General features: G+C 61.8%; 103 protein-coding genes, 1 tRNA gene and 3 pseudogenes (1 of these 107 running past the window's edge). 51 read left to right on the top strand and 56 right to left on the bottom strand.

Going from position 1 to position 115,343, the window contains the following annotated elements; genetic code table 11:
- Positions 1-82 precede the first annotated feature (82 nt).
- The 3 genes from BH682_RS28475 (at position 83) to BH682_RS35695 (ending at position 5,818) form a co-directional block, all read left to right on the top strand.
- Positions 83-1,189 (top strand): Zn-dependent alcohol dehydrogenase, encoded by a 1,107-nt coding sequence (locus BH682_RS28475; RefSeq protein ID WP_075834897.1) that lies wholly within the window; start codon positions 83-85, stop codon positions 1,187-1,189.
- A 123-nt stretch (positions 1,190-1,312) separates the two neighbouring features.
- Complete coding sequence (locus tag BH682_RS28470) at positions 1,313-2,686, top strand: MFS transporter (protein ID WP_190287659.1); 1,374 nt, start codon at positions 1,313-1,315, stop codon at positions 2,684-2,686.
- A 1,137-nt stretch (positions 2,687-3,823) separates the two neighbouring features.
- The gene (locus BH682_RS35695; protein WP_083954730.1) at positions 3,824-5,818 is read left to right on the top strand and encodes a hypothetical protein; all 1,995 of its coding nucleotides are present in this window, start codon (positions 3,824-3,826) and stop codon (positions 5,816-5,818) included.
- A gap of 31 nt (positions 5,819-5,849) precedes the next feature.
- Here the strand turns inward: BH682_RS35695 and BH682_RS36015 are convergent, their stop codons facing one another.
- The 18 genes and pseudogenes from BH682_RS36015 to BH682_RS28375 all read right to left on the bottom strand — a co-directional run bounded on the left by BH682_RS36015 (position 5,850) and on the right by BH682_RS28375 (position 27,513).
- The gene (locus BH682_RS36015; protein ID WP_157127659.1) at positions 5,850-6,017 is read right to left on the bottom strand and encodes a hypothetical protein; all 168 of its coding nucleotides are present in this window, start codon (positions 6,015-6,017) and stop codon (positions 5,850-5,852) included.
- Between the two features lie 81 nt (positions 6,018-6,098).
- Complete coding sequence (locus BH682_RS28455; RefSeq protein ID WP_143542602.1) at positions 6,099-9,674, bottom strand: hypothetical protein; 3,576 nt, start codon at positions 9,672-9,674, stop codon at positions 6,099-6,101.
- A 681-nt stretch (positions 9,675-10,355) separates the two neighbouring features.
- Positions 10,356-11,030, bottom strand: coding sequence for a hypothetical protein (locus tag BH682_RS28450; protein ID WP_143542601.1), 675 nt, complete (start codon positions 11,028-11,030; stop codon positions 10,356-10,358).
- Positions 11,031-12,234: 1,204 nt separating this feature from the next.
- A tRNA-Ile gene (locus BH682_RS36010) sits at positions 12,235-12,320 on the bottom strand.
- Between the two features lie 1,005 nt (positions 12,321-13,325).
- Positions 13,326-13,676, bottom strand: coding sequence for a hypothetical protein (locus tag BH682_RS28440; RefSeq protein WP_039973505.1), 351 nt, complete (start codon positions 13,674-13,676; stop codon positions 13,326-13,328).
- A gap of 164 nt (positions 13,677-13,840) precedes the next feature.
- Entirely contained in the window at positions 13,841-14,302 is a 462-nt protein-coding gene (locus BH682_RS28435; RefSeq protein ID WP_047272442.1) for an Hsp20/alpha crystallin family protein, read from the bottom strand.
- Positions 14,303-15,556: 1,254 nt separating this feature from the next.
- Positions 15,557-15,997 (bottom strand): DUF1931 family protein, encoded by a 441-nt coding sequence (locus BH682_RS28430; RefSeq protein WP_024487875.1) that lies wholly within the window; start codon positions 15,995-15,997, stop codon positions 15,557-15,559.
- A 13-nt stretch (positions 15,998-16,010) separates the two neighbouring features.
- A complete protein-coding gene (locus tag BH682_RS28425) occupies positions 16,011-17,738 on the bottom strand; it encodes an FAD-dependent oxidoreductase (protein ID WP_075834884.1) in 1,728 nt (575 codons plus the stop codon).
- On the bottom strand, positions 17,716-17,982 hold the full coding sequence (locus BH682_RS28420) for a UBP-type zinc finger domain-containing protein (RefSeq protein ID WP_075834882.1): 267 nt from the start codon (positions 17,980-17,982) through the stop codon (positions 17,716-17,718). The genes BH682_RS28425 and BH682_RS28420 overlap by 23 nt, the downstream gene beginning before the upstream one ends.
- Positions 17,979-18,431 carry a thioredoxin gene (trxA, locus tag BH682_RS28415; RefSeq protein WP_075834880.1) on the bottom strand — a complete coding sequence of 151 codons (453 nt, stop codon included), beginning with the start codon at positions 18,429-18,431 and terminating at the stop codon, positions 17,979-17,981. Before trxA ends, BH682_RS28420 begins: the two co-directional genes overlap by 4 nt.
- A 16-nt stretch (positions 18,432-18,447) precedes the next feature.
- On the bottom strand, positions 18,448-21,081 hold the full coding sequence (gene clpB / locus BH682_RS28410; protein ID WP_054188357.1) for an ATP-dependent chaperone ClpB: 2,634 nt from the start codon (positions 21,079-21,081) through the stop codon (positions 18,448-18,450).
- On the bottom strand, positions 21,063-21,392 hold the full coding sequence (locus BH682_RS28405; RefSeq protein WP_058227786.1) for a chaperone modulator CbpM: 330 nt from the start codon (positions 21,390-21,392) through the stop codon (positions 21,063-21,065). The genes clpB and BH682_RS28405 overlap by 19 nt, the downstream gene beginning before the upstream one ends.
- Positions 21,389-22,294 (bottom strand): DnaJ C-terminal domain-containing protein, encoded by a 906-nt coding sequence (locus BH682_RS28400; protein WP_058227787.1) that lies wholly within the window; start codon positions 22,292-22,294, stop codon positions 21,389-21,391. The genes BH682_RS28405 and BH682_RS28400 overlap by 4 nt, the downstream gene beginning before the upstream one ends.
- 6 nt (positions 22,295-22,300) lie before the next feature.
- Positions 22,301-22,825, bottom strand: coding sequence for a nucleotide exchange factor GrpE (locus BH682_RS28395; RefSeq protein ID WP_007735553.1), 525 nt, complete (start codon positions 22,823-22,825; stop codon positions 22,301-22,303).
- A gap of 8 nt (positions 22,826-22,833) precedes the next feature.
- Positions 22,834-24,708 (bottom strand): molecular chaperone DnaK, encoded by a 1,875-nt coding sequence (gene dnaK, locus BH682_RS28390; RefSeq protein ID WP_075834878.1) that lies wholly within the window; start codon positions 24,706-24,708, stop codon positions 22,834-22,836.
- Positions 24,709-25,746: 1,038 nt separating this feature from the next.
- Positions 25,747-26,160: a GlcG/HbpS family heme-binding protein gene (locus BH682_RS28385; RefSeq protein WP_064074379.1), complete on the bottom strand. Its 414-nt coding sequence runs from the start codon at positions 26,158-26,160 to the stop codon at positions 25,747-25,749.
- Positions 26,157-26,288: pseudogene (locus BH682_RS28380) on the bottom strand (DJ-1/PfpI family protein); the annotation flags it as partial. The gene BH682_RS28385 and the pseudogene BH682_RS28380, both read right to left, overlap by 4 nt.
- Before the next feature lie 85 nt (positions 26,289-26,373).
- On the bottom strand, positions 26,374-27,513 hold the full coding sequence (locus BH682_RS28375; RefSeq protein ID WP_024487877.1) for a glutathione-independent formaldehyde dehydrogenase: 1,140 nt from the start codon (positions 27,511-27,513) through the stop codon (positions 26,374-26,376).
- Between the two features lie 349 nt (positions 27,514-27,862).
- Here BH682_RS28375 and BH682_RS28370 point away from each other — a divergent pair, with 349 nt between their 5' ends.
- Entirely contained in the window at positions 27,863-28,159 is a 297-nt protein-coding gene (locus BH682_RS28370) for a putative quinol monooxygenase (protein WP_020971354.1), read from the top strand.
- Between the two features lie 1,467 nt (positions 28,160-29,626).
- On the opposite strand, the gene BH682_RS28365 is transcribed toward BH682_RS28370, so the two are convergent.
- A complete protein-coding gene (locus BH682_RS28365) occupies positions 29,627-31,072 on the bottom strand; it encodes an MFS transporter (protein WP_197486166.1) in 1,446 nt (481 codons plus the stop codon).
- Between the two features lie 119 nt (positions 31,073-31,191).
- Between BH682_RS28365 and BH682_RS28360 the strand changes: the two genes are divergently transcribed.
- Both BH682_RS28360 and BH682_RS28355 read left to right on the top strand, forming a co-directional pair.
- Positions 31,192-32,118, top strand: coding sequence for a LacI family DNA-binding transcriptional regulator (locus tag BH682_RS28360; protein WP_064074381.1), 927 nt, complete (start codon positions 31,192-31,194; stop codon positions 32,116-32,118).
- A gap of 270 nt (positions 32,119-32,388) precedes the next feature.
- Positions 32,389-33,517, top strand: a pseudogene (locus BH682_RS28355) (IS110 family transposase).
- Here BH682_RS28355 and BH682_RS28350 read toward each other — a convergent pair.
- Positions 33,494-34,132 carry a cysteine hydrolase family protein gene (locus tag BH682_RS28350; RefSeq protein WP_075835540.1) on the bottom strand — a complete coding sequence of 213 codons (639 nt, stop codon included), beginning with the start codon at positions 34,130-34,132 and terminating at the stop codon, positions 33,494-33,496. The pseudogene BH682_RS28355 and the gene BH682_RS28350 overlap by 24 nt on opposite strands.
- Positions 34,133-35,082: 950 nt before the next feature.
- Here BH682_RS28350 and BH682_RS28345 point away from each other — a divergent pair.
- Together BH682_RS28345 and BH682_RS28340 are read left to right on the top strand one after the other, a co-directional pair.
- Entirely contained in the window at positions 35,083-35,697 is a 615-nt protein-coding gene (locus tag BH682_RS28345; protein WP_064074416.1) for a class I SAM-dependent methyltransferase, read from the top strand.
- Complete coding sequence (locus BH682_RS28340) at positions 35,681-36,388, top strand: DedA family protein (protein ID WP_064074382.1); 708 nt, start codon at positions 35,681-35,683, stop codon at positions 36,386-36,388. The genes BH682_RS28345 and BH682_RS28340 overlap by 17 nt, the downstream gene beginning before the upstream one ends.
- 499 nt (positions 36,389-36,887) lie before the next feature.
- Here the strand turns inward: BH682_RS28340 and BH682_RS28335 are convergent, their stop codons facing one another.
- The 7 genes from BH682_RS28335 to BH682_RS28305 form a co-directional block, all read right to left on the bottom strand.
- Positions 36,888-37,862, bottom strand: coding sequence for an alpha/beta hydrolase (locus BH682_RS28335; RefSeq protein ID WP_063316911.1), 975 nt, complete (start codon positions 37,860-37,862; stop codon positions 36,888-36,890).
- Between the two features lie 300 nt (positions 37,863-38,162).
- Positions 38,163-38,918 carry an alpha/beta fold hydrolase gene (locus BH682_RS28330; protein ID WP_223304484.1) on the bottom strand — a complete coding sequence of 252 codons (756 nt, stop codon included), beginning with the start codon at positions 38,916-38,918 and terminating at the stop codon, positions 38,163-38,165.
- A gap of 68 nt (positions 38,919-38,986) precedes the next feature.
- Positions 38,987-39,424, bottom strand: coding sequence for a nitroreductase/quinone reductase family protein (locus BH682_RS28325; protein WP_054800725.1), 438 nt, complete (start codon positions 39,422-39,424; stop codon positions 38,987-38,989).
- 95 nt (positions 39,425-39,519) lie between these two features.
- Positions 39,520-40,491, bottom strand: coding sequence for an NAD(P)H-quinone oxidoreductase (locus tag BH682_RS28320; RefSeq protein ID WP_063316933.1), 972 nt, complete (start codon positions 40,489-40,491; stop codon positions 39,520-39,522).
- A 70-nt stretch (positions 40,492-40,561) separates the two neighbouring features.
- Positions 40,562-42,154 carry a succinic semialdehyde dehydrogenase gene (locus BH682_RS28315; protein ID WP_058039356.1) on the bottom strand — a complete coding sequence of 531 codons (1,593 nt, stop codon included), beginning with the start codon at positions 42,152-42,154 and terminating at the stop codon, positions 40,562-40,564.
- A 38-nt stretch (positions 42,155-42,192) separates the two neighbouring features.
- Positions 42,193-43,104, bottom strand: a complete 912-nt coding sequence (locus BH682_RS28310; RefSeq protein ID WP_064689124.1) for an acetoacetate decarboxylase family protein — start codon at positions 43,102-43,104, stop codon at positions 42,193-42,195.
- Positions 43,105-43,229: 125 nt separating this feature from the next.
- Complete coding sequence (locus BH682_RS28305; RefSeq protein ID WP_065456465.1) at positions 43,230-44,522, bottom strand: NADH:flavin oxidoreductase/NADH oxidase family protein; 1,293 nt, start codon at positions 44,520-44,522, stop codon at positions 43,230-43,232.
- A 61-nt stretch (positions 44,523-44,583) separates the two neighbouring features.
- Here BH682_RS28305 and BH682_RS28300 point away from each other — a divergent pair, with 61 nt between their 5' ends.
- The 3 genes from BH682_RS28300 (at position 44,584) to BH682_RS28290 (ending at position 46,890) form a co-directional block, all read left to right on the top strand.
- Complete coding sequence (locus tag BH682_RS28300) at positions 44,584-45,159, top strand: TetR/AcrR family transcriptional regulator (RefSeq protein ID WP_058039359.1); 576 nt, start codon at positions 44,584-44,586, stop codon at positions 45,157-45,159.
- Between the two features lie 35 nt (positions 45,160-45,194).
- Positions 45,195-45,887 (top strand): type 1 glutamine amidotransferase domain-containing protein, encoded by a 693-nt coding sequence (locus BH682_RS28295; RefSeq protein ID WP_075834874.1) that lies wholly within the window; start codon positions 45,195-45,197, stop codon positions 45,885-45,887.
- Positions 45,888-46,590: 703 nt separating this feature from the next.
- Positions 46,591-46,890 carry a hypothetical protein gene (locus BH682_RS28290; protein WP_156667373.1) on the top strand — a complete coding sequence of 100 codons (300 nt, stop codon included), beginning with the start codon at positions 46,591-46,593 and terminating at the stop codon, positions 46,888-46,890.
- On the opposite strand, the gene BH682_RS28285 is transcribed toward BH682_RS28290, so the two are convergent.
- The 6 genes from BH682_RS28285 to BH682_RS28260 form a co-directional block, all read right to left on the bottom strand.
- Complete coding sequence (locus BH682_RS28285; RefSeq protein ID WP_058039361.1) at positions 46,891-47,874, bottom strand: NAD(P)H-dependent flavin oxidoreductase; 984 nt, start codon at positions 47,872-47,874, stop codon at positions 46,891-46,893.
- An 80-nt stretch (positions 47,875-47,954) separates the two neighbouring features.
- Positions 47,955-49,091 carry a CaiB/BaiF CoA transferase family protein gene (locus tag BH682_RS28280; RefSeq protein WP_007735579.1) on the bottom strand — a complete coding sequence of 379 codons (1,137 nt, stop codon included), beginning with the start codon at positions 49,089-49,091 and terminating at the stop codon, positions 47,955-47,957.
- Positions 49,088-50,185 (bottom strand): hypothetical protein, encoded by a 1,098-nt coding sequence (locus tag BH682_RS28275; protein WP_054188348.1) that lies wholly within the window; start codon positions 50,183-50,185, stop codon positions 49,088-49,090. Before BH682_RS28275 ends, BH682_RS28280 begins: the two co-directional genes overlap by 4 nt.
- A 51-nt stretch (positions 50,186-50,236) precedes the next feature.
- A complete protein-coding gene (locus BH682_RS28270) occupies positions 50,237-51,193 on the bottom strand; it encodes an ABC transporter substrate-binding protein (protein WP_054188347.1) in 957 nt (318 codons plus the stop codon).
- 90 nt (positions 51,194-51,283) lie between these two features.
- On the bottom strand, positions 51,284-52,057 hold the full coding sequence (locus tag BH682_RS28265; RefSeq protein WP_037126877.1) for an ABC transporter ATP-binding protein: 774 nt from the start codon (positions 52,055-52,057) through the stop codon (positions 51,284-51,286).
- Positions 52,058-52,068: 11 nt separating this feature from the next.
- Positions 52,069-52,941, bottom strand: a complete 873-nt coding sequence (locus BH682_RS28260; RefSeq protein ID WP_030537155.1) for an ABC transporter permease — start codon at positions 52,939-52,941, stop codon at positions 52,069-52,071.
- 234 nt (positions 52,942-53,175) lie between these two features.
- On the opposite strand from BH682_RS28260, the gene BH682_RS28255 reads away from it, so the two are divergent.
- The 3 genes from BH682_RS28255 (at position 53,176) to BH682_RS28245 (ending at position 56,036) form a co-directional block, all read left to right on the top strand.
- On the top strand, positions 53,176-54,066 hold the full coding sequence (locus BH682_RS28255; protein ID WP_058039363.1) for a LysR family transcriptional regulator: 891 nt from the start codon (positions 53,176-53,178) through the stop codon (positions 54,064-54,066).
- The gene (locus BH682_RS28250) at positions 54,063-54,989 is read left to right on the top strand and encodes a LysR family transcriptional regulator (RefSeq protein ID WP_058039364.1); all 927 of its coding nucleotides are present in this window, start codon (positions 54,063-54,065) and stop codon (positions 54,987-54,989) included. Before BH682_RS28255 ends, BH682_RS28250 begins: the two co-directional genes overlap by 4 nt.
- A gap of 186 nt (positions 54,990-55,175) precedes the next feature.
- Positions 55,176-56,036: an alpha/beta hydrolase family protein gene (locus tag BH682_RS28245; protein ID WP_021346076.1), complete on the top strand. Its 861-nt coding sequence runs from the start codon at positions 55,176-55,178 to the stop codon at positions 56,034-56,036.
- A 63-nt stretch (positions 56,037-56,099) separates the two neighbouring features.
- Here the strand turns inward: BH682_RS28245 and BH682_RS28240 are convergent, their stop codons facing one another.
- Both BH682_RS28240 and BH682_RS28235 read right to left on the bottom strand, forming a co-directional pair.
- A complete protein-coding gene (locus BH682_RS28240) occupies positions 56,100-56,588 on the bottom strand; it encodes a hypothetical protein (protein ID WP_007735590.1) in 489 nt (162 codons plus the stop codon).
- 67 nt (positions 56,589-56,655) lie between these two features.
- Positions 56,656-57,555, bottom strand: coding sequence for a LysR family transcriptional regulator (locus BH682_RS28235; protein ID WP_058039382.1), 900 nt, complete (start codon positions 57,553-57,555; stop codon positions 56,656-56,658).
- A 119-nt stretch (positions 57,556-57,674) separates the two neighbouring features.
- Here BH682_RS28235 and BH682_RS28230 point away from each other — a divergent pair, with 119 nt between their 5' ends.
- Entirely contained in the window at positions 57,675-58,901 is a 1,227-nt protein-coding gene (locus BH682_RS28230) for an MFS transporter (RefSeq protein ID WP_058039365.1), read from the top strand.
- A gap of 38 nt (positions 58,902-58,939) precedes the next feature.
- Positions 58,940-60,403 (top strand): amidase, encoded by a 1,464-nt coding sequence (locus BH682_RS28225; protein WP_058039366.1) that lies wholly within the window; start codon positions 58,940-58,942, stop codon positions 60,401-60,403.
- A 1-nt stretch (position 60,404) separates the two neighbouring features.
- Here the strand turns inward: BH682_RS28225 and BH682_RS28220 are convergent, their stop codons facing one another.
- Positions 60,405-60,821 (bottom strand): VOC family protein, encoded by a 417-nt coding sequence (locus BH682_RS28220; protein WP_003943122.1) that lies wholly within the window; start codon positions 60,819-60,821, stop codon positions 60,405-60,407.
- A 323-nt stretch (positions 60,822-61,144) separates the two neighbouring features.
- Between BH682_RS28220 and BH682_RS28215 the strand changes: the two genes are divergently transcribed.
- The 8 genes from BH682_RS28215 (at position 61,145) to BH682_RS28180 (ending at position 73,172) form a co-directional block, all read left to right on the top strand.
- Positions 61,145-64,483 carry a DUF4132 domain-containing protein gene (locus BH682_RS28215; protein ID WP_190287602.1) on the top strand — a complete coding sequence of 1,113 codons (3,339 nt, stop codon included), beginning with the start codon at positions 61,145-61,147 and terminating at the stop codon, positions 64,481-64,483.
- Positions 64,480-65,568, top strand: coding sequence for an ATP-binding protein (locus BH682_RS28210; protein WP_003943024.1), 1,089 nt, complete (start codon positions 64,480-64,482; stop codon positions 65,566-65,568). Before BH682_RS28215 ends, BH682_RS28210 begins: the two co-directional genes overlap by 4 nt.
- Positions 65,523-67,775: a DUF5682 family protein gene (locus BH682_RS28205; RefSeq protein ID WP_143542534.1), complete on the top strand. Its 2,253-nt coding sequence runs from the start codon at positions 65,523-65,525 to the stop codon at positions 67,773-67,775. The genes BH682_RS28210 and BH682_RS28205 overlap by 46 nt, the downstream gene beginning before the upstream one ends.
- Positions 67,772-68,989 carry a VWA domain-containing protein gene (locus tag BH682_RS28200; RefSeq protein ID WP_003943008.1) on the top strand — a complete coding sequence of 406 codons (1,218 nt, stop codon included), beginning with the start codon at positions 67,772-67,774 and terminating at the stop codon, positions 68,987-68,989. Before BH682_RS28205 ends, BH682_RS28200 begins: the two co-directional genes overlap by 4 nt.
- The gene (locus BH682_RS28195) at positions 68,986-70,911 is read left to right on the top strand and encodes a hypothetical protein (RefSeq protein WP_075834870.1); all 1,926 of its coding nucleotides are present in this window, start codon (positions 68,986-68,988) and stop codon (positions 70,909-70,911) included. The genes BH682_RS28200 and BH682_RS28195 overlap by 4 nt, the downstream gene beginning before the upstream one ends.
- A gap of 198 nt (positions 70,912-71,109) precedes the next feature.
- Complete coding sequence (locus BH682_RS28190) at positions 71,110-71,628, top strand: MarR family winged helix-turn-helix transcriptional regulator (RefSeq protein WP_075834868.1); 519 nt, start codon at positions 71,110-71,112, stop codon at positions 71,626-71,628.
- A 121-nt stretch (positions 71,629-71,749) separates the two neighbouring features.
- Entirely contained in the window at positions 71,750-72,250 is a 501-nt protein-coding gene (locus tag BH682_RS28185) for a hypothetical protein (RefSeq protein ID WP_054826753.1), read from the top strand.
- Positions 72,251-72,260: 10 nt separating this feature from the next.
- Positions 72,261-73,172: an NmrA family NAD(P)-binding protein gene (locus BH682_RS28180; RefSeq protein ID WP_230587623.1), complete on the top strand. Its 912-nt coding sequence runs from the start codon at positions 72,261-72,263 to the stop codon at positions 73,170-73,172.
- A 42-nt stretch (positions 73,173-73,214) separates the two neighbouring features.
- Here the strand turns inward: BH682_RS28180 and BH682_RS28175 are convergent, their stop codons facing one another.
- Positions 73,215-73,460, bottom strand: a complete 246-nt coding sequence (locus tag BH682_RS28175; RefSeq protein ID WP_050654941.1) for a DUF3253 domain-containing protein — start codon at positions 73,458-73,460, stop codon at positions 73,215-73,217.
- 108 nt (positions 73,461-73,568) lie between these two features.
- Here BH682_RS28175 and BH682_RS28170 point away from each other — a divergent pair, with 108 nt between their 5' ends.
- Positions 73,569-74,195: a class I SAM-dependent methyltransferase gene (locus BH682_RS28170; protein WP_172933127.1), complete on the top strand. Its 627-nt coding sequence runs from the start codon at positions 73,569-73,571 to the stop codon at positions 74,193-74,195.
- 128 nt (positions 74,196-74,323) lie between these two features.
- A complete protein-coding gene (locus BH682_RS28165; protein ID WP_020971317.1) occupies positions 74,324-74,791 on the top strand; it encodes a hypothetical protein in 468 nt (155 codons plus the stop codon).
- Between the two features lie 19 nt (positions 74,792-74,810).
- Here the strand turns inward: BH682_RS28165 and BH682_RS28160 are convergent, their stop codons facing one another.
- The 3 genes from BH682_RS28160 to BH682_RS28150 all read right to left on the bottom strand — a co-directional run bounded on the left by BH682_RS28160 (position 74,811) and on the right by BH682_RS28150 (position 76,948).
- Entirely contained in the window at positions 74,811-75,248 is a 438-nt protein-coding gene (locus tag BH682_RS28160) for an SRPBCC family protein (protein WP_046379623.1), read from the bottom strand.
- Between the two features lie 96 nt (positions 75,249-75,344).
- Positions 75,345-76,031, bottom strand: coding sequence for a hypothetical protein (locus BH682_RS28155; protein WP_075834866.1), 687 nt, complete (start codon positions 76,029-76,031; stop codon positions 75,345-75,347).
- A complete protein-coding gene (locus BH682_RS28150; RefSeq protein ID WP_075834863.1) occupies positions 76,028-76,948 on the bottom strand; it encodes a LysR family transcriptional regulator in 921 nt (306 codons plus the stop codon). Before BH682_RS28150 ends, BH682_RS28155 begins: the two co-directional genes overlap by 4 nt.
- A gap of 95 nt (positions 76,949-77,043) precedes the next feature.
- Between BH682_RS28150 and BH682_RS28145 the strand changes: the two genes are divergently transcribed.
- Genes BH682_RS28145 through BH682_RS28135 form a run of 3 tightly spaced genes read left to right on the top strand, consistent with a single transcriptional unit; the run spans position 77,044 to position 80,012 of the window.
- On the top strand, positions 77,044-78,246 hold the full coding sequence (locus BH682_RS28145; RefSeq protein WP_075834861.1) for a YbfB/YjiJ family MFS transporter: 1,203 nt from the start codon (positions 77,044-77,046) through the stop codon (positions 78,244-78,246).
- Between the two features lie 45 nt (positions 78,247-78,291).
- Positions 78,292-79,320: an NAD(P)H-dependent flavin oxidoreductase gene (locus BH682_RS28140; protein ID WP_075834859.1), complete on the top strand. Its 1,029-nt coding sequence runs from the start codon at positions 78,292-78,294 to the stop codon at positions 79,318-79,320.
- Positions 79,317-80,012, top strand: coding sequence for a hypothetical protein (locus tag BH682_RS28135; protein WP_075834858.1), 696 nt, complete (start codon positions 79,317-79,319; stop codon positions 80,010-80,012). The genes BH682_RS28140 and BH682_RS28135 overlap by 4 nt, the downstream gene beginning before the upstream one ends.
- A 55-nt stretch (positions 80,013-80,067) precedes the next feature.
- On the opposite strand, the gene BH682_RS28130 is transcribed toward BH682_RS28135, so the two are convergent.
- Together BH682_RS28130 and BH682_RS28125 are read right to left on the bottom strand one after the other, a co-directional pair.
- A complete protein-coding gene (locus BH682_RS28130; protein ID WP_075834856.1) occupies positions 80,068-81,903 on the bottom strand; it encodes an acyl-CoA dehydrogenase in 1,836 nt (611 codons plus the stop codon).
- Positions 81,904-82,317: 414 nt separating this feature from the next.
- Positions 82,318-83,340 carry a zinc-dependent alcohol dehydrogenase family protein gene (locus BH682_RS28125; RefSeq protein WP_075834854.1) on the bottom strand — a complete coding sequence of 341 codons (1,023 nt, stop codon included), beginning with the start codon at positions 83,338-83,340 and terminating at the stop codon, positions 82,318-82,320.
- Between the two features lie 134 nt (positions 83,341-83,474).
- Between BH682_RS28125 and BH682_RS28120 the strand changes: the two genes are divergently transcribed.
- Positions 83,475-84,371 carry a helix-turn-helix transcriptional regulator gene (locus tag BH682_RS28120; protein WP_075834852.1) on the top strand — a complete coding sequence of 299 codons (897 nt, stop codon included), beginning with the start codon at positions 83,475-83,477 and terminating at the stop codon, positions 84,369-84,371.
- Between the two features lie 27 nt (positions 84,372-84,398).
- Here BH682_RS28120 and BH682_RS28115 read toward each other — a convergent pair whose 3' ends face one another.
- Positions 84,399-85,607 carry an MFS transporter gene (locus tag BH682_RS28115; protein ID WP_075835538.1) on the bottom strand — a complete coding sequence of 403 codons (1,209 nt, stop codon included), beginning with the start codon at positions 85,605-85,607 and terminating at the stop codon, positions 84,399-84,401.
- Between the two features lie 178 nt (positions 85,608-85,785).
- Here BH682_RS28115 and BH682_RS28110 point away from each other — a divergent pair, with 178 nt between their 5' ends.
- Entirely contained in the window at positions 85,786-86,871 is a 1,086-nt protein-coding gene (locus tag BH682_RS28110; RefSeq protein ID WP_075834851.1) for a PQQ-dependent sugar dehydrogenase, read from the top strand.
- Between the two features lie 109 nt (positions 86,872-86,980).
- The gene (locus BH682_RS28105; RefSeq protein WP_003942974.1) at positions 86,981-87,385 is read left to right on the top strand and encodes a DUF4259 domain-containing protein; all 405 of its coding nucleotides are present in this window, start codon (positions 86,981-86,983) and stop codon (positions 87,383-87,385) included.
- 25 nt (positions 87,386-87,410) lie between these two features.
- Here BH682_RS28105 and BH682_RS28100 read toward each other — a convergent pair whose 3' ends face one another.
- Complete coding sequence (locus BH682_RS28100) at positions 87,411-88,094, bottom strand: SDR family oxidoreductase (protein WP_007735616.1); 684 nt, start codon at positions 88,092-88,094, stop codon at positions 87,411-87,413.
- Positions 88,095-88,171: 77 nt separating this feature from the next.
- Between BH682_RS28100 and BH682_RS28095 the strand changes: the two genes are divergently transcribed.
- Positions 88,172-88,780, top strand: coding sequence for a TetR/AcrR family transcriptional regulator (locus BH682_RS28095; protein ID WP_007735618.1), 609 nt, complete (start codon positions 88,172-88,174; stop codon positions 88,778-88,780).
- Positions 88,781-88,874: 94 nt separating this feature from the next.
- On the opposite strand, the gene BH682_RS28090 is transcribed toward BH682_RS28095, so the two are convergent.
- Positions 88,875-89,840 (bottom strand): hypothetical protein, encoded by a 966-nt coding sequence (locus tag BH682_RS28090; protein ID WP_075834849.1) that lies wholly within the window; start codon positions 89,838-89,840, stop codon positions 88,875-88,877.
- Between the two features lie 283 nt (positions 89,841-90,123).
- Here BH682_RS28090 and BH682_RS28085 point away from each other — a divergent pair, with 283 nt between their 5' ends.
- Entirely contained in the window at positions 90,124-91,020 is an 897-nt protein-coding gene (locus BH682_RS28085; protein WP_007735622.1) for an SDR family oxidoreductase, read from the top strand.
- Positions 91,021-91,059: 39 nt separating this feature from the next.
- Here BH682_RS28085 and BH682_RS28080 read toward each other — a convergent pair whose 3' ends face one another.
- Complete coding sequence (locus BH682_RS28080) at positions 91,060-91,686, bottom strand: FMN-binding negative transcriptional regulator (protein WP_047889521.1); 627 nt, start codon at positions 91,684-91,686, stop codon at positions 91,060-91,062.
- A gap of 79 nt (positions 91,687-91,765) precedes the next feature.
- Between BH682_RS28080 and BH682_RS28075 the strand changes: the two genes are divergently transcribed.
- Together BH682_RS28075 and BH682_RS28070 are read left to right on the top strand one after the other, a co-directional pair.
- On the top strand, positions 91,766-93,100 hold the full coding sequence (locus BH682_RS28075; protein ID WP_223304481.1) for an aminotransferase class I/II-fold pyridoxal phosphate-dependent enzyme: 1,335 nt from the start codon (positions 91,766-91,768) through the stop codon (positions 93,098-93,100).
- 108 nt (positions 93,101-93,208) lie between these two features.
- Positions 93,209-93,913: an SDR family NAD(P)-dependent oxidoreductase gene (locus tag BH682_RS28070; RefSeq protein ID WP_075834847.1), complete on the top strand. Its 705-nt coding sequence runs from the start codon at positions 93,209-93,211 to the stop codon at positions 93,911-93,913.
- A 50-nt stretch (positions 93,914-93,963) separates the two neighbouring features.
- Here the strand turns inward: BH682_RS28070 and BH682_RS28065 are convergent, their stop codons facing one another.
- Positions 93,964-94,332: a hypothetical protein gene (locus tag BH682_RS28065; protein WP_042448254.1), complete on the bottom strand. Its 369-nt coding sequence runs from the start codon at positions 94,330-94,332 to the stop codon at positions 93,964-93,966.
- 25 nt (positions 94,333-94,357) lie between these two features.
- On the bottom strand, positions 94,358-95,728 hold the full coding sequence (locus BH682_RS28060; RefSeq protein ID WP_223304480.1) for an APC family permease: 1,371 nt from the start codon (positions 95,726-95,728) through the stop codon (positions 94,358-94,360).
- 122 nt (positions 95,729-95,850) lie between these two features.
- Between BH682_RS28060 and BH682_RS28055 the strand changes: the two genes are divergently transcribed.
- Entirely contained in the window at positions 95,851-96,522 is a 672-nt protein-coding gene (locus BH682_RS28055) for a DNA alkylation repair protein (protein WP_063315449.1), read from the top strand.
- Between the two features lie 5 nt (positions 96,523-96,527).
- Here BH682_RS28055 and BH682_RS28050 read toward each other — a convergent pair whose 3' ends face one another.
- A complete protein-coding gene (locus BH682_RS28050; protein ID WP_003942841.1) occupies positions 96,528-97,472 on the bottom strand; it encodes a GlxA family transcriptional regulator in 945 nt (314 codons plus the stop codon).
- Positions 97,473-97,677: 205 nt separating this feature from the next.
- Here BH682_RS28050 and BH682_RS28045 point away from each other — a divergent pair, with 205 nt between their 5' ends.
- The 4 genes from BH682_RS28045 (at position 97,678) to BH682_RS28030 (ending at position 100,653) form a co-directional block, all read left to right on the top strand.
- Positions 97,678-98,352: a DJ-1/PfpI family protein gene (locus BH682_RS28045; protein ID WP_075834845.1), complete on the top strand. Its 675-nt coding sequence runs from the start codon at positions 97,678-97,680 to the stop codon at positions 98,350-98,352.
- Between the two features lie 34 nt (positions 98,353-98,386).
- Complete coding sequence (locus BH682_RS28040) at positions 98,387-98,857, top strand: DUF2269 family protein (protein WP_075834843.1); 471 nt, start codon at positions 98,387-98,389, stop codon at positions 98,855-98,857.
- Between the two features lie 82 nt (positions 98,858-98,939).
- A complete protein-coding gene (locus BH682_RS28035) occupies positions 98,940-99,605 on the top strand; it encodes a HEAT repeat domain-containing protein (protein WP_190287601.1) in 666 nt (221 codons plus the stop codon).
- Positions 99,606-99,618: 13 nt separating this feature from the next.
- Complete coding sequence (locus tag BH682_RS28030) at positions 99,619-100,653, top strand: HEAT repeat domain-containing protein (protein ID WP_063315452.1); 1,035 nt, start codon at positions 99,619-99,621, stop codon at positions 100,651-100,653.
- Between the two features lie 44 nt (positions 100,654-100,697).
- Here the strand turns inward: BH682_RS28030 and BH682_RS28025 are convergent, their stop codons facing one another.
- Positions 100,698-101,069 (bottom strand): SdpI family protein, encoded by a 372-nt coding sequence (locus BH682_RS28025; protein ID WP_075834841.1) that lies wholly within the window; start codon positions 101,067-101,069, stop codon positions 100,698-100,700.
- Positions 101,070-101,426: 357 nt separating this feature from the next.
- On the opposite strand from BH682_RS28025, the gene BH682_RS28020 reads away from it, so the two are divergent.
- The 3 genes and pseudogenes from BH682_RS28020 to BH682_RS37335 all read left to right on the top strand — a co-directional run bounded on the left by BH682_RS28020 (position 101,427) and on the right by BH682_RS37335 (position 102,385).
- Positions 101,427-101,921, top strand: coding sequence for a hypothetical protein (locus BH682_RS28020; RefSeq protein ID WP_075834839.1), 495 nt, complete (start codon positions 101,427-101,429; stop codon positions 101,919-101,921).
- Between the two features lie 133 nt (positions 101,922-102,054).
- Positions 102,055-102,213 (top strand): annotated as a pseudogene (locus BH682_RS37340) (mini-circle protein); the annotation flags it as partial.
- 79 nt (positions 102,214-102,292) lie between these two features.
- Positions 102,293-102,385, top strand: a complete 93-nt coding sequence (locus tag BH682_RS37335; RefSeq protein WP_370852753.1) for a mycothiol transferase — start codon at positions 102,293-102,295, stop codon at positions 102,383-102,385.
- A gap of 62 nt (positions 102,386-102,447) precedes the next feature.
- On the opposite strand, the gene BH682_RS28010 is transcribed toward BH682_RS37335, so the two are convergent.
- On the bottom strand, positions 102,448-102,909 hold the full coding sequence (locus tag BH682_RS28010) for a DUF6389 family protein (protein WP_075834837.1): 462 nt from the start codon (positions 102,907-102,909) through the stop codon (positions 102,448-102,450).
- A gap of 356 nt (positions 102,910-103,265) precedes the next feature.
- Between BH682_RS28010 and BH682_RS28005 the strand changes: the two genes are divergently transcribed.
- Positions 103,266-103,922, top strand: coding sequence for a response regulator (locus tag BH682_RS28005; RefSeq protein WP_030537435.1), 657 nt, complete (start codon positions 103,266-103,268; stop codon positions 103,920-103,922).
- Positions 103,923-103,949: 27 nt separating this feature from the next.
- Here the strand turns inward: BH682_RS28005 and BH682_RS28000 are convergent, their stop codons facing one another.
- Complete coding sequence (locus BH682_RS28000; protein WP_223304479.1) at positions 103,950-104,324, bottom strand: response regulator; 375 nt, start codon at positions 104,322-104,324, stop codon at positions 103,950-103,952.
- Between the two features lie 75 nt (positions 104,325-104,399).
- On the opposite strand from BH682_RS28000, the gene BH682_RS27995 reads away from it, so the two are divergent.
- Positions 104,400-106,226, top strand: coding sequence for a sensor histidine kinase (locus BH682_RS27995; RefSeq protein WP_223304478.1), 1,827 nt, complete (start codon positions 104,400-104,402; stop codon positions 106,224-106,226).
- Between the two features lie 120 nt (positions 106,227-106,346).
- Positions 106,347-107,168, top strand: a complete 822-nt coding sequence (locus BH682_RS27990; protein WP_075834835.1) for an alpha/beta fold hydrolase — start codon at positions 106,347-106,349, stop codon at positions 107,166-107,168.
- A gap of 111 nt (positions 107,169-107,279) precedes the next feature.
- Here BH682_RS27990 and dmpG read toward each other — a convergent pair whose 3' ends face one another.
- The 3 genes from dmpG to BH682_RS27975 are packed head-to-tail and all read right to left on the bottom strand — an operon-like array spanning position 107,280 to position 110,073.
- The gene (dmpG, locus tag BH682_RS27985) at positions 107,280-108,308 is read right to left on the bottom strand and encodes a 4-hydroxy-2-oxovalerate aldolase (protein ID WP_030537431.1); all 1,029 of its coding nucleotides are present in this window, start codon (positions 108,306-108,308) and stop codon (positions 107,280-107,282) included.
- A complete protein-coding gene (locus BH682_RS27980) occupies positions 108,305-109,249 on the bottom strand; it encodes an acetaldehyde dehydrogenase (acetylating) (protein WP_003943168.1) in 945 nt (314 codons plus the stop codon). Before BH682_RS27980 ends, dmpG begins: the two co-directional genes overlap by 4 nt.
- Positions 109,246-110,073, bottom strand: a complete 828-nt coding sequence (locus BH682_RS27975; protein WP_064113555.1) for a 2-keto-4-pentenoate hydratase — start codon at positions 110,071-110,073, stop codon at positions 109,246-109,248. The genes BH682_RS27980 and BH682_RS27975 overlap by 4 nt, the downstream gene beginning before the upstream one ends.
- 69 nt (positions 110,074-110,142) lie before the next feature.
- Here BH682_RS27975 and BH682_RS27970 point away from each other — a divergent pair, with 69 nt between their 5' ends.
- Entirely contained in the window at positions 110,143-110,904 is a 762-nt protein-coding gene (locus tag BH682_RS27970; protein ID WP_003942865.1) for an IclR family transcriptional regulator, read from the top strand.
- Here BH682_RS27970 and helR read toward each other — a convergent pair.
- Complete coding sequence (gene helR / locus BH682_RS27965) at positions 110,866-113,082, bottom strand: RNA polymerase recycling motor ATPase HelR (RefSeq protein WP_198174636.1); 2,217 nt, start codon at positions 113,080-113,082, stop codon at positions 110,866-110,868. The genes BH682_RS27970 and helR overlap by 39 nt on opposite strands.
- 285 nt (positions 113,083-113,367) lie before the next feature.
- On the opposite strand from helR, the gene BH682_RS27960 reads away from it, so the two are divergent.
- The 3 genes from BH682_RS27960 to BH682_RS27950 all read left to right on the top strand — a co-directional run.
- A complete protein-coding gene (locus BH682_RS27960) occupies positions 113,368-113,832 on the top strand; it encodes a hypothetical protein (RefSeq protein ID WP_223304477.1) in 465 nt (154 codons plus the stop codon).
- 302 nt (positions 113,833-114,134) lie between these two features.
- Positions 114,135-114,371 (top strand): microaggregate-binding protein 1, encoded by a 237-nt coding sequence (mbp1, locus tag BH682_RS27955; protein ID WP_003943084.1) that lies wholly within the window; start codon positions 114,135-114,137, stop codon positions 114,369-114,371.
- 142 nt (positions 114,372-114,513) lie between these two features.
- Positions 114,514-115,343: the beginning of a catalase gene (locus tag BH682_RS27950; protein ID WP_075834833.1), read on the top strand. The gene runs 1,339 nt beyond the window's last position; only the first 830 of its 2,169 coding nucleotides appear in the window; its start codon is at positions 114,514-114,516; its stop codon lies off the right edge, out of view.

Raw genomic sequence — 115,343 nt, 5'->3', positions numbered from 1 at the left:
GATTCTCGGCGTGTGGGATCGGTCACATGCGTGAGGCCGTAACCCCTTAATCACCAACCGCTATGTCGAGAAACGGAAACTGATGAAGACCACAGCAGCCGCCCTCATTCCCGGAAAATATGACTGGGAACTCCTTGAGTTCGACCTCGATGAACCGGGGGTTGGGGAGGTCCGGGTCCGGATGAAGGTCGCGGGATTGTGCCACTCCGACGAACACCTGCAGCATCTACAACTGCCGATGACGTTTATCGGTGGACATGAAGGTGCTGGGATCGTCGATGCCATCGGCCCCGGTGTTACTGGCCTCGAAATCGGTGATCACGTCGCATGCTCGTGGATTCCCAGCTGCGGGACATGCCGGTTTTGCGTCAGGGGGCAGGGAAATCTGTGTGATTTGGGAATCAACATGATGTCGGGGGAACTCGCCAATGGCGGATTTCGATTCCATCGAGATGGTCATGACATCGGAGCAATTGCTGCAACTGGCACCTTCTCCCAATTCGCTGTCCTTGACCAACGATCCACAGTCAAGGTCGACAAAGACATTCCGTGGGAGTGGATCTCGTTGGTCACATGCGGAGTAGCGACCGGTTGGGGCGCAGTGCTAAATGCTGGCAGGGTAGTAGCAGGCGACTCTGTCGCAATCTACGGCTGCGGTGGCATCGGCGCCAACGCAGTCAGCGCTGCGGTCCAAGCCAACGCTGACATCGTAGCCGTGATCGATCCGGTGGAATCCAAGCGCGAATTCGCTCAGAAGTTGGGAGCCGACGCAGTATTTGCTGATGCGGGCGAAGCTCATGCTGATATCTGGGATCGGACGCACGGAGTCGGCGTCGATGTGGCAGTGGTGACGGCAGGTGTTGTGACCAGCGACATCATTCGCAGTGCATTCGATCTCACGCGCAAGGGTGGAACCGTTGTTCTAGTCGGCGTCGCAGACGATGCAACCGAAGAGACGCTTCAGCTTTCGAGTTCGATGCTGACGCTGTACGGGAAGAAGATCGTCGGCACCCTCTACGGGGATTGCAATCCGCGAGTCGACGTTCCGCAATTGCTTCGTATGGCAAAGCACGGAAAGCTTGATTTGGACTCACTCGTGACTCGTCGCTACTCGCTCGATCAAATCAATGACGGGTTCCGAGACATGTTGTCCGGAGCCAATATTCGCGGTCTGATTGTCCACGAGTGAATCACACTTCGGGAAGTGGCAGCGGAAGGTTGATATGACTCGGCATCCAAGTGTCCGAATGGCCCGCCCTGAGCTACATTCCGGGAGATGTGTCAGTATCCGAAACAGTCATCAGGAGACACAGTGACCAATAAGTCGGTAGATAAAACCGATGTCTCTACAGTTTCACCCAGAGTGCGCAAAAAAGCTGCCGCAGCAGCGATGTTGGGTACCATGATCGACTCCTCGGATTTGGTTCTGTACGCCTACCTCGCTGTATACACTGCGCCGCTGTTCTTCCCGAATTCGAACGCTGCCGTGTCGGTAATCGCGACTCTAGCCGTCTATGCAGTCGGGTTCGTGGCACGACCCCTTGGCGGAATCGTCTTCGGTCGAATCGGTGACCGCCGAGGTCGACGTGTCGCGCTCGTTTCGACTATTGCGTTGATGGGAATCGCAACCCTTATTCTCGGTCTCGTCCCGACCTACGAAACGATCGGATTGCTGGCACCTGCCCTTGTGTTGTTGGCAAGAATCGCCCAGGGAATTGCCGCTGGTGGCGAGGTGATCGGTGCCGCGACCTACGCTTTGGAGTCCAGTACGCCGGGGAGAAGGGGCTTGTACAGTTCCATGACTCCATTCGGATCGATTCTCGGGTTAGTAATCGCTCCAGTCGTAATTGGGGTAACGACGATCGTCGTCGGCGCAGAGGATATGGCAGTCTGGGGTTGGCGAATCCCGTTCCTAGTGGCATTCGTCTTCACTTTTGGTGTCCTCGCCTTTAGGCTCAAGATTGAGGATTCGGCGGAGTTTACCGAAATGGAGAAGGCTGGCGCTATTTCTAAAGCGCCGCTGAGGGAAGCATGGTCGGACCACAAAGCCACTATCCTTCTCACAATTCTGATGGGCGCCGGTACGCTGTACATCGTCTACGCGGTTCCGGTTTATCTACCCGTATACCTGACCTCCGCAACTGACATCTCTCGATCGACCGTGCCCTGGGTCACGGCGGCTGTCATGCTGCTATCCGCACCGATGGTGATTGTGGGAGGTCTGTTGGCCGATCGATTCGGACGCGTGCGGATCCTGACTATCATGCTCGTCATCCTGGGAATCGTTGGTTTCCCGCTGTTTGCCTACTTAAGCTCGGACTCGGTGACCGCAATCGATGTCGGCATCGCCTACCTGGGGGCCATGATCCTGAGTAATCTGGCACTCGCCGCTGCTTACCAGGCATTCTCAGACGTATTCCCCGCCCGCATCAGATACACCGCAGCCGCGATCGGCTTCAACGTGGGCAACATGATCGGTGCAGGATTTGGACCTCTTCTATCGAACTCGCTGATCGAATCAACCGGTGATGACCGGGCGCCAGGATACTTGTTCATCGCAGCGGCGGTCGTCGGCGTAGCAGGCCTGCTTTCCGTTAGTCGCATCCATCGCGTGGTGCCTGTGCCTGCCGGTCGGCACGAAGTAACTGAGGACAGTTCGCACGAGGTGGGCAAGAATAGTTCTTAAGCCCTTCCCTAAGCCTGGCCGGCCTCGCAGTCTCCATATTTTCCGCAGGTCGGCCAGACGCGCTTTTCGGGGGATGCGAAACGAAACGATACATAACCTGGGGAGTGTTGAAGGTAAATCTTGCCAAAAGTCCTTCCGGTGCTGCTGATGGAATCATCGCGGACGTGTGTTATACGACGAATACGATGGTCTCGCCGACGGTTTTGCGAGTGCTGTGCGGGCAGCCACCGCGACACCTTGAATGTCAGTCGTGATGTCGAAATTTCCTTCACTCGGAGGGGAGAACATCTTCGCTCCAGTATTTCGCAATATTGTTTCGCGGTCCGTGTAGGGCATGAGTCATGCGACATCACAGTTCCAAAAGGCAATTTGTTACGAGCGAAAGAAGGCTCGTGTGGTCGATCAATCACCAGGCAAAGAATGGCTAGCATGAACAAATTACTGTCTTTTCTTCGTCGCCATCTCGCTCGAGCGAGAGCCGTGGGAAGAGCCAGGCGCGCCATACAAAAACTATTCTGCCGCCACTGCGGCCGAGATTTGTTCACCCGGCCTGCAATCGCCGTAGTCTATTGCTCCTACGATTGCGCCGACCGAGATGTGGCCCGCCTCGAATTCGGCGCCCAGATCTACTGATCAATCACACTCGTCGCGACGGCTGCGGAGTCGACGCGAAGGGTATTCCTTGGTGAGGCCAGGTAGCCGGTGAGTGTTGACAGCGGCCCATCACTGCTGGCCGCTCCACTGTTGATTTCCTACTTTGAGCTATCAACCCTTCAATCGGTTGCCAGATAGGAGCCGCGAGAAGCCCTGGGCGGGTCTATCTGAGGACCGAACCACGTAGAACTCCGCACGAGTCGAGGTGATCGGCAGCCAACTCGACCGCCTACGCGATCGCCCGCGAGTTCGCAACTCAACGGATCCGAAAATAGGCACTGCCATTACGGAGCAACCGATCCCCGTCGTCGTCGCGATCGGTAACACTGCAGCAAGTGTGCGCGACATGGCGTTCTCGATCGCAACCGATCGCCGTGCGGGCGATGTAGCGGTGTCTGGCGACTTCGAGTTGGGCTATGTCGGCTGTTTGCTCACTGATAATGGATCGACAAAACGTTGCCGCCGCTAGGGAGCAGAAAAGACATGTCGCCAGATATCTTTCAGCAGCGAGATCGGTGGCTCGAAGAATTGCGTGAATATGTCCGGAGCGACACGCAGATCATCTGCGAGGCGGGGTATATGTCGCTTCCAGCGATCACGGAGGAGATACTCCAGGCGGCGCATGACCCCAGACCCCATGACGGCCAACAGAAGAACGACTGGGAGTCACGTGCACTGGACCTCGAAGACGCACTGACGTGGCTAGGACCCGAACTTGATGCCCTGGTCAACACCGCGGTGAGCGATCTCCACACCTGCATCACTGCCGACCTGCTGGCGGTCAAGAAAGGTAGGGCAGTCGTCGACGATACGAAGCGGCCCGCTGTGGCGCAGAATGCGGCATCCCTCGCCGCGTTGCTCGACCGCGACGAGGTGCTTGTCGCCGCGTGGCGCGATCTGATCGCGGCGTGCAAGAACATGGACCACGAGACCTTTTCTACCGAGCAAGTCAAGTATCTGCGCGACAACGTGTTCGCTCTGTGCGGCCGCCGCAGACAGGATCCCGGCGCCTTCGGGCCGCTTCAAACCGCATACGGGGTCCTGCTGGGCTTCGATCACTCTGTGCGCCGTGCGAAGTCGATACTGGGCGACGAGTTGGGGCCGCCGGAACCTGACGTCAATTCGGCGTCCCCGTTGAACTCGGATGAGCTCGAGCGGCTCTCCGAACGCAGCATCGTTGCTCTGTCACCGACCGGGGACTTCGTGATCTGGTTCCGTATCGCTTCAGCGTTCGTGAAGGGTGGGGCCTGCGTCAGCCACGGCGCAGTGACGTTCTACACCGCGACGAGCCTCGCTGGGGCACTTACCGATCACGATGCGGCGCGGGAGTTGTACGACGTTGTGCCAGAGGAGCTTCTGATCGACCAGATTCGAGAGTTCCAGGTCTCGGACGACGGGCCAAACGAGCATCGAGGCTTCGAGTACAGACCTGCCCTCGTGTACGCCCGAGTTGTGGTTCAAGCAATCGAACGGCACCTCGCGAGATCCCGGGCTCGCACACTCCTTGACGCAGTCTTGAAAGTCAATGGCACCCCCGACAATTTGTGGCGGGTCCTCCGCGGGTCCCTGATGTTCGGAGATGGGGTTCGGTATTTCGGGCACTCTATCAGTTGGGGGCCGAAGGAGGAGTTCGTCAGTCGTGAGTTGGATTACGAGAACGACCACTTCACGACCACACTGACGCAGCTGAACGACCAGGGCGCGACCGTAACCGCGGACGCTGCTGAAGCCCTGCTCCCTGTTCTCCAGCTCCAGGACGAGCTGCGAAGCGCTCCAGATGCGAATCCCGAGGCGGTGGTACGAGCCGCGGTCCGTGCGATCGAGCATTGCAACACGTGGACCGAGCGGGGACAGCTCTCGTGGACCGGGTACCTGAGCAAGTATCTATTGGACTTCTATACTGTCGAAACATTCGCCTTCCGCGCCGTCGCGGGCGTGTTCATGGCGGCGGTCGCGCACATCCCGGACCACACACCGGACGCACCCAATGTCCCCGAATTGGCGGACATCGCCGATGACATACGAGGAAACAAATGGGATGGCCCGATCATTCGCGCCAAAACAGTAGCCCACACCGCAATTCTTCGGCGGGTATACCAGGACCATTGGCTGGCGAGGAGCCTTGCGGAACTGGACGACACACTCGCCTCCGCTGGTGCGCTGTCGGTGGCGTTCGAGGCGGAGAAGGCAAGAGTGGCCGCGTGTACTGCCCGCTTGCGCCGCACCCGGAACGCGGCGATCCACGGCGGTCCCATATCCCCGGTAGCGTGCGAGACGATCTCGTCTTTCGCGCGGCGAATCGCGGGACTGGCAATCACCAACGTGATCGAAGCGGTGATTGACGGCGCGGAGGTCGACGTACATACCCTCCACCGGCGCAGCCGGTATCAGAAGCGGGTGGAGAACCTCACCTTGTCGGGCGACCTGGAGAACCTCTTCGATCTGTCGCCTCCCCCAGCATCCGCGCTAGCGCCGTGATTCGATGGAAATAGCCCGCGGACACGACAATTCACCGCACCACGATGTGCGGGTAAGAAATAGGAAGGCTCGACGCCAGGCCGCAGTCCACCCACATGCGGCAACCCAAGTTCGGTGCCGCGGCGGGCGGCGATTCTCTCGCCTGCTGATGCGTGTCGCCGTCGGTGTAAATGACCGTGTCGACGACGTCGATGGTCATCGTTGCGGGTCGCGCATAGTGAAGGCTTGCTTACTGCATCTGCATGCGACGTACGAATCGAGTAGTCGGGCTCCGACATCCTCACCGAGACAGTCGAGTCCGGTTAGATTTGCCAATTTCTTGCAACAGGCGATCCAACGGGACGATGGGAAAGGCGGCCTCCTCAAACTGCCGTGTCACCAGATCATCGTCGATGACAATTATCGGTTTGAGTGTGATCTTTCCTGCCGGGAGTGCGAACTCGCTGCGAAGAGCATCAATATTGCTTCGCGCCCACTCATAGCGGCCACCGAGGCGGGTCACCGCCGAACCATCCCCCTCAAGAATGTTCCCAATCTCGTTTCGCAGCTCGGTCGGCGTTCGCGCCGCCTCCAGCGCTTTGGCCTCAATTAAAAGGAGACTGCTAGACGCGGCATGGTAGGCAACAAGATCGATATCGCCAAGGTCGAAACCATCGATATTCCTCAAGTCATGGTCCCCGATCCTTTTGACGCGCCGCCTGACCGGGCTGCATACCTGACCAAGAATGGCCTCAACCCGAATTTCGAACAGATCCCCTTTACGCTCCCGCGCAGCCGCAAGAGCCTTCTTCATCTCAGGCGTCTTTGCTTGGAGCCGCCCAGATTCGTATTGTCCGTACCATTGCCCTGTCGTCAGGTACGCGTTGCGGTGACCGAAAAAGACGTATTCACTTTCTCCCTGGCTTCGAACGATCAGCGGCCGACGCAGGTATGAGCGTTCTCGATTATATCTCCAGGGATGAACCTGCCGGCCCAGCTTCCAGAAGTCCTTTTCCGGGCGCATCGACAACGTATCCAGAATGCGCTGAGCCCTCTCGGCATCCCAACCGTGGACGCGGGTCATCCTCTCCAACACCGTCGAGATCGGGAGTTCACCGACGTCGTGCTGCTCCAGTTCGATTGAAGCGTCGAGCAACTCACCGACGAAGGTTGTCATGTCAGTGAAGGTGAATCCGAACTCGATACCAGCAAGCCTGTCATGTTCCGTGAGGTCAAAGCTCTCCGGAGCGGACCTCGGCTGGTGCTCAGCATTCGCCGTCTCGATGATGGCACCCACGGTAGTGGATGCGTGGGAACTCAGAAAGTTCTGTATGCCTGTGAGCCACCTGTCTTCCTCACGTGAGATACCAAATCGTCCAGACGGAAGCATCGACACCGTGGCTGTGGAGACGCCGCCGTGGATCGCATCGGACAAGAATCCCATGTTGGTTAGCTCGGATGCCAAAGCCAGCATGAGATCGTAGGTTTCGGTGTTCACACGTTGGTCGCCAGCTGCGGGATTCGCCGCTAGATACTCGAGCAGGAATCGTGAGGAAACCGCCGACGTAGCTCCTTGTGCCATGTCCTTTGTCATCCGCTCAACGAGGCCTGATTGCTGTCCGAAGCACGCGACGCGGGATGGATACATTCTGGCGTCGACGTGAGCTTCCCTGAGCAGCGATTCGTTTGCGCGTATGAGGTACTTCAGCAGTAGGCGGTCGTCATACAAGTCCAATACGCCCGACAAGCGATCGCCAAAGTACGGAACGACTTCCGTGTTTAGCACTCGGGAACGTTCCGCATCAGGTATTGGGCCAACGCTGCGCCCATGTTCCTCGGAGAGATGGCGACCGAGGTCGTCCAGAAGCATCGCTACCACCGCCGATATCACCTTCCGTGGCCGCGGGAGCTCCCCTGGCCACGATACGAGATCGGAATTGCGGTCGGTGATATGTAGCATGTGGCGATGCCCGGGGGGCACGATGACCTCCAAGATCTCGCCACAGTCGAAATTGACGGGCGTTGTCGCCGCAGATACGAGTGCCCTGACCAGGGTCGCTACCAATTCACGATCGACAATGTTGGGTGGATCATCATCCTGCGGGGTGGCCCGGGTGGTGACAGTGACCTCAATATCACCGGTCGCGTCACCGATATTGAACGAAATCCAATTCTGAGTTTCTGGACTAGCCATCGCCACCGCCTCCCAATCGGAGACGTTGATCGCGACTCGGATATCACTCCGGGGCTGTGCGACGAGGAGTGGAGGGAACTCGGTACCCAGCTTGTAGAGCCAGTAGCAGACCGCTTCCGCGAGAGCGTCCAGCGGCGCCGATTCAGCTGCCTGCGATGCAGAAGCGCTGACCCACGCCGACACGTCGCCAACTTCGGCGAAATACAGGTGTCCAGGAAATTTCACCCGCCGAACCGTTGTGGCTGTTCCGTGCACCAACTCCGCCTCGTAGACGCGGTTACCTTGGTGCACATAGGTTTTGCCTAGCTCTTGGGCGACCGACTGCCGCAGTTCCTCAGCGCTACCAGAAGCGATGAACATTGCTGTCGGTGGTCGATCGTCCGAGACGTAGAAGCTGTCTTCCTCGCCGCTGTCGTAAATAGCGTATGCATCCGCGACGCTCGTCATCATCATGCGCGCTCCGGTCGACGACCATCGGTCGAATGCCTGCGCGAAGTACCACAACGTCAGCTGGTGCGTCCCAGGCGCGAACAGGATCATCTCAAACGTCTCGAACATATCCGCGAGGCAGAACCCTTCCGAAACTTCCGTAGATACCTGCGCGTCCGAACCATGCGACCAAATAACGTCGAGGACCAATGTTTTATCGGCTGGATGATCGGCGGGGGTGATTCCGGCACCTCCGAGCCGCATCACGGGATCTTGAAAGACCGTCGTCGGATCGTAGTTGTCGAACGTCTCGATTCGGATTCGCAGGTCGAGGAGCTTGTCGCCGTCAAAGTATCCGCGAAGGACCCTCAGCGCAGGCGACGATTCATAGACTTCCTCAAGTCGATCATCGCAGACTAGGTCAAACATTGCGCCCACAGTTCGGACCGCGAAGCCCGAGGCTGCCCGGGTGAGTTCATCAGCACACGACCAGTTGACGGCTTCGGCCGCGATCAAATGCCTCAGTGTCGCCATCAACTCGAAAGGGGCCGCAACGATGATCCCGCGCGCCGTCCGGACGAAGGGAGTTCCGATAATTCCCTCATCAGTATCTGTGCCGTCCCACGGCGGCAGATCTCCGCCATCGGCGATCAGCGTCGCCCGAAGATAGTCGACGGCCTCTGGGGTGAACCCCTGCAATAGGTCCGACTCGTCGAACGTAACCAGTTGCGCTAACTCTTGAATCGCGGAAATGCTGGGCACCCTGATCTCGCCGGTAAATTCAGGCGCTGTCGCAGACCTCTGCAGCCCGATCTGAGCCGCCAGTGTGGCACTGGTACTCAAGAGCAATTGCGCGGCCCACCTGACCCGCCGAGTTAGCTCCACCGGAAGGTCGCGACCATGAGAGCCAAATACCGTTGCGAGAAGATTTCGGGCGATCACACCGCTGTTCGTGCAGAGGCCCTGAAGGACAACAAATGTGCCACCGAAGAATGGCACCTCCGTCGTGATGAACCCCTCAAACTCATCCTCGTTAGCCTTGATCCATTCGCTACCAATCTCAGGCGTTACGAGTAGACGACGAACAGCGCTGGCCGACAATCGCCGTGGCGACACACCACTCTGTCGCGCGGCAAACCCTGCCAACCGCTCTAGCCTGAACAAATGGTGAATGTTGGCGTCGACTAACTGAATGCCAGCAGCTGCAGCCAGTACCTCTGCCGTATCCATCTCGTCCAGTTCATTAATCAGCACGGTGTGAGAGTAGCTGCCGCCTATCTGGTTCATTTTAGATGCCCCCGGACAGACTGGAGAATTCAGTCAGCTCGACAGTATTAGTCTGTTTATGTCATGAGCAGGGCAGGCGCGCGGCATCGCAGATCCTTTGCATCGTGGATTCCTTCACTTTGTCCGAGCTACATGAATCCTGCTAAATCCTCGCCAGACATCCGAAAGGCGTCGGGATTAGATTCGTGAAACGTTCGGTTCGGTCTAGTCGTCTCGGTGGGCGTTTGCGGAGGCTGTCCGTCCATACGCTTCCCTTCCCCAACTGTGGTCCAGGGCGATTCGGAATTCTCTCCGGAATTCGCAGTGCCTCGTCGACGTCGAATTGACCCTTTTCGACCTGTCGTAGTGCACCGGAAAGCACTGCCGATAATCTATACCCTGTCAGTTCGACGCTTAAATGCTCTACTCTGCAGCGTAATTCGATCTTGTTCGGCGTCGTGATCGCTGGGTGCGATGCCGTGATCAGAGTGAGAATGGGCGGCGGGCTCGATGCCCGACCGTATTTTCCCTGACCTGCAGTTGCTCCCGGGCCCGGGAGGCGCGGAGGCTCAGCGCTGTCCGAGCAGGTGACCTTGGCGGGAATGCCACTCCACTTCGTGTGGCGGAGGCTGCCACAGATGTTGATCGCGTACTCGATGCGGATTGTGATCAGCGACGAATGACAAAGGTCTTCCGTCTTCTCAAATGGGCGTCGTCGTTGACGAGCCAGGAAAAGAAGTCGTTGAGGTAGGGAATGGTGGGCTCCCCAGGGAGCCCCGGTCCGAGGCAGCCGAGTTCGCGCAGGATATTTGCCAGCCAGCGGCCGATCTGGAGCGTGTAGAGGCGACTCCAGGGGACGGTGGCTTTACACAAGGCTATCCGGGTGTGACTGGATTCCAGGGTGGTGTGGACTTCACCATCCAGATCGGTGAGGCGGATGACGGCGTTCTCGGAGAGCCTTTCGGACAGTTCAGATGTGCTCTTTTCCTGGCCCAGGATCTCAAGGCGCTTCCTTGCTGTGAGGTGCTGGCCGGCGAGTGGTGAGATGACGTCTGCCTCCCATTGGCGTTCCGCGCTCTTAGCGCCACTACTGCCACCGAGACTGTCGAGATGGTTGTACCGACCGCCCAGAGCGAAGGCGGACAAGATGTCGACAATGGACCCGTGGACGTCGGTTGCAGGCCTGCATAAGTCAGTTTCAACGGTGTATTCGCGTCGGACTGCGATCACCTCGACGAGGTCGAAGGCCTCGCCGATGTTGTGGCTCAGCTTCCGCATCTCTTTGCTGGTCAGGAAGTGGCCGTGCTCTGCGTAGTTGTCCACTTGGATTGCGATCTTGGCCATTCGCTCATAGCCGATCGAGAGCGGGAACAGAGCGGAGTAGAACGACCCTGGCCGGAGTGGATCCAGGCTCTCCAGCGCGGTTGCTCCCAGACGGACCTGGTCGGATGCGATAGTGCATTCGGCACTGAGGGCCCGCCAGTGTGGTGTGTACATCCTCGGAACGTATACGTGACAAGTGCGGTCTCTCGTGCCGGGTTGCGCCGCGTAGGTGCCCGAAGCGGTTGGTGGGGACGGGGACCAGCACCCCGCGGACCTGAATAGGGTGCCCTCGCAGGATCAACGAGCAGCATGGTCACCACAATGATTGATGGCCGCGGGCCGAGGTAGCCGATCGACTCATCCCCGGAATCCTGCTCTGGTTTGCCGCTTATCAAACAGGACACGTCCAACCAAGGCGAATGCGGATGGAAACTGCAGCGAGCGATTTTCTCCGACTGCCACGCCCGTCCAGTTGTCGGGCGCGGTGCGTCACCGCGAGACGGGCGCAGTGACCGGCGCCAGACTTCATTAACGCCCAAGCGATTTCGCGCGCTGGGGCGCTCCGCCGTGGCGTTGGTCGAGCATCCAGTTCGAGTGGAAGGATCGCCGCCCCGCCAATGCCAGCCATGTCTGGATTCGCCGGCCCGACCGCTACCGGGTCGAGAGGCCGGACGGAAGCGTTCGAGCTGCCCGAGAGCATGTGAGTGCTCCTTCAACAAGGAAGGGCTGAAGAGGAAATTGGTTCCAACGCAGGGGATATGGCGGTCTGAAACGAAACCGGCCTACTGCTCAGAAGGCTTCGTCGGCGAATGTCCGGTGCGAGCGGACATAGATTTCGGCGCACCGTTGTACAACGACTAGCACTAGGTAGCGATGCTCGACGCGGTCGAACTCGCCGACCGATGGCTTGGCGGACCCGACGACGACCCGACACCGTCGGTAGAGCTAACCGGCCCGCGTGCTTTGACGCATTACGGCCGCGCAGCCTGGGAGGCGACGGCTACCCCGCCGCCGGACTACGATCCGTGCTGCTCATTGCTGGCCGGCGAACCCGACGACGACCAAGATCGATGGGTGCCGGGCCGAGGCGGCATAGGCTGGGCCTGCCGCCATAGTTGATCGAGTTCTTGCCTCAAGAACCAGCGAAATTACTAAGTTGCCGGCACGCTGCCGATCGAGACCCGGGGCGTCTCTGGAGGCAATATCTTAGCATTCCTAACAAATTTGCCAGGCGGAGGGATTCGAACCCTCGGGTGTATTACCACCAGACACTTATCAGGTGCCCGCATTAGGCCTCTCTGCCACGCCTCCGAAGCCTTGCTCGCCACAGGAAATACTGCGATCGGCGAGCTCAGCACCTCGAGCGCCATGACGCGCGAGGGGAATTGAACCATACCACTAGTGCTGATTTTTTCGGGCCCGATTCCGATCGGGAAGGTGAGGACTCCCCACTACACGGCCGGTCGATCGAGTACGTCATCATCCCGGCGGCGAAACCGATGAGTTCGACCTGCCGCGGTTTGTCCGTGTTCTTGTTGGACAAACCGACACCCTGAGTGAGGGGTGGTTTTCGGGTGGCTGTTTCGGGATTGAAAGCGGTGATGCCGCGTCCCCGTGTGGTTGGCGTCGGAGCGGGGTGAGCCCGGATTGCCGTGGACTGAATATTGTTGCAGTCGTTAACTGTTCGCCGTTTGATGCGATCTCGTTGTTTGCGGTTTTGTTGGTTGCCGACCATATCATGTTGCCGTTGTTGCAAAGCGCCAGTAGGTGTTTGTTGACATCAACGACGGCTGAGGTTGGAAACGACATGGACGATCTCCGCTGGCAAAGTATGTAAGGGGTGGTTGGTGCCCCTTGGAGCGCTCGGAATGCTCGCGGGAAGTCGCGGCCACACCTGTTGCCGCAGAACCATGGCGATAGGTCACCTGTCGGGTCGGGTGCCTGGTGCTGGAAAGGTTCGAACCTAGTCAACAGTTTCCATCGGCAGTCACTCCCGGTCGTCGACACACTGGTGAATCCTGACACCCTGTGCCTCGTTCGTAGCTCCGTTGCTAACGGTTTCATCCCGTCGAGTCCATGGAGAGGGGCAGTGTTGACCGACTGCTGGTGGATTGTTCTCAGCTGTCGAAAAAGGCCATCTTTGCCCGGAATTTCAGCGCCAGCTGTCGCGTAATTTTTCGAAAGTCGCAGGTTGATCTGACAAATAGATCCGGAATCTACACTGCCGCCATCGCCTGAAGGTGGGACGGATTTCAGATCTTGTGAGATCCTGCTACAAGCACCAATTCGATTCCACTAGTGCAAAATTCGGTTTTTCTACAGGTGGGGTAGTGCTGCAGTGAGGAAGACGGCGCCGAAGGCGATTCCGGCAATGCCGGTGAGGATCCCGACCACGCCGGCGGTGTTGTCGCCCAGATCGCGTCCGGGGGTGTCGGGTCGGCGCGCTGCCAGGGCGGTTCCGATGGCGGCGGCACCGAGGAGGATGCCGAGGCCGAACATCCAGAACGTCAGTATCGAGAGTGCACCGAGCATCAACGCCATGTCGCTGTATTCATCGCTGGTGATCGGACGGTGGTGATCCCACCAATCGGGTGGAGTGTGCGCGCGGGATTCGGTGTTGTCGGTGTTGTCGGATTGTTCGTGCGGGGGGATAGTGGATGCAGTCATGGCAGCTAAAGGGTTCTCGCGCTGATTCTTTCGTGTGGTGGATGTACCGGTGTGCGCCACGGGTGTGCAGTGGGAGATCGAAACGATGGTGGGTGAGGCCCGAGAACCCATCGCGTGTCCTCGGGAGTCACCCCACCATCAAAGCGGTGTTCGGGCCAGGCGGATCAGGCTTCGATCTGCACCTGTGTTGTCGATCCGGCGTTATCGGTTCGGGAGGGTGGTCCGGAGGAGACCTCGATCCGCCGCGGTTTCGCCTTCTCTGCGATCGGCAACGTCACCGTCAACACGCCGTTGTCGTACGAGGCCTCGATCTGTTGGGCGTCGATGTCGTCGCTGATGGACAGCTGCCGTTTGTATGTTCCAGCGAAACGCTCACTCGCCAGCCAGCTCACACCCTCTTCGGAGAGGGCGGTGCGGTGCGCGGTCAACGTCAGGGTCGAGCCGTCGATGTGGACGCCCACTGATCCTGGGTCGACGCCCGGAAGATCGGCGTGCAGGACGTACTGGTCCTCGACCTTGTAGAGGTCCATCGGCATGAACCGTGGACTGCGTCCGTTGCCGGTTCCCGCGGCGAGTACGGACTTGGTGATCGCGTCGATGTCGGTGAAAGGATCGAAACGAAGCACAGCAACACACCTCCCATGTCGTGAAAAGAAAGGTCACCGCCACTGTGGCGGTTGACCGAACTTACTGTGCGAGAACATGATAACCACACGAATTAGCACTCTGCAACCGAGAGTGCCAGAAGCTTTGGGGAAGTGTTCCGGTCCCTGAAGATCGCTGCTTTGCCTGGTCCCGACAAAAGCGGTGGCCGCCTTCGGCCTCGATTCGAAGCGGGCGGCGCGGTACGGCACTTCGTCAGTAGCGGCGGTGCGGCAACGGATCCGCCGGAGCCCCGACTCTGCGTGTGCGAGTCGGGGCGTATGACCGACGTCGGCATTGAGCACACAACACCGATGACCCACTATCCGTGCGAAGTCGACGTTCATGTCGTCCGCACATCTTCAACCATAAACAGTGCGATCGGTATAAATCATGTTCAGTCGCCTTCGATGCCAAGAAGTGACATGGCCGTTTGCATGGCAAGGTGAACATCTTGGTCGTCACGCTAGCGGCGCAGTAGCCGCGGTGCCTGGAAAGGTGGCCCGTTCCTGGTATTTGGTTTGCAGACGTCTGTTCCGAATGCTTTTGCAAAATAGGTCTTTTCCCGATGTTTGCGGGTGGATCGGGCATCGAACATCGCGGGTGCTCGTTCGTCGGAGTCGCTGCGAACGATGTCCGTGTTCGTGCACACACCGAACCGGCTGTAAGGGAGAACACTTCGGCCACCGTCAAAGCTTGCTCATCACAATGGAACTGGGACTTTCGACCCTGTCGTCTACAAGCAGTGCGCAATAACCTTCGTCGGGTCGGGGGCACCCGTTCCGTTCGAGGGGGCAAACAATCGGGCGGGTGTTCGTCAAGGCAAGGCCATATCACCCTCGCTGGTCTCCTTGCCGGGCCTTGAGCTGTGCGCGCCCAGAAGTGCTCAGGGCCCGCCCGATGCGGGGATCGAGAAAGTGAAGACGAAAGGTTCTCAGATGAGCCGAAGGAGTGATCGCCGATCGACAAGTTCTGCTCGCCGCCTGGCCACGCGGATTACCGGTGTCAGAGGTTCGGCGTGTAAGCCGAACTCGCTCACGGCAGAAGATCTGAGGGCTGTAATCGAGTCCCTCACTGGAGTTCTCGCTGCTCGAGAATCGAGCGCGGAAACCGCACCTCTCGCCGGAAATCCTCCGTCGTCGACGCCAACTGACAGGCAGTTCTGAATCGCACCGGTATTTTCGCAGCCGGACAGCATATTCGAACTCAGACGCGCTGTCAGCCGGGACGGGTGGTAATCACAGAAGTAGGTGGAAGATGTCGAAGGCGACTGTCCATTGGGCTGTGCCGGGGTTCTTGCGGTCCGGTTCGACCGTGGCGAAAGTTTGCGCCAGCGCTACGCTCAACCCTCCTGCGATCAGCGGCAGTCGTTGCTCTGTCTCCTCTGAGAGGGCCACGTCCAAGGGCGGGCGGGCCGTGAGCTGATCGAGCAGCGGTTGAAGTTCGATCTCCTCGTCGAGTTTTTCGAACCGGTGGATGCTCTCCTGTAATCCCTTGGTGATCGGCAGGTCCCACGGTTCGATCACGTCGCGCAAGTTTGCTTTCGCGGAGGCTTTCCCGATCAGGATCACGTCGTAGATCTTGTCGTCGATGAAATCGGTATAGCGCTTGAGATCGTTCCGGTCGACCTGCAGTCCGGCCGCTGCCCTGAAGAACCGCTGGAATTTCACGGTGCCCATTACTGGCATGTCGTCAGCTCCTTTCGAAGTATTCATGGATTTGGCGTACGGCCATCGCTCCTTCACCGACGGCGGATGCGACTCGTTTCACCGAACCGCGGCGGATGTCGCCCGCCGCAAACAGGCCGGGCAGGCTGGTTTCGAGCGTCCTGGACAGGCCGCCGTTGATTGGCAGGCTGCCGTCCGCTCGTGCGTGGATCGCGTCCACACCGGTGAGGACGAAGCCGTGGTCGTCGAGTGCGATCGCGTCGGCAAGCCACCCTGTGTGCGGTACTGCCCCGATGAAGACGAACAGGGCGCGCACCCGAATCGTGTCCTGGTCGCCGGTGCGATTGTCCTCGACCGCAATTGCTTCGAGGTATTTCTCGCCGTGGACCGCACGAATCTCGGTGTGCCGGTGCACGGTGACCCGCGGATGGTGTTCGATCTGGTCGACCAGGTATCGGGACATGCTCTTCCCGAGGTCATCGCCGCGGATGAGCAGGTGCACCTGTGAGACGTGCTCGGCGAGGAAGACGGCGGCCTGGCCGGCGGAGTTGCCGCCACCGACGATGGCTATCGGGTCGGTGCCGCATATCCGTGCTTCCTGATGCGTTGCGGCGTAGTACACGCTTGTTCCTTCCAGCGCCTCGATCCCCTGAACGGCCAACTTGCGGTACCGCGCCCCGGCGGCGAGCACAACGGCCCGGGCGTGCACCGACCCGCCGTCCGCCAGTCGGAGCACGTGGTTCCCGGCCTCGGATCCCAAACCGGTCACTTCTGCCGACACCAGGATTCGGGCGCCGAACTTCCCGGCCTGGAGCACGGCTCGCTCGGCCAATTCGGAGCCGGAGACCCCGGCGGGGAATCCCAGATAATTCTCGATCCGGGATGAGGTACTGGCTTGGCCGCCCGCAGCGATCCGCTCCAACGTCACCGTGTTCAACCCGTCCGAGGCGCCGTACACCGATGCGGCCAGGCCGGCCGGTCCGGCACCCACGACGACTAGGTTGTAGACGTCCTTGGCTGCGTCCGCGACGGGTGCCGGGACAGGAAGCCCGACGACGCGTGCGAGTTCCGCATTCGTCGGATTGCGCAGCACCTTCTCGCCGTGCCAGATCACGACGGGTGTGTCCTTGGGTGCGACGTTCAGGCTGCGTAGCAGCTGCTCCACTCGTTCGTCCTGTTCCAAGTCGAACCACTTGTGGGGCAGACGGTTTCGCATCGCGAACTCACGAAGTCGCAACGTATCCGGGGAGAAGCAGGAGCCGATGATCCGGAATCCGGAGCCGAGCCCGATCAGCAAGTGCCGACGCACAAGGTAGGCGCGCAGGATCAAATCGCTGAGCACGGGATCGTGGGCAATCAGCTCGCGTACCTGCTCGGCCGGGACGACGAGTATCTCGCCGTCCTCGATCGCTTCGGCGGTGAAGAACGCCACCTGACCTTCCAGAAGTCCGAGCTCGCCCAGGAAACGCCCAGGACCGTGCACGCGCAGTATCCGGCGCTCGCCGTCCGCGTCGCCTTCGTCGACGACTACGATCTTTCCGGAAAGGACGACGACGAAATCGTTGTCAGGCGCGCCTTCTCGGATCAGCACCTCGCCGGCGTGAACCGGTCGACGCGAGCCACCGACCTCGAGCTTCGCGACCTGGTCGTCCGTCAGCCGCGGGAAGGCGCCCTCCTCGTCCGGGGTCTCGTCGTCGACCGGCGGGCTGTACCCGATGGGTGAGGCGCCCTCAGACGAAGTTCTGGTCGACATAACACCACCGCCAATCCTCGCCGGGCTCCATCGACTGGACGATCGGATGCCCGATGGTGTGAGCGTGAGCACTCGCGTGCCTGCCCGGCGAAGAGTCGCAGCAACCGACGTGTCCGCACGTCAGGCACAGCCTCAGATGCACCCACGGGGTGCCGAGGCGAAGACATTCCTCGCAGCCCTGCGGGGTACGGGGCACCACGGCCCGGATCGCGGTTACATGTGGGTCCGCATGGACAGGACTCATGACTTCGCCTCCTCGCCGGCATTTTCCGAGAGCGCCTGATCGAGCCACGTGCGCAGCTGGGGGACCGGAGCTGCGCCCGACTGGCGAGCGAGAACCTGACCCCGGTCCATCACCAGCAGAGTCGGCACGGCGCGGACGGTGAATCGTTCAGCCGTCCGGGGTGCAGCATCGACGTCGACCTTGACCAGCTTGATCTGGCCGACGTGTTCTCTGGCGAGCTGCTCGAGCGCGGGGCTGACCATGCGACACGGGCCGCACCACGTCGCCCACAGATCCACGAGCACAGGCACCGAGGATTTTTCGACGATCTCCGCGAAGTCACCGTCTCCCGCCGCGGCGATCCAGGGCAGCGGCTCGTGGCAGTTGCCGCAGCGAGGTTTTCCTTCCCCTGCTGCCGGGATGTTGTTGGTCTTGCCGCAGTTCGGGCACTTCACCTTTTCGGATCCCATGACCAGTTACCTCTTCTCAGGCCGCCGCGAAGGCGGGTTCGGCATACGCGACGGCAAGCTCGCCGCCGTCCACCGTGACGCTGATGGTGCCGTCCGGTTTGATCTCGCCGCGCAACAGTGCACGGCCGATCTTGGTTTCGACCTCGTGTGCGATGTATCGGCGCAGCGGCCGCGCACCGTAGACAGGGTCGAACCCGTGTTCGGCGATCAGTCGGCGTGCCTCCGGCGTGATTTCCAGGTGTATCTGTCTCTCCGACAACCTGTTTCGGAGGTCGGTGAGTTGCAGTTCCACTATGTACTCGATCTGGGGCAGGGTGAGTGGGGAGAACAGCACGATGTCGTCGACCCGGTTGAGGAATTCGGGGCGGAAATGCCCGCGCAGTTCTGCCATCACCCGTTCCCTGGCGTCCGGCTTGATTTCGCCGTCGGCTGTGACCCCGTCGAGGAGATGCTGGGATCCGATGTTGGAGGTCATGATGATCACCGTGTTCCGGAAATCGACTTGCCTCCCTTGAGAATCGGTGATCCGGCCGTCGTCGAGCACCTGCAGCAGGGTATTGAAGACGTCGGCGTGGGCCTTCTCGATCTCGTCGAAGAGCACCACGGAGTACGGCTTACGCCGCACCGCCTCGGTGAGCTGGCCACCTTCGTCGTACCCGACGTATCCGGGAGGTGCACCGATGAGCCGACTCACCGTGTGCCGTTCCTGGTACTCGCTCATATCGAGGCGCACCATGTTGTCTTCACTGTCGAATAGGGCGCTGGCCAATGTCTTTGCAAGCTCGGTCTTTCCGACGCCCGTCGGGCCCAGGAAAATGAACGAACCGATCGGTCGACGAGGATCACGGATACCGGACCTCGCCCGGATCACAGCGTCCGCGACCAGTTGCACCGCCTCGTCCTGACCGACGACCCGCTCGTGCAGGATCTCGTCGAGCTTCAACAACTTCTCCCGCTCACCTTCTTGCAGCCGGGCGACCGGGATACCCGTCCATGCGGCCACGATCTCTGCGATCTCGTCTTCGGTGACCACTTCACGCAGCAACGGATTTCGGCCTTGTCTGGTGGCCAGTTGCTCCTCCGCCGCCTCGAGCCGGCGTTCGAGCTCGGTGATCTCGCCGTATCGCAACTCGGCTGCCCGATTGAGGTCGTAGTTGCGTTCGGCGGCCTCGGCCTCGACGCGCAACCGTTCCAAATCTCCTCGCAGTTCTTGCACCCGCCGGATCGCCTGCCGCTCCGCCTCCCATTGAGCGTGCCGGGCGTCTGCCTCGGCCCGCAGGTCGGCCAGCTCCTTGCGCAATTCTTCGAGGCGCGCTTTGCTGGCCGCGTCCGTTTCCTTGGACAGTGCGGCCTCTTCGATCTCCAGACGGGTCACCTTCCGGGTGAGCTCGTCGAGTTCGGCAGGCATCGAATCGATTTCGGTGCGGAGCCGAGCGCATGCCTCGTCTACGAGATCGATCGCCTTGTCCGGAAGGAAGCGGTCGGTGATGTACCGGTGCGAGAGGGTCACGGCGGCCACCAATGCACCGTCTTGAATTTTCACGCCATGGAACACCTCGAGGCGTTCTCGAAGTCCGCGCAGAATCGAGATCGCATCCTCGGCACTGGGCTCGTCGACGAGAACGGTCTGGAATCGACGCTCCAGTGCCGCATCGGATTCGATGTGCTTGCGATACTCGTCGAGAGTGGTGGCACCGATCATGTGCAGTTCGCCGCGTGCGAGCATCGGTTTGAGCATGTTGCCGGCGTCGAGAGACCCCTCGCCGCCGACCGAGCCCGCTCCGACCACGGTATGCAACTCGTCGACGAACAACAGGATGCGCCCCTCGGCAGCCTTCACCTCGGACAGCACGGCCTGCAGTCGCTCCTCGAACTCGCCGCGGTACTTCGCACCGGCCACCAGAGAACCCATGTCGAGCGAGAAGATCGTCTTGTCGCGTAGGCCCTCGGGCACGTCGCCGCGGACGATCCGCTGGGCGAGACCCTCGACAATCGCAGTCTTACCTACACCGGGGTCGCCGATCAGCACCGGGTTGTTCTTCGTTTTCCGGCTCAAAATCTGAGTTACCCTGCGTATCTCGGCATCCCGGCCGATGACCGGATCGAGTTTGCCTGCCCGTCCCTCGGAGACGAGGTCGCGCCCGTACTTCTCCAATGCCTCGTACGCCCCCTCCGGGGTTGCCGACGTGACACGCTGATTGCCGCGCACCTTCGTCAGCGCTGTGAGGAAGGCGTCCCGTGTGACCCCGTGACTGGCGAGGACCCGCCCGGCCGCGCTGGCCGATCCTTCCTCGGAGAGGGCCATCACAAGATGCTCCACCGACACGTAGGAATCCTTGAGTCTCTTCGCCTCCCGCTCTGCGGCATCGAGCAGCTTGGCCAGACGCTGGGTGATCATCACCTGACCGGGGGTCGCGCCGGGGCCGCTGACCTTCGGCCTACGCGACAGTTCACGATCCAGATCGGATCGAAGTGCTTCGACATTCGCGCCGGCCTGTTCGAGCAGTCGGGGCACCAACCCATCCTGCTGATCGACCAATGCGAGCAGCAGGTGCTCTCCGTCGACTTCGGTGTGGCCCATTCTGGTCGCAACATTCTGGGCTTCCTGCAAGGCTTCTCGTGACTTTTCGGTCAAGCTGCCGGTGTCCATGAGGATGTCCTCCTTCTGCGGGCCGCTGTTTCGAGTCTTTCGATTCGTTCCAGCAGATCGAGCACGAGCCCGATTGCCGAGTAGTTGAGACCCAGACCCGTCCGCAGTCGTTGGATGCGTGCGGCGTGGGTCACTTCGGATGGGTCGAACGACATCTCTCCGCCGGCGTAGCGGTGGGCGTCGAGCAGTCCGAGAGCCACGAGTTTTCGTGCCAGATCCGGGTGCAGGCCAGTACGTTCGGCGAAGGCGTCCGGCGACAATCCGGTACGGCGAACCAATACGTACTGAGTGATCGGCGTTGAGGTGCTCATGTCTCTTTCCTCGGATTGAAGTTCGATTCGGCGCCCAACTGCTCGAACAGTTCGCGTTCACGTGCTGTCGGTTTCGGCGGAACCATCACCTTGATTTCGGCGTAGAGGTTGCCGTTGGCACCGCGCGGATTCGGCATTCCCTCTCCGCGCAGGCGCAGCTTCCTACCAGTCGAAGAGCCAGGCACCACTTTGACTTTCGCCTCTCCGCCCGGTGTGGGAACGACGACTGTCGACCCGAGAACCGCCTCCCATGGCGATACGGGCAGATCGACGTAGATGTCCCGACCCTGCACGCGGAACCGTGAATGCGGTTTGATCCGCACCACGAGGTACAGATCCCCAGGCGGCGCGTCACCGTTGCCTCGGCCTCCTTGCCCGGCCAACCGGATTCGCTGGCCGTCCAGGACGCCGGCTGGAATGTCGACGTCATACTGCCGTCCGTCCAGTCTGAGAGTGCGTTTTCCGCCTTGATAGGCCTCTTCCAGAGCCAGTTCCAGTTCGGCCTCCTGATCGGCGCCGGGAATCGGTCCGAACCCACCGCCTCCGCCGAACATCTGCCCGAAGAGGTCTTCGAAGTCGACGGCACCCTCACCACCGACACCGTGGCCGAAGTGCACCCGTCTCCCGCCACCGCCGTACCCGGCGGCGTTTGCCCGCACCCGTTCGTCGTAATCCTCGGGTACATGCCGGAAGTCGTCACCGAATCGGTCATAGCGTTTCCGGGTGTCCGGGTCGGACAACACCTGATAGGCCTCGTTGACCTCCTTGAACCTGTCCTCCGCAGTGGGATCCTTGTTCACATCGGGGTGGTACTTGCGGGCCAGCTTGCGGTACGCCTGCTGAATTTCGTCGGTGCCGGCGCCCTTCGGTACGCCGAGTACTTCGTAGTAGTCACGGGCCATCGGTGCTCACCCCTCTGGGCGGCTGACGACCACCGCGGCGGGCCGCAACTGTCGCCCGTCCTCTCCATAACCCGGGCGCAAGACCTCGACCACGGTCCCGGATGGAAGGTCGGGTCGGGTTACCACACTGACCACCTCGTGGAGTTCCGGGGAGAACGGCACACCGGCCTCGTCGTGGCGCTCGAAGCCGAGTCGTGAGAGCACCTGTACCGCCTGGTCCCGGATCGCCTTCACACCTTCGACGACGGCCTGCGGATCGCTGCCTGCGTGTGCAAGCGCAAGCTCCAAGTTGTCCAGTATCGGCAGCCACGCCGCCGAAACCTTCGCTACTTCCGCGGCGCGTTCACGGTCCAGATCTTTGGCGTATCGCTTGCGCAGGTTGTCCAGATCTGCGACGGCCCTGCGCCAACGGTCCTCGAGTTGAGACAGCTCGTCTGCCGTCTCGGCGCGATCGGACTCGGTCTTGCTTTGATCCGTGTCGGCGCTGTTGGTAGTCGGCTCAGTCGTCGAATGATCTGCAGACATTTCCATCGTGCGCCTCAGCTTCGATCGAATTCGGCGTCGATCACGTCGCCGTCATTCGACGACGCAGCATCAGCGCCGCCTGCTTGGCCGTCGTCCGACTGGTCCGGCACAAGTCCGTAGAGCAGCTGTTGCAGCTCCGAGGTGAGTGGCTGAACCTCCGCGGGTGAAGCGCCGTCCTGCACGGCCTTTCGGGCGTCGGCAACCAGCATCTCGGCCCGCGCCTTCTCATGCGGCGGGGCACTGTCACCGAGTTCGGCGAGTCGCCGCTCCACTTGATACGCAACCGAATCGAGCCCGTTGCGCGCGTCGACCGCCTTGCGCAGCGCCTCGTCCTCACCCCGGTTCCGTTCGGCCTCCGCCAACATGCGCTCGACCTCACCCTGATCCAGGTTGCCCTGTTCACTGATCGTGATGCTCTGTTCCTTGCCGGTATCCTTGTCGCGAGCGGTGACGTTCAGGATGCCGTTGGCGTCGATGTCGAAAATGACTTCCACCTGGGCCTCGCCACGTGGCGCGGGGCGGATGTCTTCCAGCCGGAACCGGCCCAGCACCCGGTTGTCGGCCGCACGTTCGCGTTCGCCCTGCAACACCACGACGTCTACGGCGGACTGATTGTCTTCCGCCGTGGAGAACACTTCGCTGCGCCGTGCCGGGATCGTCGTGTTCCGCTCGATGATCTTCGTCATCACCCCGCCCTGCGTCTCGACGCCGAGGGACAGTGGGGTGACATCGAGTAACAACACATCGGAAACCTCGCCTTTGAGCACGCCTGCCTGGACTGCGGCTCCGAGGGCAACGACCTCGTCCGGGTTGACGCCCATGTGGGGGTCCTTGCCGCCGGTCAGCCGGCGAACCAGCGCCTGTACAGCCGGGATACGTGTCGAACCGCCGACCAGTATCACTTCGTCGATGTCGTTGGCGGCGACCTTGGCGTCACTCATGGCCTGCTTCACCGGGCCGAGGCACCGTTCCACCAGATCGGCAGTCAAATCATCGAACTTCGATCGCATGATCGTAGTGGTGAGATGTTTGGGACCATTCGCGTCAGCGGTGACGAAAGGCAGGTTTACCTGGGCCTGGGTCACCGAGGACAGCTCAACCTTTGCCTTCTCCGCGGCTTCGAACAGTCGTTGCAACGCCTGCGCATCCTTACGCAGATCGATGTTCTCCGCGCGCTGGAATTCGTCGGCGAGGTAGTCCACCACGCGTCGATCGAAGTCGTCGCCGCCCAAGTGGGAGTCGCCGGCCGTGGAACGAACCTCGACTACCCCCTCTCCGACGTCCAGCAGGCTCACATCGAAGGTTCCGCCGCCGAGGTCGAAGACCAGTACGGTTTCGTGGGTCTGTTTGTCCATGCCGTACGCGAGTGCCGCAGCGGTCGGTTCGTTGATAATCCGCAAAACCTCGAGGCCTGCGATACGGCCGGCGTCCTTGGTGGCGTTTCGTTGCGCGTCGTTGAAGTAGGCAGGAACAGTGATGACCGCTTCCTTCACCTTCTCACCGAGGAACTTGCTCGCGTCGTCGACGAGCTTGCGCAGCACGAGAGCGCTGATCTCCTCTGGTGCGTATTTCTTGCCGCGCACGTCGAAGCGGGCCTCACCGTTGTCACCCGCTACGACGTCGAAGCTGACCGCTTTGGCTTCCTCGGAGATCTCGTCGTAGTGACGTCCGATGAAGCGTTTCGCCGAGTAGATCGTGCCCTTCGGATTCAAGATCGCCTGCCGTCGGGCAAGCTGGCCCACCAGACGCTCACCGTTCTCGGTGAACGCCACCACCGAAGGCGTCGTCCGTGCTCCCTCCACATTGGAGATGACCACCGGCTCGCCGCCTTGCCAGCTTGCGATGACCGAGTTGGTTGTGCCCAAGTCGATGCCTACAGCAGTTGTCATGACTCAATTCCTTTCGATCGGCCCGGCCGTTGAGCAAGTGCGATTCCGCCCGCAACTTCGCTCGATGTCGGCAAGGACTTCGTAGTTCCCTGGTTTTGGCGAGTGGATTGGGTGAAGTCACGGAGACCGAGCAGGGCGCCGATAACGGCGCCCGACACCAATCCGTGGATGGCGGGCGTGAGGCTTGACAGCAGCCGAGGATTTCCGCGACTGCGCTTTGACATCGCTGAGTTTTGACATCACGCCCCTCAGCGTTGATGTTGTGGGGTTCGCCGGGCGTGTGCGTACTGACAGGGCCCGATCGCCGGTCAACCGGTTGAGCTCACGAACCACCCAGCCATGATGAGTCTTTTCGTCCACCTAAAGGGCGTCAACAACATTCGCCTGATGGGCGGTGTGAAACGGGGCAGCGGTGACCACGCCTGCCCTTGGTCGAAGATGCCCGCCCGAACCCGATCGCCGCGGCCATCGCACGAAACTCCGAGTGTCGGCCGTTACTGCGGTACGTCCACACTACCGCGGCGCATGCAAAAGGAGAACTCCCTTTGCGAAAGATCGTCACAGTCAGTGAACAGCAGCTCCGTTGAACCCGGACGAGATTCATTGTAGTTCTATCGAATCTCCTTGTGACAGAAAGGTAATGAGCCACCGCTGGCCGGTTCCAATTGGTTGCGAGTAGGTGGCGCACACCCGCGTGCTGCACGGTTCAACGTCCCGTTCTGTGGCTGGTCAACAGACCGCTCAGGCGGAATTTATTGCAAATCAACATTTTTCGGACACCGATATCGCTGGACTTGCGTAATTATCGTCTATTCCTTGCGGCATCATTCGGCCGAGGGCTCGGTTTGCCCCTGACGCGGCGCGCGGATGTGCACGTCCGCTCGTCGTTATGTTTGTCTCGGTCCTGGCCGCGTCAAGGATGCGGGACGACTTCGGTCCAGTCGCAGTCGCGGGGCCGCGACTAGCTTTAAAGCAACGTCGGAATGTTCGACGTTGCCCTGTCGATGCGTTCTCTGACCTGACGACGCAGTCCACCGCTCACAGCGCCGCCACGGCCGCCTCGGCGACGGTCTTGTCCTGCTCCCCGGTGCCGCCGCTGACGCCGACAGCGCCCACGACCTGGCCGTTGTGCCGCAGAGGCACACCGCCGGTGAAGATCATGATGCGCCCGGCGTTGGAGGCGTGTATCCCGTAGAACTGCTCGCCCGGGCCCGCGTTGGCCGCGAGGTCCTCGGTCGAGACGTCCAATGCCCGCGCGGTGAACGCCTTGTTGATCGAGATGTCGATGCTGGCGATCCAGGCACCGTCCATCCGCACGTGAGCCACGAGGTTGCCGCCGGCATCGACCACCGCAATGTTCGACGGCGACTCGATCTCGGTGGCTTTGGCCTGTCCTGCGGCGATGACCCGCTGCGCATCGTCGAGGGACACCGAGGTCTGGTTCACGGTCATGACGCACCTGCCCCGAGCTTCGCGAACTGCTCGACGATGGCCTGACGGAACGCAGGAAGGTCGTCGGGCGAGCGGCTCGAGATCAGGTTCCCGTCGATCGCGACCTGTTCGTCTACGACTTCTGCTCCTCCGGCCCCGTCGGCAGTCGATATCGCTATCTGCTTGCCCTGCAGTGGCATTGGCATCGTTGTGCTCCTCTCGGTTCTGGCCGTGTCAGGGATGCAGGACGACTTTGGTCCAGCCGTCGTCGCGAGCGTCGAAGTGCTGGTAGCCGGATTCGGCTTCGGCGAGCGGGAGTTCGTGGGAGATGATCCAGGAGGGCTTTGCCCGGTCCTCGTGGATGAGGTCGCGCAGTTGCCGGTTGTAGTGTTTGACGTTCGCTTGTCCGGTGCCGATCTTCTGGCCCTTGAACCAGAATTTGCCCATGTCGAAGGCGATCTTGCCGTTGCGCTCGAGTTCGTCGGGGCCGTTCTGGTCCTGGGGAAGGAAGATGCCGACCACCCCGATGTGGCCGGTGAAGCGCACCGAATCCACGAGCCGGTTCATCGTCATGGCGGCGTCCTCGTGGCCTTGCGGGTCGTGTGCCTGATAGCCGACGCACTCGCACCCCTTGTCTGCGCCTTTCCCGTTGGTTTGCTCGAGGACCTGCTCGACGGGGTCGCCCTTCGAGTCGTCGATGGGGACGACGCCGATCTCTTCGGCCAGGCGTAGTCGGTCGGGGTGGCGGTCGACGATCATCACCTTGCTCGCTCCCTGGATCATCGCCGAATACGCGGCCATCAAACCGACTGGGCCAGCGCCGTAGACCACCATCGAATCGCCGGGTTGCATGTCGGCCAGGCGGGTGCAATGCCATCCGGTGGGAAAGATGTCCGACAGCATCACGTAGTCGGTTTCCTTGTCCTGGGCATCCTCGGGCAGTCGCAGACAGTTGAAGTCGCCGAACGGCACTCGCAGATATTCCGCCTGTCCGCCCCAGAACGGGCCCATCCCCGCGAAACCGAATGCAGCGCCGGCCATCTTCGGATCGGGGTGCACCGTCAGGCAGAACGCGGTCAACCCTTCCTCGCAGTTTCGGCAGAAGCCGCAGCCGATGTTGAACGGCAAGCACACTCGATCCCCTGGCGATACTTTGACCACTGCATTGCCGACTTCGGCGACGATGCCCAAGTTTTCGTGACCGAGGACCATTCCGGGCTCCAGATCGGTGCGGCCTTCGTACATGTGTAGATCCGACCCGCAGATGTTGGTGCTCGTGATCTTCACCAGCACATCTGTCGGATTCTCGATCCGCGCATCGGGCACGTCCTTGACGTGGACCTCTCGAGGCCCGTCGTATACAAGCGCTTTCATCGCGGCACTCCCTTGTCTTGTAGCTGCGGCTTTCCGGTTGATCTCGCCGGCCGCAGGCGTCCACGCGTGAGCGACCGACCGAATGAATCGTGCTGTTCGGGGAAGGTCCACGGCGCGCGGAAGTGAAGACCGCACCAAAATGTTGGCGCACCAACATTTTTCCTGCCATCGACGCAACTGCGGCTGCATCCAGGCATCGCATTCCCTCACCATGGAGTCTCCTCCTTCGGCTCTACGATCGCTAGGGGTTGGGATCGGTTTCCTCGAACGGTGGGTCTGGGTACCTTCCATTAACCGATGGATGGTGTGATGCTTGACAGTGTTCACCACCTCGAAGAGGAGATCCGATATGGCCACCAAGGCGCTGCTGGTCCGACTTGAAGCGAAGCCCGGCAAGGAAGAAGCGGTCGAGGAATTCCTCCGATCGGCACTGCCGCTCGTCGAGCAGGAGCCCGGCACGAAACCCTGGTTCGCGGTGCGGTTCGGGCCCTCGTCGTTCGGCATCATCGACGCATTCCCGGACCAAGCTGCCCGCGAGACACATCTCAATGGTCCGGTCGGCAAGGCCCTCGGCGAACGCGCCGACGAACTCTTCGCTGCGCCGCCCGAAATCAGCTACCTTGACGTTCTCGCTGAAAAAGTCTGAACAGCCGACTGGAAAATGTCTTGTCGATGGCGGTCACATTCGGTTGTGAATACAGTTGTGCCACAGCCATACCCGAATCACGGTAGCTTTGCCGGCGTGTGCGGCTGTGGCGTACTGTCCGTCGCTCGCTTCGGCCCAGGTATCGGTAGATCACGAGCAGGGCACTCAGTCGAGCCAACTCGCTACCCGTGTAGGAAGAGCAGTTCAAACTCGTTTTATTGCAAAGTGTTTCGAGTTTGAAGTGACCTGCCTGGAGTGAAGTAGGACTCCTTGTTCTTGGAGGAGGGCTTAGTGGAGCACCACGGATCATCGAGCAAGGACGATTGGTGCTAGTCCTGTTGGAAAAGATGGTCGTAGACGATGGCAGAGGCCCTCGTTGAGGTCCCGGATGCGGTTGACGGCGAAAATTTCTGCAGTCGCTGCGATGCCGATGGCCCGGAATCGCTTTCTTCCCAGCGTCATTCATAGGTACTGACTGCAAGCCCGATTTCGATCGGGAAGGTGAAGACTCCCCACTACACGGCCGGTCGCCAGTGAACTGTCGATCCACCCGGCGATCGGTCCGGCCAGGATGAGACCACTTGCGATCGAGTACGTCATCATACCCGGCGGCGAAACCGATGAGTTCGACCTGCCGCAGTTCGTTCGTGTTCTTGTTGAGCGCATCGAAACCCTAAGCGAAGGATTGGATTTCGGATGGCTGTTTCAGGTTTGAAAGGCGGTGATGACACGTCCATGCGGGGTTGGCGTCGGAGCGGTGTGAGCTCCGATTTCGGTGGGCTGAATATTGTTGCAGTCGTGATATTTTCGTCGTTCTCTTTGGTTGTTTACGGATTGGTGTGTTGCCGAACACATCATGATGTCGTTGTCGCAAAGCGTCAGTGTTTGTTTCGTTACATCAGCGACAGCTGAGCTTGGATACGACATGGACGATCTTTGCGGGCAAATGTGTTCGGGTGAGTGGTGCCCTCAGGGGTGCTCGGAAGGCTAGGGGAAGTCGCGGTCACATTCGTTGTAGTCGAACCATGGCGATGGTTACCTGTGGGTTCGCTGCCAGGGTTGTCGGAAGGTGCGGCGTAGCTGGCAGCTGTGGTACCCATGGTTTTCGTCCGCTCGCGGTGGAGGATTAAAGTCTGTGCCGATGTCCAGGCCCTCGTCTCTGCCCCGGATCCGGTTGACGGCGAGGATGTGCGCGGTCGTCCGATCCCGGCGGTTTGAAATCGCTTTCCTCCTTGCACCACCCGTGGGTACTACGTGAAAGGCCGATTCCGATGAGTTCGACCTGCCGTGGCACTTTCGTGTTCTTGGCGGACACTCGACACTCTGTGTGAAGGGGTTGGTTTCAGGCCGTTTTTTCGTGTTCGACGCGTCTGCTGGGCCCTGAGTCCCGAGCCGCGTTATCTCTCCTGCATGGTGGGCCGGCGCTCCACGTCGGGTAAATGTGGAGCGCCGGTCCGGGCAGAACCCTCAGAGATGGTTCGTGGGATTGGCGGAACTGCGGGAAGCGACTAAACAGCCGGTGGCAGCGATGGCCAGTAAGACTGCTGTCAGGATCAATGCGGTATGAAACGCGGCCGCCGGATTGGCGCCGCCATTGACCCGGATCGCGAAGACGGCACCGAGAACGGCCGGTCCGAGTGCCCCGCCGTACTGCCTCATGGCGGTATTCGCGGCTGCAGCCATGCCTGCGAGGTGCCAAGGCACAGCGTTGATTGCTGCCGTTGATACCGAGGTCATCATGACAGCAACGGAAAAGCCGTAAATCGCAAGGCGCCACGCGAGGTCGGCAAACCCGGTCGACTCGTCGACTACGGTCAGGAGCAGCATTCCTACCGCAGCCAAAGCCAGTCCGCCCGCAAGGAGTGTCATTGCATTGAACCGATGCATCGTCAAGCCCACAAGAGGGTTGATCAGGGCGCCGATGCCGGTGACAAACAGTAGCCGCCAGCCTATTTCGAGCGGCGAGAGCTGCTGAACGGACCCAAGGAAGAGGCTGAGAAGGAACATGCTGCCGACAATCGAGAACAGTGCGATGAACGCTGAGAAGCCCGCTGCCGAGAACGTGGGCGCACGGAACAGCGCTAAATTCATCAGCGGCGTGGTGGCACGGAGTTCGATGATCACGAATGTAGCGAAGGCAACCGCTGCAACCCCGAGGCCGATTATCGCGTGAGGTGAGGTCCACCCGCTGGCGCCACCCTCGATGATGCCGTAGATCGAGGAAGCGATCGCGATCGTCGCCGAGATCTGTCCGGGCCAGTCCAGGTGACGACCTTTGGGTGACTGGGATTCAGGCAGTTTGGCGATCGCGAACATGCCCGCTCCGGCCGCCAGAACCGCAGTCGGAGCGAAGATCCATCCCCACTCTGCGAACTCCAGGATGCCGCCGGCCACCAGTGGCCCGAGTGCGAGGCCAAGCATCATTCCGGTAGCCCAGAGTCCGATGAACTTGCCACGCTCGCGAGGGTTGGGTACAGCGTGCCCGATGAGCGCGAGCGTGGTGGGCAGCAACATACCTGCGCCCAGCCCGGATACGGCTTGCCCGGCCCACAGGAGGTGAATAGTCGAGACGTCGGCCAAGGTTCCCGCGACTCCCGCGATGGCAGCTCCGAGGATCGTCAGCAGCATACCGATGAGGTAGATGCGTCGCCGTCCGTAGAGGTCGCCGAAGACTCCGGCTGACAGGACTGCGGCGGCCATGGGAATGACGTAGGAGTCGGAGACCCATTGGAGGTCTGAGGTACTGGCACCCGTGGCGTTGCCGATAGTGGTGAGCGCAACGGCGACAGCAGTGATCGGGACGTACGTGACGAACACGCCAAGCACGGCGAGACCGATGGTCATTTCCCGGCTGCGGTGCTCGTCGATAGTCCCAGGCATGTCTTCCGCATGCTCGGTGATGGATGACGACATTGGGGTGTGACTCCTTCTCGAATGTGCACTAAATCGATATAGTAAATCGATATAGTGAAAAGGTAACAGATGGGTCGGCCGCAGACCGATACAGTGAGGGCTGCCGATAGGAGCTGGAAATGCGAAGTACGACGCGGACGACCTTGCGTGACGTCGCTGCGGCCAGTGGAGTATCTGTGACCACTGTGAGTTTCGTGCTCAACAACAATCCGAAGCAGACCATCCCGATCGCCACGCGGGAGCGCGTCCAGCAAGCCGCGCGCGACCTCGGCTACGTGCCACACGGGACCGCTCGCGCTCTCCGCGAGGGGTCGTCGCGCATCGTCGTCCTCAACATCGCAATCGGACGAGAGAGCAACTATTCACGTAGCTACATTCGCGGCCTCGACGACGAACTCGCCGCCCACCAGCACGTTCTGCTTGTCAAATTCGGGCCCTCCTCCGCGGAATCGACCCGGCAGGTTGTCGACGCGATAACACCGCGGGCCGTCCTGACATTCGGGGAGGCATATCTGAACGGCAACGAACGCGACGACGGCAGTTGGACAGGAGGTCTGGCCGCGACTTCTGCGCTACAGATCAACCACCTGGCCAGCCGCGGCCACACCAACATCGCTATGGCACTGCCCAGTCATGGCACCGACCTGCGTGACGTCCGTCTACGGTTCGCACGCGAGTCCGCTGCAGCGCTCGACTTGGCACCGCTCACATCCTTCACGATGCCGTCACCGAGGGACGCCGGAACCGATGCACTGCAGGAGTTTCGCGCGTCCAACCCCACGGTGACAGCGGTCGCGGCTTTCGACGACGACGTCGCGCTGCGAACTCTGGCAGCCATGAGAGATCTGAAACTCACAGCGCCTCGCGACCTGGCTGTCATCGGGTTCGACGCCACCGAATACGGGGCACTCGCGACCCCACCACTGACAACCGTCCACACCGACGCCGAAGCCCACGGGCGTCTCGCAGCACGCGGTGCCCTCGGGATCGATATCTCGGACGTAGATCTCATTCCCGGGCGGGTCATTGTGAGAGCGACAGCGTGAGGTTCCGGAGTCGGGTATCGCTCTGCGGCGAGCATGATCCACTGCCGTGCTCTGGCGGATACCGGCCGTGGTACCGGTGGCGCTGATCGTGGTGGTCGCTCAGGCTGGCATGCGCAAGGTCCTATCACAGCAACTGACGCCGAGCAGAAGTTTGGGTACGTCGCCAAAGTTCGTTTGTGAGCGTCCGATCGGGCTGGGCAATCAGTCACAGCGCAGATCGGCGAGCGGTAGGTCCGGACGAAGGACTGCTCGATGGACACGAGTTAGGCCGTGCGTTTCGGCCTTGACGTGGGCAAATCTGACCACCACGCTGTAGGCCTCGACAACCAAGGGGCGCGTCTGTACGACGAAGCCCTGCCCAACGACGAAACCCGATTACGGGTGTGTTCGACCAACGTGCCAGGGCACGGACCGATCTTGATCGTGGTCGATCAGCCCAACACCATCGGCGCATTGGCCGGTCGCAGTGGCCTGCGGGTGCGTTCATCAGGTGGCCTACCCACCGGGGCTGTCGACGCGCCGGATAGCCGATCTGTATCCCGGCCAGGCCAAAACCGATGCCTGTGACGCGTTCATCAGCGCCGACAGTGCCCGAACGATGCCGCACACCCTGTGCAGAGTCGACACCGGAGATGACACCCGCACCGAACTCGGCGTGCTCGCCGGTTTCGATGACGACCTGGCCGGCGAAGCCACTCGAATCAGCAACCGAATCCGAAGGCTGTTGACAGGCATTCGCCCAGCTCTCGAACGAGTGCTGGGCCCACGGATCACCCATCGGGCGGTGTTGGAGATCCTGTCTCGCTGCGGCGGCCCGGCCGGGCATATGCGCAGCGGGCACCTGCAAACTGGCCGCGATCGCCACCAAACATGCGTCGCGTATGGGCGCTCGAAACTTGCGTGTTCATTGAAAGAGGTTCTTCAGCAACGCAATTCCATCGGCGACGACGTGGAGAGGATGCTCGATGACCACTCTCTTTCCCGGGTCCTGACCTCCGTGCAGGGGGTGGGAGTCAGGACCGGCGTAAGGATCCTGCTCGAAGTAGGCAATGGATCAGCATTCGCCTCCGCTGGCCACCTGGCCGCCTACGCCGGAATCGCACCTGCGACCCACCGGTCTGGGATCTCGATCCGCGGAGAACGCCCGCCCGGTCAGGTAACCGCAAACTCAAGCGCGCGCCGTTCCTCTCGGCTTTCGCTGTACGCCACGACCCGGCCACTGCATCTATTACGACCGAAAACGCGCCGACGGCAAGAACACAATGCAGCCTTGATTTGCCTGATCAGACGCCGCTGTGACGTCGTCTGCGCCATGCTCAAGAACAAGACCCTCTACCCGCACCAGTCCGATACGAAATCGCTGGAACGCGCGCCCTTATCTCGCGAGCAACGACGCTAGGACGTCGGTCGTCGTATTAAGGTTGACGCCGATACTTTCGAGATCGGTCAGCCGCTCGGAACTCGTCTGCGACACGGCATCGGTGACCAGCACCATCCGAAAGTCTCGTTCGCTCGCGTCGAACAGAGTCGCTCGCGGACAGTTCGGCAAATTGCATCCGGCCACGACAACAGTGTCACAATCCTGTCGGCGCAGGAGCGACTCCAGGTCGGTGCGATGAAATGCACTCCATCGTGGCTTGAACAGCACGATCTCGCACGGGCCGACGGTCTGTGTCTTTCCTGCGAGAAGCAATTCCGTGTCCAATCGGAACCCCTGCGGGAGAACACCTTCCGCGACTTGCGATCCGACCGTTTCCGGCGCGGCCACCTCGGCACCCGCTTCGATCACGTGGCGCCGCAATAGGTCGACATCCGAACTCCCTGGTGCGTACAAGCGAACTACGTGGACTACAGGACGTCCGGCACGCCGGAAGGCCTTCACCAGCGACGCGACGTTCGGCACGACGCCCGTCGTGCCCTGGATCGCTGCTTGCCCGTCGTCGAGAAAGTCGCGTTGCAGGTCGATGACGACCAGTGCAGAACGGTCCCATCTCGGCGTGATGTAGTCCGTCATGTATGCCCCTCCTGCGAGGATCTCAGCCAGGCTCATTCCGTCGATTGATCAGGCAGCCAGCGTAAACGACTGATCGCACGCACTACCGCAGCGACCCTCACCCAGCGGCGCAGCGTCCTCCGATCACCTGATCCACATCAGGATTGACCAGACATAGGGCACCCCCGGTCGGGGCAGAGAAAGGGGCAGGGGTGGCCTATGGGTTGTCGATCGCGTTCGCGTCGAGCACGTGACCCGACGGTCGCTGTCGTTGTCGAGCTGCCAGGGCTACTCGGCACGTGCACCGTAGAACCGTGCCGAGACCGATATCAAGCGGCGCGGGAAAGATCGACCGGACGGCGGCACTACACGGAGGAAATGCATACGGTCACACTACGACGACCAGGAACAAGGCCACGATGGGTGGAGGCGCGATTAATGCGTTGGCCGACTTCGATCTGTCGCTCGTTTCCGCTGAGGACGATGTAGCCGCGATTCGTGCGCGACTGGAAATGGGAGGCATTTTCCATCGTTGAAGTAATGTCGCAGCACGATGTGATGGCCGATTGGAACTGCCCAGTGCCGATAGCGGGAGAGTTGGGGGCGATGTTTGGCGGATCAGTCGGGGTCTGTCTTGCTCGGCGAGAGTGGGTGATCACCCGGGTTCCGCCGTGGGGGTGGTTCGTGATCGCGGCCGCATTTCCGGAGCGTCCGAATGCGTCACGTGCAGAACATATGTCACGACTTGTAGGGCCCTGGCTGCGAGCGAGTGGATTACAACGAGAGGCAGATGATGTTCGTCGTCAGCCTGAAGGCGTTGATGAATTCCGTTGCGACCCTTATGCGATGCCCCGAGTTGGCGATCCGATCCCTTAGGTATCGGCCCTTAGGTGTAAGCCCCGAGAGAATCTAGTGAAATTCAGCCCCGAGGGACGATGTGGGAGCGCATTGTTCTGAGGATCGTTGACGCGATGACATCGAACCAGAACAACAATTGGCAATTCGCGAAAGCCGTTCTCCGGAAGCCGTTTACCATCGGCGCGATCGCACCCAGTTCGGTGCCGGTCGCGGCGGAACTGGCAGCGGTGGTACCGAACGAGGGTGCGCCGGTGGTCGTGGAGTTGGGCCCCGGTACCGGATCGGTCTCCGATGCCATCTCCGCGCGGTTGCCCACAGGTGGTCGTCATATTGCGGTGGAGGTTGACGGCGATTTGGCGGCGCATCTGCGGCGCACGAGGCCGCGCGTCGAGACGATCTGGGGCGACGCTTGCGATCTGACCGGACTGTTGGACGCCGTCGGAGTGGATCGCGTCGACGCGATCGTCTGCGCCCTCCCGTGGTCGCTCATCGATGGAGAAAGACAGTGCGCGATTCTCGGTCAGATCGCGGAGGTCCTGATCCGTGACGGACACGTGAGTGTTCTGGCCTATCCCCACGCCCATTGGCTGCCGAGAGCCCGGGATTTTCGAATTGCGTTGCGCGGGAAGTTCACTGAGGTCGTCCGAAGCCCAGTGGTGTGGCGTAATGCGCCGCCCGCGGTGGTGTACCGATGCGGGCAGTCGATGTCTCGTGCGATTTCCCTCTGACTTTCTGACCGGCCTACCTCCGGTCTGGCTGTTGGTGATCAGTTCAGTCCTGATCACGGCGGAAGTGGGCACTCTGATCGGCGTCGTCCTTCCCGGCGTGACCGCGGTCCTAGCGCTCGGCTATCTCGGCAGTTCGGGCACCGTTCACCCGGTCGCAGCTTGTGTCGTGGCGATTGTCTGCGAGATCGGCGGAGGCCACCTTGCCTACGCCAAAGGTCGATACGCCCGCAGCACTCGAACATCCGGAAACATTCGTCGCAGTCTCAAATCTGTTGTGGACAAACATTTCAGCCGATCCAGCTCCTGGTCACGGTCGATCGAACTACGGGCGCTGGCCCTGGTGAAGCGGAGGGGTGCCTTGGCGATCGTGTTGTGTCAGTGGTTCGCCGGCGTCCGCACCGTGACACCACGGTTGGTGGGATCGGCTGGGATGAGCTATCGAAGGTTTGCCCTCGCGCAGGTTCCGTCAGCGGTGCTGTGGGTGTGCACGTGGATGTCGGTCGGGGCGGTGGCCGGAGCGACCTACGAGCGCATAGCGACCAGGGTCAGTGTGGTCGGTCTGGTGGTGTTGGCGGTGGTTCTGCTCGTCGTGTCGGTGTGGGCGACCGTACTCCGGCGCCGGCCCCCAAGGGATGGAGCGGGGACGCCGCCGAAGTTGACAGCGCGGACAGGCCCGACTGACAACGGATGACCCGGTCACCGGCGGCCGATCTCGCGACTTGGAGCTAGGTGGCCCATCAGGTTGGGGTTAGGTGTCCGACCTGATGGGCCGTGCGCGCCCACGTCTGGGGAGACGGGCGAGCAGTATCGGTGGCCCACCGCATTCGACCTCACGCCGAGATGACGCTGCGCTTGGGGCAATCGTAGCGAAAGCGTTGGCCGCGTTCGGCATCCCCCAGGATGCCTCGTCTCCCGCTCGCCGTTGTCCATCCCCTCGCTCATTCGATGGGGAGAGCGCGTGCTCCGCCGCACCACCCGCGAGACAACCCGCGTAAAGGATCCGGCCACGGTCTGTTCGAGACGATAAGTGCCTGTCGTCCGCCCCTGATGCCGGCTTGGCAGCAACATCTATTAGCGCAGTGTGCAGTGCAGTTGGCCCCGCATCCGTACAGGTGGGGGTTGGTTTCTCTTGGAAACTGATCTAATTCCGTGCCGCCGCTGTCGCCTACCTGTCGTGGCTCGGACTTGTGTCAGCTGCCGTGCAGTGCGGCACGGAGTGCGTCCACGGCGAGGGTCCGTGCAACATTGGCAGCGCGGGTGTTTCGGAGGCTGTCGAGCAATAGGAAATCGTGAACCATTCCGGCCACGCGCACCGATGTCACGTCGACACCTGCCTCTCGGAGCTTATTCGCGTACTGCTCTCCTTCGTCCCGAAGGACATCGGCTTCGTCGGTGATGACCAACGTGGTCGGGAGTCCGGCGAGGTCCTCGAGGGAAGCCTGTAGCGGCGAGGCGTGCACTTCTGCGCGCTTCGCGGGGTCGGAGGTGTAGGCGTCCCAGAACCATTTCATGCCGTCGCGGGTGAGGTAGTAGCCTTCGGCGAACTGCAGGTAGGACGGAGTATCGAAGTCCGCGTTGGTGACTGGGTAGAGCAACACCTGTGCCTTGAGGTCGATACCTCCACGTTCTTTGTTCATGAGTGCAAAGACCGCAGACATGCATCCGCCGACGGACTCCCCGGTCACCGCGATGCGGGTAGTGTCCAGGCCGTGCTCGGCTCCGTGCTCGAGTATCCACTGCCCAACCGCGTAGTTCTGTTCGACTTGGGTCGGGTACTGGGCTTCGGGCGCGCGGTCGTAGACGGGAAATACTCCGGCAGCGTCGGCGCCTACCGCGAGTTCGCGAAACAGTCGATCGTGTGTCTTGTCGTCTCCGAAAACCCATCCGGCGCCGTGGATGTAGAACACCACCGGCAGTGGTCCGGTAGCGCCTTTCGGTCGAATGATGCGAGTGCGGACCGTTCCCCATTGGCCTGCATCGACGTCCACCCACTCTTCGTCGACGTCGGGTCGTGCGACGCCGTCGCCACTTTGTAGGTCCCGCAGTATCTTTCGTCCTTCTTCGGGTGGCACTTCGTAGATTCGGGGGTGGGGGTCGGTGGCCTCGCACAGCTCCTTCGCTGCCGGTTCGAGGTACGGAGTGAGCGGTGGTGGTAGTTCGGACATGTCAGCTGGCCTCTCGGGTGGGGGAACGATGGGACGAAGCAGGCGATGGTTGGTCTTTCGAAAACTCGGTCAAGAAGTGCCGGTACATTCGAAGGGAGGGTACCTGGCAGAAGTACGCAAACCCGCTGCATAGCAAGTAGTTTCGTGCTCCAGTTGCATCGGGTAGTAGTCGCTACTTCGACCCCGCACTGCCGACGAGCGATCGACGTTCGGTTGAATGTGTGCACCTCTCACATGACCTAAACATATTGCCTGTCGGGTCGTCAATGGATCGATGTTCGCGCGTGTCGGAGGCGACCGTCATGGCTTCTCCCACCAGGCAACGATGCGTGCGACCACCTGTGAACTTCCCCGGACCCATCTGATGTGATCGTTGCTCGCACCGGGCAAGACGTCGTCGTGCTCGTACTGCCATCGTGTCACCGCGCGTGTTTCGAACAGTTTCTCCGCGAAGATGTCCACCGATCGTGGTGGGGCCATGGCGTCCGATGCGAAACTGATGACGAGAGCGGGCGTCGCGATCGGCCGATCGGCTTTGTACGGTGGGTTGCCTGTGATGACCGTGCGGGCCCATTGCCGCATCAACGTGCGAGCGCCGGGGCCGCCGAAAGCCGGTGTCGGTACGTAGCCGAACAGTGTGGTGAGCAGCGGGACGGCTACTGCGCCCATGAGCAAGACGTGTAGCCCGCAGAATCGGTAGGTTCGATGGTGGGGGAGCGCAGCAGCTACGGTGACCATTGCCTCGACCGCCGGGTGGTTCAGTTGGTGTCCGGCGACGAGTTGACCGCCGAGACTGTGCCCGAGCAACAGGATTGGCTGCTCGGGATGATCCCTCCGCGCACAGGTAATTGCGTCCTCGATGTCGTCGATTTCGTCCTGGTAGGACCAATCGTGTCTGCGGTCGGCGCGGGGCTCGCCGCGTTCGGATCCTCGTCGTCGAATAGCATGGGCCTCCCACCCGTGCCGTGCGAACTCTGCGACCAGCGGTTCGTAGAAGTGCGACCCTATTGCCATCGCGGGCGCGATCAGGACAAGGGGAGCGCTCGAGCTGTGCAAGCGGTGACGAATCGGAGTGCACAACGGACGAGGTGGGCCTTCGTCTTGTGCTGCGTGGTGTTCGTTTCTCACAGTTGGCAGATCACCAGTGGTATTTCGCGCTGTGTTCGTCGTTGGTAGTCGGCGTAGCCTTTATAGGCAGCAACGACTTTGGTCCACAGTGCGGCTCGTTCTTCTGCGGACGCGGTGCGTGTGTGTACCGCGAAGCGTTCTCCGTCCATGACGAGTTCGGCGTCGGGGTGGGCCTGGAGGTTTTTATACCAGTCCGGATCGCGGTCGTCGCCGCCTTTCGACGCGACGAGCACGATCCAGTCCTTTTCTCGGACAGGGGTTGTCAGGTAACACGACCGCGGGAGTCCTGACGAGCGTCCGATCGTGTGCAGCTCGACGACCGGCATTCCGAAGGGTTTGGACAGCAGTCGCCCTCCACTGACGGTGAGCACGATTTTGTGCGCACCGTTCATCAGCTTGGCGCCGAGGTCTTTGACGGTGTCGGTGTTCGACATTTCTCATCCCTTCATGAAGGTGGTGAGGGTGATTCTGTGTGCGTGCGCGGTGGGTGCCCTGTGAGGGGTCATTCGCTCCAGTCGGTTGAGATCTGTCACGAACTCTGCGGCAGGAGAAGGACTTTTCCCACCGAGTCTTTCGATTCGAGCAACGCCTGCCCCTCGTCTGCATCGGCCAGGGGTAGCTTTGCCGAAATGATCGGTCGAATAAGCCCTTGTTCGATCAACGGCCACTCGTCAGTGGCGACGGCCGCAACGATCTCCGCCTTCGAGCCGGGGCCAGTCAGCGGGCGGTTGCGCACGTTGAGGCCGATGATTCGCGCACGTTTACCGATGAGTGCACCGACGTTCGCCTCACCGGTGAAGCCTCCCTGCATGCCGATGATCACCAGCCGACCTCCGACAGCGAGGGCGTCGATGTTGCGGCTGAGGTAGCTCCCACCCATGATGTCGAGGATGACGTCTACCTGGCCCGCCAGTTCGGCTGCGAAGTCCTGATCTCGGTAGTTGAGCACGATGTCGGCACCGAGGTCTCGGCAGCGCTGCGCCTTGGCCTCTGATCCGACGGTGACCGCGACGCGCGCCCCCAGCGCCTTGGCCACCTGAATGGCATGGGTTCCGATTCCGCTGCCGCCGCCGTGGACGAGAAGCAGATCGCCGGCTTGCAGGCCTGCGTCGGTGACGATCGTGGACCAGACGGTGCTCGCCACCTCGGGCAGAGCAGCGGAATCGATCAGAGTCACGCCTGCGGGTACAGGTAGTAACTGAGATGCGGGGACTACTGCGTATTCTGCGTACCCGCCTCCGGCGATCAGGGCACACACTTCGTGGCCCAGTGCCGGACCGTCGACGCCGGGACCAAGGGCGACGACGGTGCCGGAGATTTCGAGACCCATGATGTCGCTGATACCCTGCGGTGGCGGATAGAGTCCCTGCCGCTGCATCACGTCACCGCGGTTGATACCGGCGGCGGCAACGCGAATCAGGACCTCGCCAGGTGCGGGCGTTGGGGTCGGTACTTCCTCTACGACGAGGTTCTTCTTCTCGTCGACGACGATCGCTCGCATGGTGGGGGTGACGGTGCTCATCTTGCCTCTCCTGTGGTGGTAGTCGAAATCGGTTGGCAGGCGGTGTTTGTCAGCGTGCGCCGATGGTTTTCCAGATGCGTAGCGCGGCGTTCACCACGGGTGCCCACGCGTTCCAGGGGATTCCCGCTGGTGGGTAGAAACCGAATCGCGACTGGTGGGCGATGGTTTGGGCTTCGGTGTATTTGAGGATGCCGTCGATACCGTGCCGACGCCCGAGGCCGGAATCGCCCATTCCGCCCATCGGCGAGTCGATGCTGCCCCACGCCGCGGCGAAGGCGTCGTTGATGTTCACGGTCCCCGAACGCAATCGGGCAGCGACTGAGCGGGCGCGGGTGGCGTCGCGACCCCACACGCTGCTGTTGAGTCCGTAGACGGTGTCGTTTGCCCGTGCAACTGCCTCGTCGTCATCGGCGACGGCGTAGATCGAGACGACCGGACCGAACGTCTCGTCCGTGTGCAACGTCATCTCTGGTGTGACGTCGGCGAGGATGGTCGGCTCGTAGAACAGCGGCCCCAGGTCTGGACGTGGCTTCCCTCCGGCCAGAAGGCGTGCGCCCTTCGCGACGGCGTCGTCGACATGAGCCGACACTGTCTTCAGTTGTTTGTCGGTGGTGAGACTCCCGACGTCGACCCCGTAGTCGTAGGAGGCTCCGATGGTCAAGGCAGAGGTTCGCTGAACGAACTTGGCAACGAACTCGTCGTGTACGGACTCGGCGACATACAGGCGCTCCACCGAGACGCACAATTGTCCTGCCGACGGGAACGCAGCGCGCACGGCCCCTTCGGCTGCCCGATCGAGATCTGCGTCGTCGAGGACGAGCATCGCGTTCTTGCCGCCCAGTTCGAGTGACGCCCCGATCAGCCGCTGGCCCGCGCCGCGGGCGATGTCTCGACCGGTCGCCGTGGACCCTGTGAACATGATGTAGTCCGCGTTCGCCAAGAGTGGGTCCCCGATCGAACTGCCTCGGCCGATCACCATCTGCCACACATCGGCCGGTAGGCCCGCTTGGTACATCAGGTCCATGGCCCACAAGGCGGTCAGCGCGGTCTGGGTGTCGGGCTTCTGCACCACAGCATTTCCGGCCATCAGTGCGGCGATGGCGTCCGTCGCCGCCATCGACAGTGGATAGTTCCATGGCGAGATGATCGCCACCACCCCTTTCGGGTGGTGCAGCTCGGACGTGCGGGTGAGGAAGGGCAGAGCCCCCCGGCGACGTTCGGGTTCAAGAACTTTCGGTCCGGTGCGGCCGTAGTAGCGGGCGGCGATGGCAGCGTCGGCGATCTCGAGGTACGCATCGCGACGGGTCTTGCCGTTCTCAGCCTGCATCAGGTCGAGCCCGGTGTTCTGATTCTTCAGGACCAGATCATGGAAACGCAGTAACACGCTGGCACGCTCCGCTACGGAAGTCGCTGCCCATCTCGCCTGGGCGCGGCGGGCACGAACGAATGCTTCGTCGACGTCAGCCGGGGCCGAGACCGGGAAGTCTGCGAGTGGTGAACCGGTGTACGGGGCAGTGGTGATCGAGCGGGGAGCGTCGGGCGAGGCCGTAACTCGTTCTGTCAGCCGTTCGAGTAATCCTGTGGTCAGTGTGGCAGGCAGCGCCGCGCGGGGATCTGTGGAGGTGTCGGTCGTTGTGGTCATGTCGGTGTACTCCTGAGATGTTCGGTCGATACGAGGTGTCAGCGAACCGAGACCGGGACCGGCATGTGCAGAGCGGCCTGAGCCGAGGTGGTGGCATCGAATCTGATCGTGCGGATGGGCCGGAGTGCGCGTAGGTCGTCGGACATCCTGCCCTCGCCGAGAGTCAGATCGAATCCGCGAGGAAACAACGACGTTCCGCTGGCGAGGACGTTGGTTTGGTTGAGGGTCGAGTGCCAGGATCCGTCTCGCTTCGTGTACGAGGTGAGGGTGGAGACGTTCGTGCCCGTTTCGAACGTCTTCTGCTCCGGGGTGGGGGCGGAGAAGGCGATGTCGGCGCCGCCGTCCGCGTTGGCGATGCGGGCCGTGGTGCGTGCGTGGTCGATGCCGACATCGAGATCGGTGACCCACTTGGGGAACCCGTACCCGTCATGGCCGCGCACCTGGGCGATGTCGGTGTTGACCGGAAGTGAGAGCACATAGGAGTGCAGGTGATCGTCACCGAGGGCGGCAACCAGATCGGCAGCGGCCGTGGTAAGTCCGCCGTGGCGCGCCGGGCGAACCGCCACACCCACAGCCGCCTCGGTGTAGAAATCGATGTCGCACACGTCGTAGCGGAACGCCATCACTGACACCAGCCCGAACCCGGGTGCGATTTCCAGCGGCGCCAGCTCCTCTGGGATCCGCTTACGGATCGCCCTGCTCGGGGCCACCATGGTCAAACGCGCGGAGGACATCGCGTAGTAGAAGTTCGGCGTCCTTGTCGTGCCGATCGGCGATTGGACCTGCGTTTTCGGAAGCGTGCGGAAGAAGTCGACACTCGGGACCCGCGGGTCGGCGGCGACCTTGTCGAGCGGCACATCCATCCGGTAGCGGTCGAACAGGCCGTCCTTCGGAATTTCGACGGTCCGGCCGCCCAGATCGACCTTGACGGTTGTCGCTGTGTTCGTCATTTTCATGCTTCCGTTCGTTCTGTCGACCATTCAATGTTTACATTGCTTACATCAGGCTAAGGGTGAATGTAAGCACTGTCAACACTGTCTGGGTTCGCCGCCGAAATGACGGGAAACTGTCCGCATTACCCGATCGAGGGGGTGCGGTGCTGTAACCAGCGGCGATACCGCCGGAGCGCGCGGCGCTGCAGCAGCTGCTCTTTCAATAGTGCGACCACAGGGCTGGCCGTCGGCCGCGTGGACTTGCCTCGGCCTAATCGTCGAAGCTGCTGTCGCACGCGAGCCATGCTCGCCGCCGACGCCATGGCCTTGTCCTTGATGGTCACCGGGGCTAATTCGACGGAGGCTGCGGCATCGAGGCGCCACCGATTCGGCAGATCGGGATCGATCGCCAACGCACTGCCCATGCCGACCAAATCCACACCGCTCGCCAGGACCTGCTCGGCAACAGGTCGCCGAACCACACCGCCGGTCAACATCAACGGCACCGGGCTGGCCTCGGCCAGTTCCTCTGCAAGAGTCAGAAAGTAGGCCTCCCGAGCGAGGGTGCGATCGTCCGGGCCTTGGCCGGTCATGGCCGGTGCTTCGTAGCTCCCTCCGGACAGTTCGACGACGTCGACACCGAGTGGTGCGAGCATGGCGATCACTTGCGCTGCGTCGTCGGAGTCGAATCCTCCGCGCTGGAAATCCGCGGAATTGAGTTTGACGGCAACCGTGAACGTCGGGTCGACAACCCTGCGCACTGTGCGGACGATGTCGAGGAGCAATCGCGCTCGGTTCTCTAGGGTGCCGCCCCATTCGTCGGTGCGCTGATTGACCAACGGAGAGAGAAACTGCGAGAGCAGATAGCCGTGTGCGGCATGGATTTCCACGCCGTCGAAACCAGCTTCCTCTGCGCGACGTGCTGTTGTTGCGAAACGGTTGACGGTGTCGTTGATCTGGAGGGCGGTCATGGCCCGGGGATGCGCAAATCGCTTGCTGTTCTTGCCAAGTTCGACGCGAGTGGCGGACGGAGACCATGCGACACCGGGCATGTCGGCTTGAATCTGCCGACCGGGGTGATTGATCTGCATCCACACTTTCGCACCTCCGCCCTTTGCGGCATCCGCCCATTCGCGGAACGGCCCGATTGGGGATTGTGCGTCGAGAACGACGCCGGCCGGCCCGGTCAGCGCCTCCGCGTGAACCATGACGTTGCCGGTGATGATCGTTCCCACCCCTCCTCGGCTCCAGCGGTGGTACAGCTCGAACAGCTCTTTGCCGGGGAGCTGTCCAGCTACGGCCATGTTCTCCTCCATGGCTGCCTTGACCATCCGGTTGGGGAGTGTCGCCCCACTGGGAAGAGTGAACGGGGCGAAGGCCGGAGAGACTGTGCTGTCAGTCTCCAACTTGTCGGGTGCAGGGTCGGTGAATGGCATCGGCGCTCCTGAATGAGGTATGTTTACATTGCTCACATGAGCGTAGAAAGGAAAGTTAACGGTGTCAACATCTGTCAAGGGTGGCTACCATCACGGTGATCTGAAGGCCTCGCTGCTGGCGTCGGCGATGCGCATGCTCGAGGCGGGTGAGCCGTTTTCGATGCGCGCGATCGCGCGCGAGGTCGGTGTGTCGGCGACTGCGCCGTACCGACATTTCGCTGATCGTGAAGCACTCGAATCTGCTCTCGCCGCGCAAGGATTGCGCGATCTGAAGGCGGACCTGACAGACGGCCGCGAGCTACCGTCGACGTCGGCAGATCTTGCCGAATTCGCAGTCGCCTACGTCGAGTTCGCGCTGCGGCGACCGGCGCTCTTCCGGTTGATGTTCGGCAACGAGTGCGACACGGGTAACGACGAGCGCGTGCAAGCGGCTGGAGAGATTCATCTGCTGATGCAGATGGGGATGACGCTTGTCTTTCCTGATGCAGATTCCGAGGCGTTGGCATCGGCGGCATGGGCATTGGCGCACGGTTTGGCTTGTCTGCATCTCGACGGCAAAATGTCGACGGCCACAGCCGGTGAGGCTGCAGATCGGGTGCGAGCAGCTTTTGCTGCGATTCTGGCGGTACAAGGGTGAGATCCACTTACCAAAGCGATCGAGAGAAGAGTTCGATGACCAAGCGAATCTTGAACGTAGTCACCAACGTCGGCCACTACGACGATCCGTCTCATAAGACCGGGTTGTGGCTGTCCGAGCTCAGCCATGCCTGGCAGGTTTTCGACGACCACGGTTTCGAGCAGACTTTAGTCAGCCCCGAGGGCGGAGCGGTGCCCTTGGAACCGCGATCGCTCAAATTCCCGAACTACGACAAGAGCGCAAAGGCATGGCGGTCCAACCCTGCTCGGATGGCGCTACTCGACTCCACCGCCAGCCCCGAACAGGTCGACTCCGCTGACTACGATGCGATCTTCTTCACCGGCGGGCATGCAGTCATGTACGACTTTCCCGGTAGCGAAGGTCTGCAACGCATCACCCGGGAAATCTTCGAACGCGGCGGGATCGTGTCGTCGGTGTGCCACGGGTACTGCGGACTTCTCGACACCACACTGTCCGACGGCAGCTACCTCATCGCCGGCCGCAAACTCACCGGATTCGCCTGGCGCGAGGAAAAACTCGCCCGCGTCGACAAACTCGTACCCTACAACGCCGAGGAAAAAGCCAAAGCGCGCGGCGCACTGTACGAAAAGGCGAAACTGCCCTTCGTGTCCTACGCAGTCGTCGACGGAAACCTCGTCACCGGCCAGAACCCAGGATCCGCAAAGGAAACCGCAAAGAAAATTGCAGACCTCCTGCTGAAGGCCTAGCGGAGCTGTCGATAGCGACCGTCCTGGACCGAACAGAGGGACGTCGAGATTGTGTGCTCAACGCAGATGACGACTAGCTGCCCGGCCCGACGTGCACGGTCTCGGTTGCGCCGCTGCCAAATCGCCCTGACTGACAGGGTTGCAGACCTTGTGGGATCTTTGGGACAGTTATAACAACGGTTTCGTCGGTGGTTCGGTGGTAACCCCGACCCACCGCTAGGGAACGGGCCCAGGTACGCGCCCGCGGTCCCTGAGTCCGGACAGTCGATACCGGTCGAGCGGGAGTAAAGGGTTGTTCTTGTTGCGGGGAATCAGGTTTGGCGCCGTTCGAGAGCGAACACAGAAAGATTTCATGCCGCGCATGTCTTGTACACCGATCACGTAGGGTTGTACTCGACGAACCGTTCGAAGGCGCTCTCCGCCTCTTTCCCTGTCAACAGGGTTGTGTTCACAGAAATCTTTTCACTTCCGATGGTCACCGTCGCCTCCCGATTGGCCAACATGTTCTCGGACCACGCTGGGTGGTACTCAGTCGAAGCCAAGAAGTGTCGGCGTGGCGTGGGGAAGCTACTTCGGACCGACGGTGATGTTATGCGCGTGCTGGCCGACTCATACCGAATCTGGATGTGCACAAGAACTATTGGAACTCTGGCAACAGTGCGTTGATCGCAATGGCGCGGGTGACAACAGGGTTGGTAGCACCATGGACACAACATTGAGTAGGTCGTGCTCGGTGCCGATCGAAATCCTTGCGGTTGTCACTCTGATGACCGCAAGCAATTCGGAGTACACCTCCTTTCCTCGTCCTGGCGTCAATGATCGTCGGGATGCACCCGAAACGATCGAGCGGCGATGGCGAGCCGCGAGGCGATCTGGAAGAGCTCCCCGTCACCGCACGACGCATCGAGGACGAGGTATCGGCGGCACGCGGGTCGACGAGCGCAACGGCAGGGGCATTCGCGAAGAACTGGCCGACGGTAGCGCCCAGTGGGTTCGGACGTAGTCAGGCGCTGAGAGGATCCAGGAGGCCGGTAAGCCGTCCGGCAATCAGTGCTTCGGCCTCTGTGACAATTCGTTCCACCAATTCACCCACTGTGGGGATGTCGTGAATCAATCCTTGCACAGTGCCAGCCGTCCAGATGCCAGCCTCCTGGTCGCCGCTGTCGAACACCGCTCGGCCCCGCGCACCGGCCACAAGATGTCGAACGTCTTCGAATTTGCCACCACTGGAGAGGATTTCGACAACTTCTTGGCTGATGCTGTTGCGTGCTACGCGAGCGGTATTGCGCAGTGACCTGAAAATCAGTTCCGTGTCGACCTCCGAGGCAGCGACTATCGCCTGCTTGATGTTGTGGTGAATCGGAGACTCCTCGGTACACATGAACCGAGTGCCCATGTTGATGCCGTCGGCGCCAAGCGCCAGGGCGGCCACCAATCCTCGCGCGTCGGCAAATCCACCGGACGCGATCATGGGAATGCTGATCCGCTCTGCTGCTGCAGCGATGAGGACGAGACCCGGTACGTCGTCTTCCCCTGGATGCCCGGCACATTCGAACCCGTCGATGCTGATGCCGTCGACACCGAGGGCCTGGGCTTTGACCGCGTGGCGGACGCTGGTGCACTTGTGGAGAACCTTGATGCCTGCGCCGTGAAAGTGCGGCAGATGGGGCGCGGGAGACGATCCAGCTGTCTCGACGACTTTCACTCCGCAGTCGATGATCACGTTGCGATACTCATCGTAGGGCGGAGGTGTGATCGTCGGGAGGATTGTGAGGTTGACCCCGAAAGGTTGATCGGTGAGCTCGCGCGTTCGGGATATTTCTCGGGCAAGATCGTCAGGTGTCGGCTGTGTCAGGGCAGTGAGCATGCCGAGCGCGCCGGCGTTTGCAACTGCCGCTACGAGTTCTGCTCTCCCCACCCATTGCATGCCGCCCTGCACGATTGGGTGGCGAACTCCGAATGTCTCGGTAAATGCGGTGGTCAGCACTGGACATCTCCTCGATGGTGCATGGCTATCTGTTTGTCAGTTACGTTGGTGCAAAGTCAATTTCGACCCGAACGGTGCATTCAGCGCGTCGATGTTGTCCACTCGTTCAAGGCCGGAACCTGTGAAAGTTCAGTTCGTGCCATCGGAGGTTCGGCGCGATAGGGCATGGCAGGCGTCAAATACTGTTCGCCATGTTCGTTGGTGCCGGGGATGAAGGTACGGTTCGCAATCACATCGTCGGCGCAAATTACCTGGTCGTAGTCACGCACAACTGCGGCAACCACTCCGGCCGCAGTGAGATGCTCTACTGCCTCAGCGGCGCTGCGGTAGCACAGCTGCTTCTCGATCGTGGCGACGAGGTCAACACGGTTTTCCACGCGCAGCGCGTTGGTGGTGAACCTCGGGTCGTCGGCCAACTCGGGTAGGTCGATCGCCTTGCACAGTTCGATCCATGCGCGCGGTTGGTATCCGCTGATCACCAGCTCGCCGTCGGCGGCGCGAAAGACGTCTGCCGCCGGTGCGACGCTTGGTTGTCCGTTCCCTTTGCGACTCATGGGCTTTCCGGATACCTGCCACTCGATCCAGTTGGCGGTCTGCAAGTGGATTGCGACGTCCAGCAGGGAGACTCGGACGGACGATCCTTTGCCGGTGCGCTCACGTCGAAGTAGCGCTGCCAGTGCCGCCTGCGCGACGACATAGCTCGTTGCATGGTCTATGACCGGTGCGCCCACACGTTGTGGCGGGCTATCCGCCTCACCCGTCACCGACATCAGTCCGCTCTCTGCTTGCGCAGCGATGTCGAGCCCCGCGCGGGTGGCGGACGGGCCTTCCGCCCCGTACCCGCTCACCGAGACGGCGATGATTTCCGGTCGCAGGCGTTGAAGTTCGGTAGAGGAGAATCCCAATCGATCGAGGGTTCCCGGGCGAAGATTGTGCAGCAAGATGTCGCTCGATGCGATCAGATCCCGAGCTCGCTGCAGATCGGCGGAGTCTTTGAGGTCGAGGCAGATTGAACGCTTTCCACGGTTGTACCCGTAGAAGATGCCGCGCGCGTAGTCGGCGTCGATTTGTCGGGCCGGTTCACCACCTGGAGGCTCGAGCTTGATGACCTCGGCGCCGAGATCGGACAACTGCTGCCCGGCGCTGGGTATTGCGATCAGTTGACCGATCTCCACTACTCGGACACCTGCCAACGGCAGGTCTACTTCGTCGGTCATCGAATGATCTCCACATGAGGCGAAGTGACATCCTCAGCGGGCTCCAGGCAGCGCGCCAACAAGATGCCTTCGGTGTGGTTGCAGGGGTTCAGTCGGTTTCTGTCGCCTTCTACTCCCCCGATTCGGATCGTCACGGTTCCATCGTCATTGCGCTCGAAGTGTGCGTCGTTGAGGTTGACGGTGTGGTCGCGGTACTCGAAGGACTCGAACCAGTGGTTGTACAGCATCACTCCGAAGTAGGTGCAGTCGGGGATGGTGAACGTAATGTCGACGGCAGTAGCGTCTTTCAGTGACCACCAGCCGGCAACGTATTGGTTGGAGCTGGTGCCGTAGAAGTCTCCCCACCCTCGCTGCTCCGAGGTCACGCGAATCTCGTTGGGAGACTGACTGAGTGTTTCGATGAGCTGAAGACTGCGTCGAAGGCTCACGTCCATGCCACGAGCAAGTTTCGTGAGGCGCTGGGTCAGCCACGCCGTGTCGAGATCGGGGCGTGCACCAGGCGGCGGACCGAGGCGCTCGATGTGGAGAACAGGATCGATCTCCGCGTTACGCGTCTTGTGATACACACGCACTACTACGTCGAAGCAGCGCTCATCCAGCCGAATGCCGCTGCGCCCCTCCAGCTCTTGTGCGACGAAGATCTCGAAGTTGCCGTCCGCGTCACACACCTTGTCGTCGATGACGATGTTGTCGGCGACCCTGTCGGTCCCAGACGCGCCCACACGATTGGCGAGGACGGCGACGTAGGGCACTGTGCCACGGTTACCGTGAATGCGATATGTCTCGTTGGGGTCGATCATCGCAGTCCAGTAGTCGACGTCGATGCCGTCTCCCCAGAACTTTCGCATCGGTGACATCAGGGTGAAGAGTTCAGGCCGGAGTACGTCTTGGCGCTCGATGTTCATCTCGGCGAGGTATCCGAACAGACGAAGTGCGTGCCGTACACCTTCGGCGCTGTCCAGCGGCGATCCGGTAGCGGCAGCGGTCGAACCGAATGTCGCAAGGCTGTCGGTGACTGCAGACCAAGCCTCGGTGAGCTGCCGGCGATCGTGCTGGGACTCGGATTGTGTTGACTGGTCAGCGAGTTGTGTCATCGTTTCTTCTCTTTCGTGGTAGACGAACTGGATTGTGTTTGGGGGCGTTGGTCAGCAGAGGGGGTCGAAGGGAACGTCTGCGTCGGACTTGCCCGAGGTCTGGTTGTTCACCCATGCGACGTTCTGGGTCCATCGGTCGGCCGAAATCTGCACAGGCCAGAGACTCTTCTGCGAAGCCCACACCTGGTTGGCTTTGTCAGCAGGAACATTCATTCGCTCGGTGAGAAGTTGAGCTCCTGCTAGCTCGTTCGCAGGATCGGCTATCCACCCTGCTGCGGCCTCGAGCGCCGCACACACGGGGGTGGCAGCATCGGATTCAGCGAATGTGGCTGTCGTGACGAGCACCGTGCCCAGGCCGTATGAACTCACGCCGTCAGAGCCCACCGGGTCTACTTCTGTAATCGCCGTCATCGGTATTCCTTGAGCGTCGAATACGGCCTGGCTGGCAGCGGTGAGAACGGCGGCATCGATGTCGCCCTTTCGTGCGAGTGGTATCTGACTCGCGGTGGGTGCCGCTGCGATGAATTGCACCGTGGAGGCGTCGATGTTTCGTTCTGCGAGAAGCTGATTGACGAATTGCTCGGCCGCGCCGCCACGTGACGGTATGGCGATCCGCTTGCCGGGCAAATCCTCGATGGTGGTGATGCCGCTGTCTTTCGTCACGGCGATGGCAAGATCGATCGACCCGTACGGGGACAGTGGCCGCAGACTCTGCCCTTGCTCTATGGCCGGCACGACGGTTCCGGGTGCACCGACCGCGAGATCGGTTGTGCCGCCGATGAGACCGCTGATGAGTTCGGGCCCGTTCTTTCCGTCGATGAGCTCGACGTGGAGGCCTTCCTTGTCGAACATTCCTTGTTGGACGGCGACGTAGACAGGTAGGGACAAAGCACTCGCAGGGTAGACCCCGATGGCGACGCTACCGTCGTTCGGACGCCCTCCCCCTCCACACGCGGAAAGCAGTAGGGCCGCTGCAATGACTGTGCCGACAAAAGGTCGAAGTTTCATGGGATTCCTGTTCCTTGATGGCTGGGCGCATCAGAAATCAAGCTGAGTTGGCTGGGCACATCAGTAATCAAGCTGAGTTGGCTGGGCACATCAGTGGTCGAGCTGACCACGCAGCCGATTGAAGATTTCGATGTATCGAGGTTCGGCGGTGAGGGTTTCGAGTTCGCGGGGGCGTTCGATGTCAATGCTGACGTCGTCGATCACTCGGCCGGCCCCGAGCAGCAGAACGCGGTCGGAGAGACAGATGGCTTCGCCGAGGTCGTGGGTTACGAAGATGACCGTCCGGCCTACCTGGGATTGCCAAAGCTCGAGGAATTCTCGCTGTACTTCGACTCGGGTTTGCGCATCGAGGGCGGCAAAGGGTTCGTCCATCAACAAGATGTCCGGATCCAGTGCCCACGTTCGGGCCAACGCGACACGCTGGCGCATCCCTTGGGAGAGTTGCCAAGTCCACAGCCGTGACGCCTCGGACATTTGAACGGCCGCAAGCCAGCGCGCTGATTGAGTTCGTCTCTCCGCCTTGGGTACTCCCCTCAATTCGAGACCGTACTCCACGTTCTTCTGCGCTGTTCGCCACGGGAACAGCGCATCTCGGGCCATCATGAAGCCCATCCGAGAACGAGCGTCGAATGGTGTTGTGCCGAGGACCTCGGTCTTCCCTTCTGTTGCGTCCACCAATCCAGCGAGCGCGTTGAGCAGAGTGGTCTTTCCGCAACCGCTCCTGCCGACCAAGCTCACGAACTGTCCGCGAGGGATGGTGAGGTCGAGATTGTCGACCACAGTTTTCGTCGACCCGTCGGGTGAGGGGAAGGATATCGTCAGTCCGTCGAGTTGTACGGCGGGTGTAATCACGTTGGTATCCATGATGATTCCTGTCATCGTCGAGCCGGCGGCTGCCACCGAAGGAGGTAGCGCTCGGCGAAGTTCATGACCTGGTTGAGGACGACTGCGACGATTGCGAGAAGTATGAGGATCGCGTAGACCGCTTCCATCCGGAACTGGGCCGAGTAGATCGACACAAGCTGGCCCAGCCCGTCCCGTGACGAGATCAGTTCCGAACCGACAACGCCAAGTAGCGAATAGATCAGCCCCAACCGAAGACCGGCAAAAATGCCAGGTGTTGCGACGGGGAGGAGGATGTGCCAGAACACCTGTGTCTTACTGGCATTCAGGACAGTGGATAGTCGGAGCCATTCGTCGTCCACTGACTTCACACCGGCTCGTGCACTCGAGCAGACGATGAAGAAGACGAGTGTGAACGCGAGAGCGACCTTCGCCGTCATCGTGATCCCGAAGATGACGATAAGCAGAGGCGCCAGCGCAAGACGTGGCATGGCATTCGCCGCATCCAGGAACGGACTCATGATGCGTTCGAGGGTCGGAAGCAGTCCGAGAGAGAGTCCGACCGCCACCCCGACTGCGCTAGCGAGGATCCACGCGATCACGACGGCAGTCATCGTGGCACGCAAGTTCGACGAAATCTCGCCCGACTGCACCGCTGCGGTGAAGTAGGCCCAGGCCTCGCCTGGCGTTTTGGCCAGAACTGGCTCGATCCAACCGTGCGATGCGACGAGCTGCCACGCTCCGAGTAGGACCAGAAGCAGCGCGACCTGGGCCAGTCGTACCCCGATGGTGAGTCGCGTACCGGATCGACGCTGTCGAGCGGGCTTCGGCTCAGAGCGCGCCCGCCTCACGGAACGGGGTGACGTAGCACCGGATGGCGAACTTGCGGTGATGGTTTCGGTCATTTCGGCGCCTCCTCCGTAGTGCTCGCAGGCGGCGATAGGTGCTCGACAAAAGCAGACGGGCGCCTCTGGTCGAAGCTCCCCGGGTTGTTGCTCACTGCGTTCATATGTGAAGCAGATCACGGGATTCTTCTTCCCGTCTACGCCACATTCGAGAGGTATGCCATAGGGTTTCCCTATGGCTGACGGGCGCAAAATCGGGCGCGCGCGAGGACTGCCACGAGAAGGGAACCCCGAATGGACCGGCGTCATCTGGAATACTTTCTCGCCCTTGCTGATCGGGGCAGCATTTCCGCTGCGGCTCGCGGACTGGGGGTCAGCCAGCCGACAATCTCGGAGGCTCTCGCCAGAATGGAGAAAGAGTGCGGCCTGACGCTCGTCCGCCGTGGCTCGCGGGGAGTCAGCCTGACCGACGCTGGACGCGATCTCACAGGTCCGGCGGCCCAAGTACTTCGGGCATACCGGGATTTGGATCACGCTTTGCATCCATTGAACGTCGTGCAGCGGGGTCGGCTGACGGTCGTGTGTCCGCGAACATTGGCGCGTGATCCAGCGGCCACGGCCCTGGGTGCGTTCAAAAGCAAATTTCCGAACGTTGCGGTGACGATGCTCAGCAATGACACCGACGGAATCGGAACGGTGGTCGCCTCGGGTCAGGCTGATATCGGCCTCGGGGTGGACGAGGTGTTCGACGAGGGCGTTGAACGTATCCTTCTCGGCCGGCAACAAATCGTTGCGCTGGTGCCGGCCGCACGAAGTGAAGGCGAGGGGGCAGCGGCGTTGACGGATCTGTTGCGAATCGGATTGATCACCAGCCCGCGTGACGATGTCACTCGGCGACTGTTGGCGGAACGCCTGGGCGAAGGCACTGTGGACGAGGCGGTGGTTGCGGAGACTATCTCTGTGGCTTCGATGATCCCACTTGTACGCGCGGGAGTCGGCGTCGCTTTCCTTCCCGAATCTGTCGCCGATACAGTCGGAGAAGGTGTGGTGTTGTGTCGTACTCGGCCCCCGCTCACTCGTGATATCTGGATGTTCCACGGTTCGACGCCATCGCCTGCGGCACAAGCGTTTATCGAGACGACCAGTCGATTACGTGACGAAGGTGGAATGGGGAACGCCGGATGAGCAAGTTCGGAGAGTCCGCAACCCCGCGAATCGATCCGCGGCAGCTACAAGACTTCCTTGCCGTCGTCGAACACGGCAGTATCACGGCGGCAGCGGCAAATCAGTTCACGGGAACATCGAGCGTCTCTCAATCAATTGCGCGGCTCGAAAGACGCGTCGGAGGACGGCTTTTCAATCGAGGCCGGACCGGCGCGACGCTGACGGCGCGCGGACGGAATCTCATCGATCCAGCACGCGAAGCGCTGGCCGCGCTCGACCGATTAGTGGTCGACAGCGAGTCCTTACTGCCAGCAGTCCCCCGCCTCAGTGTTGCCACGACAGCGAGCCTTGCGGACGATCCCGCAGCGGTACTGCTCGGAGCGCTGCGCACGGAGGTGCCGAACCTGAGGATCACTATCTCGGATCCACCTGGGTCATCCGTGGCCGATGCGATTCACCCGGTCATGGCAGGCACCGCTGACGTGGCAATAATGGAGTCGCCGCCCACCGGTGTTCCCGGGACGCGCACGGTGCGCCTTCCGGACCACAAGTTGCGGCTCGTCTGCCCGCCCGGTACCCCGTCACCGGTGGACGGGGTATTCATCGGCGAAGATCTCATGCGCATCGGCTTGGTTGTCGCACCACGGTTCGAAACTTCCGATGTCTATCGCCATCTGCGGTCGATCGAACCGCGAATCGACCACGCATTCGTGATGAGGTCACAGCACCGCGATGCCTTCGCGGATTTCGCGTACGAAGGGATCGGTGCTGTCATCCTCGAACTCTCCAGTGCCGAGCGAGCATCCGAACGCGGGTGCACTGTGGGCGAGATATTCGAACTGCCCCCACGGAAGATCGCAGCCGTGGCAAGGGACGGCCCGAACACGCAGATCGTCGAACATTTCCTACGGCTGTGTGCCGAGCAATCCGCGCGGAAGCCGTAGGCCGAGGCGATCTCGACCTTGCGCTCTGGGTATTCGCGTCGCCCGGGCATCCACCGAGAACGATGATTTTGTCCACAGACACAACACTTCTGGGATAGTCCGTTTCCTGAAACAAAGCCGACGGGTTGCCTTCCCGTGAATATGTAATACACGTCACTCCGGATCAACTTCGAAAGGTTGACTTTCATGCGAAAGTCTCTGAAACATTTCGTGAATGCTGCAGCGGCGGTTGCGTTGTGCGCGACGCTAGGACTCACGGGCGCAACCGGAACAGCGGCTGCCGATGCGCCCGGCATCCCGAGCGTCGGGCACGATTGGGCGAGTGCAGGGCCGTACACCCCGAACGTCTCGATCGGGCTGGTGCACACTCTGTACTACCCGCGCCAGCTCGGCGCGCGCGGCGAGAAGCACCCTGTTGTGATCTGGGGGAACGGTACCGGTGTGCTCCCCGGTGCGTACACCTCCTTGTTGCGCCACTACGCCAGCCACGGATTCATCGTGGTCGCCGCCAATACACCGGCAAGCAATTTCGCCATCACCATGCGGTCGGGAATCGACCTCATCGCGGACAAAGCGGCCAGCCCGTCGAGTGTCTTCTACGGCAAAGTCGACCTGGAACACATTGGTGCGGTGGGGCACTCGCAGGGCGGGTCTGCGGCGATCAACGCGGCGATCGACGACCGCGTCGACACCGCCGTCGCGATCCAACCAGGCCCGCTCAATGATGTCGATCTCATCGACGAGCCCGTTCTCTATCTGGCCGGCCAGGCCGACGCAATCGTTTGGCCGGCGATCGTGCGGGCGATGTACGAGGACGCAGACCACGTGCCTGCCGAGTATCTGGAACTGCGCGGCGCCACGCACTTCGGTACGGCGATCAACGGCGGCGATATGCGCGGACCGAGCACGGCGTGGCTGCGGTACTGGCTACTCGACGATCCGAACGCCCGCACGGAGTTCTTCGGAGCGAGCTGTGGATACTGCACTGACACCCAGCAGTTCTCCGACTTCGACCGCAACGATCTGGCCATGCAGATCCCGGGGTGACGGTCAGATCCGGAGTTGTCGAAGACGAACAGCCTTCCAATCAGGTCGGCGGAGTTGCGAAGCTCAGATGACGACGTAGCCGTACATCCGTTCGCCCTGAGCCACAGCTCTGGTCGCTAGTTCGGCGAAGGCGGTCAGGAACGGCACTGAGTCCTCCGACGGTTCACTCGTCTCGTCGATTGCCCAGGCCGCCGCAGCGGCGGCGACACCGTCAGCGTTCAATTCCGCTAGTGCATCGCGTAATTCGTCGGTAACCGTGAGCACGAGGGTGTCGCCGTCGTCGCTCATCGCGACGAGTTTCCCGCAGCGTGGACCTTTTGCAACTTCGTCGTAGGGGCGAGCGGTGAGGGCTGCTTCCAGTCGGCCGAGCGCGACAACTGGATCGACGCCTTTCGCCTGCAGAACTGGAGTCCCACTCGCAGCCAACTGGACCCGCGGGCGAGAAGCTGCGTTCGCCTCCATCACCTCTGGTTCCAAGTCGACGAGTCCCGCGAGGGCAGAGGTGGCATGCTCATCCGTGCGCGCGGTGAAGTAGTCGGTGATCGCAGACATGGCGCGATCATCTCACACACGATGCATCTCAATGCCCCGGACTCCTTCCGCGACTTACTGATCGACGTCAGGAGGGACAGGTGTGCGCTTCCTCGATCGCTTTCGCGAAAGCGCGAAGTCGTGGGCTTTCGAGATCGGTACGCCACACGAGACCCAAAGCAGATTCGGGTAATCCGTTGATCGGTACGAATGTGATGTCCGAGCGCTGGCTGTATGCAGCGGTCGCAGCGCAGAGGATGAGGCCGACCTGACTGAATGCGACCTGCGACAGGCCTTCCTGAACGGTGCTCGCCCCACCCTGCGTGGGAATCGTGGCTCCGCCCGGCGTCGTGCTCGGGGAATTCACACGCTGCCAATAGTCGGGGGCGGGGCCGGTGATGGGTACCAGGCAGATCTGCGCCAACTGCTCGGCGTCGATCACGCTCAGTTCGCTGAACGGGTGATGGACTGAGACGGCGAGGGTCTGGGGCTGTCGAGAAAAGACGAGCCCGGTTGTCAGTTCCGGCTCATCTACGGGGAGAAGGGCCACTGCCGCATCGATTCGCCCGGCGAGTACATCACTGAACGGATCACCCAGGGGTAATTCTTTGATGGTCACGCATGTTTGCGGATGTTGTATTTCGAAACGAGAGACAGCAGCCGCGATCGAATCGTAAATTGCTCCTTGGAAACCCACCCGAAGCGGCGCCGGCATGTTCCGTGCTCTTGACTGAGCGTCCTCGATTACTCCGACAAGCGCACGATGCGCGGGAGCCAACGACGCAAGAAAATCGGCACCGAATTCAGTCAGGTGCACGCGGCGACTGGTGCGCGCCACCAGGCTGGTGCCGATACGACGCTCCAACGCGCTGATCAGCTGACTCACTCGGCTCTGGGAGATGAACAGCCGCTCGCCGGTGCGACCGAAGTGCAGTTCTTCAGCGAGAACGAGGAAGCACTCGATCTCACGCATCGGAGGCTCCGACATTTTCACTCCGACCTTCGACTCATTCGACCACTCCATCATGGCTCATCGATGAATTGAGCTAATGGTTGGATGAGCGATTCGCCGTTGATCCATCGGCGTGCAGGAGCTTCTCTGGTTACATGCCCCACTCCGCATCTGCACAGAACAGCCCTGCGTCCACGTCCTCAACCCACGCACACACCATTGAGAACCACTGGGCTGCGGTCGCGCTGATCGCAGCGTCCACCTTCGTCGTTGTCGCGGCAGAGATGATGCCGGTCGGGCTACTCACCCCGATCGGTGCTGCTCTGGTGGAAAGTGAAGGGACCATCGGGCTCTCACTGGCCATTACCGGATTGGTGGCAGCGGCCACTGCCCCGTTTGTGCCCATCGTGACCCGGCGCTTCGATCGTCGGTCGACGCTTATCGTTCTGATGCTTGTAGTCGCCGCGGCGAACGCCCTCACGGCCCTTGCTCCGAGCTTCGTTTTCCTCGCTGTGGCTCGCGTCCTTCTAGGCGTGAGCATGGGTGGAGTCTGGGCACTCGCAGCTAGTCTGGCACCCAAATTGGTGGGTTCCAGATCCGTCGGGTTGGCGACCACGATCATCTTCAGCGGAATCGCTGTTGCCTCAGTTCTTGGTGTCCCTGCTGGGACGTATATCGGGGCAGTCGCCGGATGGAGCGTGGCGTTCTGGACTCTCAGCTGCGCGGCGACGCTGATCGCGATCGCCATGATCGCTGTCCTACCCACGATGCCAGCTGATCGGGCCTTGTCGCTCGGGAGTCTCGTGGCGGCCTTTCGGAACCCAGGAGTCCGGGTCGGATTCGCGATTACCGCGCTCATCGTCACCGCTCATTTCGCGGCGTACACCTATGTGCGTCCGGGGCTGGAGTTCTTCGCGGGGTTGAACGCTTCGCAGGTCGGCACAATGCTCCTGATCTACGGTGCATTCGGTGTCGTCGGCAACTTCATCGCCGGGCCGTCCGCTGCAAAGTCCCCGAAGGCGGTGGTCGTCAGCCTCAGCGTGGGAATAGCGGTCACACTCGCCCTGTTTCCGATCTCGGCTACCACCTTGATCGCAGCTGCTCTGCTCATGGCGGCTTGGGGCCTCTTCTACGGTGGTGCATCGGTGAGTACTCAAACATGGATTGCACAAGCAGCTCCCGTTCACCGCGAGGCCGCTTCTGCTCTGTGGGTTGCAGTCTTCAATGCAAGCATCGCGCTCGGTGCGTTCGCGGGCGGACGCATTCACGACCACTCTGGTTCCGAAACGGTCTTCTGGACAGCCGCGGGAATCGCAACTCTGGCAATGCTGCTCGCGACATTCCGCAGTCCCGTCGTGGCAAAGCGCGAACTGACAAACTAGTCGCCCACACAAACCTTTATAGAGGCAGGACAACAGATATGCACCAGACACCCGTTTCGGCATTCATGGATGTGGCCGAGATGCTCGAACGCTATCGGGACAAATCGCTTTCTCCGGTGGACGTGCTCGAGTCCACCATCGAACGTATCGAGGCGCTCAACCCGACCTTGAACGCATTGGGACACACTTTCTTCGATACTGCACGAGCACAAGTGAAGTCAGCGGAACGCCACTACGCCCGCGGCTCGGATGTCAGCCTTCCGCTCGCCGGTGTTCCCGTTGTGGTGAAAGAGGATGAACCGGTGCAAGGACAACCTTGGACTCAAGGGTCCAAGGTCTATGAGGATGTGATCGCCACTCACACTTCCACTTTCGTGCAGCGAATCATCGACGCCGGTGCGATCGTCCACGCGCGATCGACGGCGCCCGAATTCTCCTCGGCCGCGTTCGCACAGTCCGAGTTGTGGGGCGTCACTCGCAATCCGTGGAACACGAAATACTCCTCCGGCGGGTCTTCCGGTGGATCGGCAGTCGCACTTGCCACGGGGATGACGCACTTGGCTACCGGTTCCGATGTTGCAGGATCGATCCGAACTCCGTCGTCGTTCAACGGAATTGTCGGGTTCAAGCCACCACACGGCCGTGTCCCGGTCGATCCTCCCTTCAATCTCGATCGCTACTGCCACTGCGGTCCGATGGCGCGCACCGTAAGTGATTGCCTCACACTGCAGTCGGTCATCGCGGGACCGAGCTCCACTGACATTGCCTCGCATGTGCCGGCATCGCCGCTGCCCGGCCTCGCAACGCATTCGTTGACAGGAATGCGTATCGCCGTGATCCCCGCGTTGGGTGACTGGCCGGTTGATCCGGACGTTGCCGCCAACACCGCCAAGTTGGTGGACACCCTCACTGCGCTGGGCGCACGCGCGGAGATCATCGAAGTCGACTTGTCACGCGCTGCAATCATGCGTGCGGCCGCCATTCACTACGATCACGTGTTCGGTGCATCGATCTCCGCCGAAGCGTCCGCGCACCCCGACAAAGTCACGGAGTACGCGAAGGAATTCGCGCGATGGGCACGCCGCACCCGTGGTGACGCGACTTTCCTCGACGGACTCGCGATCGAAGCCGAACTGTATTCGTCGATCGGATCCCTGTTCGACACCTATGACGCGTTGATCACTCCGGCAGTGGCGACGGAGGGCTTTCTTGCCGGCGACGACTACGTGGGGCACGGAATCAATGTGGCTGGAACAGAATTGGAGTTCTACCTCGAGGCTGTACCGGCCATCACCTTCAACATCCTGAGTAGCTGCCCGGTGCTGACAATCCCCACAGGTTTCGCTCGGAACGGAATCCCCACGGGCACACAGATAGTTACGCGACCGTACGACGACCAGACGGCCTTTGCGATTGGGCTCGCCCTCGAGAAGGTCCTGCCGTATCCCGGCAATCACCCGGATTGTCGTGCCTTCTCGCGAGAATTTCGGGCAGGCGGGTGAATCACGCCACGCAGAATTCGTTGCCCTCGGGATCGGCCATGATCACATGGTGACCCTCGAATCTTTCCAATTCTGATGCGCCCGCGCGTAGTAGCCGTTCGACCTCGCGAAGGATTGTCGCCCACTTCTGAGTCGGGGTTCCGTCTCCGGATACCCGGAGATCGAGATGTAATCGGTTCTTGGCCACCTTGGATTCAGGAACCTGTAGAAGGCAGAGGCGAGGAGCCACTCCGAGCGGGTGGTGCAACCAAGCTCCGCCCATCCCGTCGTCTTCGTCGTCGAAAGTGGCAAGCCACTCCTCGCGAGTCGAAAAAGGCTGCGGTGGTGGCTCATCGACGTATCCAGCGGCTATCTTCCAAAACGTAGCCAGGCGGTCGGGGTCTGTGCAATCCATCGTCAGATCGACGCGAGTGAGCATCTGTCGATGTTAACGCCCAAGGCAATCGAGTGCCGGGAGGGAGGAAGCTTGCGGCATTCTTCGGAACCAAGCTGCTCGCCGCTATTTCCGCGTGCGACGTGGGCAGTCCACCGGTCCGTCGGCTGCTCGATTGTCAGCAGCAGCAGATACTCGACCAGTCGCTTGTAGCGTCGATCCCGTATTCGGCCCTGTGCCAATGTGCAGGAGGACGTCACCGCAACCGCTGTCGGGGGCCGCGTTCGGGAATGTCGAACAAGCCGATCGTTCGGATCGCTATCATTCTGGCTACGCCCGCCGACCGGGCCGGGATCTCGAGGAGACGCGTGAACCACACCACGACCGAATCTACTGCCGTGCCGCCCGCGTCGTGGTTGCCGATGAAGTACCCCCGGCGCGGCGGTTTTGCCGCCGACGTGGCACCTGTCGATCCCGCAGCCGGTGCCGAACTCGATCGACAATTCGACAGCGACGACCAGTTTCGCGAATTCAGTTCGGCGTATTTGGTCAATGATCCTGATCCTGACGAGCTCACCCTCGCCGCCCGGAAGTATCAAGCCGGTGAGATCTCCGCTCTCGGTGCAGCTGCTTTGTACTGCATACTCGGCCGCTACGCAGATAATGACCGGCAACAATCGACAGTTCTCGTGGACGGGTTGGTGGCACGGCACGGGTTGGTCTTCGCGGTCGAAGCACTCTTGGAATGGGCCGACCTGCGGTTCGTTCATGTTTCGGTGCCTGTGTCAGAGCTGGGACCCGACGCGGTAATTGTAGTGGCGAACATCGGCGGTGAGTCGCCAGCTGCGGGATACAAGATGCCTGAGTGTGTACTGCGCGAGCAGCTCGGGCGGACGGACGAACCTGATGCGCAAGTGGTCCGAGAGCACATGCTCGACCGTATGCGCGGCCTGTTGGCGACAGCCTCTGACGAGGACTACGCCGCAGCCCGAGAGGTGGCGTCGTCGATGCGCACCAACAGCACCCGCCGTTTGACGGCGTCGTACATCTTTCCGACCGAGGAAGGGTGGTCGGAAGAACTCATCATGGGAATGCGCGCTCGGTGGTATCACTGGAACACTCAGCTGACGGTTTCGTCGAACACGGTACAGCAGCTCGAACGGGTGACCGACTCACACGCAATGCGCAGTTGGCTCGAGGACGAGGCGATGATTGCCGCAGTAGTTGACGGCATAGGTGCAGGTCTTACCGGACTGTTGGTCGATGCGTTCGACAAACCAAACCAGTACGGAAACATGAGGGACGAGGCGACACTGCTCCGAATCCTCTGGGCGCTCTCGGCGATACCCACCGACGAAGCGTTCACTGCTCTGGTTGAACGTCGCCACGTGAAGAGTGCGTTGCCCGCGGTCCTACACGCAATGCAACATTACCCACGTCGAGCATTGAAGATATTGGCAGAGAGGGATATCGACCTGTTGGACCGTCACGTGCGGGCGAATCCCGACATCGCCGCCGAGCTGTCGCCTACACTTCCCGAGCCTGCACGGCGAAGGATCGCCGAATTGTCGACGCCGACGCCCGAGGCCACGGATCTTCCGCCCATTCTCGTCGCTCCGCCGTGGTCGAACAGAAAGAAAGCGCTCGACGTCGCGGTGATCGGTGATCTCGTTTCTCCTGAAATCAGCCGAATAGTCTGGCTTCCAGGTGAACTCGAACAAATCAAGAACACTCCGAGCGACTACTCCTACACCACGTGGGAAAATTACAAACAGTATGTGCAGGATGTATCACCGCGTTCCACCCATGACTGGAACACCTGGGTGATTTTTCTACTGGCCCCAGACGAAATCGCGCGCCCGTTCCTGACGGACTGGCCCGGAACCTCGCTCAAGGATCCACTTCGGGTTGTCGCTCGCTACGAACTCGATGCGCTGCCGCTGATGCTTCGCTTCACGCGCGCTCATCCAGGTGCCGCGGCGCCATACTTGATGCCATATGTCGATATCGATGTCGCGCGCGTGCATGCGACGATGTTCGCCACCAGGAAGAATCTCCGCAAACCTGCGATGGCGTGGCTGGTTCGACACGCTGAAGATGCAGTGGCACTACTCGTTCCAGACGCAGTGGGTCCGGCAGGTGCTCAACGTGATCATGCTGCCGCCGCCCTGCGTGCGCTCGCCAGAACAACCTCACGCGAGACAGTGGTCGACGGAGCGAACCGGTACGGCCCCGAAGCCGGGCAGGTAGTCGCCGGCATTGTCGATCTCGACCCGCTCGAGATGTTGCCCAAGCGGATACCGAAAACTCCGGTTTGGGTGGATGTCTCTTCACTTCCGCTGATTCTGAACGAGAATCGATCGGCCGCACTGCCGACGTCGGCGGTGTCGACGATCCTGACGATGTGCGCAATCGGAACCGCGGACGCTCCTTACGCCGGACTCGATGTAGTAACTGCGTATTGTGACCGATCGTCGCTCGCCGAGGCCGCGTGGGAACTATTCGAACGATGGTGGGGTGCCGGCGCTCCGTCGAAGGACAACTGGGTGATTCTTGCGCTGGGTTGGCTCGGCGACGATTCGACAGTGGCAAGATTGGCACCCCTCGTCAGACGGTGGCCAGGTGAGAATGGTGCAGCACGAGCACAACTCGGTCTCGATGCACTGGCTGCACATGGGTCAGCCCGCGCGTTGACAGAACTCGATCACATCTCCCGAAAAATGAAGTTCAAGTCGTTGAAGAACGGAGCGGCACAACGCGTCGCAGAGTTGGCCGACAGTCTCGGGCTCGATCGAGAACAGCTGGCCGACCGGATCGTTCCTGATCTCGATCTGACGCCGGACGGCACTATGAACTTCGACTACGGGACGCGGATGTTCACCGTTGGTTTCACGGAGGCTCTCGTGCCTTATGTGCTCGACGGAGGAGGTAAGAAGACGTCAGGACTGCCCAAACCCACCAGAAATGATGACGTTGTTCTCGCCGAGAGTGCGAAGAAGCGATTCACCGAGCTTAAGCGAGAAACGAAAGCTGTTGCTGCCGAGCAGATCAAACGCCTGAACCGTTCGATGGTTACCGGGCGCCGCTGGACTAGGACAGAATTCGACGACTTCGTGCTCGGCCATCCGCTGCTGATTCACGTTGCACGGCGACTGCTGTGGGCATCGTTCGATGACAGCGGTCTGCCTACAGTCGTGTTCCGGGTCGCGGAGGACAGTACCTTGGCCGACATCGACGACCAGACCGTCGAGCTACCGGAGGGCCGTATCGGGCTAGTACACCCCGCGCACATACCCGATACGGTGGGCGCGTGGTCCGACGTGTTCGCCGACTACGAAATCTTGCAGCCTTTCCCACAGTTGGGTCGTGCTGTCCACGATCCGCTACCCGATGACGTCGACGGGAGTGGACTGAGTCGATTCACCGGAGTAACCGCCAGCCCCAGTCAGGCACTGCGGTTGACGTACAGAGGATGGGAACCGGTGTGGGAGAACCCAGCTTCCTGGGGACAAGGCCTGCTGTACCAGCTCAGCGATGACGTGTCTGTTCTGCTGGGGTTGGAGCCCGGGATGGGGACGGGAGACCCTTACAACGGGTACCCCGATCAGAAGCTCGTTTCGGTGGAACTCCGTGGGGGGACTTTGAACGATGTCGATCGTGCGACGGTCTCCGAACTCATCGCAGACTTGGCAGGGTTCGCCTCGTGACTTCACGAGTCCAGCGCCCACCGGCTGAGGAGCGGTTTGCCGAGGAACTTGCGCGTTTGGCCGAAGAAGACACTGGGCCGCGACCACCGGGGTGGCGTCTAACCCTCACGTCGGCGCGGACGTTCGTCATGGGCGACGTCGAGCTGGGAATAGCGCCGAAATACGTAGGCAACGCATCGCTCGTCGAACGCTCACTCGTCACCTTGGCGACGACACGTGGATTGATGCTGGTCGGAGAACCTGGTACTGCCAAATCGCTACTGTCAGAGCTCATCGCCGCTGCCGTGAGCGGGGATTCGACCCTCACGATCCAGGGCGGTGCCGCCACGACCGAGGATCAGATCCGGTATTCGTGGAACTATGCACTGCTCGTCGCGGAAGGCCCCTCGACTCGATCGATGGTTCCAGCGCCGATGATGCGTGGAATGGCCGAGGGACGCGTCGTGCGGTTCGAGGAGGTCACGCGGTGTCCGCTCGAAGTGCAGGACACTCTGTTGTCGTTGCTGTCCGAACGGGTGCTGGCAGTCCCGGAACTTTCCGGAGACGACGCAATGGTCTATGCCCGTGAGGGTTTCAATGTGATCGCCACCGCAAACACCCGCGACCGTGGCGTCAACGAGATGAGCGCCGCACTCAAACGGCGCTTCAACTTCGAGACCGTGCACCCGATCGCCGATTTCGACACCGAAGTCGAACTCGTGCGAACAGAATCGGCGGCCTTGCTGCGTGCTTCCGGTGTAGCTGCAGAACAAGATCCGGCAGTGTCCGAGTTGTTGGTCACGCTGTTTCGTGACCTACGTACAGGATTCACCGCGAACGGATCGCCGGTCGAGCGACTGTCATCGGTGATGAGCACGGCTGAAGCGGTGTCCCTTGCGCATGCCACCGGTATTCGTGGGTGGTTCTTGCGAGGAGACGCCGGTACCGTCACCGACCTCGCCGAGTCCCTGGCCGGTACGGCGACGAAAGACAACAGTGAGGATGCTGCCCGGTTGCGCCGCTACGTCGAGAAAGTAGGGTCGCAGCGGACGAGTGCGGCATGGCAAGAGCTACGCCGGGCGCACGCACGTCTGACCGGACCGTGAGCGTCGCTGTGGTGGACGCTGGTCGCGACGTCGTGGTGATCGGGATTCGGCACCACAGCCCTGCGTGTGCTCGGATCGTGGCGGAGACCATTGAACGCCTGCAGCCGACGCATGTCTTGATCGAGGGACCCGCAGACTTCACCGATCGAATCGATGAACTGAGACTCGATCACAAGTTGCCGATCGCGCTGTACTCCCACGTGCGACGAGGAGCGCACACGCGCGTGACATGGGCTGCCTTCACCGATTGGTCTCCAGAATGGATCGCCCTTCGGTCGGCCTCCAAGGTGTCGGCGGAGGTTCGGTTGATCGATCTTCCCGCCTGGCACCCCGCTTTCGACGGGCCGCCGGACGAGTACAGTGTGGCTGCAACAGTATTGGCGGCCGGACTGGGACTGGACACGGTCGACGCGATGTGGGATCACGTCGTCGAGTCGCGCGCCGATACGCTCACTGTCGAGGAATTGACTGCCGTCCTCGACGACTACTTCGATGCGATCCGGGTAGGTGACGCCACAGTGTCCGAGCGCGAACAGTACATGGCATCGTGGATACGGGCCGCTCGAGAGCGCCCCGGAAGCGGTGCGGTCGTTGTCGTCTGCGGCGGGCGTCATCGGCCGGCGATCATGTCCGAACTGGCTCGCGGTAGACCGACCGACGGATTCTGGCCCGCCGTTCCGACCGCGGGCCCTGATGTCGACATCGGCAGTTACCTGGTCCCCTATTCCTACAGTCGTCTCGACCTGGAATCCCCATGGTGGTACGAGAAGCTCTGGCAGAAAACGACATCGGCCGGGGAGGTTGCAGCCGCGGCGATCGTCCGTGATTTGCGATCCCGGAATCAACGCGTCTCGACAACGGATTTCATCGGATTCCGTACGCAGATCCTCGGACTCGCCGCTATCCGTGGTCACGCGCTGCCGACGCGACGAGATGTATTAGATGCTGCAGCAAGTACATTGGTGGGTGAGGCGTTGGCGTCGCCGCTGCCTTGGACACTCGCAGGGGAACCTCTGGGGCCCGAACCCGACCCCGTCATCTCGGCCTGTATGCGCACGATGCGAGGTGATCGGCGGGGCACGCTGCACCCTGATTCACCGGTACCGGGATTGGTTTGTCACGTCGATATGCTCCTCGAGGAGTTCGACCTCTTGCCCGGCCCTGTTGCACTCGACTTGGCCGACGAGCGTAGTCGTCAGCGTAGTCGTGCACTACATCAGTTGCGTGTGCTGGGAGTGCCAGGATTCGAGCGAACTGCAGGTCCAGGCAGTGGTTCTGCAGTGGTGTCGACAGAACGGTGGATGATTGTCGACTCCGCAGACCGCCTCCCGGCGCTGGTCGAGGCTGCAGCCAAAGGCCATACTCTGGTAGAGGCAGCTGGGGCCACCCTGGAATCTTCGCTGACTTCGGCTGCGGCTGATGTCGAGCGTCTTGCACACATTCTGTTCGATGCAGTTCTTTGTGGACTCGACTCGGTGGCTGACCGAACCGAGTCGATCGCATCCGAATCATTGAAGGGCGTAGGAGATCTCGGGGGCACAGGCCTGCTGCTTCGAGCCGCTCTGGACCTGTGGCGGCACGACTCACTCTTCGGGAGCCGAGGGTCCACACTGCTCGGGGCGATAATTGATTCGGCGTCCTCGCAGGTCGTTGCGTTGGCGCACCGAGTTCGGGCCACGACCGGTGGCGCTGATCTCCCCCGGATATCAGCTCTCGCAGCGTTATCCGATGCGATGGAGTATGCGACGGAGATCCTCTCGACTGATCCGGCCGACGAACTGACCGCTCTGGCACGTGACAATGGTGCCGCGGTCGACATCAGGGGATCGGCCCTGGGAACGTCCTGGGATCGAATTCCCCCCGATGCAGCAGTCGACGCCGTTCGATCGATTCCTGCAGAACACCTCGGTGATTGGTTGTGCGGACTGTTCGGAGTAGCACGTGAGCGTTTTCTGGACGCGGAATCCAGCGACACAGTGTTGACCGCCGTCGATGAAATCGTGAGCAGACTGTCCGAACACGAGTTCCTGACAGCACTTCCCGCGCTACGGCAGTCCTTCGAATTCTTCCCTCCCCATGAACGCGACATCATCGCGCGCCGCCTGACAACGTCGACACCAGAGGCTGCAGTCGTGAACTCCCTGGATGTCGGAAGGCAGCTCGACGCCCGGGTGGACGACGCGCTTGCCCAGATCGGTATGCGATGAACATCGAACGATGGCGGCTGATTCTGGGTGATGCGTCGGCCGGAGTACTCGGTGATCCAACGGGCGATGCGGCTGAACGCGACGACGCGTTGGAGTGGCTGTACGGCCGTGACCCGGCTCGCAGCGCGCAGGGCGTTCGCGCTGGAACTTCCCGACTGCAGGGGACCGACTCCGTAACGACTGGAGACAACCCGGGTGGCGGAGATACGCCCGGTTCCCCGGGTGCGGTTCCGCCGAGTCGCAAGGATGGGCGGTATCGCCCCAATGGGCTCGGCGAAACGACGGTGACGGCCGTGGACTGGCTCGACGACATCCACCGTCTTTTTCCTCGCGAGACAGTTCATCGACTCGAACGCGACGCCGTGGAGAAATACGAAATCACCGAAGTGGTGACAGATTTGGAAGCGTTGCAGCGTATCGAGCCCAGCGTGACTCTGCTTCGAGCAGTGCTGCGTACCAAACACCTGATGGATCCCCGAGTTCTGGCGATGGCAAAAAAGGCTGTCGACAATGTCGTACGCGAGTTGATCGAGAGGCTCTCGGTGGACGTCCGCAGGACCTTCCACGGCAAACGTAGCCGACACAGAACAGCGTTTCGTAATTCGCGCAATTTCGACTTCGAGGCAACGGTTCGCGCCAATCTGCAGCATTGGTCACCGCAAACACGCAAGATTGCTATCGAAAAGCCTTTGTTCACTTCGCGAACTCGTCGGCACACGGATACGTGGACGTTGATTCTGTTGGTCGACCAGTCCGGATCGATGATCGACTCTGTCATCCACTCGGCGATCACCGCTGCATGTTTCTGGAATGTCCCCGGATTGAGGACTCACCTCATTGCATACGACACCAATGTCGTCGATCTCACGTCCGAGGTTCTCGACCCGGTCGAGCTCTTGATGAGCGTCCAATTGGGAGGCGGGAATGACGGTGCAAAGGCCGTCGATTATGCCGCGCAACTTGTGGATACGCCGCAACGAACGATTGTTGTCATCATCTCCGATCTGTACGAAAGTGCACCGGATCGGTTCGTCCGGAGCGTTGCCGGTCTCACGGACAATGGTGTGCGTGTCCTGGCGCTTGCTGCGCTCGACGATGCTGGTGACCCTGATTACGACCGTGAAATTGCCCGTCGCTTGACGCGACTGGGTGTGCACGTCGGTGCGATGACTCCCGGAGGGCTGGCCGAATTCGTGGCCGGTTGTATTCGATGACGTCCCGGCCTGATCTGGCTGCGCTCACCGACGATGCGCTTGCGCTGGTCGCCAATCGCGGGCTCGTCAAGCGAGCCGCGCGTATGTTCGCCGAGGAAACGCCTGAACTCTTGGTGACGAGCGAACGGATCCTCGTCAGGTACGGCGACGGTGTCGAAACCAGTCTTCCTGCCGGCGTTCCATTCTCGGAAGCGTCGTGCACGTGTGGCGCAAGCTCGGTGTGCCGGCACCGTGTCGGTCTCGTTCTCGTTTATCGGGCGAATCACGGGTCGAGCTTCGATCACATAGACTGGACACCAGGGGAATTCGATGACGAGGCGCTGGAGGCATTTCTCGGAGCGGCGGTACTGGCACGGGCGAATCGGACCAGGCGGGAGGGCTACCAGGCAACAGTGCATCGAGCTCGGGGTACAGATCCTGTTGTGCGAGTCGAACTCCCGCATTGCACGGTCCGGTTCTTGGTCCCACATGAACTGAGTCACGCCCATTCTTCGGCATCTGCGCACACGACGGCAGAAGCGATAGCACTTGCCGTGTGGGCGGTTCGGGCGGCGGACGAATCCGGAACCGACCATGTGCACGTGGGTCGGAGTTCAGTCGTGCGAGATGCTGATCGAAGTGCTCTGGCAAGGGCCTTGGCGCGGACGATCCTCGTGGACGGTCTGTCCACCACAACGGCGGTGCAACACGCCACTGCCGTCAGAGACACCCGCACCATTGAGGCAGGTTCCGCAATCTGGTTGGCCGATGCGTGCATAGAACTGACCGACCAGATCGAGGCCTATTCGATGCGGCATGCCGGGCACAGTCGCACACGAGTGGCGATGATCATCGCCGAGATTCATGCGAGGGTCGAACTCGGTGAATCGGTCGATTCATCGCTTGCCGGGACAGCACTAGGGACCGAGACTCCCGGTGAAACTCCGCTGCGTCGTTCACGTCTGATCAGCCTCGGCGCGAGGGTGACGGCGACTGGCGATTCGACTACCGCCGATATCTACTTCGCCGAACCCGATTCGGATGCAGTCTTTCTCATGAGTCACGATTGGTCGAGTGAATCCGACGAGGCACTCTCCGGGTATGCGATCTCGACTCGCCGAATTGCCGGTTCGACGGTCGCCGCTTTGGCTTCATCGACAGTGCTCACAGAATCAGCGGTTCGCCGTGCCAACCACAGAATCCGCCTCGGGCGTAAAGGGATCGGGCGGACTTCCATTCTCCCTCTCGGCGTCGACGCGTGGGAAAAATCGATTGACGTGGTGGACGATTACGCCGAGATGCATCGCCGGTTCATCGAGCGCCCGCCGCCGTTTGCCCGAGCCCGGCTGACTACCGATGGCGTCGGTGTGATGCGAATAGATTCTGTAATCAGCACCGATTACGCTCCTGCAGAACAGATGTGGACAATGCGGGTCGGAGATGGGCGTGGCAACCTGGCGCAGGTGAGCGTCGTACATCGAGCGCATGCGCCCGGTGCAATCGACGCGATGGTCCGGGCAACGTCGGCCCGGCCGAGGGCCGTGAGCGGTCGGCTGACTGTCCGAGCCGGTGCGTTGTGGATGACACCATTCGCTATTGCATGCGACCTCGGCGTCATCGTTCCCGATCTCGAAGAAGGCCTCGGCGGTGCGACGATGACTCGCGCAGTCACGACGGGCGGTGTGGACGCCATCGACAGTGCGCTGGAGGGAGCTCTATCCGTACTCGCGGACATCGCTCACCGCGGGCTGAGAAATGCGGCTGAGCCTACTATTTCTGCGCTTCGTCGTTGTGCAGCAGGGGTAGTCATGGTCGGTATGGATTCAACGGCGCGAGCCTTGGAGTGCGTAGCCGATGCGATTTCGTTCGGTGAGCTGGAGACGTCGGCAGATGCGTGGGTTCATGCTGTGATCCGGATCGTCACGGCCATCGAATCACGTTGAGACACCCGGCTTTGCGACCCTTCCAGTGATCAGCCTGCCTGCAGGCTTCAATTCTGACGGGCTGCCAATGGGTATACAGGTTCTGGCTCGCAGTCATGCCGATCTGGACCTGTTGCAACTCGCGCACGGCTTCGGCAGCGTTGACACTAGCTCTGGTGGAGGGTTGACCAGAATGTAGTTAGGTGCCATATTAGTTGCATGGCAGTGGACGGAACCGATCACGACTCACCCACGTTGGATCAGGCGCGGCGGCAGTTGGAGCACTACGGCCTCGGGTCCGATCCGCAGGCGGTGCTGGTTGCGGTGCGGCTGATCTCGGCGGGCGCGCGACTCGGTCGAGCGACTGAGGTTCACTTCGCGAGGTATGGGCTGTCGACCGGCCGTTACCGACTGCTTGCGGATCTGGAAGACCACGACGGGGAGAAATCTCCCTCACGTCTGGCCGCTGATCTCGGCGTCTCGCGGGCCACGGTCACCGGCTTGGTCGATGGGCTCGAGCAGGAGGGTTTGGTCGCTCGACGTCCGTCCGAGGAGGACGGGCGTGGTGCGGTGGTCGTCCTGACTGCTCGTGGCGCTCAGCGGTTACGTGACATGGCGCCCGAACACTTTGCTCGTCTCGAGGAAATGGTCGACGAGCTCACTGTCGACGAGCGAGCGGTCTTTCTGGATCTGCTCTCGCGGGTCGTTCGCGGTATCGGTGCGCTGACTGCGGAGTAGTCGGCTGGGATTCCAAGTATTCGCGTAGCGATTCGAATCGTCGTCAATTCTCGACAGAGACTTCTCTTTTCATGCCCAAATAGTTAGCCACCTAATTATAATCGGAAAGTTGGTCTCCTTCATGTCCGGACTCACCCCGCCGATCCGTCGCGAAAACAAAAGGGAGATAACCGATTCCAATCGACTCGACCCGGTTGCCGATCGTCGCGCCGCACGACCTTTCACCCTGTGGAGAGAGGTGCTGGTCGCCTACCTTGCCCCTGCGCTGATGGCGGGTGCGGGCGGAGTCGCATCCGGCCAATCGGGCCTCACGATGGCGGCATTTACGTCCATTGCGGGCACGTCGGCAGTGGTGGCGTTGCTGATCGGCTCCTGGCTGCAGCGTCGCGGGAGGTCACGGCCGTGGACCACGGCCCTGCCTCGCATCATGGTGGCGGCAATTCTTGCCGTCGGAGCCGCTGTGATTGCTGGTCTCGTCGGGTGGTTCGCCTCCCGTTGGCTACCAGCTCACACGAGCGTGGTCGACACTGCTTGGCTTGCTCGCCTGCAACTCGATCTACCGATATCTGCCGCTGTCGCTGCCGTCATCGTCAGCTGGCGATGGCGCCGTCAGAATCCCTGACAGACAACACATGTCAACGATCCCCGGCTTCCCGGGGAAGACCGAAAGGAACACGATGATCGTCATCATGGGAGCGTCCGGAACCACAGGCGGCGCGTTGCTACACAGTCTCGCATCCTCGGGTGTGCCGAGCCGAGCGCTGTCCCGCGACCCGGACAGGCTGAGCGCCCACCTCGGCGACTTGGCCGACGGTTTGGTCGAAGTAGTGCCGGCCGATGCCGCAGACCCAACTTCGCTACGGACGGCTTTCAAAGGGGCCGAACAGCTTTTCCTCGCCATGGCCAACGGACTCGAACAGGTCGAGCTCGAAACGCGTGTGATCGACATAGCCGCCGAGAGCGGCGTCGAACACATCGTCAAGATCTCCGACCCCGCCGCCGCGGCCGACTCCCCCATCGCTCTCTCCCGCGGCCACCACGCCGTCGGCGAACACCTGCGCGCATCCGGGATCCGCCACACTCTGCTCCGCCCCTATGCGTTCATGCAGAATCTGTTGCTCCTGGCTCCGGCGGTGGCTGCGCAAGGGGTGATTCTGGGCGCGATGCGGGACGCGCCGTGCAACTGGATCGACTGCCGAGACATCGGTGACGTCGCCGCGGCCGTGCTCACACGCGCCGACCTCGCCGGCGGTACCTACGTCCTGACGGGCAGCGAGGCAGTCGGCTACGGCGGCATCGCCGATTCTCTGACCCGCATGCTCGATCGCCCCGTCCAATATATCGACCTGCCACCGCACGAACTGCGGCAAAACCTCGTCGATCATGCCCACATGCCTCCGTGGCTGGCCGAGCACATTCTGGAGATCCAGCAACTTGCCGTCTCGCGCCCGGAGTCACCCACCGACACGGTGGCACGTGTCCTGGGGCGTGAGCCACGAAGCCTGGATGCGTTCCTGCGTGAGCATCTGGACCGTTTCCGCTGATTCACGCTGCGAGAGCAGCGCCGCCAGAAGTCACGCGGTTGATCAACGAGCCCACCGAATCCTGATCGGACCTCGTACGGATTCCGGGTCGACGACTTCGCCGCCCTGGGTGATCTGCACTTCGCCGTCGGCCACCATGTGGCGGGCAGCCTCTCGGACGGATTCCATCAGCGGACGCCAATTGTCGGGTGCCGCTGCGCGGGCCACGTCGGAGGGGCAGATGCTCGACTCGGCCGATCGGGCACTGAGTAGTTCGCGGATCTTCGCCGCCAGTTCTTTCTCTTCCACCGTGTGACCTCAGTTTCCGGTCGTGACCGTAGGCCTTCAACAGAGTATGAACCTTCGGTTCGGCGAGTTGCGGCGGAGGAATGGTGCACATCGATAATTATTGACGGCGTGGAGAATTCGAGTGCAACGCGCCGCGACGTAGTCCGAAAGTCGTATTCGGCCAGATCCCAGGAGTACACGGACCTCTTCGGCTCGATGGATTCGACGCACGTATCTGATCGGGACCTGGTGACCAGCTGGGCTGCCACTTTGACCGGCCCCGTGCTCGACGCCGGGTGCGGGCCGGGGCAGTGGACAGACTTCCTGGCCCAGAGCGGGCTGGCTGTGAGCGGGATCGATCTCGTGCCCGAGTTCGTCGAACGAGCCCGCACCCGATACCCGGATCTTTCCTTCGAGGTCGGGGGCTTCGAGGCATTGGACGCGAAAACGAATTCACTGGGCGGCGTGCTGTCCTGGTACTCGCTCATTCACCATCACCCGCAAGATATCGAGGCACCGCTCGCTGAATTCGCGCGCGTGATCCGCCCAGGTGGTGGGTTGCTGGTGGGCTTCTTCGAAGGCGCAACCGTAGAGCCTTTTGATCACGCCGCGACGACTGGTTATCGATGGCCGGTGACCGAACTTGCCGAGGTGCTGGTCACAGCGGGCTTCGACGTGATCGAGACCCATACCCGGACGGGGAGCGGCTACAGGCCGCACGGCGCAATCACTGCCAGCCGGCGCGGCGTCGAATAGCGGATCGAGACAGCGGATCGAGACTGGGCGAGCAATTGTCTTTCATTCATTTCGTGTGAGTGGTGTGCTGGATGAGTCACTCCCCGGCTTTTTCAGCACCGGATCATCCACAGTTGAAAGAAGGCGCCATGACCACGATCCATCTTCACAAGACGACCACTGCGACGCCCGAACAGGTCCTTGCCGGCCTGACCGACTTCGGCCCGGGCCGTGAGGAAATCTTCGGCCGCAGTGCGGACAGCTACCTGAAAGTGCACCAACAAGGACCCCACGATGCTGATGTCACCGAGGGCTCCAGTGGTATCTGGGAGCGTCTGCACTACGACTGGACCGACCCGCACCGCGTCGTGATGACAACCACCGACTCCAACCTGTGGGGCGGGGCGTCGAGCCATACCTACACGCTGACCCGGCAGCCAACGGGTCTGACCGATGTCGACGCCGTCGTGGTCCGGGACGGCAAGAACCTCAAGGGAAAGCTCCTGGCGTCGGTACTCGGACTCGTCGGCACCCAAGTGCTGGGAAAGTCGTTCACGAAGTCCATCGATGCCATCGAAGCTCGCAACGGTGGCGCGAGCGGCGGCAACACACAGTGACAAGAACCTGACGGACTTGTCAGAGCGCTTCGAGGGCTTCCGTCATCTTCTTCACCGTCTCCGGTGCCACTTTGGCTTCGAATCCCGCCTTCAGGAGAGGCGACGCAATCTTGGCGGCACCGTTGAACTCGACGTTCGCGTGATATTCGATCTCGGTCGAGTTCGGACTCACTGAAGTCAAGGTGATGTCGTCGGTACTGGTGGCAGTCTTGTTCTTTCCTTCGAGAACAACGTGATTCAGCTCGTCGGTCACCAGCGTGTACGTCAGTTCCGTGGTGACGCCGAACAGCTTGGACACGTTGTGCCACTGGGTTCCGACGCCGACAGGGCCGTCGGAGATCTGCGTGCAGCTCTCGGTGCCCGGATCCCACGTCGGCGCATTGGCGAAGTCGCGGAGAAACGCCGCAGCCTTTTCGATCGGTACCTCGGCGGTGAATTTGCGGGTGACGTCAACCATGCGGTGGGCCTTTCGGTTCATTTTTCGGCGGTAGTGCCGCGGTGAGAGTTCGTTCCGACGCCCGGGCTACCCAAACTCGACAAACGGTAACCACCTTCAGAAGACTGCGCGGTCCAGTGGACGCGGAAGCGGATCGAGTGCGCCGGTCTCGCGCAGGCGCTCGTACGCCCGAACGACCCCATCGACGGCCCCGATCTGTAGCAACACGCCGCCCGGTAACGCGGCAACGCCTGCTGCGAGGTCACCCGGGATCGCGTCAGCGCGAGCGGACGAGAGGTAGCCGACTCGTCCGATCACGGGATCACCGACGCGATAGTCGGACTCGTCTTCGAGAGCGTCGAGGATGTTGTCGTCGGTGACGTCTCCGAAGTCCGGTTCCCACTCCGCGGCGAGCATCCGAAGTAGTTCTGTCTCAGGAACTTCGGCGGTGTCCGGCGCGCTGACGGCAAGAATCATCGACTGAAGGACGATTTCAGGTTCGCCGCCCGCCAACCCGGAGAGTTCGAGCCCCCATTCGGGCCCTCCACTGGATGCGAGCCTCAATCCGATTCCCAGACGATCCGACCAGTCTTCGGCGGCCTGCGCGTTCTCGAGGACCTGCGCCAACTGGTCGACGGTCACGGCAGTAGCAGGTCCAGCGGAATGGATCTGTTGCCACGACCCGCCGACCACCTCGGGCAACAGGAATTCGACTTGCTCCAACGTCCGACGCCACCGGGAGGCCACGGCCTGCACCGATTCCGGCCGTCGTCCCCAGAAAACTCGAATAGCGCGTCGTGTCATCGAGTCCTCCGGTAAGGATCGTCCATGGGTAGCCATATCCCGTCTTCGTGGATTTCGAGATCAGTGACGCCGCGGGTGAGAGCGTCGACGGCCGCGAGAACTGCAGGGCGCGTTTCGTTCTCGCGGCACAGGAGAGACCACGTCCAGATTGCCGCGGGGTCGATCACCGCACGTGCAGTGAGATCGCTTGGCAGCGTGATGGTCTGCCCTTTGGGCGAGTTGACGACCGGACGGCCGACGGCACGGACGTGATCGAAGAATGCCGGACCGGTGATACCACCGTCGTTGATGCGCAGAATCTGTGCGCCGGTATCGCGAGCGAATTCTTCGGCGTAGACGTTCCACGAATACCAGGAGGTGGTGTCGTCGTCGACGAGTACGACGACGTCGCGTGCCCGCACCGGTGTGGTGTCCTCTCCGGTGGAGACCGCGTACAGCCGATCCGCACCGAGCAGTCTTGCGCTCAGAGCATGTTGGGCGACATCGGTTTTCCGCACCCAGGCGATCGCCAGGTCGAGGCTGCCGTCCGCTACCCGCGCGGCCTGCGCGTGCGAAGGCACCACCCAGGCGTCGACGTGCAGTTGCGCGACCCCTGAAGTGCGCGCGATCAGATCCGTGGGGAGCCAATTGACGTAGCCGATCCGGACGGGCTCCGCTCCGGACAGACGCTCCGCGCGGCGTCGCAGATTCTCGGCACTCTCGAGTAGCGCACGGACATCAGGGAGCAGGGCCGCGCCGGCTGGCGTCAGAGCGACGGAACGACGGTCGCGGACGAACAGCTTGACGCCGAGGTCGCGTTCGAGTGCCATGATCTGCTGCGACAATGACGGCCCGGCTATCAGTAGCCGCGCCGCGGCTCGGCCGAAGTGCAATTCCTCGGCGACGACCTCGAAATATCTCAGCTGACGCAGCTCCACGATCCTTCATGCTACGTGCGGTGGGAGGTTGTGCCTATCAGTCAGGAGCAAAGCGGTCGTGGCGGTCCGGCGCGGCCGGGGCACACGATAAGACCATGACCACAATCCACAACGGCGTCTCCCCGCGAGCGCACGCTGTCCAAGCTGCCGCTGCGCTGGCGGCGAGCATGGGAATCGGTCGATTCGTCTACACACCGATTCTGCCGTTGATGCACACGCAGGCCGGTCTGTCCGCCTCGCTCGGCGCAACCCTGGCGACGGCCAACTACGTCGGGTACCTGATCGGCGCGCTCGCGGGAATCCTCATTCCCGGCGCGGTGCGCTCGGCAGCGGTGATGCGTACGTCGTTGGTGGTCCTCATCGCGACTTTGGCGCTCATGCCCACTACCCACGACGGATCCATCTGGTTCGCCCTGCGGCTCGTCGCAGGCATTGCCAGTGCCCTCGTATTCATGATCGCCGTCAGCGCTTTGCACGCGCACCTTCGGGGGCAGTCCCGATTCTTGGCCGGATGGGGATTCGGTGGAGTTGGGCTGGGTATCGCCCTGTCCGGGGTCCTCGTGTTCGTCGTCCGCGTCATCGGTACCTGGAGTACAGCCTGGCTGGCATCTGCGGCCCTTGCAGTGGTGTGTGCGGTCGCAGCCTGGGGATTGACGCCGGAACCGCGTCCGGTCATCACACCGGACGCGCCGGGAACTCCCACTCCCCAACGCGGGTTCACTGCCTTGTTCATCAGCTATTTCCTGGAAGGCATCGGCTACATCATCGCGGGCACGTTCCTTGTTGCCGCAATCGATCTCGCCGCTCCAGAATGGGTCGGCAGCGGCGCTTGGATAGTGGTCGGTCTGGCCGCATTTCCCTCGTGCGCCCTGTGGGCTTGGCTCAGCCTGCGTTGGTCGAGGCCGACTCTGCTTCTCGTTGCCCTGTTGATTCAGGCGGTGGGCATAGCGCTTCCTGCTGTGATCGGAGGCGTCGGCCCCGCACTGATTTCAGCTTTCCTGTTCGGTGTCACCTTCCTCGGTATCGGGTCAATTGTGTTGGCAATCGGCGCGCACCTGCAGTTCCCACGCGCCGTGGCGTTGCTGACCGCTGGATACAGCGTCGGTCAGATTCTCGGCCCACTCGTTGTCACTCCGTTGCTGCGAGACGGGTATCGCGACGCTCTGCTGTTGGGTGCGGCCGTCGTTCTGGGCGCGGCAGTGGCCGCCGCGGTTTTGCGGTTCCGATTCCCTTCCGATCTCGATGCGGACCCTCGGACAGCCACCTCGACTGAGGAGGTAGTTTTTGATGTCAGATGACGAAACGGCCGGAGCACTATCCGACGTAGGACTGGAGATGTTCGAATGAGCGCACTCACAACCGATCTCGACCTGAAGGTCCCTGTCATCGCAGCGCCCATGGCCGGCGGCGCTTCCACACCGGCACTTGTTGCTGCTGCCTCTCGCGCAGGCGGTCTCGGCTTCCTCGCCGCCGGGTACAAGACGCCTCAGGCTCTGTCCGAACAGATCGACGCCGTGCGCGCCGAGGGAGTGTCGTTCGGTGTCAACGTTTTTGCGCCCAACCCGGTGCCTGTCGATGTCGATGCCTACCGTGCCTATGCCAGGGCGATCCAGGTCGAGGCGGATCGCTTCGGCATCACACTGGCTGACGGTGAGCCGGTCGAAGACGACGACTATTTCGCGGACAAGATCGATCTGCTCCTGGCCAGCCCGGTTCCGGTGGTCAGCTTCACCTTCGGCTTTCCCGCACCGGGCGTCATCAAGGCGCTGCGCGCTGCCGGTTCACTTGTCGTCCTCACAGTGACTTCGGAGGCAGAGGCGCTCCTTGCCGTCGACGCCGGTGCCGATCTGCTTGTCGTGCAATCGTCGGCTGCCGGCGGACACTCCGGAACGCTCACTCCCCTGCAGGTTCCGGCAGAAACACCGATCACCGAACTGATCGCACAAATCCGTCATCGCACCTCTGTTCCGCTATTGGCGGCCGGTGGACTGGCGACCTCCGCCGACGTCGCTGCTGCCTTACGTGCCGGAGCGGACGCGGCAGTGGTCGGTACCGTACTGCTGCGCACCGAGGAGAGTGGTGCCTCGGCTCCGCACAAGGCAGCTCTGGCCGACACGTCCCGCGGGAACACGGTCGTCACAAGAGCTTTCACGGGACGTCCTGCACGGGCGCTTCGGAACGAGTTCATCGATCGCTACGACGCACAAGCGCCCATCGGGTACCCGGCCATCCATCACCTGACCAACCCGATGCGCAAAGCCGCTGTTGCGCAGGCAGATCCCGAGCGAATGCACCTGTGGGCCGGTACTGGCTATCGCCACGCGACGGAGGAACCAGCCGGGGTAGTGCTTTCGCGATTGGCTAACCTGTGACGGCGCGGACACCGGACATCACATTGCCCGAGGTAGTGACATACGACGGGCTGCCCAGTGGTGCACACTCGCTTCGAGTCAAGCGCCCCGACGTGGCATTTCAACGCCTGCAGACATTTCTGGAAGCCTGCATCGAACCAGTGTCGTTGCCGTCGTGGACGTTCGAGATCTACCAGAGTGGGCCATCCGAGCCGACCGCGCAGTTGTCATCGTTCGCTACCGAGCTCTTCGGTGGGCCCAGCTACAAAGCGCAAACCCATACCGAATGGAACGTCCCACCGGGTTCTGTCAACGAAGCGCTCGATACCCTCGTTGGTTCCGATGCGGTCACAACCCACGGACGTTCTTTGGCGGCACTGACCTACAGTGCGCCCGTACGCCTGATCGACCCGGACACCCATGCGCCGTATCCCGACATCACGCCCGACGCGTTCGGCCGCTTTGCCGTCGACGGATACGGCCGGACTCTCGGCGAGTCAGGCATACGCGCAACCCTTGGGAACGCGGCATCCTCACTGTCCCTGTGGCTCAACCTGCCAGCAGACGAACGGTTGTCGTCCGGTGCTCGTCACCTACAAGACCATCTCCCGTTCCGGTTGTCCGCGAAACACTGGCGTCTCTGGCGGCCGAACCGGAGCGCAGACTCTTACCGTTCCAACAAGATTCCGTCGCCGGTTCACGACCACGTTTGAATCACGCAGCAAGCATTCCGAGTTGCGCACCACCCATACCGCGCGTGGCACGTTGTCAGAATGCGTCTTCCTCGAGTTCCATGATCTCGTTGTCGAGGGAACCCAGGATTTCTTTGGTCGACGCCAGGACGGGCAGGATGTTCTTGGCGAAGTACGACGCGATGACCACCTTGCCCCGATAGAACGACCGGTCCTTTGCCGACGCGTCACGGTCCAAGGCTGCCAACGCGACTTCCGCTTGCACCAACAGGCGCCATCCGATGAGCAGGTCGCCTACCGCGTACAGAAAGCGCACCGAGCCGAGGCCTATCTTGTACAACTCGGAGGGTTGGTCCTGGGAAGCCATCAGATACCCGGTGAGCGTCCCGGCCATCTCCTGCACGTCGGTCAAGGCGATCTCGAGTAGGACTCGCTCGGCCTTGAGTCGACCGTTCCCGGCCTCACTGTCAATGAACTCTCGTATGCGACCGGCTACGTGAGCGAGCGCAACGCCGCGGTCGCGTGCGATCTTTCGAAAGAAGAAGTCCTGCGCCTGGATTGCCGTGGTGCCCTCGTACAGGGTGTCGATCTTGGCATCGCGGATGTACTGCTCGATGGGGTAGTCCTGCAGATACCCGGAGCCGCCCAGGGTCTGCAGGCTCTCGGTGAGCAGTTCGTAGGCCTTCTCGGAGCCGACGCCCTTGACGATCGGCAGCAGCAGATCGTTGACCCGCGCCGCCAATTCGGCATCCGCACCCGAAACCAACTCGGCGACATCGGCATTCTGGTGTGCCGCGGTGTAGAGGTAGACCGCTCGGAGGCCTTCGGCGTAGGCCTTCTGCATCGCCAGGCTGCGTCGGACGTCGGGGTGATGCGTAATGGCCACGCGGGGCGCGGTCTTGTTTGTCAGCTCGGTGAGGTCTGCGCCTTGAATTCGTTCTTTCGCGTACTCGAGGGCGTTGAGATAGCCGGTGGACAGTGTTCCGGTAGCCTTGGTGCCCACCATCATTCGAGCGTTCTCGATGACCTGGAACATCTGGGCGATACCGTTGTGGACATCACCCACGAGCCAGCCGACGGCAGGAACGTCCGTCGCACCGAAGGTGAGTTCGCAGGTCGGGGACGACTTGAGGCCCATCTTGTGTTCGACGCCGGTGACGTACACACCGTTGCGCTCTCCCAGTTCAAGTGTGTCCGAGTTGAAATGGGACTTCGGAACGTAGAACAGGCTCAAACCTTTGGTTCCTGGACCGGCGCCTTCGGGTCGGGCAAGCACCAAGTGGAAGAGGTTCTCGGCCGTGTCTCCGACGTCACCGCCGGAGATGAACCGCTTGACGCCCTCGATGTGCCAGGTGCCGTCGTCCTGCTCGATCGCCTTCGTTCGGCCTGCGCCCACGTCTGAGCCGGCATCGGGTTCCGTCAGCACCATCGTTCCGGCCCAGCCCCGCTCGAACCCCTCTTTGGCCCAGTGCTTTTGCTGTTCGTTGCCGATGCTGTAGAGCACGCTCGCCATCAGTGGACCCATGTTGAAAAAGCTTGCGGATCCGTTTGCCGCGACCAACATTTCGCCGATCGCCCAGACCAACGGCGCCGGAGCAGGAACACCACCCATGCCTTCTGGTAGGCCGAGTCGCGACCAACCGGCCTCGTTCACCGCCTCGACCGTCTTGCGTAGAGGTTCCGGGACCACAACGGCGTGATTGGGTGCGTCGAATTCGACAGGGTTTCGATCCGCGTCGGCGAAGGACGCGGCGACCGGGCCTTCTGCCAGCCTCGATACTTCCGCAAGAATGTTGCGCACAGTGTCGGTGTCGAGGTCCCCGTAAGCGCCGGCATCCAGCAGTTCGCCGATCCCGAGTACCTCGAACAGATTGAACTCGATATCACGCACGTTGCTTTTGTAGTGACCCATTGTTCTCCGACCTTGGTTCGTCAGCAATACGGTTCGTCAGCAGATACGATTCGTCAGCAGGTACGGCTCGTCAGCAGTACACAAGAAAGCCTGCCCCACAAGGAATTCAGTACGCAACCGTAGGTAGAGACGAGTTTCGTTGCTACAAAGTAGCGCCGAGTCGCTCTCATTGAAACATTCACTCGTACAATCGGTTTCCGCTGGTGGGGGTGCATATCAGTCGCGTAGCATCCTCTTGGATCAAAGCGGCTGCGCACCAATAGAAGTACCCATCCTCACCTTCGGCGTCATACGCATTCGCTGTGATCAGTGAACATGCTGCTCGGTAAACCAAGAGCGCCTCTCGTTGGTAGCCGAGACGTTCCTCGATCGGCGTGGAGAGCCCAGTTCTGACTCGTGAGCCTTTGTTATCGGTCAGAGGGTGAGTAGCACTTTGGTGGCGCGCCGCTCGTCCATCGCCTGGTAGCCGGCGGCGGCGTCCTCCAACGGGAGAGTGAGGTCGAAGACGATGCCTGGGTCGATCTGGTCGGTCATGATGAGCTCGATCAGTTCGGGTAGGAATCGCCTGACCGGCGCGGGACCGCCGAGCAGGCTCACCGTCGCGAAGAACAGGTTCATGCCGTCGAGTTCGACGCCGTGGGATACCCCGACGTAGTCGACATGTCCGCCGGGGCGGGTAGCTCCGATAGCCTGCATCATCGATTCTTGGGTGCCTACGGCTTCGACGGTCGAGTGGGCGCCGTAGCCGCCGGTGAGTTCCTTGATCTTCGCGATGCCCGCGTCGCCCCGCTCTTCGACGATGTCGGTGGCGCCGAATTGCGTGGCGAGTGCCTGCCGGTCGGCGTGACGTGACATGGCGATGATCCGCTCGGCGCCGAGTTGTCTGGCAGCGAGGATCGCCAGGAGTCCGACTGCGCCGTCGCCGACGACGGCGACTGTTTTGCCAGGTCCGGCTTCCGCAGCTACGGCGGCGAACCAACCGGTGCCGAGTACGTCGGAGGCTGCAAGGAGGCTGCGGGCCTGCCGCTCGGTCGGCTCTCCGTGGACAGGGACGAGGGTGCCGTCCGCGAGCGGGATGCGAGCGTATTCGGATTGGGTGCCGACCGAGCCCATCATGACCTGGTGTATACAGCGAGACTGAAAGCCGGCCTCGCAGATTTCGCAGGTGTTGTCCGACGCGACGAACGAGCCCACGACGAAGTCCCCAACTTCGATGTCGTTGACGTCGGGGCCGACCTGTTCGACGACGCCCACGTATTCGTGTCCCATCGGCGTCGGGCCATTCAGCTCTTCGATGCCGCGATACGGCCAGAGGTCGGAACCGCAGACGCAGGTGGCTGTAACGCGAATGATCGCGTCGGTCGGTTCGACGATCACCGGCGCATCGATCTCTTCGACCCGGACATCGCCGGGGGCATGCATGACGACAGCGCGCATGACGTGGCTCCTCACCATCGGTTTCTTCGTGTCACTTCAACCTGATCACGATTCGGCGGCGTGCGGGAGTCCCGCGCGTTAGTGGTACTGCGAGGGACTCCCTCGCTACCGGTCACTGACTTACGCTCGATGGCATGGACGATCGAGCGCAAGTACGCGAATTCCTGACCTCGCGGCGCGCCCGAGTCACGCCCGAACAAGTTGGACTTCCGGCCGGATCGAACCGCCGCGTGGACGGTCTACGTCGAAGTGAAGTGGCAACCCTCGCCGGCGTGAGCGTCGAGTACTACACGAGGCTCGAGCGCGGAGCGATCAGCGGCGCATCGCCGGGTGTACTCGACAGTATCGCGAAGGCCTTACGACTCGACGACGCCGAGCGCGCCCACCTTTTTGATCTCGCGCACGCGGCAAGCCCGGTAGCCAGGCCCCCGCGTCGGCGAAATGCGAAGGGCTGGAAGCCCCATCAGAGCCTGCAGTGGGCGCTTGATGCAGTCACCGCGGGACCCGCTTTCGTGCGGAACGGTCGCATGGATCTTCTTGCTGTCAACCCACTCGCGCGTGCGTTCTACAAGGACCTGTACGACATGCCGGGGCAGCCCCCGAACATCGCGCGCTTCACGTTCCTCGACGAAAGGGCTTTCGAGTTTTATCCGGACTGGAACGAGTTTGCCGAGGTGACCGTCTCGATTCTGCGAACCGAGGCCGGGCGAGATCCTCACAACAAGGAATTGCACGATCTGATCGGTGAACTCAGCACTCGGAGTGAGGAATTCCGGCGTCGGTGGGGCGCGCACGACGTCCGCCATCACGGCACCGGATTCAAGACATTTCACCACTCCGCCGTGGGGGAGCTGACGCTTGCCTTCGAAGGTTTGGAGATGGCCGCCGAGCCGGGGTTGACGCTCACGATCTACACCGCAGAGCCGGGATCGCCGTCCGCGGAACGGATGCAGTTACTCGCCTCGTTGGCAGCCAGTGAGAATGCGGACTCTGCTCCTCACGTGTCGGAGCGGTCGCTGACGGACGGCTGACGAACTGCGCGACGGTTGATCGGGTCGTCAGTTGACGACTTCGACGGCGGTGCGCTTCGTGCGTTCCTTGCGCAACAGGATCATCAGCGGCAGAAAGTAGAGAGCGGCAACGCCGGTGCCTACCAACACCGGCCCAGTGGCACCGAGACTCGAGGCGAACGCGAACCCGGCGATCCAGGAGCCGACCGCCGTGCCCAGATTGAACGACGAGGTGCTGAGAGCAGAAGCCATCGTCGGCGCCTGATCGGCACAACGCACAGCCATCCCGATCAGGATGGGATTGGTCGACATGCCGAATAGTCCCAGCATGACTACGAGAAACACCGTCACGATCACGTTGTGCGAGAAGAGGCAGAGCGCCCCGAGCACGAGAAACGTCATCGCTGCCGAGACGAACAAGACCCCGTACTGATGCTTCGCACCGAGTCGACCGCCGAGATTGGAGCCGACGAACGCACCGAGTCCGTAGCCGACAAGCACTAGCGGCACTGCCGACGCAGCAAGTCCCGTGTTCTCGGTCAACAGCGGAGAGATGAAGCTGTACGCCGCCAGCGACGACCCGCACACGACGGCGCAACCGGACAGAACGAGCCAGATGCGTCCGTCCCGTAGGCTCGCGATCTCCGCTCGCCAGGACGGCACCGCACCGGATTCGGTGTCGGCGGGTACCAATCGGTGGACGACGGCCGCGGCGACGAGTGCGAGGGCGGCGAGGGCCCAGAAAGGACCACGCCACCCGATGCTCTGACCGGCCAGAGCGCCGAGCGGAACACCGATGACGTTCGCGAGCATGCCTCCGCCCAAGACGATGCCGAGCGCGCGCGAGGAAGACGCCGGGCCTGCCGCTTTTGCTCCGACCACTGCAGCGACTGCCCAGAAGGCGCCCGTCGCCACGGCTGTGAGGAAGCGGGCGCCGAGAATGAGTCCGAAGTTGGACGAGAGCGCGACGATGACGTGTCCGATCGCGAAAACAATCAGGGCCGAGCTCAAGGTCACGCGTCGGGGAACCCTGAGTGTCAAGATCGCCATCGCCGGCGTGCCGACGATCATCCCGATCGCGAAGACGGTGATCATCAAGCCGACGTTCGCGATCGACGTCCCGAGGTCACCCGCAATCTCGGGAAGAATGCCGGCGACGACGAATTCGGTTGTGCCCATCAAGAAAACTCCGACGGCCAGCACATAGATCACGAGCGGCAGGCGGCCGGTTTCTTCGACGGTCGGGGCGGAAATCATGAGGTGGTCAGTTCTCTTTCTGTTGACGACGCGCATGTCGTGGCGCACCCGTCCAGGGCATCACGCCCGTCGCCTGCGAGGGAGTCCCGGTCGTTGGGGGTACTCGAAGGGACTCCCGGTGTGACCGATTGCGCGCTACCGTCGGCGCAAAGACTGCCTGAGCCCGGGAGGCGCGCCCATGACACGACGACAGATCCGAGGGCTTGGCGCCGCAGTGGTCCTTTCGGCCTTCCTGACTGCCTGCGGTAGCGAGGATCCTGAAGGGCCCGGTCCGCAGGCAAGCACGACAACACGATCGGCGCCCGCCGCGGCCTTCGGCGAACCCGAGACCGTCGCCGACGGCTTGGACGCGCCCTGGTCGATCGCATTCCACGGCGATACACCACTTGTCAGTGAGCGCGACAGCGCGCGAATCCTCGAACTCGACGCCGGCGGAAACAGCCGCGAGGTGGGAGTCGTCGACGGCGTCAGCCCCAGGGGTGAGGGCGGTTTACTAGGGATCGCAGTACGTGAAAACCGCCTGTACGCGTACTTCACCGCGAACGGGGAGAACCGGATCGAACGCTTCGACATCATCGGTGCTCCGGGGGAATTCGCGCTCGGGCCGGCCGAGACGATTCTCGACGGGCTCGCTTCGGCCAGCTACCACAACGGTGGTCGCATCGCGTTCGGCCCGGACGGGATGCTGTATGCCACTGTCGGTGATGCCGGTAGGCGAGACAGAGCTCAGGACCTCGACTCGATGTCCGGGAAAATCCTTCGAATGACTCCGGATGGCGATGTGCCGCTAGATAATCCATTTCCGAACTCGTTTGTCTACAGCTACGGCCACCGCAACTCCCAGGGCATTGCCTGGACCGAGGACGGCACGATGTACGCCAGCGAGTTCGGGCAGGACACCTGGGACGAACTCAACCGGATCGAAGCAGGCGGAAACTACGGGTGGCCCGAGGTCGAAGGGATTGTGGGTGAAGACGGATTCATCGACCCGCTCCAACAATGGTCACCTGACGACGCCAGCCCCAGCGGAATCGCCATCCACGACGGCACGATCTACATCGCCAATCTTCGTGGTGAGCGACTCCGCACGGTGCCCTTGACCGATCCCGCGACCGCCGACGAGCAGTTCGTCGACGAATACGGGCGCCTCCGTGACGTTGTAGTCGCACCGGACGGGTCGCTGTGGATACTGACGAACAACACCGACGGTCGTGGCGACCCCAACCCCGGTGATGACCGCATCCTTCGCGTGCCGTTGCGCTGATGTCGATTTCCGGCGAACGCAGTACTTCCAGCCCGAGGGTCCTGGCCGAAGCCTGTGATTCACTAATATCTTTACGACAGGTGCGCCGGGTACGGATCGGAGAGACAGCATGGGGACTTGGGGTTCAGGACCTTTCGACAACGACGTAGCGGGCGACCTGCTCAGCGCAGTACAGGCGGGTGACTACGACATCGACGATTACGCTAGCCACCCCGATGGCGGTTATCTCGATGCCGATGATGCTCAAACAGCAATCGCCGTCGCCGAGATTCTTGCGGTTGCGCACGGCGTTGCGCCGAAGCCTGTGCAGCTGGATGGAATTGACGCCGCCGGGTACGTCAGCACCTTGAGCCCGGAGCAGAAGAGTTGGGTCCTCTCCGCACTCGAGCGTGCAGTTTCCGACAGCGACACTTCGGAGTTGTACGAGTTGTGGGAAGAGAACGGTCCGGAAGACCTCGCAGCTTGGCGGGCACCGATCCTGAGCAGATTGGCCAGCCTCAAAACGGTGGGGTAAGCGTCACTCGTCTGCAGTCCCTTGCTTACTCGGAGTTCGACGAGGACAGACTCCCCTTGACGTACCGGGTGGTGTCGTCAGCGAGGATCTCGGCGAGCCCGCTTTCGATACCGTCCAGTGCTTGCGCGGCGACGTCGGCAGGATCGATCTTCTGTTCGGCGGGTACGCCAGCGGCCATGTCGGTATCCATGTATGCGACATGCAGTGCCGATACGGAGATTTTGCGCGGCGCAAGTTCTTCTCGAACGGCGTCGGTCATCGCCCAGGCCGCTGCCTTCGACGACGCGTAAGACCCGAGCGCGGCTGGATGGAACCAGGACAGCACCGACAGAACGTTGAGTATTGTTCCGCCGTCGTTGTTTTCGATGACGGGAGCAAACGCCCGGGTCACGGCGAGCGGGCCGTAGAAGTTGACGTCCATCTCTCGTCGAATGTCATCGATGTCGCCCCCGATCAAGGGCGCCGAGGTAGAGATACCTGCGTTGTTGACCAGCAAGGTCACATCCGATGCGATTTGCGCGGCGGCGGTTATCGATTCGGCGTCCGTCACGTCCAACCTCAGGGGGATGACGCCGGGTAGATCGACAGTTTCCGGATTGCGCGCAGCCGCGTACACCTTTGCGCCGCGCTCGACGAGTCCCGCAGCCAGATGGCGTCCGAGCCCGCGATTGGCTCCTGTGACGACCGCAACCGTCTTGTTCAGGTCCATGATTCTCCCAGTGTTGTGATTGCTCGTGACGTTTAGATTATGAATCAAATCTAAGTGTCGGCTAGGATAGATGTCAAGTGAAATCCAAACTGGAAGGCGTTGTGATGGGCCGCGTATCGCAGCAACAAGCGGAAGAGAACCGTCGGCGCGTCGTGGAAACCGCAGCCCGACTGTTCCGAGAGAAGGGCACTCACCTCAGCGTCGCCGACCTGATGAAGGCGTCGGGGCTGACCCACGGTGGCTTCTACAAGCAGTTCGCGTCCAAGGACGCTCTCATCGACGAAGCGACCACCCACGCCTTCAAGGAACTGGCTCAGCTGCATTCTGCGGGACTCGAAGAGCATGCAGGGCAACGTGACTCCGCCCGAAAAGCTTTGATCGATACCTATCTCTCGGTGGCGCATCGCGACAACCCGGCAGACGGATGCCCCGCTGCTGCGCTCGCCGCCGACATGGCGCGCGAGCCTGCAGACAGCGAGGCCCGTCGGGTTTACACGGAGGGAGTGGGGGATTTTGCCGCAGCTCTTGCCGACGACGAAGCTGTCGGTCTCCTCCGGCTCTCCACCATGCTCGGTGCACTGGTTCTTTCGCGAGCTACGAAGGGTTCCCCGCTCTCCGAGGAAATTCTCGATTCCGCGCGCGTCGAACTGATCAGAGGGCTTCGAGAGCCGCTGTCATCTTCTTGACGGTCTCGGGTGCCCCTGGCCGCGAATCCCGCTTTCACGAGGTCCAGTGCTCGCGGTTCCGAGAGTCGGACTCTCGATATGTCGATTGAACGCTCTAGTTGATTCCGACGACTTCCTGGGCGATCGCTGCGAGTCTTGCCTGGGCAGCGGATACGACGCCGTGTCGGTTCTTGTGCGCTTCCTCGTACGCAACGATGTCCCGCACCTGTGCGGCGTCGGTCAGTTCCTTCACGGCGGAGACGGCTTGGGTGACGTTGAGTTCGTCGAAGTCTTCGATGGGAAGTTCAGTGGGGTCGAGTAGCCCACTCGACTTCCGTACCGAACGGAAAACGTCGGCGGCACCGTCGGCACCTTCTCGGCGAGTGACCTTCTCAGCCGTGGCGATGGCCGCATCCCTACTGGCCGAGAGTGTTTTCACAGTCACGTCACCGGCATATGCGCCCCAGCTGATCAGCTCACCCAGTACCGGCGGTGAGGTGCGAACAGCGTCGATGGCACGGTCGAGACTGCGGGTCGACCAGGAGACCGGAACGTTGACCAGCCGTATCGCCGCGCCGGTGGCAGCTTGCATCGGTGTGCGGCGCAAAGCTGCCGGTCCACCGAGTGCCTCTTCGGCCAAGACAGTCGTGAGCCAGTCCACGGTCGCGGAGTGTGCAGTGATGAGGCGGTCGGCCAACGCCGCGACGGTCTGATCGCCGCCGGCAGTGGCCAGGGCCTTGAGGTAGCGGGAACGGTCGAGGAGTTGATGTTCGAGCGCAAGGTCTCCCAATACCGCTTCGTCGAAGGGCTGAGCCTGTTCGACCATCGCTTTCACTCCGGCTGTCGCGCGTCCGAGGAACGGACCGACCAATTCCGGAACGCCACCCAGATCGCGAATCGTGGACTCGATGGAACTCGCCCTTTCACGGCCGTTCTCTGCGTTTTCCGTCAATTCGCGTCGAACCGCTTCGGTTCTGGCCTGTGCGACGCGCGTTTCGGCGACCTGGATCTCGGTGTGCGTCAGACCGAGGAGGATGCGTAACTGGGTGATCAAGGCGGACGTGGTTTCGGAGTTGCTCATATCGGGGTCGTCCCTTCGTCGGTGCGTGCTTTACGTGATGTTCAGCTTCTGCTCGACGAGTGCTCCGCGGGTCGCGGAGCCACCGCCGCTACGCGGGCTACCCCGACCTACCGCGTAGTAACCACAACGAACAAGTGGGCTCGACGCACCGAGATCGTCGGCGCCAGGACGAGTGAGATCCCGGCCACCCCGAGGTTTCGATTTCTATTCGGTGGGAAGGAGGCATGTGCAGTGCATCCATCCAGAAGCCCGCGAGAAACTGCGTCACCCGAGGAGTATCGATATGCCGGACCAGTACGCAATGCAGGACCCGACCACGCGGTTCCCCGCTCCTGTGCGTGAGCGGCAGGCGGAGATCGCACACCCCGGTCTCACCGCAGACATGATTTCTCCTCCCGACCACGGTGAAAACACCTATCGAGGAAGCGGTCGACTCGAAGGAAGGCGTGCGATTGTCACCGGAGCGGATTCGGGCATCGGACGTGCGGTCGCGATTGCATTTGCCAGAGAAGGCGCGGACGTTGTCCTGAGTTATCTCGACGAGGAAGAACAGGACGCTCGGGAAACCGCTCGCTGGGTCGAGGAGGCAGGTCGCAAAGCCGTCTCGGTGCCGGGAGATCTCCGAAGCGAGGAACACTGTTCTGCTTTGGTCGAAACCGCGGTGCGTGAACTCGGCGGACTCGACATCTTGGTGAACAACGCCGCGTTTCAGATGGTGCAGATGGGCGGCATCGCCGATATCACCACCGAACAATTCGACCGTGTGATGAAAACCAACCTCTACGCACTATTTTGGCTCTCCAAAGCAGCGATCGCGCAGATGGAGCCCGGATCGACGATCGTGAATACCTCGTCCATCCAAGGTGCGTCCCCGTCGCCCGAGCTGCTCGATTACGCCACGACAAAGGCGGGCATCATCGACTTCACCAAGGGGTTGGCCGCCGATGTCGCACGAAAGGGAATCAGGGTCAATGCCGTTGCACCTGGACCGATTTGGACGCCACTGATTCCGGCGACGATGCCCAAGGAGAAGTTCGAGACGTTCGGGGACGACGTTCCGCTCGGGCGGGCAGGTCAGCCGGCCGAGCTTGCTCCCGCCTATGTATTTCTCGCCTCTGGCGAATCCAGTTACACCACTGGGGAAGTCATCGGCGTGACGGGTGGAAAACCTCTCACCTGAATGTGCGACTAGACAAGGCGTACGACGACGGCGTAACGGTCAACCGTTGTCGAGGCCGGCGGCGACCATCGCTGCGGCGGTCTCTCGTTCGGAGAATGAGCCCTTCTCCAGACCCCGGATGACGCCGGAGCGATCAGCGGGGGAACGGTTTTGGTTCAACTTCGCTTTTCCGTAGACACGGGCCACGTGCAGTTCGATCCCCACAATCCCTCGCAGCTGCGCATCGACGAACTGCGGCGGCGCGTCGGTGACCTTCCATTCGTTCTCACGGCCGGATTCATGTCGAGCTGTCAGTGCGGTGACGTGCGCACGCAGCCACTGCTCGTCGTCGTGCGCAACCAGTTGGCCGTAGACGTAGAGAACTTCGTAGTTCCACGTCGGGACAACCTTCCCGTGGACGCTCTTGCTCGGGTAGAACTCGGGGCTCACGTAGGCGTCGGCGCCGGGGAGGATCACCAGAGACTCCGATGTCCCGGTGTACCGCCAATGCGGATTCGTCCGGGCGAGATGCCCCTCCAACACGTTTCCTTCGGCGTTGTACAGCAGTGGCATCGACGTGACTTCGAGGGTCTCGGGGCCCGGTGTGACCAGGTGTCCGAATCCACCGGCGCGGAGAGAGTCGGCGACCGCGTCGTCCGAGAGGCGGAATTGTCCGGGCAGTATCATGTGTCTCCTCGCAGATTTTTTGTCATGTGACAATGTGTCACAGCGTGGAGGTTTTGTCATGTGCTAATAGAGTGAGCCTGTGACCAGCACTGTGGCGGACCAGGTGAGGCTCTATGTCGTCCGCGGGACAGCGGGCGAGATTTCCGAGGGCATCCGCAATCTCATCAGTGCTGGGGTACTGGCTCCAGGGGATGCGTTGCCGCCCATACGGACCTTGGCCGACGATCTCGAGGTTCACCGGAACACAGTTGCCGGAGCCTATCGCTTGCTCGTGGCGGCGGGAGTTGTGGAGACACAGGGCCGGCGCGGCAGCTTCGTGCGAGCCATACCGTTCCTGGAAGGAGAAGGCGGTATCGCTCTTCCTGGCAGCGTGGATCTCGCCAGCGGAAATCCTGATCCGGCATTGCTGCCTGATCTCAGAGCCTCGTTGGACCGGACCACTTACACGCCCCGGTTGTACGGTGCCGCAGCCACCGAGCCTCTACTCGATTCCTGGGCACGTTCCTCGATCGAGGACGAGGTTCCAAGGCCGTGCTCGATCACCATCACCAACGGTGCCGTTGACGCGGTCGAGCGACTGTTGACCGCTCATTTGACCCGAGGTGACGCCGTCGCGATCGAGGATCCGTGCTTCCTGGCGAGCATCGGAACGCTCAAAGCCAACAGCTTCCGAGCGGTACCGATGGACATCGACACTTCGGGTATTACCCCGCAAGGGCTGCTGCGTGCTCTCGAAAGTGGTGTGCGCGCGATTATTTGCACCCCTCGTGCGCACAACCCCACCGGGGTCAGCATGAGCGCCGACCGAGCGGCGATTCTCGGAAGCATCCTGGCCGAGTTCCCTCACGTTCTGGTAATCGAGGACGATCACTTCTCTGCCGTGTCCAGCAATCGGTACTGTCGGCTCGCTCCGATGAGCACGACGCGGTGGGCGCTTGTTCGTTCCGTGTCGAAATTTCTCGGGCCCGACCTGCGCGTGGCAGTGGTCGCCTCGGACCTCGACACCGGCATTCGGCTGAGCACTCATCTCCGGTCGGGCGCCAACTGGGTCAGTCACCTGCAGCAGCGCTTGAGTGCTGAACTGCTGAGTGATCCGACGGTGATCGACGGCCTCGCCAAGGCTCGCGCTGTCTACGAGCGCCGCCGAACCCTTCTGAAATCTGCACTGTCAGAACATGATATCGAGGTTCCTGACACTTTCGACGGACTCAATGTCTGGGTTCCGCTGGATCGGGATTCCGAACCGATTGTCGAGCGACTCGCCGAGTCTGGCTGGCTCGTGCGGGACGGAAGTCAGTTCTCGGCGACGCCGGGTCAGTGCCACCGGGCACTTCGTGTGACCGCCTCCACCATCACCTCTGACCAAGCACGCGAGTTCGCCAGTGCCCTGGCTGAAATATTGGCGAGCCCGTAGTTGTCCAGCTGCACTACGGTGCGAATCTGAGTCTCTCGCTTCTCGACGAAACTACCGGCGACGGCTGGATCGATAGGATCGGTTCGAGCGACGACGAAGGGTGTAATTGTGGCGAGGGCGGTTGTTGTCGGTGCGAGCCGAGGTCTTGGTCGTGCTTTGATCGAGGGACTGAGGAGCGACGGCCACGAAGTTCTCGGCATATCGCGTCGGCGTCCTGACGGGTTCGACGTCTCCGAGTGGATCGAAGCCGACCTGACCGATCCTGTTACGGCAGCGAATTCGATCGATCAGGAGCTTGTCGGTGGTGTAGACACCCTGATCTGCAACGTCGGGATTTGGGAAGGGGACGCCTTCACCACTGACTATGCATTCGCAGAACAATCGGACATGGAAATGCTCGAAATGATCAACGCCAACATCACGGCCACAATTCTCCTGCTCAAGCGCCTGATCCCGAGAATGATCGGCCGTCCTCGACCTCGGATCATCTTGACCGGGTCCACCTCGGGACTCCCGCGAAGCGGTAGGCCGGAGGTTGCGTTCGGTGCATCGAAGTTCGCGATCAACGGCATTGCCGACGCGTTGAGAGAGGGCTATCGGAAGGACAGACTCGCAGTGACTGTCCTTCATCTCGGATATCTCAATACAGAAGACGGACTCGACGTGCCCCGAGACGTCGCTGCCGCCAGGGGAGAGGGATCTCTGGTCCCGGTACATGACGTTGTGGATACGGTGCGCTCGATCTCGAGTTTGTCGTCTTCGACGTCAGTGCGGGAAGTAGTCCTCACTGCGATCGACGATCCGCGATTCTGATTTGCGGCTGTCGACTCAATCTGGTTGCTGAACAGACGTATTCAGAGAATCTAGACCCCGATCAAGAAGTAAGCTCCGGTCAGATACGTCAGGGTGAGGCCCGCCAAGGTCCACGCCATGTACGGCCGGATGTAGAGGCGCCGCAGGCGGTGCAATCGCAGGGAGGCTCGCAAGAACGCGCCCACGGTCCCGAGCAGCAACATCAGGCTCGGGACGAAGACCGCCAGTCGGCGATCCTTCTGTGAGCACAGCAAGGTGTCGGTACCGAAGCATTCGCCCCGCCGGGAGCCCAACCACACGATCGCGATAACCAAAACCGCGGTAGCCAGAACGACTGACACGCCGTACGTCAGGGTTCGCCTGTTGATCTTTCGCTCTCGACGCTGAATTACATCTGACGCGTCAGAACTGTCGGTCATCACACCGGCTCCTGTACATCGCACCTCACTTCGTGGATCGGCGGTGGGAGAGGGCGTACAGCACTACTCCGACGGCCAAGAGTAATGATGCGCGTAACCACGTCGCAGCGCTCTGCTGGGTGAGCAACGCAACGCACGTACCGAGAGCGAGGATCGGGAAGATGATCGGCGTTCGGAAGTGTTTGTGTTGCACTGCGTCACGGCGCAGAACCAGGACGGCGATGTTGGTGCTGATGAATACGAAAAGCAGCAGGAGTACCACCGTCTCCGCCAGGGCTGACAGCGATCCGGTGACGCAGAGAGCCATGGCAACTGCTGTGGTCGCGATAATCGCCACCCAGGGGGTCCGTCGCTGCGGCAGTACCCGAGCGAAGACGCTCGGGAGCAAGCCTTCCGATGCCATCCCGTAGGTCAGCCTGCTCGCCATGATCATTGTCAGCAGTGCGCCGTTGGCGACGGCGACCAACGCGATCAGACTGAACAGGCGAGGCGGAACACCGACATCGGCAACTGACACAACTTCCAGCAGTGGCCCGGAGGATGCGGCAAGTTCGTCGGCGGGCAGGACCACCGAGACAGCCAGGCCGACAAGGACATAGGCGGCGCCGGCTGTCAGCAATGCTCCGAACAGTGCGCGTGGGTAGACCTTGCTCACGTTCTTCACTTCTTCGGCGACGTTCGCGGACGTTTCGAAGCCGACAAAAGAGTAGTACGCGAGGAGTGCCGCAGCCAGCACCGCGAGTGCAGGCGATCGGCTGTCGTCGAACTCCACGACTCGGCTCAGGGTTCCGTCGCCGCGCCCGAGAACTATGCAAGCGAGGACGACAACGAGGACGAGCCCGGTGACCTCCACGACTGTCATGACGACGTTGGCGCGCATCGACTCCTTGATGCCTCTGGCATTGAGAAGTCCCACCAGGAGCAGGAAGACGAGCGCCGCTGGAACGGTTGGGACGTCGATGAAGGCTTTGAGATAGTCGCCCGAGAATGCGAGGGCGAGTCCCGCCGCACTGGTTACGCCGGCCGCCAGCATCGAGAAGCCGACAAGGAACGAGATCAGTGGTTTCCGATACGCCCGTTGGGCGAAGACGGCTGCGCCGCCCGCCCGCGGATATTTGGTGACCAGTTCGGCATACGACGTTGCTGTCAGCAATGCCATGACGAGCGCTACGAGCAGTGGTACCCAGACGGCTCCACCAACTTCACCGGCGATGACGCCCACCAATGCGTAGATACCGGCGCCCAGGACGTCTCCGAGGATGAACACGAAAAGGAGTGGGCCGGTTATGGCCCGAGTGAGAACGTTCTTACCGCCGCCTTCATCTCCGCGTGCGGTTTCGTCCACGTTCTCAGCACCCGCGGCGCGTCGCATATGCAAGGTTCGTCCTGTCTTCATGGTGGCGTGCCGCCACCTCAGGAGCAGACATGTACCCAGTGGTCGAAGTTTCAAACGTGGGTCGCTCGCTTTCTCGTGCTTTGCTTGTAGGTGAATCGCAGAAATAGTGACTGGAGGACGATGTGGCTGAAACGACGGTTGCGGCGGTGATGGACGAGCTGGCTGCGCTCGAGGATCCGAAGGCGCGCGCGGTGAACGAGAAACACGGTGACGATCACGGTGTGAACCTTTCAAAGCTGCGCGCTGTTGCGAAGCGATTGAAGACTCAGCAAGAACTCGCACAACAGCTTTGGGCAACGGGCGACACCGCAGCGAGACTGCTTGCCCTTCTGATCTGCCGCCCGAAGGTGTTCGAGCGTGACCAGTTGGACGTCATGTTGCGTGAGGCCCGTACTCCCAAGGTGCAGGACTGGCTCGTCAACTACGTGGTGAAGAAGAACCCGCACGCGGAGGAATTGCGGGTGGCCTGGACCGCAGACTCCGATCCTGTGGTTGCGAGCGCCGGCTGGGCCCTGACTACCGAGCGCGCAGCGAAGAAGCCTGAGGGACTTGATCTTTCAGGATTGCTCGACGTCATCGAGACGGAGATGAAGGATGCTCCTGATCGCCTGCAATGGGCGATGAACCACTGCCTGGCTCAGATCGGGATCGAACATGCCGAGTTCCGGGCCCGCGCAATCGACATCGGTGAGCGTCTGCGAGTGCTCGAGGATTACCCGACTCCGCCGAACTGTACCTCGCCGTTTGCGCCGATCTGGATCTCGGAGATGGTGAGCAGACAGAGTGAGAAGTAGGTCGACTACCGCGACGTTCGAAACTGCGTCCGGTATCGCTGTGGACTGGTACCGACCAGGTCTCGGAAGCGTTCGCGGAATGTCGTGACGGCATTGAATCCGACTTGTCCCGCAACACGTTCGATCGAGTGGTCGGTAGTCTCGAGCAGAAATTGCGCTTGGCGGAGCCGCGCGTGATGGAGCCACTGCAACGGCGTCGTACCGATTTGTTCCTGGAATCGGCGGTTGAGCGTGCGAGTGCTCATCGTTGCCTTGGCCGCGATTGTCGTGATGTCGAGTTGCTCCCCGAGGTTCTCTTCCATCCAGTTCAGTAGCGGCCTGAGGGTTGTCCCGCTGGGTACGGGAGGCTCGTGAACGATGAATTGTGCTTGCCCTCCGGCACGTTCGAGCGGCATCACACTCAGCCGCGCCGTGTCGGCGGCGACCGCGGACCCGTAGTCCTGACGGACCATGTACAGACACAGGTCGAGTGCGGCCGCGGCGCCGGCGGAAGTCAGGACGTGCCCGTTGTCTACGTAGAGAACGGCGGCGTCGACGTCGATAGCCGGGTGCCGGCGGGCCAACTCCGACGCAGCCGCCCAGTGCGTCGTCGCGCGAAGTCCGTCGAGCAGGCCTGTGTCGGCGAGGGTGAATGCGCCGACGCACAGTGAGGCGATGCGCGTGCCGCGATCCGCGGCAGTTCTGAGGGCTTCGATGATCTCGGGGTCGATCGGCACATCGAGATCGGCGGTGCCCGGGATGATGATCGTGCTGGCCTGGGCGAGACGTGACAGTCCGTGCGGTACGCGCATCGTGAACGTTCCGGTCTCCACCTCCTCGGTGAGCGCGCACACGGCGGTCCGGTAGGCCGGTGCGCCTGAGGGAAGCCTGCATCGTCCGAAGACTTCGAGGGGTGCTGCCAGGTCCATCGGCACCACTCCGGGCAACGCGAGAACTGCAACGTCATGCATGTCTGAAACGTAGCGTATGTGGCGCGAGATTCTGTGATCTCGTGTCGTGAAATATCCTCTCAACTGGTATTTCACAGAATATGTGAGGTTGGCTGAAAGCCGTCGAAGGTTGGCTTTCAGCCGTCGCCGCAGGGGTCAACTTCCTCCTACTGTCGTAGGAACAGCGACGCGCACAGGAGCGCGTCGCACAAAATCGGAGGTTGCAGTGCACGCGCAGATCGTGTTGTTCGACGGATTCGATCCCATGGATGTCGTGGGTCCGTACGAGGTGCTCTACGCCGGGCGTCTCGCCAGCGGTGGGGCGTTGAGTGTCGAACTCGTCAGTGCGGAGGGGCCTCGGACCGTCCTGAGCGGAAGTGGTGAACTCGCTATGACCGCCACTGCAACCCTCGATGTCGAACACGCGGATCTGATCATCGTTCCCGGAGCATCGGGTCTCTTCGAACCCGATGCGGACCAGCCGGGCACCAGTTTGCCGGAAAGGCTCGCGGCCACAACGGAAACCGAACTGCCTGTCATGATGCGGCGTGCACTCGACGATCCTGGTGTTCTTGTTGCGACCGTCTGTGGAGGATCTTTGGCGCTGGCGATGGCGGGGCTTCTCGAAGGGCGCCGCGCCGTGACACACCATCTTGCCGTGGACGCACTGGCGGCCGGCGGCGTTATTCCGATCCAGGCGCGAATCGTCGACGACGGTGACCTGATCACCGCCGGCGGTGTGACATCCGGTCTCGACCTTGGCCTGTACCTGTTGGAACGATGCCTCGGGCCCCGGATAAGTCTCGAGGTCGAAGCGCTCTTCGACTACGAGCGTCGTGGAACGGTGTGGTCGGCCAAGGGCGCCGAGCCTGTAATCACCTTCGCCCCGGACGCTGCGTGAATACGCTTGTGCGTACCGAAACGCGAGAAATCTCATGACCGGAATCCTGCTGTCCCTCCACGTGATTGCGGCCATTCTTGCCATCGGCCCCGTCGCTGTGGCGGCGAGTACGTTCCCGGTGGCGAGTCGCGCCGCGCTCGCCGATCCGGACAGCGCCAGTGTTGCGACGACGGGCATGCTGCATCGCATCGTTCGGGTGTATGCCACGATCGGCGTTGTCGTTCCGATGCTCGGTGTCGCCACCGCCGTCAATCTCGGAGTGCTCGGTGACCTGTGGATCCTCACCTCGATCGCACTCACCGTCGTTGCCGCCGTGATACTCACCGCGGTCGTGCTTCCCGCCCAACGGCTGACAATGGCGGCGATCGAAGGAACCGGGTCCGTTGTGGATGTCGCAACGCGGCTCACCCGTCGACTGGGCACAGCGACGGGGATCTTCAATCTGCTCTGGGTCGTTGTCGTCGTGCTGATGATCTTTCGGCCAGGATCGACAACCGGCGTGTGATCCGAGGCGATATTTCCCGTGTCGGAGACAGCGACGCTTGACCTTGACACAGTGACAAGGACTCCAATGGTCGACGAAGGAGGTGGTTGTCGTGAACACAACCAACCATGGTGGGCAGAATGCTCACCTCGTCGACGCATTGGCCGCGGCTGATCCCTCGGTTCGGCTGCGCGCCGCGCTCGCTGTCGGCACGCGCCCGGACCCTGAGCTGACGGATGCCCTGATCGATCGGTGCGCCGTCGAGCCGGACTTCTTCGTCCGCGACATGCTGACCTGGGCATTGTGCCGCTTGCCGGCCGAAATTACGGTACCGAGGCTGATCCGTGAGCTCGGGTCCGATGGTTCGCAAGCCCGCAGTCAGGCGCTCCACACCTTGTCCAAGATCGGCGATCCGATCGCGTGGCCCGAGGTCTCTGCGCTGGTGCACGACCAGGACGACGAGGTCGCGCGCAGTGCGTGGCGCGCCGCAGTGGCACTCGTGCCGGCAGGAGTCGAGGGTGCACTCGCAGCGGATCTGGCGACCGAACTCGGGCGGGGTGAACTGCAGATGCAGCTCAGTCTGAGCCGTGCTTTGACCGGGCTCGGCGAGGCTGTACTCCCGGTGCTCGACGCGGCCGGTATGAGCCCGAATCCGCGTGTCCGGGCGCATGCTGATGCTACAAAGCAACTCTGGCAAGACCCCGACGGTGGGTTCGCACTCTCACACGAGTTGGCGAAGCGCGTCGCGGCAATCGGCCCGGACGCGTAGGAAGGGGAGACGGATGTTGATCGGCGAGGTCTCGCGGCGTTGTGGTGTCAGCACACGGATGCTGCGTCACTACGACACCTTGGGACTGGTGAAGCCGACGGGCCGCACGTCCGGCGGTTACCGGGAGTACTCCGCCGACGACATCCGTCGACTCTTCCACGTCGAGAGCTTGAGGACGTTGGGGCTCTCGTTGAACGAGGCCAAGCGTGCACTGGACGAACCCGACTTCGCGCCGGCCGATTTGGTGGGTGAACTCATGCAACACACTCGGCAACGGATCGCGGCGGAGGAGGAATTGCTGACCAAACTCGAAAGGGTCGATGCCAGCGCCCCTTCGGAGTGGGACGACGTCCTACGCATGGTCTCACTGTTGCGTGCACTCGAATCCGAGTTCGCTGCCCATCGTCAGCAAGCGATCCTGTCGCAGGAGCTGAATGCGGCGTTGCCCGTCGACGCACTCGTCGAGGCCATCCTGTCGGAGAAGGATGCCAACGTGGCCGGAGCGTTGCAGTGGGCGTTGGCGAGGACCGAAGGTGCGGGCCTTGCAGGTCTCACGAAGGGCCTCGAATCGGAGGACGTCGAGGTTCGACGCCGCGCGACGTCGGCCATCTCCGGGATCCACACCGAGGAAGCAACTCGGGCGCTGAAGCGAGCTCTCGATGATTCGGACGCGATAGTCCGCGCTGATGCCGCTCTCACCCTCGGATCTCGCGGAGAGGCCGTCTCGATGCCCGCTCTCCTCGAGATGGTCGCCGACGGGCGACGCGACGTCGAGGCCGGAGAGGTGCTCGGTCTTCTCGCGGAGCACTCACCGACAAGCGGTGAGGTCGTCGATGCCGTGCAGGCAAGGCTCGACGGCACTGACGACGCCCCGACGAGGTTGCGAATCACGCAGGCACTCGCTGAGATTCCCGGCGCGGCGGCCCGGGAAGCGCTCGCCCGGCTGACACGCGACGACGACAAGACGGTCGCGTCCACGGCAGCGGCGATCCTCGCGATGCGGGACCGTGGACCACGCCGACGCGAACGACCGCGTATCGGGAACTGAAATCGGAGAACTAGGGCACCTCTGAAAAATGCGGGCCCGGGTGGTCAGCGCCGCAACGATTTTGCCGCGGCGTTGCCCTTCAACGCTGCACAGAGCAGGACAAGGAGCACCGCTAGAAACACGACTGTTGAGGCGACAGCCGACACCACAGATCCGAAACCTGTCACGACACCGATGGTGACCTGCATGCACAGTCCCACTACGGCTGTCCACACCGTCCGGCGTAGAAGGGGCCACGCAATCCGATGGGCCAATTGCCACGCCTCGGGGCTCGAGATCGTCGCCTTCGTGCGTATGCCGACAACGGGATTCGGTTCATCACCGACGACTCGCGGAAGAATCCCGGCAACGAACGCGAGGACAAGCGTCGACGACGACAGCGAGGCCGTCAGACCCAGTAAGTCAGGCGATCCCACCCGTCCAGCCCCCCTGTCGGCAGATTTGACACAGCGGACATTCCAGTCTGGGGTGCCGCTGGGACACATCCGACTGTATGCGAACGAATGTATGTACTGCTGATCGGGTGACGCACTTTCAGGCTTTGTCGGATGAGCAGTGGACTCGATCTCGGACTAGTTTTCAGACAAGCCCTAGTGTGGATTGCCTAGGCAGAAAAGGTTTCCCGCCGGATCCGCCAACACGTGCCGGATGATCCGCCCGAATCAAGTCGAGGTGAACCGTATTCCTTTGGCTGTGAGCCTGATCCATCTCAGGCAAAGCCTCGAAGCTGCTGCGCACCCGCTGCGCGGTGATCAACGGATAGGGTTTCTTGCGTGGTAGATCAACGGCGAAAGAGTTTGCGACGCAGGTACCTGAGCCTCGGTCTTGGCGAACTGGCCGCCGCGGGAGTGTTTGCCGCCGTGGCTGTCAGCGTCGTGATGCCTCGGCTCGAAGGTCCGAAAGACTCCGCGGCGCTGTGGTCGGCGCTGGCCCCAATGCTCGTGGTTCTCGTGCAAGCGGGTGTCTATTGGCTGCTTGCCCGAGGCTGGGTCGAGCAGGCGCCGATGCCTGCCCGCCTCGCGGCGCTCTACCGTGTGTTTCGGGTCCTCGACATTGTCGTCTTGGCGGTCGGTCTCCTCGGCGTGCTCATTTGGCTACCAGATCATTTCGTCACTGCGGCGGCCATCATGGTGGTGTGGGCTTTCGGCGTCGTCGAATACGTCAATTACTTCGTGGCCCGTCTCGCTTATCCGCTGCGGCGGTGGCCGTTCGAGGTCGGCAAGTGGCGGACGCCTCAACTTGTGCGCGACCTGCATTCGGCGCGGTGATACCGGCAATTAAGCCGGCCTTTGCCGCAACGGCAAAATTTGATGCGGGATCGGCGTGAGTTCGGAAGGATCGGTACTGCCTATCCAGGAATGAAGCCTCTTCGTCGTTCTTCAGCGAGGAAGGAGATCCACCATGGCAACGTCGCGTCGGAGCCGCCGTGATGTCCCACCGCCCCGGACAGGGATTAGCGAGACCGATACGCTGCGCGCGTTTCTCGACTACCTGCGTGATTCGATCGCTGCCGAGGTTGAAGGTGCTCCGGAACCTCAGGTGCGCACCACAATTGTTCGGTCGGGAACAACCTTGCTCGGGCTGGTCAATCATTTGACCTTTGTCGAACGATCGATGTTTCTCGCCGAAAACGTGACGGATTGGAAAGCGACGTTTCAGCGAAGAGACCGGGCGCCATGCCGGGCACGCTGACATCCTCCGCGAACTTATCGACGGTTCGACCGGTCGGTGACATCGCAACATCGATCACAACAGTGGTTCGAAGTCGTCCGTCTCGCCGACAGCTTCCGCGCTTCATTGAGGCGAATGTCCACTACCGAAATCGGGGCCCACAGGTATCGGGTCGGTCGCTCCGTCGGGAGTTGTTACTTCCCAGTGCAGTTCGGATGCAGTCGGGGGAACGAGCGCGCCGATCCACTCGGCAACGACACCGACGATAACTTTCTCGAGTTCCGTGCGTGACCACTCTCGCGGACGAGTGGGAACCGGTGGCTCCCAGCCTTCCTCACCCCAGATCACGCTGAAAAGCTCCCGCTCGTCGCCGATCTGCTGATTCAAACTGAACGCATCCGGATCGTCGAATCGCGCCCAGGCGCCGAAAGTGCCCTCGCCGTCCTGGTCCACGGAGACGTCGATGACAATGCCTTCGGCATGTGCTGTCGCCGCGGCGCGCATCGCCGCCAGCCGGCTTTCGACTACCGACGATGTGGTGTCGAGGACGGACCTCAGCGAGTCACGGTATTCGGTAGCTTCCACGGACTCAGAATATAGAACTCGCGGCTTCGAGCATGGTGGTATCGGGTCTTGGCCGAAATGTGGAGCGATGACGAGACCTGGGGGACTCGCAGTGCATCTTCGTGTCAATGTATAACCGTTCGCCTGCAAGCATTTTCGGAAATCGATAGGGTTTGGCTTGTATTGATGTGGGGAGACTCGCAGCGTTGAGTGCGGAATCTGCGCACGACGGTTTCGCTCCTCGAGATCAGAGCGGTGAAGGTGGCATATGTCCGTTATCTTTTAAGCGGTGGTCCCATCTCCGGCCGCCACGCACTTGCGAGTGCGGACTGCAAGTGGAAGGCGGCCCTCGTGCAACAGGTATCGAGCCGAGTCTTGTGACGGCCCTGCGAGTGGTCATCGCCGACGACGACGTGCTCCTACGGGAGGGGGTGGCCAGCCTGCTCACTCGGGCAGGCCTGGAAATCGTCGGACAGGCAGGGGATGCGGACGAACTGCTGACACTGGTCGACGGGCAAAATCCGCAACTGGCCATCATCGACATCCGGATGCCACCGTCACACACTTCGGAAGGGCTCGACGCAGCGCTGCGTATAAGAAGAGAGTTCCCCTCCGTTGCAATGCTTTTACTGTCAGCACATGTCGAGGTCGATCATGCGTTGGAGCTTCTCGACGGAGGGAAGGGGATCGGGTACCTCCTCAAGAGTCGAGTGACCGACGTAGACGATTTCGTCGCGACGCTCGACAGGATCGCAGCCGGCGCCTCGGTCATCGATCCCGCTCTGGTCTACGAATTGGTGGCGGCCAGGCGACGTGACGACCCGTTGGCGGCACTTAGCGTCCGCGAGCGAGAAGTGCTGACGCTGATGGCAGAAGGCCTGTCGAACGTGGGGATAGGGCGTCGGCTGTGGATCACCGAGGGCACCGTCGAAAAGCACGTGCGGAGCATCCTCACCAAGCTCGATCTGGAGAGTACCGCCGACGACCATCGCCGCGTGCGCGCAGTCATCATGTATCTCGATGCCGTCAGCTGACGGGTGTCTGCGTTTGAATCGGCACACTCATCCTTGCGAAAGAATCCGCGCAATCGAGTCTGCGGACAGTTCGAACTTCGAGAGGAATCCGATGGCTGAACTCGATTCGACAAGATCGGCGAAGTCTTCTTCGTCGTGTGTCGACACAAGGATGATGGCCGGCGTCGGCGCCAAACCGGCGGCGTGGAGAACCTCCACCACGTCGAATCCGCTTTCGAAACCGAGGTCGATGTCCACCAGGACCAGGTCGGGGTGGGTAGCTTCGGCCACTGTGATGGCCGTGCCGAGGCTGGATGCGGTTCCGACAACCGTCATACCCGCGGCCTCGAGCACTCGTCGTGCAGCGGTGCAGAATGCATCGCTGTCGTCGACGATGAGGCAGCTCCGGTCGGAAGACTTCACCCTGTCAAGGCTGTCAGACGTCGGCGCACCCGGCATTACCGCTACCCGTAATTTCTCGGGGAACCCGGGCGTCCGATGACTTCGTCAGTTCCGTTGCGCGGCCGTCTCGTCACGTCCGTGCTGCGTCCGAGCGCTCCTCCCCTCGGTTGGGGCATCGCCCTGGCTACGGGATTGATTGTCGTGGAGATTCTTCTCGTTCTGATGTTGAAGCGGATTGCACCCGAGAATGCGTTCGGCGCGGTTTTTCTTTTCGGTGTCCTCGTCGTTTCGGCAGGCTGGGGATTTCGGCTGTCAATTGCGACGGCGGTTGCCAGCACTGCCGCGTACGCCTACATCCACGTCGTCGAAAGCCGTGAAAGCCTTGTACCGGCAGTGGTGGTTTTTCTCGTCCTGGCCTTGCTGACCAACGTTCTCGTCGGTCAGTCACGTCTTCGCGCCATGGAATCGGATCAGCGTCGTCGTGAGGCGGATCTGTTGGCTGCGCTGGCTCGGACGATGCTTCGGACGTCGAATGTAGTGGAGATGCTAGACGACGCGAGCGTGCGATTGTCCGCCGTGCTCGACCTGCCCGCGCCGTATGCGAAGTTAGGGCCCGCGGATGCCCCGGTGGGGCGCGGGCAGAGGCGGATCGTTCTACGGGATGGAGCCTGTGTCGCGGGTTCGCTACTTGTACCGGCAGAGTTGACCCAGGCCGATGCTCGCCGCGTTCAACGAATCGTACCGTCGCTCGAGGCCCTGCTTGCCGCTGTGCGAGATCGCGGGGTACTTCTCGAACAGACTCTCGCGTTGGCGCGTCAGCAGGCTTCACTGCGACGCGTAGCGACACTTGTTGCCTCGAGAGCCGAACCCGACGATGTCCATCATGCTGTCGCCGCGGAGTTGGCCGACGGACTGGACATCGAACACGTGTCGGTCGTGCGTTACGACGACGACGACTACTTCACAATTCTCGCTGCGCGGGACGATACTACAACCGGAGAACGATTGATCCCGGGTGAACGCTTCCCTGTCGGTGGATACAACGTCTGCACGATCGTCGAGACTTCGGGTGCGCCGATTGCCATCGACTTCACCACTGCGACAGGGGCGATCGCGGGGAGGCTGCGCGGACGCGGGTTGCGTACGGGAATCGAGGTACCGATCAACGTCGACGGTCGGACGTGGGGAGCTGTAATCATCGGCGGTACGGGACGTGTTCTCGCGAGTGACGTCGAGGACCGGTTGACCGACTTCGCAGACCTGCTCGCAACCGCGGTCTACAACGGTGAAACCAGGCGCGAGCTCACACGGTCCAGGGCGCGCGTCGTGGCTGCAGCCGACAAAGCCCGCCGAACCATCGAACGTGACCTGCACGACGGGGCGCAACAGCGGATCGTCACTCTCGGGATGGAGTTACGCGGCGCTCAGGCCGCAGTTCCCGACGGATTCGATGAGCTGCGAATCAGCTTGGCCCGCACCGTTGAGACACTGGCTCAAGTCAATACCGATCTTCGTGAACTCTCGCGAGGGATTCACCCGGCGATCCTGTCCCGCGGGGGTCTCGCGCCGGCGCTGAAGACTTTGGCTCGCCGCAGTCCGATCCCGGTCGCGCTCACAGCCGAGATCGTCACTCGACTAACCGATTCTGTGGAAGTCGCGGCGTACTACGTTGTCGCTGAAGCGCTCACCAACACCGCGAAATATGCCGACGCGTCCGTGGTTACGATCGCGGCCGTCTCGCAAGAGGGTCGTCTGGACCTCACCATCAGTGACGATGGCAAGGGGGGAGCAGACGCCGAAAGCGGTTCGGGTCTGATCGGGCTGCAGGACCGCGTTGCCGCGGTTGGAGGAACTCTGACGATCTCGAGCCCGGTCGGTGGTGGCACCACCATCACCGTTCGCATCGATCCCTCTACCAGTTAGCCGGTAGTGGGTTCCCCGGGTAGCGCTCCCCCACAATGGAAGCCAGCAGCGACGACATCGCTCCTGAAGTGGACGAATGTTCTTGTTACCCAACGAGAACCTTTCGCCCAGGAGGACATCATGCCGTACATCACCACTTCCGACGGAACCGAGATCTACTACACCGAACAGGGCGCCGGGAGGCCTGTGCTGCTCAGCCACGGTTGGCCCCTCTCCTCGGACGCCTGGCAGTTGGAACTCAAGGTGCTCGCCGACGCCGGTTACCGTGCCATCGCACACGACCGTCGCGGCCACGGCCGGTCCTCGAAGACCTATCAGGGCAACGACATGGATACCTATGCCCGTGATCTGGCTGAACTCGTCGAAGCGCTCGACCTCCACGATCTGACGCTCGTCGGTCACTCGACCGGAGGCGGCGAGGTCGTTCGGTACGCAGCGCAACACGGCGCAGGGCGTGTTGCCAAGGTGATCACCGCCGGCGCCGTTCCGCCGATCATGGTGAAGTCGGAGAACAACCCGGAGGGCACACCGATCGAAGCGTTCGACGACATCCGGTCCGGAGTTCTCACCGACCGTTCGCAGTTCTATCGCGACATCGCCGAGCCGTTCTTCGGCGCAAATCGCGAGGAGTCGAACGTGTCCCAGGGGGCGAAGGACGATTTCTGGCGCCAGGGAATGCTGGTCAATCTGGCAGCTGCCTACGACTGTGTCAAGGCGTTCTCGGAGACGGACTTCAGCGAGGACTTGAAGGCGTTGACCGTTCCCGTCTTCATTGCGCAGGGTGACGACGACCAGATCGTTCCCATTGGCGCAGCCGCCCTCAAGGCAATCGAATTGGTCAATGACGGCACATTGAAGATCTACAAGGGTGCGCCGCACGGAATCTACGGCGACTACCAGAAGGCTTTGGACGCAGACATTCTCGACTTCATCGCCAAGTAAGCCATTCAGCCCAGGCCGGTGGTGACCGTATGGTCACCACCGGCCTTTACGTGACAGAGTCCCGCCCTCGTCCGGAGACGGGACTCGGGTGTCAGAGAACTCGGCAGCGCGTCAGACGGCTTCCTTGCTCGCCTGCGCTGCGAGGGTGAGCGCGATGTCGACGATCATGTCCTCCTGGCCACCCACCAGACGGCGGCGTCCGGCTTCGAGCAGCAGTGTGCGAACGTCGATTCCGTAGCGCTCCGACGCAGCTTCGGCGTGGCGCAGGAAGCTCGAGTACACGCCGGCGTAGCCGAGAGTGAGGGTTTCGCGATCGACGCGGACCGGCCGGTCCTGCAGCGGTCGGACGATGTCGTCGGCGGCATCCTGCAGGGCGAACAGGTCGCAGCCGTGCTCCCACTCTTCGATGTTGGCGACGGCGATGAAGGCCTCGAGGGGGCAGTTGCCGGCACCGGCGCCGTGACCGGCAAGCGAAGCATCGACTCGGGTGACGCCGTTCTGCACTGCAACAACGGAATTGGCAACCGAGAGCGAGAGGTTCTCATGGGCGTGGATACCGATTTCGGTGCCCTCGTCGAGGATGTCGCGGTATGCACGAACACGATCCGCGACGTCGTTCATCACCAGACGTCCACCCGAGTCGGTGACGTAGACGCAGTGCGCGCCATACGATTCCATCAACTTGGCCTGCTTGGCCAGTTCCTCGGCAGGCGCCATGTGGCTCATCATCAGGAAGCCCGAGACGTCCATGCCGATCTCGCGGGCGGTTTCGATGTGCTGCGCGGAGACGTCGGCCTCGGTGCAGTGCGTGGCAACGCGAACCGAGCGCACACCGAGGTCGTAGGCATGCTTGAGTTCACTGATCGTGCCGACACCCGGAAGTAGCAGCGTGGTGAGACGAGCGTGCTCGAGTACCTCGGCCGCTGCTTCGATCCATTCCCAGTCGGTGTTCGAGCCGGGGCCGTAGTTGAGCGAGCCGCCGGCGAGGCCGTCACCGTGTGCTACTTCGATCGCGTCGACGCCGGCAGCGTCGAGAGCTGTGACGATCCGCTTGACGTCGGTGGGCGAAATGCGGTGGCGGACAGCGTGCATGCCGTCACGAAGGGTGACGTCCTGGACGAAGATCTTGCGGTTGCTCACTTGGTTGCTTCCTTCTGCTGGGCGATGCGCTCCGCGATCTGCATTCCGGCGGACGTCATGATGTCGAGATTGCCGGCGTACGCAGGCAGGTAGTGTGCCGCGCCCTCGACCTCGAGGAACACCGACACCTGGTGGGTGGGGCGATTGCCGTCGACGAGCAACGTCTCGACGGGCTGGTCGGCCGGGATCTCGGTGATCTGGACTTCCTGCTTGAGCCGGTAGCCGGGGACATACGCGGACACGTCGCCGACCATCTTCTCGATCGACTGACGGATCTCGTCGTGAACAGCCGGGTCCGGTGCGTCGACGAGGCAGAAGACCGTGTCGCGCATGATGAGCGGCGGCTCAGCGGGGTTGAGGATGATGATGGCCTTGCCGCGACGAGCGCCGCCGACTGCCACGATCGCCTCGGACGTGGTCTCGGTGAACTCGTCGATGTTGGCGCGCGTTCCGGGACCGGCCGACTTGGAGGCGATGGACGCGACGATCTCCGCATACGCCACCGGGACGACCCGAGAAACAGCGGCAACCATCGGGATGGTGGCCTGGCCGCCACACGTCACCATGTTGACGTTGGGTGCGTCCAAGTGCTCGTCCGCGTTGACAGCCGGTACGACGTACGGTCCGATCGCGGCAGGCGTCAGGTCGATCATGCGCTTGCCGAGGGGAGCCAGCCGCGCGTTGTTGGCCACGTGAGCCTTTGCCGAGGTGGCGTCGAAGACGATCTCGATCTCGTCGAAGTTCGGCAGACCGACAAGGCCTTCGACGCCTTCTGCCGTGATCGGCACGTTCAGACGCGCCGCGCGAGCGAGGCCGTCCGACGCGGGGTCGATACCGACCATCGCGCCCATCTCCAGGTAGTCGGAGTTACGCAGCACCTTGATCATCAGATCCGTGCCGATGTTGCCCGATCCGATGATCGCGACCTTGACCTTGCTCATGCGTTGTCCTCTTCGCTGGAGAAACTGGTGGTGACGGAACCGAGCCCGGAGACGGTCACGGTGACTTCGTTGCCTGCGGTGACCGGTGCCATGGGGCCGAGAGCGCCGGACAGGATCACCTGCCCTGCGGTCAGCGGCTGCCCCAACTCACGTGCGGTGCGGGCGAGCCAGACGACGGCTTCGATCGGATCGCCCAGGCAGGCGGTTCCGACGCCGGTGGACACCTCGGTGCCGTCGACGGACATCGACATGACGACGCCGGCGGGTTCCACCTCGTCGAGGGTGCGTCGTTCGGTTCCCAGGACGTACACGCCCGAGGACGCATTGTCGGCGACGGTGTCACCGAACTTGATGTCCCACGACTCGATGCGGCTGTCGCAGATCTCGATCGCGGCGACGGCGTAGTCGATCGCACCGCGCACCTGCGCACTGTCCAGCGGTCCGTCCACGAGGTCGGCACCGAGCACGAAGGCAACTTCCGCTTCGACCTTGGGCTGGATCAAACGGCTCATGGGGATGGCGCCGCCGGCGGGGAACTCCATGTCGGCGTACAGCACGCCGAGGTCGGGCTGGTCGACACCGAGCTGCTGCTGGACTGCCACCGAGGTCAGGCCGATCTTGCGGCCTACGACCACGGCCCCCGCCTGCCGACGGATTTCGTCGACGCGGCGCTGGACGGCGTAGGCGGCGACGAGGTCGTCGGCGCCGATCAGATCGCGCACGGGCGCGCAGGGAGTGCCGCTCGCGATGGCGGCTGCGAGGCGGTCCGCAGCAGCTGCGATGTCGGTCTCGCTAGCTGTACTGGTATTCGTGGGCTGGCTCATGGCCACTACTTTCGCCGCGGCACCGAGATTGCGCCAGGGAACTGTCTCACTCAGCGATACGCTGGGGAGGTGACTGGCAGCGCAAACCTCGACACCGTGCTCGGCAAGGCGGTGACGATCCTGCGCGCCTTCCGGGCCGACGACCACGTGTTGCCTCTGGCCACCCTGGTCCAGCGGACGGGCCTGCACAAGGCGACGGTGCACCGCCTGGCCAACGAACTGGTCGCGAACCGGCTACTCGACCGTATCGACGGTGGCTACCGGCTCAGCGGCGGCCTCTTCGAACTCGGCATGCTCGCCTCTCTCGAACGTAGCCTCCTGGAGATGGCGATGCCGTTCCTCCAGGACCTGTACGAGCGGACCCACGAGACAGTCCACCTGGGGGTCCGTGACGGCCACGACGTCGTATACGTCGCGAAGATCGGCGGACACCGGCAAGCCAACTCGCCGTCCCGGACCGGTGGCCGGATACCGCTGTATTGCACCGCAATCGGCAAGGCGCTCCTGGCATTCTCCGACAACGAGTTTCGCCGCGAGGTGCTGTCGGAGCCGATGACGCGCCGAACCCCGCACACAATTGTTGCGCCCGGCATTCTCAACACCCAACTGAACCGAGTGGTCGAGACCGGTATTGCGTTCGAGCGCGAGGAATCAGCGCCGGGTCTCGCATGCGTTGCGGCGCCGGTATTCGGAACCAATGACAAACCCGTCGCGGCCATCAGTGTCACCGGTCCCACCAGTCGCTTCGTCCCCGAGAGCCAGGTGTCCTACGTGCGCGCTGCTGCCGAAGGCCTACACAGCACGATCGCTCGCCGCGAACGATTGCGGTGATCTGGCCGTCCCGACCCGGACGAGCCCGGTCAATGCGTGCGGCAATGGCCTCTCGTGTAAGACGCCGAGACGTTGGGTCGCGCGGGTGAGGGCGACATAGAGTTCAGACGCACCGCGTGGGCCGTCGGCGATGATTCGCTCCGGTTCCACGACGAGCACGGCATCGAACTCGAGGCCCTTCGTTTCCGAAACCGGCACAGCGCCGGGCACGTCCTCAGGTCCGATGACGACGCTCGTACCCTCGCGTCCGGCCTCGTCCTGATTGAATTCGTCGATGGCGGAGGCTAGTTCGTCGGCGGAGATTCGCTTGGACCACGGTTGGACCCCGCAGGCGCGGACGGACTCGGGCGGCTGGACGTCTGGCGCGAACTCGGCGAGCAAGGCGGCGGCGACGCTCATGATCTCGGCGGGGGTGCGATAGTTCACCGACAGGGATCGGTAGATCCAGCGGCCGGGGACGTACGGCTCCATCATCGTCGCCCACGAGCGAGCACCTGCGGGTGAACGTCGTTGCGCGAGATCACCTACCACCGTGAAAGACCGGTCCGGGCAGCGGCGCATCAGGACTCGCCAGTCCATCTCGGACAGCTCTTGTGCCTCGTCGACCACGATATGCCTGTACGTCCAGTCTCGGTCAGCAGCAGCGCGTTCGGCGAGCTCCCGGGTATCGCGTTCGACGAAACGATCCGCCAGGTCCTCGGCGTACAGCATGTCTTGGGCGAGGAGATGATCCTCGTCGTCCATCAAGTCTTCACGACTGATCATCATGTCCAGCACGCCCGCTGCATACGCAGCCTCGTCGCGGCGTTCACGTTCGGCACTCTGGTCGACGGGCTTGTCCCGGCCGAGCATGTCCACCAATTCGTCGAGAAGCGGAACATCGGACACCGTCCAGGCATCGCCCTCTCGGCGCAACAGTGTCTCGTCTGCGCCTGCCTTGCGTAGGCGTTCCGGCGAAGTAAACAGCTGTGTCAGTAGCTCTTTCGGTGTCAGGATCGGCCAGAGTGCGTCGAGTGCGGCGGCAAATGCATCATTCGCCGCCAACTCTGCGGTCAGATCTGCGCGCACTTGTTCCCAGGCTTCACGGTCACTGCGTGTCAACCATCCCTTGCCGATCCGCGCTATCGCCCGCTCGGTCAGTGCCCAGGTGACGATTTCGGTGAACACAGTGCGAGCGTCGTTGTGGGGGAGTCCGCTCGAACGAGCTTCTTCTCGGGCCCACTCCGCAGTTTCGGCGTCGATTCGCACTGTGACGTCCGCCAATTCGATCAACAACGGGTTCTCGGGCAATCGCTGATGATCGGCAATCGCTGCGCCGAGAACGTCCAGGATCTTCAGCGAGCCTTTGAGCCCAGCGGCCTCAGGAGCGTCCTCGGCGGTGACGCGTAAACCCGGAACGAGATCACCGGTGGTCATGAACACCACGTCGGACTCGCCCAGTGAGGGCAGTACGCGGCCGATGTGGTTCAGGAATGCCGGGTTCGGCCCGACCACGAGGACGCCGTGACGTTCCATTCGCTCTCGCTGGGTGTAGAGCAGGTAGGCGACGCGGTGCAAGGCGACGACGGTTTTCCCGGTACCGGGGCCACCTTCGATCACCAGCACCCCGGGGTGTTCGAGTCGGACGATGTCGTCCTGTTCGGCCTGGATGGTCGCCACGATGTCCCGCATTCCCTCACCGCGGGGTGCATTGACTGCTGCGAGCAAGGCGGAATCGCTGTGGGTGTCGTGTTCTGCGCCGTCAGGGCGCCCGAGTACCTCGTCGGTGAAATCGACCACGTGTCGACTGCGTGTGTGGAACTGACGGCGTCGACGCATGTTCTCCGGGTTGGCAGCGGTGGCAACGTAGAACGGGCGAGATGCCGGCGCCCGCCAATCGAGCAGCACCGGTTCGTAGTCGTTGTCCGCATCGAGAAGGCCGATTCGGCCGATGTACGAAGTCTCACCAGTCAGCGAGTCCAACCGGCCGAAGCACAGGCCGTTGTCGGCTACGTCCAGCCTCTTCACCTCTTTGGCAAGCGCGCGCACCTCTGCATCGCGTTCCATGAGTGCTTCGCCGTTTCCGCGCAGAGCGGTGCTGTACCTGCCCTTGACTCGGGCGCGCTCCGCATCGAGGCGTGCGTAGAGCCCCTCCACATAGTTCCGCTCGGAACGCAGTTCTTCTTCGTATCCCTGGATTGGCACGTGCCCTCACTTCCGCTGACTGTTCCGATCCCGTAGTAGGTCGTGCGGGATCGGAAGAGCCATTCTGCGGCACTACCCGGGCCTTGCCGCAAGGCCCCCGGTGAGATATACATTGATAGTGGAAGGGAGTGTCGATCCTCCCCCGCTTTTTCCCACAGATCCTCTCGCAACCCCCAGACTGGTGCACGGCTCCGCGCCTGGTCGATGTTTGGACCCCGAGTGCCACGGGTACAAATCCAGTGACCGGTGTTCCAAAATCGGTTCCCCTCATGAACTTACGTGGATCGAGGGATTGTGAAGGCGATACTGGCAACGGCCGCGAGCATCCTTCTGGTGGTTGCCTTGGCCGTCGCCGTCTTGCTTCTCCTTTCCGGATCACCGCGCGAAGGTACTTCGCACGAGCTCGCCGATACGGTTCACACGATCGGTGGGAAGCCGACAACCTGCACCGAGTTGTTCGGTGAAACATGCAGCTTTGCTTTGCAGTCGGACTACAACCAGTGGGGACAAAACCTCGAGGGTTTTGTCAATGCCGGGATCCTCGGACCTTTCGCCCGCAGTATCGGCTTCGTGGCGGAGGCGAAACTGAGCTTGCAGGCATGCGAGGTCAGCGCAACCGCCGGGCGGACGATTCTCGATTTCTACACTCTCGCCGAGATCGACCACCCCACGGCCACCACCACCGACCTCTTCCCCTTCTGGAACGAGTCCCGCCAATTCCTGTGCCCGGTAAACAGTTTCTGAGAATGCTGTTTGCTATTTGAGATGTTCGAGACGCATCGCTCGATCGGAGCCAGGTTGGGCGCAAGCGCGCGAATCGTGGACAGCGTTCCGCCCACGGGGGGATCGGTCTGTAGCTGGCTCATGAGCACTGAATAACACACGAGAGTGAACGGCTCTCCTCTCGGTGGCCGCTTCTTGTACGCGTTGCGGCGTGTCGGTGCACGGATGTTTATGCGAATTTCGACGGGGTAGGGCCTTCTGTGTGGGAGTCCTACCTGTGTGGGATCCCCGAGCGAGAATCCGAAACGTATTGGAGGGTCAACGTGCCAGATGACAAGAGCGGTCCCAGCGAGGGAATCAAAGGCGTCGTAGAGGACGTCAAGGGTAAGGCCAAGGAAGCCGTGGGTGCGGTTTCCGGAAACGACAGTTTGACCCGAGAGGGCCGCGCCCAGCAGGACAAGGCCGAAAGCCAGCGAGAAGTCGCGAAGAAAGAGGCAGAAGCCGAGAAGGCTCGCGCAGAAGCGGCCGCGGACGAAGCGCGACAGAAGTCCGAGCAATAGCCCTGACACACTCGTCACCCACGGCCTGGGATTGATCCCAGCCGGGGGTGAGTCGTGGCTCCGCGTTCAGTTTGAAATCTCTACTTACATAAGGCGTAACAAGATTCTTGCGCCCAGCATGACGATCAAGAGGAGCTGTTCGATGCCTTCATCTCAGTCCGTCCCAGGTGCACCGGCCCCGAAAGCGCCGGACCTGAAAGAGCCGGTCAAGCCTCGACAGCCGTTGCCGCCCAAGGATGACCAGCGGCAGCCGGAGGTGCGTACCGTCGCGGGTGCCGAGGAGAAGGTGAAGGGAAATGGTCGCGGCCAGCGGGGGGAGTACCTCACCACCGCAACCGGTACACGTCTCTACGAGACCGACCACTCACTCACTGCCGGCGAGCGTGGCCCGACTCTTCTTCAAGACCACCACCTGCGTGAGAAGATCACACACTTCGATCACGAGCGAATTCCGGAGCGCGTCGTCCACGCCCGCGGGGCGGCCGCACACGGAACGTTCCTGGCGAATGGCGCGGCCGAAAACATCTGTAAAGCATCGGTGTTCGCTTCCGGTGCTCGAACCCCGGTGTTCGTGCGGTTCTCGACGGTGCTGGGTTCACGAGGTTCGGCGGACACCGTACGCGACACACGCGGTTTCGCCACCAAGTTCTACACCGACGAAGGTGTCTTCGACCTGGTGGGCAACAACATCCCGGTGTTCTTCATCCAGGACGGCATCAAATTCCCGGACATCATCCATGCCGCGAAGCCCCACCCGGACCGCGAGATCCCGCAGGCGCAGAGCGCGCACGACACATTCTGGGATTTCGTGTCGCTGCACACGGAGGCCACGGCGCACACATTGTGGAACATGTCCGATCGCGGCATCCCGCGCTCCTATCGCATGATGGAGGGCTTCGGTATTCACACGTTCAGGCTCGTGAATACCGACGACGAGACGAATCTGGTGAAATTCCACTGGAAGCCGGCCGC

Source organism: Rhodococcus sp. YL-1, assembly GCF_001942025.1.
Lineage (GTDB): Bacteria > Actinomycetota > Actinomycetes > Mycobacteriales > Mycobacteriaceae > Rhodococcus_F > Rhodococcus_F qingshengii.
Note: the sequence above shows the minus strand (reverse complement) of the source record. Positions and strands in the feature narration are given on the sequence as shown.

Coding starts and splice junctions, on each gene's coding strand:
- BH682_RS28475 (WP_075834897.1), top strand. CDS start 83: ATGAAGACCACAGCAGCCGCCCTCATTCCCGGAAAATATGACTGGGAA.
- BH682_RS35695 (WP_083954730.1), top strand. CDS start 3,824: ATGTCGCCAGATATCTTTCAGCAGCGAGATCGGTGGCTCGAAGAATTG.
- BH682_RS36015 (WP_157127659.1), bottom strand. CDS start 6,017: ATGACCATCGACGTCGTCGACACGGTCATTTACACCGACGGCGACACG.
- BH682_RS28450 (WP_143542601.1), bottom strand. CDS start 11,030: ATGGCCAAGATCGCAATCCAAGTGGACAACTACGCAGAGCACGGCCAC.
- BH682_RS28440 (WP_039973505.1), bottom strand. CDS start 13,676: ATGACTGCATCCACTATCCCCCCGCACGAACAATCCGACAACACCGAC.
- BH682_RS28430 (WP_024487875.1), bottom strand. CDS start 15,997: ATGGGCACCGTGAAATTCCAGCGGTTCTTCAGGGCAGCGGCCGGACTG.
- BH682_RS28425 (WP_075834884.1), bottom strand. CDS start 17,738: ATGTCGACCAGAACTTCGTCTGAGGGCGCCTCACCCATCGGGTACAGC.
- BH682_RS28420 (WP_075834882.1), bottom strand. CDS start 17,982: ATGAGTCCTGTCCATGCGGACCCACATGTAACCGCGATCCGGGCCGTG.
- trxA (WP_075834880.1), bottom strand. CDS start 18,431: ATGGGATCCGAAAAGGTGAAGTGCCCGAACTGCGGCAAGACCAACAAC.
- clpB (WP_054188357.1), bottom strand. CDS start 21,081: ATGGACACCGGCAGCTTGACCGAAAAGTCACGAGAAGCCTTGCAGGAA.
- BH682_RS28405 (WP_058227786.1), bottom strand. CDS start 21,392: ATGAGCACCTCAACGCCGATCACTCAGTACGTATTGGTTCGCCGTACC.
- BH682_RS28400 (WP_058227787.1), bottom strand. CDS start 22,294: ATGGCCCGTGACTACTACGAAGTACTCGGCGTACCGAAGGGCGCCGGC.
- BH682_RS28395 (WP_007735553.1), bottom strand. CDS start 22,825: ATGGAAATGTCTGCAGATCATTCGACGACTGAGCCGACTACCAACAGC.
- dnaK (WP_075834878.1), bottom strand. CDS start 24,708: ATGACAACTGCTGTAGGCATCGACTTGGGCACAACCAACTCGGTCATC.
- BH682_RS28385 (WP_064074379.1), bottom strand. CDS start 26,160: ATGACCGTGAACCAGACCTCGGTGTCCCTCGACGATGCGCAGCGGGTC.
- BH682_RS28375 (WP_024487877.1), bottom strand. CDS start 27,513: ATGAAAGCGCTTGTATACGACGGGCCTCGAGAGGTCCACGTCAAGGAC.
- BH682_RS28370 (WP_020971354.1), top strand. CDS start 27,863: ATGGCCACCAAGGCGCTGCTGGTCCGACTTGAAGCGAAGCCCGGCAAG.
- BH682_RS28365 (WP_197486166.1), bottom strand. CDS start 31,072: ATGTCGTCATCCATCACCGAGCATGCGGAAGACATGCCTGGGACTATC.
- BH682_RS28360 (WP_064074381.1), top strand. CDS start 31,192: ATGCGAAGTACGACGCGGACGACCTTGCGTGACGTCGCTGCGGCCAGT.
- BH682_RS28350 (WP_075835540.1), bottom strand. CDS start 34,132: ATGACGGACTACATCACGCCGAGATGGGACCGTTCTGCACTGGTCGTC.
- BH682_RS28345 (WP_064074416.1), top strand. CDS start 35,083: ATGACATCGAACCAGAACAACAATTGGCAATTCGCGAAAGCCGTTCTC.
- BH682_RS28335 (WP_063316911.1), bottom strand. CDS start 37,862: ATGTCCGAACTACCACCACCGCTCACTCCGTACCTCGAACCGGCAGCG.
- BH682_RS28325 (WP_054800725.1), bottom strand. CDS start 39,424: ATGTCGAACACCGACACCGTCAAAGACCTCGGCGCCAAGCTGATGAAC.
- BH682_RS28320 (WP_063316933.1), bottom strand. CDS start 40,491: ATGCGAGCGATCGTCGTCGACGAGAAGAAGAACCTCGTCGTAGAGGAA.
- BH682_RS28315 (WP_058039356.1), bottom strand. CDS start 42,154: ATGACCACAACGACCGACACCTCCACAGATCCCCGCGCGGCGCTGCCT.
- BH682_RS28310 (WP_064689124.1), bottom strand. CDS start 43,104: ATGACGAACACAGCGACAACCGTCAAGGTCGATCTGGGCGGCCGGACC.
- BH682_RS28305 (WP_065456465.1), bottom strand. CDS start 44,522: ATGCCATTCACCGACCCTGCACCCGACAAGTTGGAGACTGACAGCACA.
- BH682_RS28295 (WP_075834874.1), top strand. CDS start 45,195: ATGACCAAGCGAATCTTGAACGTAGTCACCAACGTCGGCCACTACGAC.
- BH682_RS28290 (WP_156667373.1), top strand. CDS start 46,591: ATGGACACAACATTGAGTAGGTCGTGCTCGGTGCCGATCGAAATCCTT.
- BH682_RS28280 (WP_007735579.1), bottom strand. CDS start 49,091: ATGACCGACGAAGTAGACCTGCCGTTGGCAGGTGTCCGAGTAGTGGAG.
- BH682_RS28275 (WP_054188348.1), bottom strand. CDS start 50,185: ATGACACAACTCGCTGACCAGTCAACACAATCCGAGTCCCAGCACGAT.
- BH682_RS28270 (WP_054188347.1), bottom strand. CDS start 51,193: ATGAAACTTCGACCTTTTGTCGGCACAGTCATTGCAGCGGCCCTACTG.
- BH682_RS28265 (WP_037126877.1), bottom strand. CDS start 52,057: ATGGATACCAACGTGATTACACCCGCCGTACAACTCGACGGACTGACG.
- BH682_RS28260 (WP_030537155.1), bottom strand. CDS start 52,941: ATGACCGAAACCATCACCGCAAGTTCGCCATCCGGTGCTACGTCACCC.
- BH682_RS28255 (WP_058039363.1), top strand. CDS start 53,176: ATGGACCGGCGTCATCTGGAATACTTTCTCGCCCTTGCTGATCGGGGC.
- BH682_RS28250 (WP_058039364.1), top strand. CDS start 54,063: ATGAGCAAGTTCGGAGAGTCCGCAACCCCGCGAATCGATCCGCGGCAG.
- BH682_RS28245 (WP_021346076.1), top strand. CDS start 55,176: ATGCGAAAGTCTCTGAAACATTTCGTGAATGCTGCAGCGGCGGTTGCG.
- BH682_RS28240 (WP_007735590.1), bottom strand. CDS start 56,588: ATGTCTGCGATCACCGACTACTTCACCGCGCGCACGGATGAGCATGCC.
- BH682_RS28235 (WP_058039382.1), bottom strand. CDS start 57,555: ATGTCGGAGCCTCCGATGCGTGAGATCGAGTGCTTCCTCGTTCTCGCT.
- BH682_RS28230 (WP_058039365.1), top strand. CDS start 57,675: ATGCCCCACTCCGCATCTGCACAGAACAGCCCTGCGTCCACGTCCTCA.
- BH682_RS28225 (WP_058039366.1), top strand. CDS start 58,940: ATGCACCAGACACCCGTTTCGGCATTCATGGATGTGGCCGAGATGCTC.
- BH682_RS28220 (WP_003943122.1), bottom strand. CDS start 60,821: ATGCTCACTCGCGTCGATCTGACGATGGATTGCACAGACCCCGACCGC.
- BH682_RS28205 (WP_143542534.1), top strand. CDS start 65,523: ATGGCAAGAGCTACGCCGGGCGCACGCACGTCTGACCGGACCGTGAGC.
- BH682_RS28200 (WP_003943008.1), top strand. CDS start 67,772: ATGAACATCGAACGATGGCGGCTGATTCTGGGTGATGCGTCGGCCGGA.
- BH682_RS28195 (WP_075834870.1), top strand. CDS start 68,986: ATGACGTCCCGGCCTGATCTGGCTGCGCTCACCGACGATGCGCTTGCG.
- BH682_RS28190 (WP_075834868.1), top strand. CDS start 71,110: ATGGCAGTGGACGGAACCGATCACGACTCACCCACGTTGGATCAGGCG.
- BH682_RS28185 (WP_054826753.1), top strand. CDS start 71,750: ATGTCCGGACTCACCCCGCCGATCCGTCGCGAAAACAAAAGGGAGATA.
- BH682_RS28180 (WP_230587623.1), top strand. CDS start 72,261: ATGTCAACGATCCCCGGCTTCCCGGGGAAGACCGAAAGGAACACGATG.
- BH682_RS28165 (WP_020971317.1), top strand. CDS start 74,324: ATGACCACGATCCATCTTCACAAGACGACCACTGCGACGCCCGAACAG.
- BH682_RS28160 (WP_046379623.1), bottom strand. CDS start 75,248: ATGGTTGACGTCACCCGCAAATTCACCGCCGAGGTACCGATCGAAAAG.
- BH682_RS28155 (WP_075834866.1), bottom strand. CDS start 76,031: ATGACACGACGCGCTATTCGAGTTTTCTGGGGACGACGGCCGGAATCG.
- BH682_RS28145 (WP_075834861.1), top strand. CDS start 77,044: ATGACCACAATCCACAACGGCGTCTCCCCGCGAGCGCACGCTGTCCAA.
- BH682_RS28140 (WP_075834859.1), top strand. CDS start 78,292: ATGAGCGCACTCACAACCGATCTCGACCTGAAGGTCCCTGTCATCGCA.
- BH682_RS28130 (WP_075834856.1), bottom strand. CDS start 81,903: ATGGGTCACTACAAAAGCAACGTGCGTGATATCGAGTTCAATCTGTTC.
- BH682_RS28125 (WP_075834854.1), bottom strand. CDS start 83,340: ATGCGCGCTGTCGTCATGCATGCCCCCGGCGATGTCCGGGTCGAAGAG.
- BH682_RS28120 (WP_075834852.1), top strand. CDS start 83,475: ATGGACGATCGAGCGCAAGTACGCGAATTCCTGACCTCGCGGCGCGCC.
- BH682_RS28115 (WP_075835538.1), bottom strand. CDS start 85,607: ATGATTTCCGCCCCGACCGTCGAAGAAACCGGCCGCCTGCCGCTCGTG.
- BH682_RS28110 (WP_075834851.1), top strand. CDS start 85,786: ATGACACGACGACAGATCCGAGGGCTTGGCGCCGCAGTGGTCCTTTCG.
- BH682_RS28105 (WP_003942974.1), top strand. CDS start 86,981: ATGGGGACTTGGGGTTCAGGACCTTTCGACAACGACGTAGCGGGCGAC.
- BH682_RS28100 (WP_007735616.1), bottom strand. CDS start 88,094: ATGGACCTGAACAAGACGGTTGCGGTCGTCACAGGAGCCAATCGCGGG.
- BH682_RS28090 (WP_075834849.1), bottom strand. CDS start 89,840: ATGAGCAACTCCGAAACCACGTCCGCCTTGATCACCCAGTTACGCATC.
- BH682_RS28085 (WP_007735622.1), top strand. CDS start 90,124: ATGCCGGACCAGTACGCAATGCAGGACCCGACCACGCGGTTCCCCGCT.
- BH682_RS28080 (WP_047889521.1), bottom strand. CDS start 91,686: ATGATACTGCCCGGACAATTCCGCCTCTCGGACGACGCGGTCGCCGAC.
- BH682_RS28065 (WP_042448254.1), bottom strand. CDS start 94,332: ATGACCGACAGTTCTGACGCGTCAGATGTAATTCAGCGTCGAGAGCGA.
- BH682_RS28060 (WP_223304480.1), bottom strand. CDS start 95,728: ATGAAGACAGGACGAACCTTGCATATGCGACGCGCCGCGGGTGCTGAG.
- BH682_RS28050 (WP_003942841.1), bottom strand. CDS start 97,472: ATGCATGACGTTGCAGTTCTCGCGTTGCCCGGAGTGGTGCCGATGGAC.
- BH682_RS28040 (WP_075834843.1), top strand. CDS start 98,387: ATGACCGGAATCCTGCTGTCCCTCCACGTGATTGCGGCCATTCTTGCC.
- BH682_RS28030 (WP_063315452.1), top strand. CDS start 99,619: ATGTTGATCGGCGAGGTCTCGCGGCGTTGTGGTGTCAGCACACGGATG.
- BH682_RS27995 (WP_223304478.1), top strand. CDS start 104,400: ATGACTTCGTCAGTTCCGTTGCGCGGCCGTCTCGTCACGTCCGTGCTG.
- BH682_RS27990 (WP_075834835.1), top strand. CDS start 106,347: ATGCCGTACATCACCACTTCCGACGGAACCGAGATCTACTACACCGAA.
- BH682_RS27980 (WP_003943168.1), bottom strand. CDS start 109,249: ATGAGCAAGGTCAAGGTCGCGATCATCGGATCGGGCAACATCGGCACG.
- BH682_RS27975 (WP_064113555.1), bottom strand. CDS start 110,073: ATGAGCCAGCCCACGAATACCAGTACAGCTAGCGAGACCGACATCGCA.